This is a genomic window from Pseudomonas sp. SWRI179, from assembly GCF_014268705.1.
Taxonomy (GTDB): domain Bacteria; phylum Pseudomonadota; class Gammaproteobacteria; order Pseudomonadales; family Pseudomonadaceae; genus Aquipseudomonas; species Aquipseudomonas zanjanensis.
The window spans coordinates 1-81,786 of sequence record NZ_JABWRA010000028.1 but is presented as its reverse complement, the minus strand read 5'-3'; the positions used below and the strand labels follow the sequence as shown (position 1 = coordinate 81,786).

Here is an 81,786-nt window from a genome sequence, read left to right as displayed (position 1 = left end):
ATTGGTGCCCAGAAGAAGACTCGAACTTCCACGACCTTGCGGTCACCAGCACCTGAAGCTGGCGTGTCTACCAATTTCACCATCTGGGCAGCATCTTCAGCGTTGCCGCTGTTGATGTCGCGCACTATACGGAGCGCGTTTTGATCTGTAAACCCCTGTTTTTGTTTTAGTAATTGCCAGGCGCAAATCCAAGGGGCAGAAATGCAAAAACCCGCTTTCGCGGGTTTTTGTTGAGCTTGCAAGCCATTGACCTGCTGCTCGAAATTGGTGCCCAGAAGAAGACTCGAACTTCCACGACCTTGCGGTCACCAGCACCTGAAGCTGGCGTGTCTACCAATTTCACCATCTGGGCAGTATCGGCAACGTGTGTACGTCGTCGATGGCGCGCACTATACGGAGCGTGTTTTTAACTGTAAACCCCTGCGGAGAAAAAAACCGCTAAATTTCACGAGCGGTGCTTCCCGGGGTGCCAAAGGGCTGGCCAAATGACGCTGGAAACGCTATCGAATGCTTGAAATTTCCCGTTTCATTAAGCCTATGCCAAACTAACCCGCATATAGACAAGGTGAAAACTCTCTAATGGCCGATTGGCAGTCCCTCGATCCCGAGGCCGCTCGTGAAGCGGAAAAATATGAAAACCCTATTCCTAGCCGTGAACTGATCCTGGCGCATCTCGCCGATCGGGGTTCGCCTGCTAGCCGCGAGCAGTTGGTCGAAGAGTTCGGTCTGACCACCGAGGACCAACTCGAAGCCCTGCGCCGCCGTCTGCGCGCCATGGAGCGCGACGCTCAACTGATCTACACCCGGCGCGGCACCTATGCGCCGGTGGACAAGCTCGACCTGATCCTCGGCCGCATCGCCGGTCACCGTGACGGCTTCGGCTTCCTGATCCCGGACGATGGCAGCGACGACCTGTTCATGAGCCCGGCGCAAATGCGCCTGGTGTTCGACGGTGACCGGGCCCTGGCTCGTGTGTCCGGCCTGGACCGCCGCGGTCGCCGTGAAGGCGTGATCGTCGAAGTGGTGTCCCGCGCCCATGAAAGTATCGTTGGCCGTTACTTCGAAGAAGGCGGCATCGGTTTCGTTGTGCCGGATAACCCGAAGGTCCAGCAGGAAGTGCTGATTACCCCGGGCCGTAATGGCGCCGCGAAGGTGGGTCAGTTCGTCGAGGTGAAAATCACCCACTGGCCCACTGCGCGCTTCCAGCCACAGGGCGATATCGTTGAAGTGGTCGGCAACTACATGGCGCCGGGCATGGAGATCGACGTTGCGTTGCGCACCTACGACATTCCTCACGTCTGGCCCGACGCTGTGCTCAAGGAAGCCGCCAAGCTCAAGCCGGAAGTCGAAGAGAAAGATAAAGAAAAACGCATCGACTTGCGCCATCTGCCGTTCGTCACCATCGACGGCGAAGATGCCCGCGACTTCGACGATGCGGTGTACTGCGAAGCCAAGCCCGGCAAGCTGCGCCTGTTCTCCGGCGGCTGGAAGTTGTTCGTCGCGATTGCCGACGTGTCCAGCTACGTGAAGATCGGTTCGGCCCTGGATAACGAAGCCCAGGTGCGCGGCAACTCCGTGTATTTCCCTGAGCGCGTGATCCCGATGCTGCCTGAGCAGCTGTCCAACGGCCTGTGCTCGCTGAACCCGAAAGTCGACCGTTTGGCCATGGTGTGCGAGATGACCATCTCCAAAACCGGCGAAATGACCGACTACCAGTTCTACGAAGCGGTGATCCACTCCCAGGCGCGCCTGACCTACAACAAGGTCAGCACCATCCTGGAAACGCCGAAGACCAGTGAAGCCAAGGCCCTGCGTACCGAATACGCTGGCGTGGTGCCGCACCTCAAGCAACTGTACGCGCTGTACAAGGTGTTGCTGGGTGCCCGTCACGTGCGTGGCGCGATCGATTTCGAGACCCAGGAAACCCGGATTGTCTTCGGTTCCGAGCGCAAGATCGCCGCGATCACCCCGACCACCCGTAACGATGCGCACAAGCTGATCGAAGAGTGCATGCTGGCGGCCAACGTGGCCACTGCCGAATTCCTCAAGAAACACGAGATTCCGGCGTTGTACCGCGTGCACGACGGCCCGCCGCCGGAGCGCCTGGAAAAACTGCGCGCCTTCCTCGGCGAGCTCGGCCTGTCCCTGCACAAAGGCAAGGACGGTCCGACGCCGAAGGACTACCAGGCACTGCTGGCCAGCATCAAGGATCGTCCGGATTACCATGTGATCCAGACCGTGATGCTGCGCTCCCTGAGCCAGGCGGTGTACAGCGCCGACAACCAGGGCCACTTCGGTCTGAATTACGAGGCGTACACCCACTTCACCTCGCCGATCCGTCGTTATCCGGACCTGCTCACGCACCGCGCGATCCGCAGCGTGATCCATTCCAAGCAGAACACCCCGCACGTCAAGCGCGCCGGTGCCATGACCATTCCGAAGGCACGGATCTATCCGTACGACGAGGCGGCCCTGGAACAGTTGGGCGAGCAGTGCTCCATGAGCGAGCGCCGTGCCGACGAAGCGACCCGCGACGTGGTGAACTGGCTCAAGTGCGAGTTCATGAAGGATCGCGTGGGCGAGTCGTTCCCTGGCGTGATCACGGCAGTGACCGGCTTTGGTCTGTTCGTCGAGCTGACCGATATCTATGTCGAGGGCCTGGTGCACGTCACCGCCTTGCCGGGTGATTACTACCACTTTGATCCTGTGCATCACCGCTTGGCGGGCGAGCGCACCGGTCGCAGCTTCCGCCTGGGCGACACCGTGGAAGTGCAGGTCATGCGCGTCGACCTCGACGAGCGCAAGATCGACTTCGGAATGTCCGACAAGCCGGCCGAAGCGCCGACTGGCCGTAAAAAGCGCGGCAGCGAGACCGCGGCGCCTGCGAGCAAGGGCAAGGGTGCCCCGGCAAAAACCGCAGCGCCTGAGCCAGCCAAGGCTGGTCGCCGTTCGTCTACCAAGGACAAGGCCCCCGAAGCCTACCGCCCCAGCGACGCAGCGGCGAAAAACGCCGAACTGCGCAAGAGTCGCGAGTTGAAGCAGCAGTTGCTCAACGAAGCCAAGAGCGGTGGTAAAGCGGCGTCTGGGGGAAAGTCCCACGGGGCGGAAAAGTCGTCGAGCAAGCCAAGCAAACACCGTAAAGGCCCGCCAAAAGCGGGTTCGGCCCCCGCGAAAAGCGGCGGGTCGCGCAAACCTAAGGCCAAGTCATGAGTCTGGAAAAAATCTACGGCGTGCACGCCGTAGAAGCCCTGCTGCGTCACCACCCCAAGCGTGTCAAGCAAGTGTGGTTGGCGGAAGGTCGCAGCGAGCCGCGTGTGCAAGCGCTGGTCGAACTGGCTACCCAAAACAAGGTTGCCATCGGCCAGGCCGAGCGTCGTGAAATGGACGCGTGGGTCGAGGGCGTTCACCAAGGCGTGGTCGCGGACGTCAGTCCGAGCCAGGTCTGGGGCGAAGCCATGCTCGACGAGCTGCTCGACCGTACCGAAGGCGCGCCGCTGTTGCTGGTGCTGGACGGTGTGACCGATCCCCACAATCTCGGCGCCTGCCTGCGTTCGGCGGATGCCGCCGGAGCATTGGCGGTCATCGTGCCCAAGGACAAGTCGGCGACGTTGACGCCGGTGGTGCGTAAAGTCGCTTGCGGCGCGGCGGAAGTGATTCCGTTGGTGGCGGTGACCAACCTGGCGCGCACCCTGGAAAAACTCCAGCAGCGCGGCCTGTGGGTCGTCGGTACGGCGGGCGAGGCCGAGGTCAGCATCTATGACCAGGACCTGACGGGCCCGACGATCCTGATCATGGGCGCCGAAGGCAAGGGCATGCGCCGCCTGACCCGCGAGCATTGCGACTATTTGGTCAAGTTGCCGATGGCCGGTAGCGTCAGCAGTCTCAACGTTTCGGTCGCGACCGGCGTGTGCCTGTTCGAGGCGCTGCGCCAGCGTAGCGTCAAGGCTGCCGCCAAAAAGCCTTGATCCAGGCGTAAATCAATTGTGGGAGCGGGCTTGCTCGCGAAAGCGGAGTGTCATTCGGCAAATATGTTGAATGTCGGACCGCTTTCGCGAGCAAGCCCGCTCCCACATTGTTTTGTGTTGAGGTGGAAATCAGCGGTTGTTCAAATAATCGCCAATTGCCTTGCGCCGCCTTCGCCCCTTCTCTACAATTGCGCCCCTTGCTGTGATGGCAGGCACTTATGTGTCTAGCGTCCTCAAGTCCATAAGTGTCATTCACTCCTTGTCTGACCGTTTTTGAGCGGCAGGCTACAACCCGTAAGGAGCATTCATGCGTCATTACGAAATCATCTTTTTGGTCCACCCGGATCAAAGCGAGCAAGTCGGCGGCATGGTTGAGCGTTACACCAAGCTGATCGAAGAAGACGGCGGCAAAATCCACCGTCTGGAAGATTGGGGCCGTCGTCAACTGGCCTACGCAATCAACAATGTTCACAAGGCTCACTACGTGATGCTGAACGTTGAGTGCACTGGCAAGGCCCTGGCCGAGCTGGAAGACAACTTCCGCTACAACGATGCAGTGATCCGTAACCTGGTCATCCGTCGCGAAGAAGCCGTCACTGGCCAATCCGAGATGCTCAAGGCTGAAGAAAACCGCAGTGAGCGCCGTGAGCGTCGCGACCGTCCTGAGCACTCTGACAGCGCCGATGGCGATGACAGCGATAGCGACAGCGACAACAGCGATAACGCTGACGAGTAATCCACGGACCTTTTAAGGAGCCAATCACATGGCACGTTTCTTCCGTCGTCGTAAATTCTGCCGCTTCACCGCTGAAGACGTGAAAGAGATCGATTACAAAGATCTCAACACTCTGAAAGCCTACGTATCCGAGACCGGCAAAATCGTTCCAAGCCGTATCACCGGTACCAAAGCTCGTTATCAGCGTCAGCTGGCCACCGCTATCAAGCGCGCCCGCTTCCTGGCCCTGCTGGCCTACACCGACAGCCACGGCCGCTGAGACCGGGCAGTCGACGAGTAGTAAGGGATTGAATGCATGCGCGCCTTAGCTGAGTTCATCATGCGCGGTCGTATGCAGGCCACTCTGGTAGTGGCTGGATGCGCGGCATTGCCGTTGTTGTATTGGTTGGGTGCTGCCGCCGGGAGTCTTGTACTCCTGCGGCGCGGATTGAGGGACGCCTTGGGCGTTCTTGCTCTAGGACTGCTGCCGGCCTTGCTCTGGTGGCTGTATTCCGCGGACCCGCGTGCAGTCATGGTGCTGCTGGGGACTTCGGCGCTGGCGTTGGTGTTGCGCGCTAGCGAATCCTGGAACCGCGTGCTGCTGGTCAGCATAGCGATAGGCGTGGTGTTTTCAGTGGTGCTCGGGGTGGCTTTCGCACCCCAGATCGAGATGCTGTCGCAGGCTTTGATAAAAATCCTGCCCGAGGCGCTCGGTGATCTCTACCAGCAGATGTCGGTAGAAGAGCAGGCGCGTTTCGCGTCCCTGATCGCCCCCGTCCTGACCGGACTGATTGCGGCCTTGTTGCAAATCGTCAGTGTGCTGAGCCTGGTTATCGGGCGCTACTGGCAGGCGTTGTTGTACAACCCGGGTGGTTTTGGTCGCGAGTTTCGCGCCATCCGTTTCCCGCTTGGGCTGGCGATGTTGCTGTTGGCGGGCATGCTTCTGGGGCCGAACTTCGGTCCGCAGATGGCGATGCTCACGCCGTTGTGCAGTGTACCGCTGGTCTTTGCCGCCCTGGCCCTGATTCACGGGCTGGTGGCGCAAAAGCGACTGGCCAGGTTCTGGCTGGTGGGGTTGTACGTCACGTTGTTGCTGTTCATGCAACTGATCTATCCGTTGCTGGTGGTCTTGGCCATCGTCGACAGCCTGATTGATTTTCGCGGTCGTATGGCGCCGAAAGACGCCGACAACGCGAACGGTGAAGGTTAAAAGTTAGAGGATTTTCACATGCAACTGATCCTTCTGGAAAAAATCGCCAACCTGGGCAACCTGGGCGATAAAGTAAACGTTAAGGCCGGCTACGGTCGTAACTACCTGCTGCCTTTCGGCAAAGCCACCGCTGCGACCGCTGCCAACCTGGCTGCGTTCGAAGAGCGTCGCGCTGAGCTGGAAAAAGCCGCCGCAGACCGTAAAGCATCGGCTGAAAGCCGTGCTGCCCAACTGGCCGAGCTGGAAGTGACCATCACTGCCACCGCTGGCGACGAAGGCAAGCTGTTCGGTTCGATCGGTACTCACGACATTGCTGACGCACTGACCGCCTCCGGCGTTGAAGTTGCGAAAAGCGAAGTTCGTCTGCCGAACGGCACCATCCGCAACGTAGGCGAATTCGACGTAGCCGTGCACCTGCACGCCGAAGTTGAAGCCACCGTACGCGTTGTCGTGGTAGCAGCCTAAGCAACACCTGTCGGCTGGCACCCTTGGGTGCTTGCCGGTAACATCGGGCACGATCCTGTTTACAGGTCGTGCCCTTTGTCTTTCTGCAATTCCTGATTTTCATAACCAGACGTGGCCATGAACGAAATCACCGCCCCCGAGCAATACGATCTGCAAACCGCTGCCCTGAAGGTGCCTCCGCATTCCATCGAGGCCGAACAGGCCGTGCTGGGCGGCCTGATGTTGGATAACAACGCCTGGGAACGTGTGCTCGATCAAGTCTCCGATGGCGATTTCTACCGGCATGACCACCGCCTGATTTTCCGTGCGATCGCCCGTCTGGCCGATCAGAACATGCCGATCGACGTCGTGACCCTGGCCGAGCAATTGGACAAGGAAGGGCAGACGTCCCAGGTCGGTGGCCTGGGTTACCTGGGTGAACTGGCGAAAAATACGCCGTCGGTCGCCAACATCAAGGCTTATGCCCAGATCGTGCGCGAGCGGGCGACCTTGCGCCAGTTGATCGGCATCAGCACCGAGATCGCCGACAGTGCCTTCAACCCGGAAGGCCGCACTGCCGCCGAGATCCTTGACGAAGCCGAGCGGCAGATCTTCCAGATCGCCGAGGCCCGGCCGAAAACCGGCGGCCCGGTGAGCGTCAACGACCTGCTGACCAAGGCCATCGACCGCATCGACACCTTGTTCAACACCGACAACGCCATCACCGGCCTGTCCACCGGCTACACCGACCTCGACGAGAAGACCAGCGGCCTGCAACCGTCCGACCTGATCATCGTCGCCGGCCGACCGTCCATGGGTAAGACCACCTTTGCGATGAACCTGGTGGAAAACGCCGTGCTGCGCAGCGACAAGGCGGTGCTGGTGTATTCCCTCGAGATGCCAGGCGAATCGCTGATCATGCGTATGCTCTCGTCCCTGGGGCGTATCGACCAGACCAAGGTCCGTTCCGGCCAACTGGAAGACGACGACTGGCCGCGCCTCACCTCGGCGGTCAACCTGCTCAACGACCGCAAGCTGTTCATCGATGATACGGCGGGCATCAGCCCGTCGGAAATGCGCGCCCGGACCCGGCGCCTGGTGCGTGAGCACGGCGACATTGCGCTGATCATGATCGACTACCTGCAATTGATGCAGATCCCCGGTTCCAGCGGTGACAACCGGACCAACGAGATTTCCGAGATCTCCCGTTCCCTCAAGGCCCTGGCCAAGGAATTCAACTGCCCGGTGGTGGCCCTGTCCCAGTTGAACCGTTCCCTGGAACAGCGCCCCAACAAACGCCCGGTGAACTCCGACTTGCGGGAATCCGGAGCGATCGAGCAGGACGCCGACGTGATCATGTTCGTCTACCGGGACGAGGTGTATCACCCCGAGACCGAACACAAGGGTATCGCCGAAATCATCATCGGCAAGCAGCGGAACGGCCCGATCGGCTTTATCCGCCTGGCGTTCATCGGCAAATACACGCGTTTCGAAAACCTGGCGCCGGGTAGCTACAATTTTGATGATGACGAATAACTTGTGGGAGCGGGCTTGCTCGCGAAGGCGGTGTGCCAGACCACTTCAATGTCAACTGACACGCCGCTTTCGCGAGCAAGCCCGCTCCCACAGAGGGACCGCCGATTTCCGACCATAGTCGTCGGAATTGGTTATTTTTTGTGCTATATTCCGCGCCCGCGATTTTTCATCCTTTATACCGGTCATCGACATGCAAGCAGCCAAGCCGTTATTTGACTATCCCAAGTACTGGGCCGAATGTTTCGGCCCGGCGCCGTTCCTGCCCATGAGCAGGGAGGAGATGGATCAGCTCGGCTGGGATTCGTGCGACATCATCATCGTCACCGGTGATGCCTACGTCGATCACCCGTCGTTCGGCATGGCGATCATTGGCCGTTTGCTGGAGGCCCAGGGCTTCCGTGTCGGGATCATTGCCCAGCCGAACTGGCAGTCCAAAGACGACTTCATGAAGCTTGGCGAGCCCAACCTGTTTTTCGGCGTCGCGGCCGGCAACATGGACTCGATGATCAACCGCTACACCGCCGACAAGAAAATCCGCTCCGACGACGCTTACACCCCGGGCGGTTTGGCGGGCAAGCGGCCGGACCGTGCGAGCCTGGTCTACAGCCAGCGCTGCAAGGAAGCCTACAAGCATGTACCGATCGTGCTCGGCGGCATCGAAGCGTCCCTGCGCCGCATCGCCCACTATGATTACTGGCAGGACCGGGTGCGCAACTCGATCCTGATCGACGCCTGCGCCGACATCCTGCTCTACGGCAACGCCGAGCGGGCGATTGTCGAAGTCGCCCAGCGCTTGTCCTATGGCCACAAGATCGAAGACATCACCGATGTGCGTGGCACCGCGTTTATCCGCCGTGACACGCCGCAAGGCTGGTACGAAGTCGATTCCACGCGCATCGACCGTCCGGGCAAGATCGACAAGATCATCAACCCGTACGTGAATACCCAAGATACCGCTGCCTGCGCCATCGAGCAGGAAAAAGGTCCGGTTGAAGATCCAAGTGAAGCCAAGGTCGTGCAGATCCTGGCGAGCCCGAAAATGACCCGCGACAAGACCGTCATCCGCCTGCCATCGGTGGAAAAGGTCCGTGGCGACGCGGTGCTCTATGCCCACGCCAACCGCGTGCTGCATCTGGAAACCAACCCGGGCAACGCCCGCGCCCTGGTGCAGAAGCACGGCGAAGTCGACGTCTGGTTCAACCCGCCGCCCATTCCGATGACCACTGAAGAAATGGACTACGTGTTTGGCATGCCTTACGCACGTGTTCCCCATCCGGCGTACGGCAAGGAGAAGATCCCGGCCTACGAGATGATCCGTTTCTCGGTGAACATCATGCGCGGCTGCTTTGGTGGCTGCACCTTCTGCTCGATCACCGAGCACGAAGGCCGGATCATCCAGAACCGTTCCGAAGAGTCGATCATTCGCGAGATCGAAGAGATCCGCGACAAGGTTCCAGGTTTCACTGGGGTGATTTCCGACCTCGGCGGGCCGACCGCGAACATGTACCGCATTGCCTGCAAGAGCCCGGAAATCGAATCCGCGTGCCGCAAGCCGTCCTGTGTGTTCCCCGGCATCTGCCCGAACCTGAACACCGACCATTCTTCGCTGATTCAGCTGTACCGCAGCGCCCGGGCATTGCCTGGGGTGAAGAAGATCCTGATTGCCTCTGGCTTGCGTTACGACCTGGCAGTCGAATCGCCGGAATACGTCAAGGAGCTGGTGACCCACCACGTCGGCGGCTACCTGAAGATCGCCCCGGAACACACCGAGGAAGGTCCGCTCAACCAGATGATGAAGCCGGGCATCGGCAGCTATGACAAGTTCAAGCGGATGTTCGAGAAGTACACCAAGGAAGCCGGGAAAGAGCAGTACCTGATTCCGTACTTCATCGCCGCCCACCCGGGCACCACCGACGAAGACATGATGAACCTGGCGCTGTGGCTCAAGGGCAACGGCTTCCGGGCCGACCAGGTGCAGGCGTTCTATCCGTCGCCGATGGCCACCGCCACCGCCATGTACCACTCGGGCAAGAACCCGCTGCGCAAGGTCACCTACAAGAGCGACGGGGTGACCATCGTCAAGAGCGAGGAGCAGCGCCGCCTGCACAAGGCTTTCCTGCGGTATCACGACCCGAAAGGCTGGCCGATGCTGCGCGAAGCGTTGACCCGCATGGGCCGCGCCGACCTGATCGGGCCGGGCAAGAACCAGTTGATTCCGTTGCACCAGCCGGCCACCGACAGCTACCAGAGCGCCCGTCGCAAGAACTCGACGCCAGCCGGCAGCCACAAGGTGGGCAAGGAAACCACCAAGATCCTGACCCAGCACACCGGCCTGCCGCCGCGAGCCAGCGACGGTGGCAACCCATGGGACAAGCGCGAGCAGGCCAAGGCCGCGGCATTCGCCCGCAACCAGCAGGCCGCCAAGGAACGCAAGGATGCCGCCAAGGGCAAAGGACCGAAACCAGCGCGCAAGCCCGTCGTGCCGCGCTGATCGCCTTGCAGCCCCGCAAAACGCCAGCCTAAGTGCTGGCGTTTTGCTTTCTAGCGGCGGTGCTGGCCGTTTGTTATCGTGGCGCCCGCATAGCCTTTGTGGCGAGGGGGCTTGCTCCCGCTGGGCTGCGAAGCGGCCCCAAACAATCCCATGCAAGGTTTCAGATAGACCGTGGCGCCCGGTTTACGACGGCTTCGCCGCCGAGCGGGAGCAAGCTCCCTCGCCACAGGGGTTCTGTGTGGATAACGTTTCACCCTCCGATTCTCAAGGACGATTCATATGAGCAGCGCTTCAACGGGCATCGGCATGGACTTGAGCTTCTCCCAGTTCATGGCCCGCCAACGCATCGAAAGCCAGGTCAACCTGCCACGGCTGTTCGCTGCCATCGACGCCGATCCTGGCATCGCCGGTGCTGGTGTGGTGTATGTCGATTCCGACTACAACGTCGTGACGCTGCGTGAATTCAAGCCGATCTGCAGCATCGCACCCAAGCGCATCGTGCTGCGCGAGGCGAAAAAATACATCGCGCCGCAGCAATTCATCGATCAGGTCAAAAGCAGCCCCCGCGAGTCCAAGCTCGGGCTTGAAGCAACCAATGCCGGCTTGTCCTGTGTCGCCGCGGTGATTGGTTGGGTAGTGGTGTTCAGTGGCAGCGTCGCGGTGCCCTTTACGGCGGGGGCCAGTGCCTTTGTCGTTGCCCTGGGCGCCGCCGCTGCGACGGCCAGTACCGCGCAATGCGTCATTGGTGGGATGCGGGTGGCCAATGAGCTGACCAATCCGACGGGCAACGATGAGATGAACGACGCCGACTGGTACAACATCGTGTCGCCGATTCTTGACGGGGTTTCCCTGGTGGGTGTGGGAGGCTCGGCCCTGACGACTGTCCGGCTGCTCAAGGCCAACAAAGCAGCCGGCACCGGAAAGAGTTGGTACCAGTTGCTCAAGGGCCTCAATCGGCAGGAGCGCAGCAAGCTGACCAAGGAGCTGTTGACGCTCAAGGACCCGAGCCTGACCGCAAAGCTGCTCAAGTTGCAGCAGCGCGCGGGGGCCGTGCCCAAGCGTTATTCCTCCGCTGAGATCCGCCACGCGACCCTGACGCAAATCAAGGACTCGTTGGGCGGTGCCCTGGGCGTCATTGGCAGCTACACCGGGGGCGGCCATGTGAAGACCGTGGCCGTTGGCCTGTATGAGGAGTTCACGGAATGATCGGTGGCGGATCCTTGAAGCCTTTCCTCGCCCGTTATTTTCCGGTCTTCATGGGGACGATTCTGCTGGGCTGCTTTTCCGGGTCCACGCTGCTGGCGTTGGCCGGGGGCACTTATTGGCGGGCCCTGGCGCCATCAACCAGGACCGACTATGTCGGGCTCGGCACCTTGGTCCTGGTGCTCGTCCTGGTCTTGGGCAACCTCTTGATCGCTCGCGGGCGCGCCTGGGCGGTCTGGTGGGTGGCGGGGTATTTCCTGGCCTGTCTGGTGGCGGTGCTGCCGACGTTCGCTTATGGGCCGCATCAGGGCGCGTACCTCTTCGCGGTGCTGCTGCCACTGCTGGGGCTCTTGCTGCTCAACAGCAAGCGTCATCGGGAAATGCGCGGCAAACTCGTGGACATTCGCCGCCAACGCAAACTTATCATCCAGGCCGCCAAGGCCCCACGCTCGCGCCGTTGAGTCAATTCGCACGGCCAGCGCCGCATTTATGTGCATTGCGTTGCAGATGAATTCGGGCATCGCGCGTTTTTAGTGCTCTACTGCCTTGAGTAGACAAAGAAAGTGTCCGGCCTGCCTGCATGGCATAAGTCTTGCGCCGCTTTCGTTACCGCTCAGGCTCGCAGGAGGCACGTCGTGTCGATCCATGTCGCATTGCATCACGTCACGCATTACCGCTACGACCGCGCGGTCGAACTCGGCCCGCAGATCGTTCGCCTGCGCCCGGCGGCCCACAGCCGCACGCGGATCCTTTCCTATGCGCTGAAGGTTTCGCCCGAGCAGCATTTCATCAACTGGCAGCAGGACCCCCAGGGCAATTACCTGGCGCGGTTGGTGTTTCCCGAAAAAACCCGGGAGATGCGGATCGAAGTCGACCTGCTGGCGGAAATGGCGGTGTTCAATCCGTTCGACTTCTTCCTCGAGCCCTACGCCGAGAAGATTCCGTTCACCTACGCGGCTGACGAACGCAAGGAGCTGGCGCCTTACCTGGAAACCCTGCCATTGACGCCGAAGTTCCAGGCCTATCTGGAGGGCATCGACCGCACGCCGTTGCCGGCGGTGGATTTCCTGGTGGCGCTCAACCAGCGCCTGAGCGAAGACATCAACTACCTGATCCGCATGGAGCCCGGTGTCCAGACCCCGGAGCACACCCTTGAGCACGCGTCCGGCTCGTGCCGCGACTCGGCCTGGTTGTTGGTCCAGTTGCTGCGAAACCTCGGCTTGGCCGCGCGGTTTGTCTCCGGTTACCTGATCCAGTTGACCGCCGACGTGAAGAGCCTCGATGGCCCGTCCGGCACCGACGTGGATTTCACCGACCTGCATGCCTGGTGCGAGGTCTACCTGCCCGGTGCCGGCTGGATCGGCCTGGATGCGACGTCCGGGTTGTTCGCCGGTGAAGGCCATATCCCGTTGGCGTGCAGTCCCGATCCGTCCTCGGCGGCACCGATCAGCGGCCTGGTGGAACCGTGCGAGTGCGAGTTCAGCCACGAAATGTCCGTCGAGCGTGTCTGGGAAGCGCCGCGGGTAACCAAGCCTTACACCGATGCGCAATGGCTGGCGATCCAGGCCCTGGGGCGGCAGATCGATGCCGACCTGTTGGAGGGCGACGTGCGCCTGACCATGGGCGGCGAACCGACCTTTGTCTCCATTGATGACCCGGACGGCGCCGAGTGGAACACCGCGGCACTTGGGCCGGACAAGCGTCGGCTCTCCGCCGAGCTGTTCCAGCGCATGCGCAACCACTACGCGCCCAAGGGGCTGGTGCATTTCGGCCAGGGCAAGTGGTACCCCGGCGAGCAATTGCCGCGCTGGTCGCTGAACTGTTATTGGCGGCGCGACGGGGTGCCGATCTGGCACAACAGCGCGTTGATCGCCGACGAGCAGCAAGATTACGGCGCCGATGGCGAACTCGCTGGACGCTTCCTGGCAAGCGTTGCCGAGCGTTTGAAAATCCCTGCGCGGTTCGTGTTTCCTGCCTACGAAGATAATTTCTATTACCTCTGGCGCGAGGGTGCGTTGCCGTCGAACGTCACGGCCGAAGACCCGCGCCTGGAGGATGCCTTGGAGCGTGCGCGGTTGCGCAAGGTCTTCAGCCAGGGCCTGGACAAGGTCATCGGCCAGGTCCTGCCGTTGGCCCGCACCGCCAAGGGCGATCAATGGCAAAGCGGTCGCTGGTACCTGCGGGACAATCATTGTCGCCTGGTGCCGGGGGATTCGCCCCTGGGCTATCGCTTGCCGCTGGCGTCCCAGCCTTGGGTGACGTCGGCCGAGTACCCGTTCATCCATCCCACCGACCCGAACCAGGACTTGCCCGAACTGCCCGGCACCGAGCAGTTGGCGCGTCACGGCGAGTCGGCGGCCGAGCAGGAGCGTGTCCCGGAGATCGACAAATCTGCCGACTGGCTGACCCGCACCGCCTTTTGTGCCGAGGCCCGCGAAGGCCGGCTTTACTTGTTCATGCCGCCGCTGGAGCGGGTCGAGGATTACCTGGAGCTGGTCAGTGCCATCGAGGCGACGGCTGAGGAGTTGCACTGTCCGGTGCTGTTGGAGGGCTACGAGCCGCCAAGCGACCCGCGCCTGAGCAATTTCCGCATCACCCCCGACCCTGGTGTGATCGAGGTCAACGTGCAGCCCTCGGCAAGCTGGGATGAGCTGGTCGAGCGCACTGAATTTTTGTACGAAGAAGCGCGACAGACCCGGTTGACCACCGAGAAATTCATGATCGATGGCCGGCACACCGGCACCGGTGGCGGTAACCATTTCGTACTGGGTGGCGCGACACCGGCGGACTCACCGTTCCTGCGGCGTCCCGACCTGCTGCGCAGCCTGATCAGTTACTGGCATAACCACCCGTCGTTGTCCTACTTGTTTTCCGGATTGTTCATCGGCCCGACGTCCCAGGCGCCCCGCGTGGACGAGGCGCGCAACGACGCGTTGTACGAGCTGGAAATCGCCTTCGCGCAAATGCCCCAGCCCGGCGAGGAATGCCCGCCGTGGTTGGTGGACCGCTTGCTGCGCAACCTGTTGATCGACGTGACCGGCAACACCCACCGTGCCGAATTCTGCGTCGACAAGCTCTATTCACCGGACGGCGCCACCGGGCGTCTCGGCCTGTTGGAGTTGCGTGCGTTCGAGATGCCGCCCCACGCCCGCATGAGCCTGGCCCAGCAGTTACTGCTGCGGGCACTGGTGGCGCGGTTCTGGCGCGAGCCGTATGCGCCGGAGAAACTGGCGCGTTGGGGCACCGAGCTGCATGACCGCTTCCTGTTGCCGCACTTTATCGAGCAGGATTTTGCCGACGTCATCCACGAACTGAACGCCGTCGGCTACCCGCTGCGGGCCGAGTGGTTCGCCGCGCACCTGGAGTTCCGTTTTCCCAAGGTGGGCGATTACGCGGTCAGCGGCATCGAGCTGCAATTGCGCCAAGCCCTCGAACCTTGGCATGTGCTGGGAGAAGAGGGCGCGGTGGGCGGCACCGTGCGTTATGTGGATTCGTCCCTGGAGCGTTTGCAGGTCAAGCTCAGCGGCCTGGCGCCGCAACGCTACCTGCTGACCTGCAACGGCGTTGCGGTGCCGTTGCAACCGACCGGTCGGGTCGGCGAGTTCGTCGCCGGGGTGCGGTTCCGTGCCTGGCAACCGGCCAACTGCCTGCAACCGACCATCCCGGTGCATGCGCCGTTGGTTTTCGACGTGCTCGACACCTGGATGCAACGTTCCGTGGGCGGCTGCCAGTATCACGTGGCCCATCCGGGCGGGCGCAACTATGACAGCCTGCCGGTGAACGCCAACGAGGCCGAGAGCCGGCGCATGGCGCGTTTCTTCCGGCTCGGACATACACCGGGGAAACTGCCGATACCGAGCCTGGCGGTGGATGACGAGTTTCCGCTCACCCTCGATCTGCGACGTTTTCCAGGGGCGCCAAAGCGCTAGGTGGACCTTGTGGCGAGGGAGCTTGCTCCCGCTCGGTTGCGCAGCGACCGTAAAATCTTGGGGCTGCTGCGCAACCCAGCGGGAGCAAGCTCCCTCGCCACAATGATTGCAGTCTCAAAGCCCAGGTCGGATCCAACACAAACACACCTATCCGGGCGTCATGCGCTTGCGCTAGTCTCACCTTTCATTGCTGTCTGCCGAGCTTTCCATGCCTGACCTGCTTGACCGTTACCCGCTGACGACGGGCACCTATCACGAATTGCTGGACGACAGCGGTGCGGTGCGTGCGCACTGGCGGCGGCTGTTCGACCAGTTGCAGCGCAGCACGCCGGCCCAGCTGCTGCAGCGTCAGGCCCTGCTGGCCCGGCAGATCCAGGAAAACGGCGTGACCTACAACGTCTACGCCGATCCGAAAGGCGCCGACCGGCCGTGGGAACTGGACCTGTTGCCCCACGTGATCGACCCGCAGGAATGGAAGCATCTGCAAGCTGGGATCGCCCAGCGTGCGCGCCTGCTCAATGCGGTGCTGGCCGACCTGTATGGGCCGCAGCGGCTGATCAGTGAAGGGCTGTTGCCGGCGGAGTTGGTCTTCGGGCACAACAATTTCCTCTGGCCTTGCCAGGGCATCGCGCCGCCGGACGGCAGCTTCCTGCACTTGTATGCGGTGGATCTGGCACGCACGCCCGATGGTCGCTGGTGGGTCACGGCGGACCGGACCCAGGCACCTTCGGGGGCCGGGTACGCGCTGGAAAACCGCACGATCGTTTCCCGCGCCTTCCCCGACTTGTACCGCGACCTCAAGGTGCGGCACCTGTCCGGTTTTTTTCGCACCTTGCAGGAAACCCTGGCGCGACAGGCGCCCAGCGACGGCGAGGCGCCGCTGGTGGTGCTGTTGACACCGGGGCGGTTCAACGAAAGCTATTTCGAGCATCTTTACCTGGCGCGCCAACTGGGCTATCCGCTGGTGGAAGGCGGCGACCTGACCGTCCGCGACGCCACGGTCTATCTCAAGACCCTCAGCGGCCTGCGCCGGGTCCATGCCATCATGCGCCGGCTCGACGACGATTTCTGCGATCCCTTGGAGCTGCGCACCGATTCGGCCCTCGGCGTGCCGGGCTTGCTCGAAGCGGTGCGCCAGGGCCGGGTGCTGGTGGCCAATGCCCTAGGCAGTGGCGTGCTGGAATCGCCGGGCCTGCTGGGGTTCCTGCCGAAGATCAACCAGTACCTGTTCGGCGAAGAACTGCTGCTGCCGTCCATCGCCACCTGGTGGTGCGGCGAGCCGCCGGTGCTGGCCCAGGCCCTGGAAAAATTGCCGCACTTGTTGATCAAGCCGGCGTTTCCCTCCCAGAGTTTCAGCCCGGTGTTCGGTCGCGACCTGAGCGAGGCGCAGCGCGCCCAACTGGCGGCGCGCATGCAGGCACGGCCCTATGCCTATGTCGCCCAGGAACTGGCGCAGCTGTCCCAGGCGCCGGTGTGGCAGGCCGAAGATGGCCAGATCCAGCCGAGGGCAATCGGCATGCGCATGTATGCCGTGTCCGGGAAAGACGATTATCGGGTCCTGCCGGGTGGCCTGACCCGGGTGGCCGCCGAGGCCGACGCCGAAGTGGTGTCGATGCAGCGCGGCGGCGCCAGCAAGGACACCTGGGTGCTGAGTGAGCAGGCCCCCGGCGGTGAACAATGGAAGGCCCAGCGAACCGTAGGGGTTCATGACCTGGTTCGACGTGATCCGTACCTGCCTTCGCGGGTGGTGGAAAACCTGTTCTGGTTCGGCCGCTACTGCGAGCGTTGCGATGGCAGTGCGCGGTTGTTGCGGATCATGCTGGCGCGTTATGTCGACGGTGATGATCCGCAGGCCTTGGAATCGGCGGTGGCCTTGGGCGAAAGCCTGATGCTGCTGCCCGAAGAGGGTGAGCTGCCCGAGCGTTTGCTGGCGGCGCTGCTGGGGGACGATTGGTCGTTCAGCCTGCGTTCCAACCTCCAGCGTTTGCAGTGGGCCGCCTCGCAGGTGCGCGGCAAGCTGTCCCGGGAGAACTGGCAGGCGCTGGTGGAATTGCAGCGCGAAGCCATGGAGCTGGAAACCGAGGAAGCGGATTTCGGCGAGTTGCTGGACTTTCTCAATCGGTTGGTGATGTCCCTGGCGGCGCTGTCCGGCTTCGCCCTGGACGACATGACCCGCGACGAAGGCTGGCGCTTCCTGATGATCGGCCGGCGCCTGGAGCGCCTGCAGTTTCTCAGCAGCAGCCTGGCGGCGTTCCTGCGCAGCGATGCGGTCTTCGACCAGGCCGGGCTGGAGTGGTTGCTGGAACTGGGAAACAGCAGCATCACCTACCGCTCGCGCTATTTGGCGGTGGCCCAGTTGATTCCGGTGCTGGACTTGCTGCTGCTGGACGAACAGAACCCCCACGCGGTGCTTTTCCAGTTGAAACTGGTGACCCGCACCCTCAAGCGCTTGAACGATGATTTCGCCGCGCCCCGGGAAACCGCCTTGCCGGAACTGGTCGCACGCCTGTCGCGCTTTGACCTGCGTTGCCTGGAGAACCCCTTGTTCGGTGAAGCCAGCCTGCGCGCCGCACTCGATGGGCTGGCCGACCTGTTGCAGGAAGTGGCCGATGTCAGTGGCCAGGTGTCCGATCGCCTGGCCTTGCGTCATTTCGCCCATGTCGATGATGTCAGCCAACGCACGGTGTCCGTCTGATGAACGCTCGTTACCAGATTCTCCACGACACCCATTACCACTACGACAGCCCGGTGTCCCTGGCCCAGCAGCTTGCCCATCTGTGGCCACGGGCCTGTGATTGGCAGCGTTGTACTGAGCGGCAGTTACTCATCAGTCCGGAACCGACGACCCGGCGCGATGAACAGGATGTGTTCGGCAATCCGCTGACCCGCCTGGCTTTCGAGCGGCCCCATGATGAATTGTTGGTCAATGCGCGCCTGAGCGTCGAGGTGCTGGCCCGCCCCGAGCTGGATTTCAACCTGTCCCCGGCCTGGGAGACGACTTGTAACGCGCTGACCTACACGGGCCGGCCACTGGCAGCGCCAGTACTGGAGGCGTGCCGTTACCGTTTCGAGTCACCCTACGTGCACCTCAAGCGCAGCTTCGTCGAATTTTCCGAGAGCTGCTTTGCGCCAGGGCGACCGCTGATGGTGGGCGTTCGAGCGTTGATGGAGAAGATTTTCGAGGAGTTCACCTTCGATGCCGAGGCAACCCAAGTGGCGACGCCGCTGGTGGAGGTGCTGGAGCGGCGACGGGGCGTTTGCCAGGACTTCGCCCACTTGATGCTGGCCTGCGTGCGCTCTCGCGGCTTGGCGGCACGTTACGTCAGCGGCTACCTGCTGACCCAGCCACCGCCCGGCCAGCCCCGGCTGATTGGCGCCGATGCGTCCCATGCCTGGGTCTCGGTGTATTGCCCGGTATTGGGTTGGGTGGATTTCGACCCGACCAATAACGTACAGCCGGCCCTGGAACACATCACCTTGGCCTGGGGCCGGGATTTTTCCGATGTGTCGCCGTTGCGCGGGGTGATCTTGGGGGGCGGTACGCATGATCCCGAAGTGCGGGTGACGGTGATGCCGCTGGAGTCATGAATCAATTGCCCAGTGAAATACCTGTGGCGAGGGAGCTTGCTCCCGCTCGGTTGCGCAGCAACCGCTCAAATACCTGGGGGGCCGCTACGCGGCCCAGCGGGAGCAAGCTCCCTCGCCACAGGAAACACTCATTAACAGCGAGTCCCGCTATGTTCCCGGTGTCCATCAAAGGCGTGCTGCAATCCCCCGAAGGCCTGGTTGTGCTGATGCTCAACGAGCGGGATGAGTGGGAGCTGCCCGGCGGGCGGATCGAGCTGGGCGAAACGGCGCCGCAATGCCTGGCGCGGGAGATCGCCGAGGAGCTGGCGGTCGAGGTGAGTGTGGGGGAGCCGCTGGATTCGTACCTGTTCGAGGTCATTGCCGGCAAGCACGTCTTCATCTCCACGTACCGCTGCCAGTTGCTGGGCGGTTTCGTGCCGACCATCAGTCATGAGCACAAGGAGATCGGACTGTTCGCGCCGGACCAATTGCCGGTGAACCTGCCTGCGGGTTATCGCCTGTCGATTATCAAGGCGCTGAGGTTGTGAGGGCCGGCAGCGAGGCTGCCGGTCCTGGACACAAAACCGGGGGGCCGGATCGGATCATCAGGCCCTGGGGGAGTCAGGCGTCGGGGGCCTGATCTTTCGGTGCATCGACATCATCGTCTGCCGCCACTTCACCCTCGGCATCGGGGTTCAGTGCTGCTTCATCGGCGGTTGCTTTCTTGCGCTGGAGCTTTTCCTCTTTCTTCTGCTCCTTGGCCAAGTCTCTCTGACGTTTGGCGAAGGAATAATTGGGTTTGGCCATGGGCGATCCTCTGGGGTCGAAGGTGAGGTTGAGCGGCGCATATTCTGCCCTGTATCGGGGCCGAGCCGTTAGCTGGGTTTTTGTTCGGCCCACTTTGGCTGCACGGACGGTTGCCATTCGTCCAGGGCATCGAGCAGGTTCTGCGCGGATTCGCTCACTTGCAGCATGTCACGATGGGGCGCGCGGACGAAGCCTTCGCCGACGATATGATCGAGAAAAGCGGTGAGCTTGCCGTAGAAACCGTTCACTTCCAGCAGCCCCAGCGGTTTGCCGTGGTAGCCGAGCTGGCCCCACGTCCAGACTTCGAACAACTCCTCCAGCGTGCCGAGGCCGCCGGGCAGGGCGATGAAGGCATCGCTGAGTTCAGCCATGCGCGCCTTGCGGGCGTGCATGCCGTCCACCACTTCCAGGCGGGTCAGGCCGCTGTGGCCAATTTCCTTGTCCTTCAGGCTTTGCGGGATGATGCCGATGACTTCGCCGCCAGCGGCCAGGGCCGCATCCGCGACAATCCCCATCAGGCCGACGGCCCCGCCGCCGTAGACCAGGGTCAGTTTTCGTTCCGCCAAGGCGCGGCCGAGGGCCTGCGCCGCTTCACGATACGCGGGAGTGGTGCCAGTGCTGGCGCCGCAAAATACACAAACAGACGCGATGGACATGCTTTACTCCGTGGTCAGTCACCGCTCCAGAGTAAAGCCTGGCCTGTGTTGCGCAAAGGACTTAAACCTCGCGCCGGGGCTTTTCGTAGGTACCGCTGGCGCCGCAGGCGTAGGCTGCGAGCAAGCTGCACAGCAGGCTGTTGACGTTCATGATGATCGCTCCAGAAGATGATGGGCCTGATCATAGGGCCGCCTCATACTTCTGGCTGGTTGATTCTGTCCATCAGGCTGATAGGCTTAAGTTGTATACAATCTTTGACTCAGGTCATAGGAACTTGCCGGAAAATCAGGCAGTCTTTTCCTTTGACGGAATTTTGTTAACCATGCCTTGGAGATTCACGATGTTTGCCAAACTTGTAGCAGTATCCCTGTTGACACTGGCCAGCAGCCACCTGATGGCAGCGGAGTGCAAGACCACCATCGACTCGACCGACCAGATGTCCTTCAGCACCAAGGCCATCGAAATCGACAAGAGCTGCAAGACGTTCACCGTTGAGCTGACGCACTCGGGCAATTTGCCAAAAAACGTCATGGGCCATAACTGGGTGCTGAGCAAAGAGGCTGACATGCAGCCGATCGCCACCGATGGTCTGAGCGCCGGTATCGACAAGAACTACCTCAAGGACGGTGATACTCGTGTCATCGCCCACACCAAACTCATTGGGGCCAAGGAAACCGACTCGGTGACCTTCGACGTGTCGAAACTCAGTGCTTCCGAGAAGTACGGCTTCTTCTGCTCGTTCCCGGGCCACATCTCGATGATGAAGGGCACCGTTACCCTGAAGTAACCACCGCCTGTCCTGTGGGAGCCGAGCTTGCTCGCGATGGCGTCAGCGCATTCAACATCCATGCAAGCTGACCCACCGCAATCGCGAGCAGGCTCGCTCCCACATTTTGAGCTTGATCCGACACAACTCTTGTATTCGATGAAGCCCCCTGTGGGAGCGAGCCTGCTCGCGAAAGCGGTGTGTCAGTCAGCAATGATGTCGCTGATGCGACGCAATCGCGAGCAGGCTCGCTCCCACAGGGATTGTCACACCGTCGCGGTGGTTACGGGGCGTACGGCATCACGCGCTTGTGCTCGGTCTTGCGATAGGTATCACAAATGATTTTTGCCGCCTCTTCGCGAACCGGTTGGCCGTGCAGGAACGCATCGATCTCGGCGTAGGTCACGCCATGGGAGGCTTCATCCGGCTTGCCGGGTGACAGGTCTTCAAGGTCGGCGGTGGGGACTTTTTCCACCAGCGATTCCGGCGCGCCAAAATCCCTGGCGATGGCCCGGACCTGGTTTTTCACCAGGCCGCTCAACGGTGCCAGGTCGCAGGCACCATCACCGAACTTGGTGAAGAAACCCATGACCGCTTCAGCCGCATGGTCAGTGCCGATCACCAAGCCCTGCTCGGCCCCGGCGATGGTGTACTGCGCCACCATTCGCATCCGCGCCTTGGTATTGCCCAGCACGAAATCCCGCGACACCGCCGCCTTGCCCTCGAACGCCGCGACTTGCTCGGCCAAGGCCTTGACCGCCGGGCCGATGTTGACGGTATGGCGCTCGTCCGGGTCGATGAAGTCCACGCAGGCCTGTGCTTCATGTTCGTCGAACTGGGTTTCGTACGGCAGGCGCACGGCGATGAACTTGTAGGCCGAGTTGCCGGTTTTCTCCCGCAGTTCGCGCATGGCGCGTTGGGCCAGCAGCCCGGCGGTCAGCGAGTCGACGCCCCCGCTGATGCCCAGCACGAGGGACTTGAGCCCGGAATTGACCAGGCAATCCTGGATAAAGCTCACTCGCCGGGCGATTTCGGCCTTGAGGGCGGCGTCATTGGCGAACGGTGGCTGGACCTTGAGCTGTTCAGCAATCTCACGCTGTACGGCTTGCATGAATTCACTCCTTGCTTGATGCGTCTGAAAGGGCGGCAGGTACTTGGAAAACGTGTCGCATGTAGGCGACGAAATTCGGGTCCTTGCAGTGGGTCTTGCCGGGCTCATCGGAAATCTTGGCCACGGGTTGCCCGGCACAGCTGATCATTTTAAGCACGATGCTCATCGGCTCGACACCCGGAATGTCGCAGGTCAGGTGGGTGCCGATACCGAAGCTGACATTAATGCGACCACGCAACGCCCGAAAAATCTCCAGGCATTTGGGCAATGTCAGGCTATCGGAGAACACCAGGGTCTTGCTCATCGGGTCGATGCCGAGCTTGTGGTAGTGGGCGATGGCTTTTTCCGCCCAGATCACCGGGTCGCCCGAGTCGTGGCGCAAGCCGTCGAACAGCTTGGCGAAGAACAGATCGAAGTCCTTGAGGAAAGCGTCCATGGTGATGCAATCGGTGAGCGCGATACCCAGCAGGCCTCGGTATTCACGCACCCAGCAATCGAGGGCGGCGATCTGGCTGTCGATCAATCGCGGGCCCAGTTGCTGATGGGCCATGATCCACTCGTGGGCCATGGTGCCGAGGGGTTTCATGTCCAGCTCCCGGGACAGGTGGACGTTACTGGTGCCGACGAAACGCCCGGGGAAATCGTGCTTGAGGACGTTGACCACTTCTTCCTGAACGCGGAAGGAAAACCGACGACGGGTGCCGAAATCCGCGACTTGCAGCTCGGACAGCTCATCGGCGCTGGCGTTGGCGCTCAACCAGTCGAACTTGCGGTACAGCTGCTCGCGGGTCTGTTCCAGGACGACTTCACGGTAGCGATAGCGATTGCGCACTTCGCTGACGATGGCCAACAGCGGCACTTCGAACAGGATCACATGCAGCCACGGTCCGCGCAGGCGGATGAACAGCTCGCCGTTGTCGATGCCGGTGTGCACATAGCGCAGGTTGAAGCGGAACAGCCCCAGGAAGCGTAGGAAGTCCGGCTTGAGGAAGCTGATGCGCTCCAGGAAACCCAACTGGTCAGCGCTCAGGTTCAACTCCGCCAGGCGCTCGATCTGGAAGCGGATCTCTGCCAGGTACGGTCGCAGGTCTTCGCTGTTGCGGCAACGGAACTCCCACTCGACTTCGACGTTGGGGTAGTTGTGCAGCACCGCCTGCATCATCGTCAGTTTGTAGAAGTCGGTGTCGAGCAGGTTCTGCACGATACGATCGGCAAATACGCTCTCGCTCATAGGGTTCTCCAGACAGGCCGCAGCCGTGGGCAGCGAAGTTCGGCAGTTCAGTGAACGGCTAGTGGCGCATAACCCTGGTGGGTTTTGCCAGCGATTTTTTAACAGTCCTCAGGCCTTTGCGGGAGCGCGCTTACTGTGGCGAGGGAGCTTGCTCCCGCTGGAGTGCGAAGCGCTCCCCTTTTTTTGCGGGTGCTTCGCACCCGAGCGGGAGCAAGCTCCCTCGCCACGGGGTTTGTGTGGGATGCCGTTATTGCGATACCTCCGGGCTGTCGATCTGCTCCAGCATCCACTCCACGAAAAGCCGCACCTTGGGTACTTCCGCCGAATGCTCCGGATAGGCCAGGTAATAGGCGCTGGTGCTGGGCATTGCGTGGGGCCAGGGGATGACCAGCTTGCCGTCGGCCAGTTCTTCTTCCACCAGGAACCGTGGCAGCAGGGCGACGCCACAGCCGACCTGGGCGGCGCGAATGCACATGTAGAAGGTTTCGAAACGCGGGCCGTGGTAGCTGTGTTCGGTGTGGTAGCCCTGGCTGTCGAACCAGTCGTGCCAGGCCTGGGGTCGCGAGGCGTTTTGCAGCAGCACCAACTCGGCCAATTGGGTCGGGTCGGTGAAGGGCTGGCCGGGTAGGCTGCCGGGCGCGCAGACTGGCACCAGCTCCTCGTCGAAAAGTCTCAGGGACTCGGTGCCAGGGCGTGAACCCTGGCCGAAGTAGAACGCCAGGTCGCTGCGCCCCTGCTGCAAGTCGTCGGCTTCCTGCTCGCTGCACAGGTCCAGATGAATTTTCGGATGACGCAGGCGCCAGCCTTTCAGGCGCGGAACCAGCCAGCGAGCCCCAAAGGTCGGGGGCGTGGAAACACGCAGGACTTCGGTGTCGCCACCGTAGGACCGCAGGTAATGGGTAGACATCTCCACCTGGGTGAGGATTTTTCGTACTTCCCCCAGATACAAATCCCCGGCCGGTGTCAGCTGCAAGCGACGGCGCACGCGCCGGAACAGCAGGTGCTGCAACAATTCCTCAAGCTGGGCGACCTGTTTGCTGACGGCACTCTGGGTCAGGTGAAGCTCTTCGGCGGCACGGGTAAAGCTCAGGTGGCGGGTCACGGCTTCGAAGCACTGGAGGGCGGTGATCGATGGTAAATAGCGCTTATTGAGCATGACGAGGGCCTTTTTCTTGTTGCTCTATAAATCGAGTCAGGGGCAGCATGAATAAACGGAATGATATCTCGCTTAATGGTCGTTTGTTGGCAAGACTCGAGCCAGCTAAAACTAGAGGCCTGAGCAGAGGGTGATTGCCCGCCTGCCAATCTTTTATCGCTCGTTTAGAGGAGTTACCCATGGTTGCTGCATTGCTTGATCGTCTGGGCGTCAATCCGGCCTTGTACCAGGGCGGCGCGCAGCCGGTGCATTCGCCTATCGATGGCAGTCGTATCGGCGCCGTGAACTGGGAAGGCGCCGCTGAAGTCGAGCAGCAGGTCAGCCGTGCCGAGCATGCCTTCGACCTGTGGCGCAAGGTGCCGGCCCCGCGTCGCGGCGAGCTGGTGCGTCAATTCGGCGATCTGTTGCGTGAATACAAGGCCGATCTCGGCGAGCTGGTGTCCTGGGAAGCCGGCAAGATCACCCAGGAAGGCCTGGGTGAAGTGCAAGAGATGATCGACATCTGCGACTTCGCCGTCGGTCTGTCCCGCCAGTTGTACGGTTTGACCATCGCCTCCGAACGCCCAGGCCACCACATGCGTGAATCCTGGCATCCGCTGGGCGTGGTCGGGGTGATCAGTGCCTTCAACTTCCCCGTCGCGGTCTGGGCCTGGAACACCACGCTGGCCCTGGTCTGCGGCAACTCGGTGATCTGGAAACCGTCGGAAAAGACCCCACTCACCGCCCTGGCGTGCCAGGCGCTGTTCGAGCGCGTGCTGAAGAACTTCAGCGACGCGCCACCGTACCTGAGCCAGGTGATCATCGGCGGTCGCGATGCCGGTGAAGCGCTGGTGGATGACCCGCGCGTGGCCTTGATCAGCGCCACCGGCAGCACCCGCATGGGCCGTGAAGTGGCGCCGAAAGTCGCCGCGCGTTTCGCCCGCAGCATCCTGGAGCTGGGCGGCAACAACGCCATGATCCTGGCGCCGAGCGCCGACCTGGACATGGCCGTGCGCGCCATCCTGTTCAGCGCCGTCGGCACCGCCGGCCAGCGTTGCACCACCCTGCGTCGCCTGATTGCCCATGAGTCGGTGAAGGAAGAGATCGTCACCCGCCTCAAGGCCGCCTATTCGAAAGTGCGCATTGGCCATCCGCTGGAAGGCAACCTGGTCGGACCGCTGATCGACAAGCACAGCTTCGAGGGCATGCAGGACGCGCTAGAGCAGGCCTTGAGCGAAGGCGGTCGCGTGTTTGGTGGCAAGCGCCAGCTTGAAGACCAATTCCCGAATGCCTATTACGTCTCGCCGGCCATCGTCGAGATGCCCGAGCAGAGTGATGTGGTGCGCCATGAAACCTTCGCGCCGATCCTGTACGTGGTCGGCTACAAGGACTTTGCCGAGGCCCTGCACTTGAACAATGCCGTGCCCCAGGGCCTGTCGTCCTGCATCTTCACCACCGACGTGCGTGAAGCCGAGCAGTTCATGTCGGCCGTGGGCAGCGACTGTGGCATCGCCAACGTCAACATCGGCCCGAGCGGCGCGGAAATCGGCGGCGCGTTCGGCGGCGAAAAAGAAACCGGCGGCGGTCGCGAATCCGGCTCCGACGCCTGGCGCGGCTACATGCGCCGCCAGACCAACACCGTGAATTACTCGCTGGAGTTGCCGTTGGCGCAGGGGATTACGTTCGATTAAGGCTTGAGCCAAGCGGTGATCCCATGTGGGAGCGGGCTTGCTCGCGAAAGCGGACTGTCACTCAACATTAGTGTCGACAGGCCCACTGCCTTCGCGAGCAAGCCCGCTCCCACAAATGGAATGGTGTAGTGGTTAGGTTTCATTTCCGGAGTCTGGCAATGCCGTTACGCGAAGAGTGTCTGTGGGAAAAACTGACGCCGCAAAGGCCTGAAAACACCGCGCTCACCGGTGAAATCACGGTGGATGTCTGTGTGATCGGCGCAGGCTTCACCGGGCTGTCGGCGGCGGTGCACTTGCTCGAACAAGGCAAGCGCGTGGCTGTGCTGGAAGCCCATCGGGCCGGGCAGGGCGGGTCGGGACGCAACGTCGGCCTGGTGAACGCCGGGCTGTGGATCCCGCCGGATGACATCGAGGCCGGGTTCGGCGAGGCGGTGGGCAGCCAGCTCAACCGCATGCTGGGGGCTGCGCCAGCCTTGGTGTTCAGTCTCATCGATAAATACAGCATCGATTGCCAGTTGCGTCGCGAAGGCACCCTGCACATGGCCCATAACGCCCGGGGCGAGGCCGACCTGCGCAGTCGCGAGGCACAATGGAAACGCCGTGGCGCCCCGGTGGAGTTGCTCACCGGCCAGGCCTGCGCGGAGGCGACCGGCACCTCGAAAATCGCTGCGGCATTACTCGACCGCCGCGCCGGCACGCTCAACCCGATGGCCTACACCAGCGGGTTGGCCAAGGCCGCAACGGACCTGGGCGGCCAGTTGTTCGACCATTCCCCGGTGACCCGCCTGGAACGCCAAGGCCAGCGCTGGTCGGTGCTAACCGCCCAGGGTTCGGTGCTGGCCGAGCAGGTGGTGATTGCCTCCAACGCCTACACCGAGGGCGACTGGACCGAGCTGCGGCGCAATTTTTTCCCTGGCTATTACTATCAGGTCGCCTCGGTCCCGCTGACCGACGAGGCCGCCCGCCGCATCCTGCCAGGCGGCCAGGGTTCGTGGGATACCCGCCAGGTGCTGAGCAGCATCCGCCGGGACAAGGACGGCCGCTTGCTGCTGGGCAGCCTGGGCAACGGCAACCGCAAGCCGACCTGGTTCCTCAAGGCCTGGGCCGACCGAGTACAGCAACACTATTTTCCTTATCTCAAGCCGGTGGAGTGGGAATGCACCTGGACCGGTTGCATCGCCTTTACCCCCGATCATCTGATGCGCCTGTTCGAACCGGCCCCCGGGCTGGTGGCCGTGACCGGCTACAACGGCCGGGGCGTGACCACCGGTACGGTGGTCGGCAAGGCGTTCGCCGATTACCTCTGCCACGGTAACGCCCAGGCCCTGCCGATCCCGTTCGCGCCCATGCAGCCACTGGCCGGGGTGGGGTTGCGCAGTTGCCTGTATGAGGCCGGTTTTTCGCTGTATCACGCGGGCCAGTGCCTGCGGATCGTCATTTGAGTGTTGAAAATTGTTGCTGGAACCCGCGTTTTCCGGCGTAGCGTCTAGCCTGTTATGGTGCGGCTTGTAGCAGTCGCGCACCGACAGTGTGCAGTTCGGTGACGTGGGTTGTTACACAGAGGTTGCACGCCGTTTCGTGTGATGGTTGCAATGATGGCTCACGGAGGGTTTCACCCATTTAAATAAAAGGTTGCACCTCGTGCGGTTTAGACGGTTGCACGCCCCATGAAAAAGGGCTCGAAACAGTCGAAATAACAATAAAGCAGCGACTTTTTTCAGAATAAAAAACCGATGGCACGGCCCTTGCTCTGAGCTTTTCAGTGAAATGAAGTCGCAGTGCCAACTAAAAAAAACCTTGGAGCACCACCTCATGTCCCAGACGTTTTACAAGAAAGGTTTCCTGGCCCTCGCAGTGGCAGCTGCATTGGGTGTTTCTGCGTTTGCTCAAGCTGATGTGAAATTTGGTGTGGCGGGGCCGATGACCGGCGCCAACGCTGCATTTGGCGAGCAGTACATGAAGGGTGCGCAGGCAGCGGCCGATGTCATTAACAAAGCGGGTGGCGTCAACGGCGAGAAGATCGTACTGGTTGCCGGTGACGATGCTTGCGAGCCCAAGCAGGCCGTGGCCGTGGCCAACCGCCTGGTTGACCAGGACAAGGTGATTGGCGTGGTCGGGCACTTCTGCTCGTCCAACACCATCCCGGCCTCCGAGGTCTACGACGAAGCCGGCATCATCGCCATCACCCCCGGCTCGACCAACCCGGCCGTGACCGAGCGCGGCCTCAGCGCGATGTTCCGCATGTGCGGTCGTGACGACCAGCAGGGCATCGTGGCCGGCGACTACATCGTCGACGTGCTCAAGGGCAAGAAAGTCGTTGTCCTGCATGACAAGGACACCTATGGCCAAGGCCTGGCGGATGCCACCAAGGCACAACTGATCAAGCGCGGCGTGACCCCGGTGCTGTACGAAGGCCTGACCCGTGGCGAGAAAGACTTCAGCGCCGTGGTCACCAAGATCCGTGGGGCTGGCGCCGACGTGGTCTACTTCGGTGGCCTGCATCCGGAAGCCGGTCCGCTGGTTCGCCAGTTACGTGAGCAAGGCCTCAAGGACGTGAAGTTCATGTCCGACGATGGCATTGTCACCGACGAACTGGTCACCACCGCCGGCGGCGCGCAATACGTCGATGGCGTGTACATGACCTTCGGCGCCGACCCGCGCCTGCTGCCAGACAGCAAGGTCGTGGTTGAAGAGTTCCGCAAGAACGGCACCGAGCCTGAAGGTTACACCCTGTACGCCTACGCTTCGGTCCAGGCCCTGGCCGCCGGCTTCAACGGCGCCAAGTCCAACAAAGGCGAGGATGCGGCCAAGTGGCTCAAGGCCAACCCTGTCCAGACCGTGATGGGCAAGAAGGAGTGGGACACCAAGGGCGACCTGAAAGTCTCCGACTACGTGGTCTACCAGTGGGACAAGGACGGCAAATACCACCAGTTGGAAAAACAGAAGTAATTTGAAGGGATGACTAGCCTGTGGCGAGGGAGCTTGCTCCCGCTGGGGCGCGTAGCGGCCCCAAAAAGGGGACTGCTGCGCAGTCCAGCGGGAGCAAGCTCCCTCGCCACGGAGACTGTGTTCACCCTGTCCTGATTGGCATTAGCCAAAGGCCCGTCTGTTTTTTTCTACGAGCCGCACATCCTTTGGCGCTGGGCTTCGAACCCGTCGTCGCGTCCCCGGGATGTGCTGTCTCACTGCGTGAGATTGCGTTATGGATGGTATTTTCCTGCAGCAACTGATCAATGGCCTGACCCTCGGGTCGGTCTATGGTCTGATCGCCATCGGCTACACAATGGTCTACGGCATCATCGGCATGATCAACTTCGCCCATGGCGAGGTTTACATGATTTCCGCTTACCTCGCGGCAATCAGTCTGGCTCTGCTGGCTTACTTCGGTATTGAATCCTTTCCGCTAATGATCCTTGGCACCCTCGTGTTCACGGTCGTGGTCACCGGCGTATACGGCTGGGTCATCGAACGCGTCGCCTACAAACCCCTGCGCAACTCCACCCGGCTGGCACCGCTGATCAGTGCCATCGGCATCTCGCTGATCTTGCAGAACTATGCACAAATCAGCCAGGGCGCCCGTCAACAAGGGATCCCGACGCTGCTCGAAGGCGCCATGCGCGTCGACATCGGCAGCGGTTTCGTCCAGCTCACCTACACCAAGATTTTCATCCTGGTCGCTGCGTTCGCCGGGATGGCCGCGCTGACCTACATCATCAAATACACCAAGCTCGGGCGCATGTGCCGCGCCACCCAGCAAGACCGCAAGATGGCCTCGATCCTGGGGATCAACACCGACCGGGTGATTTCCTACGTGTTCATCATCGGTGCAGCCATGGCGGCCCTGGCCGGCGTGCTGATCACCATGAACTACGGCACGTTCGACTTCTATGCCGGCTTCATCATCGGCATCAAGGCGTTCACCGCAGCGGTACTCGGCGGCATTGGCTCCCTGCCTGGGGCGATGCTCGGCGGGATCATCCTCGGGATCTCCGAGTCGCTGTTCTCCGGTCTGATCAATTCTGACTACAAAGACGTGTTCAGTTTCTCGCTGCTGGTGCTGATCCTGATCTTCCGTCCCCAAGGCCTGCTGGGTCGCCCACTCGTGGCGAAGGTATAAGTATGTCTGCTGCCAATAAACCGCTTGATATCAAACAGAGCGTCATCGACGCGATCCTGGCCGGCCTGATCTCGCTGATCGTGTTCGGGCCGATTGTCGGCGTGGTGCTCGACGGCTACAGCTTCAACCTGCAACCGGCCCGGGTCGGCTGGTTGGTGGCGATCGTGATGATCGGCCGTTTTGCCTTGAGCCTGTTCCTGCAAACCCCCAAGGGACTGAAGATTCTCCAGGGCTTCGAAAGCACCGGCTCCGGCGTGCATGTGCTGCCACCAGACTACAAGTCGCGGCTGCGCTGGATCATTCCGGCGCTGATCGTGATTGCCATCGTGTTTCCGTTCTTCGCCAATAAGTACGTGCTCACTGTGGTCATCCTCGGGCTGATCTATGTGTTGTTGGGCCTGGGTCTGAACATCGTGGTCGGCCTGGCGGGGCTGCTCGACCTGGGTTACGTGGCGTTCTATGCCATCGGTGCCTATGGCCTGGCGCTGGGCTATCAATACCTGGGGCTGGGTTTCTGGACCGTATTGCCGCTGGCGGCCATCGCGGCGGCGATGGCGGGGTGCATATTGGGATTCCCGGTGTTACGAATGCACGGTGACTACCTGGCCATCGTGACCCTGGGGTTCGGTGAGATCATCCGGTTGGTGCTGAACAACTGGCTGTCGTTCACTGGCGGGCCGAATGGCATGCCCGTGCCGTCGCCAACCTTTTTCGGCCTGGAGTTCGGCCGACGAGCGAAAGATGGCGGGGTGCCGTTCCATGAGTTCTTCGGCCTCGACTACAACCCCAACATCAAATTCCTGTTCATCTACATCGTGCTGTTCATCACGGTATTGCTGGTGCTCTACATCAAGCATCGCCTGACGCGCATGCCGGTCGGACGTGCCTGGGAGGCCCTGCGCGAGGATGAGATCGCCTGCCGCTCCATGGGCCTGAACCATGTGCTGGTCAAGCTCTCGGCCTTCACCATCGGCGCGTCCACAGCTGGCCTGGCCGGGGTGTTCTTCGCCAGTTACCAGGGCTTCGTCAACCCGTCGTCGTTCACCTTCTTCGAGTCGGCGTTGATCCTGGCGATCGTGGTGCTGGGCGGCATGGGGTCGACGGTCGGCGTGGTGATTGCCGCCTTCGTGCTCACCGTGGCGCCGGAGCTTTTGCGCAGTTTCTCTGAATACCGGGTGCTGCTGTTCGGCGTACTGATGGTGTTGATGATGATCTGGCGCCCGCGCGGCTTGATCCGTATCAGCCGTACCGGTGTGACGCCGCGCAAGGGGGTAGCGCCATGAGCGAAGTCGTACTCAAAGTTGAAAACCTGATGATGCAGTTCGGTGGCATCAAGGCCCTCAGCGATGTCAGCCTGCAGGTCAAGCGCAACTCGATCTTCGCGCTAATCGGCCCCAACGGTGCGGGCAAGACCACGGTGTTCAACTGCCTGACCGGTTTCTACAAGGCTTCGGGCGGCAAGATTGAACTCAACGTGCGCGGCGAGCAGACCAACGTCATCAAGTTGTTGGGCGAAGCGTTCCGCCCGACCGACTTCGTCTCGCCGAAATCCTTCGCCAGCCGGCTGTACTACAAGATGTTCGGCGGCACCCACCTGGTGAACCGCGCCGGCCTGGCGCGTACCTTCCAGAACATTCGCCTGTTCAAGGAAATGTCGGTGCTGGAAAACCTGCTGGTGGCCCAGCACATGTGGGTCAACCGCAGCCTGGTGGCGGGTATCCTCAATACCAAGGGTTACCGCAAGGCTGAAAGCGACGCCCTGGACCATGCGTTCTATTGGCTGGAGGTTGTGGACCTGGTGGATTGCGCCAACCGCCTGGCCGGGGAGCTTTCCTACGGCCAGCAACGGCGCCTGGAAATCGCCCGGGCAATGTGCACGCGTCCGCAGATCATCTGTCTCGACGAGCCGGCCGCCGGCCTCAACCCTCAGGAAACCGAAGCGCTGAGCGCGATGATCCGGCTGCTGCGCGACGAGCATGATCTGACCGTGGTGCTGATCGAACACGACATGGGCATGGTAATGAGCATTTCCGACCACATCGTGGTGCTGGACCACGGCAACGTGATCGCCGAGGGTGGTCCCGAGGCGATTCGCAACGATCCGAAGGTGATCGCGGCCTACCTGGGTGCCGACGAAGAGGAACTGGTATGAGTGGACCTATCCTCGAACTCAAGGAGTTGGACGTGTTCTACGGGCCGATCCAGGCCCTGAAGAAAGTCTCGATGCACATTGGCGAAGGCGAGACCGTGAGCCTGATCGGCTCCAACGGTGCCGGCAAGTCCACGCTGCTGATGTCGATCTTCGGCCAGCCTCGCGCGGCGGGTGGGCAGATCATCTACCAGGGCGTGGACATCACCCACAAGTCCTCCCACTACATCGCCTCCAACGGCATCGCGCAGTCGCCAGAAGGGCGGCGGGTTTTCCCCGACATGACGGTCGAGGAAAACCTGCTGATGGGCACCATTCCCATCGGTGACAAATACGCCAGCGAAGACATGCAACGCATGTTCGAGCTGTTCCCGCGGCTCAAGGAGCGCCGCAACCAGCGGGCCATGACCATGTCCGGCGGCGAGCAGCAAATGCTCGCCATCGCCCGGGCATTGATGAGCCGACCGAAGTTGTTGCTGCTCGATGAGCCGAGCCTGGGGTTGGCGCCGATCGTGGTGAAACAGATCTTCGCCACCCTGCGTGAACTGGCCTCCACCGGGATGACCATTTTCCTGGTGGAACAGAACGCCAACCACGCCCTCAGGCTGTCGGACCGGGCTTATGTGATGGTCAATGGTGAAATCCGCCTGACCGGCACCGGCAAGGAACTGCTCGCCAACGAAGAGGTGCGCAACGCGTACCTGGGTGGGCATTGAGGCGGTTGAAGCAATGAAAAAAACCGGCGAGTGAATCGCCGGTTTTTTTATCTCTCCCCTATCACCGCCATCCCCTGTGGGAGCGAGCCTGCTCGCGAAAGCGGTGGATCAGACATATTGATGTCGACTGACACGCCGCCTTCGCGAGCAAGCCCGCTCCCACAGGGGGAATTTGTATGGTTTCAGGAATTGTGGACAACAATCCTGAGCCCCTGCGAAACCGCGACATAAAGTCGCCGCAAACAGTTGTTTTGTCACGGTTTTGACTTGTCCCCGTTTGCTGTGGAACTGGCTGTGGGTAACGTGGGAGTAGCTGGCTGGAAGCCTTTGATTACGTGGCTTGCAGGGCTGTGATCGTTTTTTGATCAGGCGTTTTCGGTCAAGCGGGAGCGGCAGTTGTCAACAGTTTTGTGAGCACTGGAATGGGCTCGGAAGTCTATCGGTAATCCTGTGGATAAGTCTGTGATTAAACTCTGGAAAGACCGCGCTGAGGGCCGTGGTTACTGGCTTGGAGCCATCGCCTCTGGGGCGCTGACTTATAGCAGATAACTTGCGTTGCACAACCTGAGTTGCAGGGTCAAGCGAAAAAATTTTCCAAATACCCCGCAAAGCCTTATGCACAGCGGCCTGTGGGGTTTGTACTTGCCCCCGATTACTGTGGACGTGCCTGTGGATAAGGTGCGGGCAACCGGCTGCGGCCCTTGCTGGGCAAGGCCTGGCGTGGATTGGTTGTTTTATGAGCAGCTGTGGCCCAAAAAGCGCGTGTGCAAACCTTGCCCACGACGTATCAGGCCGGGCATGCTGTGGGCCGATTCCATTCAACGGCTTTTGAAGTTCCAACAAGGAGAACACGATGTCTGACACCCTGTTTATCACCGGCGCGACATCCGGTTTTGGTGAAGCCTGTGCCCGACGTTTTGCCGAGGCCGGTTGGAAACTGGTGCTGACCGGTCGTCGTGAAGAACGCCTCAATGCCCTTTGTGCCGAGCTGTCGAAGCAGACCGAAGTCCATGGCCTGGTCCTGGACGTGCGCGATCGCAAGGCCATGGAAGAGGCCATCGCCAACCTGCCGCCGTCCTTCGCCACGTTGCGCGGGCTGATCAACAACGCCGGCCTGGCCTTGGGCGTCGATCCGGCACCCAAGTGCGACCTCGATGACTGGGACACCATGGTCGACACCAATGTCAAAGGGCTGATCTACAGCACCCGCCTGCTGTTGCCGCGCCTGATTGCCCACGGCCGTGGCGCCGGGATCGTCAACCTGGGTTCCATTGCCGGCAATTACCCGTATCCGGGCAGCCATGTGTATGGCGCGAGCAAGGCGTTCGTCAAACAGTTCTCCCTGAACCTGCGTTGCGACCTGCAAGGCACGGGCGTGCGAGTGAGCAACATCGAGCCGGGCCTGTGCGAAAGCGAATTCTCCCTGGTGCGCTTCGGTGGCGACCAGGAGCGCTACAACGCGACCTATGCCGGCGCCGAGCCGATCCAGCCACAAGACATCGCCGACACGATTTTCTGGGTGCTCAACACGCCGGCGCACATCAACATCAACAGCCTGGAGCTGATGCCGGTGAGCCAGACCTGGGCTGGGTTTGCGATTGAGCGTAACAAGGCCTGACCGCTGACGTACTTGAGCTGGAAATGTTGAGCCCTTGTGGCGAGGGAGCTTGCTCCCGCTCGGCTGCGAAGCAGTCGTAAGCTTTTTAGGGCCGCTGCGCGGCCCAGCGGGAGCAAGCTCCCTCGCCACAGTGGGATCAAGCCAGATAATCGGCCAGCCCGCGATAGCAGGTCAGCAGGTGATACGGCGTGGTGGACGGCATGTCCCGGCGGCTGACAATGCCGTCGGCGTCGAGGCATTCGTTCCAGCCTTTGCCATGCAGGAATTGTTGTCGCAACGCCTGTAGTTGATGTAGCAATGCCCCCTGATTGTCCGGGCGCAAAGTCAGCGCCCGCAGGTATTCCGCCTGGGCCCAGATGCGTTGGGTGGCATCCCGTGGGCCTGCTTGTGTGTCCACCGCCAGCATCGCGCACACCGCGCCGGAATCCGGATCGACGCCGCGTTGTTCGGTATGGCCGAAGCTGCGCTCCAGGGCGGTGTGCAACTTGCCGTTGCGCAACAGCGGCGATGAGGCCAGCAAGTAATACCATTCGAACTGGTGGCCCGGCTCGAACCAGTTATCCACAGCCTTGAGCGGTTTTTCCATCATGACCCGCTGCTGCGGATCGATGAAGTGCTTGGCCATCCCGTCGCACAAGTCCAGCAACGCCTGGCGGACGTTGGCATCTTCGCGGACCGAGAGGGTGGCGAGAAACGCTTCGGCCAGGTGCATCAACGGGTTTTGCAAAGGGCCGGAACCCGTCGTCGACCAATCGCGCTTGAGGCTGGCTTCGTAGAGACCGTCGACGCTGGCAAAGCGCCGGGCGATGACTTCCAGGCTCGCGTTGAGCACCGATTCCACCAGCGGTTCGCGGACCTTGCCCCAGTAATGGGCGCAGGCGAACAGAATAAACGCGTGGGTATAGAGGTCCTTGCCGGTGTCCAGCGGCGCGCCTTGCGGGTCGATGCTGTAGAACCAGCCGCCATGTTCGGCATCGTGGAAATGACGCTGGAGCGAGCGGAACAGTACGCTGGCCCGTTCCTCGGCCTGGGGCACTTCGCCAATCAGGCTCGCAAACACATACAGTTGTCGCGCACAGGCCATGGCCCGGTAGCGCTGGGGCGGCAGCGGCGCATGTTCGGCATCCAGGGATTCATAGGGCAGCGCCAGTTCGGCATTCCAGCCCGGGCCTTGCCACATCGGCACGATCACGTCGTGAAAATGCTGCCGCACTGTTGCGAACAGGGCGGTCAATTCAGGCGGGGGAGCGGGGCGGGAAGCATCAGGCATGGGCGGACGTCGTCACGGCTTGGGGGCGATTGCGCGACATGGTAGCAGAGTGGCAGGCCTGGGGAGATGGGGTGGCTATCAGGCCGCCTTCGCGAGCAAGCCCGCTCCCACAGGGTACGGTGTACACCGATCAAGCTGCGGGAGCAGGCTCACTCCCACAGGAGGCGGCGTACACCGACCTAACTGTGGGAGCGGGCTTGCTCGCGAAGGCGTCTTCGAAGGCGCTAAAGAATCAACCCGCCAACAACCAAACCCCAGCCCCCGCCGACGCTGCTCCAGCCAACCGAACCATTGGCGCCGCCGCGCGTGGCAGCGCCCGCACCAGTGCAAACCCTGCGCCATGCAGCGCCGCCGTGGCTGCGACGAAGCCCACCGCATAGGCCCACGGGCTCGACATGTCCGGCAGTTCCAAGCCATGGGCCACGCCATGGAACAGTGCAAACAAGGCCGTCGCGCCAACCGCCAGGCTCAACGGTGGACGCACCGCCAGTGCCACCGCCAGGCCCAGGGCCAACACCGAGGCGGCGATCCCGCTTTCCAGCGCCGGCAGGTTCAGGCCTTCAAAGCCCAATAGACCGCCCAGCAGCATCGTACCCACGAAGGTGCAGGGCAGCGCCCAGCGCGCGGCGCCTTGTTGTTGCGCGGCCCACAAGCCGACCGCCAGCATCGCCAGCAAATGGTCGAGCCCGCCGATGGGGTGGCCGAGGCCGGCGATCAGGCCGTTGTCGCCATGGCCAGGGTGGGCGAAGGCCAGGGCCGGGGTCAGCAGCAGGGCAAGGGCACCGAAGAGGCGTTTGAAGGTCATGGATAAGCTTCCTTGTTGTCAGTCGGAAAATCAGGCGGCGCTCAGCAGACCCTGGCGCTCGATGAAGGCGATGATGTCGTCCAGGCCCTGGCCGGTCTTCTGGTTGCTGAACACGAAGGGCTTGCCGTTGCGCATCCGCCGGGTGTCGCTGTCCATCATCTCCAGGGACGCGCCCACCAGGGGTGCCAGGTCGATTTTGTTGATCACCAGCAGGTCGGATTTGCAAATGCCCGGCCCGCCCTTGCGCGGCAGCTTGTCCCCGGCGGAAACGTCGATCACATAGATCGTCAGGTCCGACAGCTCCGGGCTGAAGGTCGCCGACAGGTTGTCGCCGCCCGACTCCACCAGAATCAGGTCCAGGCCCGGAAAGCGCCGGTTCAACTGGTCCACGGCCTCGAGGTTGATCGAGGCATCTTCGCGAATCGCCGTGTGCGGGCAGCCGCCGGTTTCCACGCCGATGATCCGCTCCGGCGCCAGGGCTTCGTTGCGCACCAGGAAGTCGGCGTCTTCGCGGGTGTAGATATCATTGGTTACCACTGCCAGGTTGTAGCGTTCACGTAAAGCCAGGCACAGGGCCAGGGTCAGGGCGGTCTTGCCGGAGCCCACCGGGCCGCCGATACCGACGCGCAGAGGTTGTGTGTTCATGTGTGTCTCCTAGGAACGGAACAGACGGCTGTACTGGCGCTCATGGGCCATGCACGCCAGGGACAGGCCAAACGCGGCGCTGCCGTAATGGTCGGGGTCGATGTTCGAGGCGTCGTGCTGGGCCTGTTGCAACAGCGGCAGCAGTTCGCTGGTCAGGCGCTGGGCCGCTTGCTGGCCCAGGGGCAGGGTTTTCATCAGCACCGCCAGTTGGTTTTCCAGCCAGCTCCACAGCCAGGCGGCGAGGGCATCCTGGGGGGCGATCTGCCAGGCGCGGGCGGCCAGGGCCCAGCCCAGTGCCAGGTGCGGCTCGCTGCGCTGACCAAGGCTGAGCTGTTCAAGGAAGTCCCGGGCGGCACGGTCGAGTTCCGGCAGGCCGGCGAGCAATTGCTGCAACGAGTAGCCCATCTGCCGGCTTTCCTGGTGCAGTTCGCGGGTTTCCCGGCTGGCGCGGTGTTCTTCACAGCGTTGCCGCAGCGTGTCCCAATCGTTAGCGGCGGCTGCGGTGCAGTGTGCCAGCAGCAGGGGCGCTTCGAAGCGTGCCAGGTTCAGCAGCAATTGGTCGCTGATCCAGCGCCGTGCATCGTCGGGGTTTTTCACCTGGCCGTTGTCCACCGCCATTTCCAGACCCTGGGAGTAGCTGTACCCGCCAATCGGCAACTGCGGGCTGGCCAGACGCAGCAGCGCCCAGGCCGGGTTCATGTGCGCACGCCAAATTGATGCAGGCGCGGCGCGTAGTTGAAGTCTTCGTCGCCGTGCCGGGAGTGATGATGGCCGCCGCCATAGGCGCCGTGTTCCGGCTGGAACGGGGCTTCGATGGCTTCGGCGCGGGCGCCCAGTTGTTCGAGCATCGCCTTGAGCACGTAATCGTCCAGCAGGCGCAACCAGCCATCGCCCACTTGCAGGGCCACGTGGCGATTGCCCAGGTGGTAGGCGGCGCGGGTCAGTTCGAAGGCATTGGCGCAGGTGACATGCAGCAATTGTTCGGCGCGGGCGCAAACGCGCACGATGCGCCCATCTTCGGCCTGCAGGCACTCACCGTCGTACAGCGGCGGCTGGCCTCGCTCCAGGAACAACCCGACGTCTTCACCTTCGGCACTGAAACAGCGCAGACGGCTTTTGCTGCGGGCGTCGAAGGTCAGGTGCAGCTCGGCGTCCCAGCGCGGTTGAGTGTCGATTCTGCGGTGAATCACCAGCATCGGAGTGCTTCCAGCAATGAACGGTGCTGTGTTTAGAGCAAGGGGCTTGCCAATCGAAGGGGGTGTAGGAAATATCTGGGGATGGCGTTTCAGGATGGGGCGGATTGCGTGCCATGTTGGTGCGCGTCGTGGGGCTGTGCACCATTTTGCGACCAACACAAAAGCGTCTGTGGGAGCGAGCTTGCTCGCGAAGGCGGCGTGTCAGTCGACATCAATATGTCTGGTCCACCGCTTTCGCGAGCAGGCTCGCTCCCACAGTGGCTTGGTGTTGAACTTGATATTCGGCTCTACACAAAACCCTGTGGGAGCGAGCCTGCTCGCGATGGCGTCGGCCCAGCTTGCATCAAAGCAAGGCGCTACCCCTTGGCACCAGGCGCCGCCATCTCCTTGGTTTCCAGATGATCCAACGCCCGCTCAACCAGCAACTGAACCCCATCGGCCATGCGGCTGATCGCCAGGGCGACGCAGCGCCGCGAGTCATCCACGTCATCAGCCAGGTCGGCGGCGATGGTGCTGATGGAGAGCAGGTCTTCGGAAGCGTTGGCGAGCAGGGTTTCGGTGTCGATGTGTGGAGACACGATGAAGAGTTGGTTTTTGTCGGGTTCGGGCGGTGAGGTGGGCTTGGGCTTGAGGTGGTAGTCGAGGGCGCGGGTGGCGGCGTCATCGAGCTTTTTTTCTTCCTGCGCTTCGACGCGGGACTTGTGGCCGCTGTGCGGGGGATTCGGAGTTGCTTTGAACATAGTGAAAATTCCTGGAAGTGGAGCCGGCACCCTCCGATTGCACGTCGAAAAATGGGTGGCAGCTGTACGTAGGTGTGCAAGACCGGTCCAGGAACCCGGCAGACCCGAAGGTCTCCCACGCGCAGCCGCCATAATAGTCAGCGAGCATAGAAAAATGCTCGGCGAATAGCCATAACGAATACGCTCCTAGATCGGACTTGCACGTCCGTATCACCGTTTTTTGCGATGACGAACAGAGGTTAGCGGCGCTCTAAAGTGCTGCCTAGTTCATGAACAGCCCGGCGTGTTGAAGGAAATGTCCGAGGGTTTGGCGGGGGAAGAGGACCGAAAGATCACAGCGGGCGGCAGTTCCTACAGAAATTGCCACATCTCCCAGGCGGTTCTTCGGGAGGCGGTGTGTCAGATGAGCAATCAGGGGGCTGATACACCGCTTTCGCGAGCAGGCTCGCTCCCACAGAGGAGGCACGTTGATAGTTATTCGGTACTGCCCAGCCCTTGCCAATGCTTGAGGCCAATGAAGATGAATCGCAGTTGCTGGGTCATTTTCGCCTGGGGCGTGAGGTGTTCGGGGAGGGCTTGGGCGGGTGGGTCGATGATGTCCGGCAGGGTGGCGAACACGCTCTTGACGATAAGATCGGCCATCACGCCCAGGGCGGCCAGGTCCAGGTGCTGCAGCTTGGGCATCAACGCCAAGTCGGCGGCCAGGTCCGAGCTGATGTCTTCGCGCAATTGGGCGATGGCCTGGCGCACCGGCAGGGAGCCGCCGTATTGCTCGCGGGCCAGGAACAGGAATTGGGATCGGTTGACTTGAACCACATCGAGAAAGATCCGTACCGACGCATCGATGATGCCACCCATGACGAATTCGTTGTGGCGGACCAGGCGGATGGTTTCGCGGAAGGTCTGGCCGACTTCGCTGACCAGTGCCAGGCCCAGTTGGTCCATGTCCTCGAAGTGCCGATAGAACCCGGTGGGCACGATGCCCGCTGTCCTGGCGACTTCCCGCAGGCTCAGGCTGCCGAATCCCCGGCCGCACTCCATCAAATGACGGGCTGCGTCCATCAGGGCAATGCGTGTCTGTTGTTTCTGTTCGGCGCGGGGCAGCATCACAAGGCTGACTTCTGATTCACGGGAGCGGTGCACTCTAGCAAATCGGCTTTGCCGACGTCGAACGGTAGAGGGGGATCGGGCGGGGAAAACGAAGGGCTTGAAAAGTCAAAAGCCCGATTGCAGGAATCGGGCTTTTTTCTGGGCCACCATGGGCTCAGCTCACGGTGCTGTTGCGTTCGATCACACGATCACCACCGCCTTCGGCCACGGTATCGCCCATTTTAGTGCGCGAAGAACCGTCTTCAGCGAGGGTTTGGCCCGGAGTGCGGTCGGAACCGTCAGCTGCCAAGGTTTGGCCCGGAGTGCGGTCGGAACCGTCAGCTGCCAAGGTTTGGCCCGGAGTGCGGTCGGAACCGTCGGCTGCCAAGGTTTGGCCTGGAGTGCGGTCGGAACCATCAGCTGCCAGGGTTTGACCTGGGGTGCGGTCGGAACCGTCAGCTGCCACGGTATCACTCTGCTTGGTACGGTCATAACCGTCTTCGGCCAGGCCTTTTTCTTCCAGGCGATCACGTCCACCTTCGGCAACTGTCTGGCTGTAGACAGAATGGCTGTCCTTGACCTGTGGCGTGGCTTGTTCGGAGGCTGGCAGTGCGAAGGCAGTAGAGGCCAGCAGTGAAAGGGACAGGCTCATCAGTAATTGGCGTTTCATGATCGTTGCTCCTTGGGAGGGCGATAAAGTGGGTACGAGGGCAATGCTACTCTCGATAAGTCGATATAAAAGTTCATAAACGCAATGGTAATAATCAACGGAATTGATTGTTCGCGGCGAAGGCTCTAGAACGGGCGTTTCCAAGGTGCTGTTTTGCACCGTGGTGGGTATTTTGTACCCATCGCTGCCTCGCAAATGTGCGGGGGCGGTAACAGTTTGTTGGCCGATCAGTCAGAATCCTGGCATTTTTTTGTGCCGTTCATCGGCACCTGTTGGCCGTTTCGCCAGTCCAACCCTTCATGACGAACCGGTGCAGGTTCGTATTTAAAACAGCGCCGCGGTTGCGGACGCTGACTTGTCATCAGGAGCCTTGTGCATGACGCGCACCTCGAAAATCCTCGCCTGGAGCTTTGCCAGCCTTGTTGTCCTGCTGGCGGTGCTGGTGCTGGTCATCGCCTTCTTCGACTGGAACCGCATCAAGCCCCCGCTCAATGCCAAGGTTTCCGAGGAATTGCATCGTCCCTTCGCCATCAACGGCAACCTGGCGGTGATCTGGCAGCGTGAGCCGGAAGAAGGTGGCTGGCGCGCCTGGTTGCCGTGGCCCCATGTGGTGGCCGAAGATTTGAGCCTGGGTAACCCGGATTGGTCGAAAACGCCGCAAATGGTCACGCTCAAGCGTGTCGAGCTGCGCGTTTCGCCTCTGGCCTTGCTGGCCCGGCGAGTGGCGATTCCACGCATCGACCTGACGGAGCCCAACGCCAATCTGCAGCGCCTGGCGGACGGTCGCGCCAACTGGACCTTCCAATTCGATCCGAAAGACCCGGATGCCGAGCCGTCCAGCTGGGTGGTGGACATTGGCGCCATTGGTTTCAACAAGGGGCACGTCACCCTTGACGACCAGACACTCAAGACCCGCCTCGACCTGTTGATCGACCCGTTGGGCAAACCCATTCCGTTCAGCGATATCGTCGGTGACAAAGCCGCGAAAAAAGCCCAGGACCAAGGCGCGACGCCACAGGACTACGCGTTCGCCTTCAAGGTCAACGGGCAGTATCACGGGCAAAACCTGACCGGCTCCGGCAAGGTCGGTGGCTTGCTGGCACTGAAGGATGCGTCACGACCCTTTCCACTCCAGGCCCAGGCGAAGGTCGGTGACACACGTGTCGAACTGGCGGGCACCCTCACCGATCCGCTGAACCTCGGGGCCCTGGACTTGCGCCTGAAACTGGCGGGCACCAGCCTCGCCCAGCTCTACCCACTGACCGGCGTGACCCTGCCGGACTCACCGCCTTACGCCACCGATGGCCGCTTGATCGCCAAACTGCATGAGCCGGGTGGGGCGCTGTTTCGCTATGAGGGGTTCAACGGCAAGATCGGCGACAGCGATATCCATGGCGACCTGGCTTACGTCGCCAGCCAACAGCGGCCCAAACTCAGTGGCGCGCTGGTCTCCAATCAACTGCTGTTTAGCGACTTGGCGCCGTTGATCGGTGCTGACTCCAACACCGAGCAAAAGGCCCGCGGTGGCGCCAGTAAACAGCCGACCGGCAAGGTCTTGCCTGTAGAAGAGTTTCGCACCGAGCGCTGGCGCGTGATGGACGCCGATGTGGAGTTCACCGGCAAACGCATTGTCCATAGCGAGCAGCTACCGTTCACCGACCTGTACACCCATCTGGTGCTCAACGACGGGCAGTTGAGTCTTGAGCCCCTGCGTTTCGGTGTGGCCGGTGGCCGCCTCGATGCGCAGATCCGCCTCAACGGGCGTACCCGGCCGCTGGAGGGCCAGGCGAAGCTGACGGCGCGGGGGTTCAAGCTCAAGCAACTGTTCCCGGGTTTCGAACCGATGAAAACCAGCTTCGGCGAATTGAATGGCGATGCCGACATCACCGGGCGCGGCAATTCGGTGGCGGCGTTGCTGGGCACCTCCAACGGCACGCTGAAAATGCTCATCAACGATGGCGCCATCAGTCGGGAATTGATGGAGCTGGCGGGGCTGAACGTTGGTAACTACGTGGTAGGGAAAATCTTTGGCGACAAGGAAGTGAAGATCAACTGCGCGGCAGCCGACTTCGACATCAAGACAGGCCTGGCGACCACGCGCCTGTTCGTGTTCGATACCGAGAACGCGATCATCTACATCGACGGCACGGCGAACATGGCGAGTGAACAGTTGGACCTGACCATCACCCCAGAGTCCAAGGGCTGGCGTCTGATTTCCCTGCGTTCGCCCTTGTATGTGCGGGGCACGTTCGCCAAGCCCGCCGCTGGGGTCAAGGCCGTGCCCCTGATGCTGCGCGGTGCCGGCATGGTGGCGTTGGGCGTGATCGCCGCGCCGGCGGCCGGGTTGCTGGCGCTGGTGGCGCCCAGCGGCGGAGAGCCGAACCAGTGCGCGCCGCTGTTGGAACAGATGAAGGCGGGCAAGGCGCCGGTGACGGTCAAGCCTACCCGGTAGCCGGCGAATTGTTATGAAGCTTAGGGCCCTTTCGCGAGCAAGCCCGCTCCCACAGTTGACCAAGTTCCTTCAGAGAAATGCGGTTCAACTGTGGGAGCGGGCTTGCTCGCGAAGGGGCCCTCAGGTGTATCAGAGATCAGCCAGGATATCGGCCATGTCATCGGCATGCTCTTCTTCCTGGGCCAGGATGTCTTCGAAGATGCGCCGGGTGGTCGGGTCTTTTTCGCCAATGTATTGGATGATTTCCCGGTAGCTGTCGATGGCGATCCGTTCGGCCACCAAGTCCTCGTACACCATTTCCTTGAGGGTGTTGCCCGCTATGTATTGGGCGTGGGAGTTGCGGGTCAACAGGTCGGGGTTGAACTCCGGCTCGCCGCCCAGCTGCACGATGCGCTCGGCGAGTGTGTCGGCGTGTTCGGCTTCCTGGTTCGCGTGCTCGAGGAACTCACTGGCCGCCACGCTGGCCTTGAGACCGGTGGCCATGAAGTAGTGGCGCTTGTAGCGCAACACGCAAACCAGTTCGGTGGCCAGCGCTTCGTTGAGCAGGCGGATGACCTCCTGGCGATCGGCGCCGTAGCCTTCGGTCACGGCGCCGTTCTGCACGTTCTGCCGTGCTCGTTCGCGCAGGGTGGTTACATCGGATAAGTGCATGTCGCTCATCTCGTTCTCCTGGAGGCTGATCCGGTTGAGGCGTCACGCTCTGCTGGCGCGATCACTCTAAATGTGAGTGACGCGGTCTTGAAAAAGTTTTACTGAATTTTTCAGCGCATAACCGGACAGTCGCGCCTCCTCCCCCAACCACTGGAAGAACGCCCGCACCGGCGGATGGCGTTCGCGGCCCGGGACGCACAGGGCGCTATAGCCGGCGCCGCTGACCTGGACGTCCGGGCGATAGCCCACCAGCAAGCCGCTGGCGATGCTTTGCGACGCGAGGATATTGCTCGCCAGCACCAGGCCCTGCCCGGCGATCGCGGCTTGCAAGGCGTAGTGCTCCTCGTCGTACTCGCGGATGCACGGCTGACGGGTGAGCCAGGCTTCCCCGGCCTGGGCGCACCAGGCATCCCAACCGTGGGCGTACAGCTTGGAGTTGTGCCAGCGCACGCTGATCAGCGTCGGCGGCTGCCGGGCCGCCAGGGCCACCTGTTCAGGCGAGCCATAGACCCCGAAGCTTTCATCGAACAGGCACATGCCGTACAGGTTCGGGTAGGCGTCGAGGCTGTAGCGCACCACCAGGTCGACGCTGGCGTCCTGGTGCAGGTCGATCACCTCGCAATGGGTGTCCAGGCGCACGTTGATGTTCGGGTGGCGCGCATAAAAGCGCCCCAGGCGCGGCACCAGCCACAGGGCGGCAAACGCGGCGGTGGTGGACAGGGTCAGGTGGGTGGTGCTCCGTTGCGGGCGCAAGGTATCGATGCTTTGCGCTACCTCCAGCAAGGCCCCGTGCAAGCTGTGGAACAAGCGTTGCCCGCCGTCGGTGAGGCGAACCTGGCGGGGCAGGCGTTCGAACAGGACCAGCCCCAGCCAGCTCTCCAGCGCTCGAATCTGGTGGGAGATCGCTGTAGGCGTCACCGATAACTCCGCCGCGGCCGCCTTGAAACTGAGCAACCGCGCGGCGGATTCGAAGGCGCGCAGGGCGTTGAGCGGCAAGTTGGCGAACATCCGGATTCTCCTGAAAAACGCTACGGATGAAATTAACTCATCCAGATGAACTAACGCTCATTTGTCTGCTGGTAGCGCGTGGCTTCAATCTGCGCCGCACAAGCAGTGTTGATTGTAGCCGCATAAAAGGAGATTCAGATGAGCAAGATTCTTGTGGTGCATGGCAGTCCCCGTGGCGAGCGTTCTCATTCCCGGCGCCTGGCCGAGGCTTTTGTCTCGGCGTGGCAGGCCGCGAATCCGCAATCTCAATTGACCCGCCGCGAAGTCGGACGAACAGTGATACCGCCGGTCAACGAAGCCTTTATCGCGGCGGCGTTCTACCCCGAGCCCCAGAATCGACCGTTGATCATGCAGGCGGACCTGGCCCTGAGCGACGCCTTGGTCGAGGAGCTGCAAGCCCATGACCGATTGGTGATCGCCGCGCCCATGCACAACTTCAGCGTGCCCAGCGGCGTGAAGGCCTGGATCGACCAGATCGTGCGCATCGGGCTGACGTTCAATCACAGCCTGGATAACGGCGTGTCGCACTACGAGCCGCTGGTGCTGGGCAAGAAGGCGCTGATCGTGACCAGCCGCGGCGATTTCGGTTTCGGCCCCGGCGGCCAACTGGAGGGCATGAACCACGCCGACACGCTGTTGCGCACCGTGCTGGGATTCATCGGCATCACCGATGTGACGGTGGTGGCCGCCGAAGGCGAAGAGTCGGCCGAGCGCAGTTTTGCGTTGTCCTGCGCCGAGGCCGAGGAGCGTTTGCTGGCGCTGGCGCGGACGTTTTGAGAAAGGGGCGGCTGCGCAGCCCAGCGGGAGCAAGCGCCCTCGCCACGGATTCATCTGGGTGTCATAGACTGGTCATCATCAGTACCGATGCTGACCCCTCTTGATCAAGGATGTCGCCATGTCGCAACGCTGCGCCACTCGTTACCCACTGGTGCTGGTCCCAGGCATGCTCGGGTTCGTCCGTCTGGTGCTGTATCCGTACTGGTATGGCATCGTCTCGGCGTTGCGCCGCGGTGGGGCCGTGGTGGTGGCGGTGAAGGTTTCGCCGCTGCATTCGTCCGAGGTGCGCGGCGAGCAGTTGCTGGCAGTGATCGACGACATCCTGCGGCAAACCGGTGCGCAGAAGGTCAACCTGATCGGCCACAGCCAGGGCAGCCTTACCGCCCGTTATGCCGCCGCCAAGCGTCCGGACCTGGTGGCGTCGGTCACGTCGGTGGCCGGCCCCAACCACGGCTCCGAACTGGCTGATTACCTGCAGCGCCATTACCCGGCCGACAGCGCCAAGGGCCGCGTACTCAGTGCCGTGCTACGCCTGATCAACGCCCTGATGAGCCTGCTGGACACCGGCTATCGCGGGCCGAAGCTGCCGGTGGACCTCCACGCGTCCCACGTCTCCCTGACCACTGCTGGCGTGGCGCTGTTCAACCAACGTTATCCACAGGGGCTGCCGCTCACTTGGGGCGGGCAGGGGCCGGAAGAGGTCAATGGCGTGCGCTATTACTCGTGGTCCGGCACCTTGCAGCCGGGCATCACCGATAAAGGGCGCAACCTGTTCGACGGCACCCACCGCACGTGCCGTTTATTTGCCCGCACCTTTGTCCGGGAAGCGGGGCAATGCGACGGCTTGGTCGGACGCTACAGCTCCCACCTGGGCACGGTCATCGGCGACGACTATCCGCTGGACCACTTCGACATCGTCAACCAGTCGCTGGGGCTGGTGGGCAAGGGGGCCGAGCCGATCCGGTTGTTTGTCGAGCATGCCGAGCGGTTGAAGGCTGCCGGGGTGTAGCCCGTTGGACCGCGTTATCGTTCTTCGCGAGCAGGCTCGCTCCCACATTGACCGCATTCTTTCTGAAGAAACTCGATCGAATGTGGGAGCGGGCTTGCTCGCGAAAGCGGTTGTTCAGGCGCCGAGAATCTCTTGGGAGGTGTAACAGGCGTTGTCTACACTCCACCCCATCGCCACCCCCTCGTGTGGCAGCCAGGAGAAACACCATGAAGATGCTTCGTGTGCCTTTGTTGATGATCGGTTTGCTGCTGTGTTCCCAGGGCTTCGCCGAGACGGCGCAGCAGAGCAAGATGACCACCTGCAATGCCGACGCCACCGCCAAGGCGCTCAAGGGCGACGAGCGCAAGGCGTTCATGAGCAATTGCCTCAAGGCTACCCCGCAGGAGCGCATGAAGAGCTGCAACGCCACCGCCACCGAGCAGGCGCTGAAGGGCGATGCGCGAAAGGCGTTCATGAGTGAGTGCCTGAAGAAAAAATAAGTGTTGGATCTGTGGGGCCCCATCGTCGGATCGCCGCCCGGAGCAGGCTCGCTCCCACATGGGCAGGCCAACGCCGATCCACTGTGGGGGCGAGCCTGCTCGCGATGGGGCCGACGCAAAAGTTACAAAAAAGCCCTGAACTGCGACGAAGGTCGGCCGACACAATCCCTAGTGCTGCCAGCGGATCGCTGGCAGACTGCCGATCCTTTCACGCCGTTTTGTCCTGAGGCTGTATGCCAACGTTTTCTCAGCGTCATGTGTTGTTGGTGATCAGTTGGGTGATCATTTTTGGTGGGTTGTTGCTGGTGCTGCCGCTGCGCCTGTTGCCGAGCTTGCTGGCCGGGCTGCTGGTGTTCGAGCTGGTCAACATGCTCACCCCGCAGTTGCAGCGCCTGATCGAAGGCCGCCGTGCCCGCTGGCTGGCAGTGGCGTTGCTCGGCACGCTGGTGGTCAGTGTGCTTTCGTTGATTTTCGCCGGGGCCTTCAGTTTCCTGCTCCATGAAGCAGAAAACCCAGGCGCGTCCCTGGACAAGTTCATGACGGTGGTCGACCGCGCCCGTGGACAATTGCCGCCGTTCATCGACGCCTACCTACCGGCCAGCGCTGCCGAGTTCCGAGTGGCAATCGGCGACTGGGTGAGCAAGCACCTGAGCGACCTGCAACTGGTGGGCAAGGACGCTGCCCACATGTTCGTGACCTTGCTGATCGGCATGGTGCTGGGGGCCATCGTTGCCCTGCAGCGCATTCCCGACCTGACCAAGCGCAAGCCCCTGGCCGCGGCGCTGTTCGATCGCCTGAACCTGCTGGTCAAGGCGTTTCGCAACATCGTCTTCGCCCAGATCAAGATTTCCCTGCTCAACACCTTCTTCACCGGGATTTTCCTGGCGGTGGTGCTGCCGCTGTTCGGCATCCAGCTACCGCTGACCAAGACCCTGATCGTGATGACGTTCCTGCTGGGGCTGCTGCCGGTGATTGGCAACCTGATGTCCAACACCCTGATCACCATCGTCGCCTTGTCGTTGTCGATCTGGGTGGCGGTGGCGGCGCTGGGTTACCTGATCGTGATCCACAAGCTCGAATACTTCCTCAACGCCCGTATCGTTGGCGGGCAGATCAGCGCCAAGTCCTGGGAATTGCTCATGGCGATGCTGGTGTTCGAAGCCGCGTTCGGCTTGCCGGGGGTGGTGGCGGGACCGATTTATTATGCGTATCTCAAGAGTGAGTTGAAGCAGGTGGGGATGGTCTGATCCAAGGGGTGTGTTGTCTGATCTGACGCCTTCGCGAGCAAGCCCGCTCCCACAGTTTGACCGAGTTCCTTCAGGAAGAGTGTGGTTCAAGTGTGGGAGCGGGCTTGCTCGCGAAAGGCGCACCTCGGTCTGGGATCAGACCTGGCTCCCATACCGCTTCATCGCCTCGATCGCCAACCCGCTGCCGATACTGCCGAAGATATTGCCTTCCACATGCCGCGCTTGGGGCAGCATCGCCGAGACGCTGTTGCGCAGCGCCGGGATGCCGCTGGAACCGCCGGTGAAGAACACCGTGTCGACCTGATCGACCCGCACGTTGGCATCGTTGAGCAACTGCGTGACGCTCCCGCGCACCCGTTCCAGCAAACCGTCGATGGCCGATTCGAACAAGGCCCGGCTCAGGTCCACGCTCAGGCCTGGCTCGATCCGGTCCAACGGCACGTGACGCTGCTCGGCGTGGGTCAACTCGATCTTGGTTTCTTCCACTTCCATCGCCAGCCAGTGCCCGGCGCGCTGTTCGATCAGCTTGAACAGCCGATCGATGCCGCCGGTGTCTTCGATGTCGTAGCGCATGCTGCCCAGGGCCAGGGTGGACTTTTGCGAGTACACCGCGTTGATGGTGTGCCAGGTCGCCAGGTTCATGTGGTGGCTGGTGGGCATGTAGGCACCGCTTTTCATGCGGCTGCCGTAGCCGAACAGCGGCATCAGGCCGGCCAGGGAGAGTTGCTTGTCGAAATCGGTCCCGCCGATGTGCACGCCACCGGTGGCGAGGATGTCGTCGTGGCGGTTGTCGTGGGTGCGGCGCTCGGGGGACAGGCGCACCAGGGAGAAGTCCGAAGTACCGCCGCCGATGTCGACGATCAGCACCAGCTCTTCTTTCTCGATGGTCGATTCATAGTCGAAGGCCGCTGCGATGGGCTCGTACTGGAAGGAGACTTCCTTGAAGCCAATGGCGCGGGCAACGTCCACCAGGGTGTTTTCCGCTTCCTGGTCGGCCAGCTCATCGTCATCGACGAAAAACACCGGGCGCCCCAGCACCACTTCTTCGAATTCCCGACCGGCGGCGGCTTCGGCGCGTTGCTTCAACTGGCCGATGAACAACCCCAACAGATCCTTGAACGGCATGGCCGTGCCGAGCACGCTGGTGTCGTGCTTGATCAGCTTGGAGCCCAGCAGGCTCTTGAGCGAGCGCATCAACCGGCCTTCGTAGCCTTCCAGGTATTCGTGCAGGGCCAGGCGGCCGTACACCGGGCGGCGTTCCTCGAGATTGAAAAAGACCACCGAGGGCAGGGTGATCTTGTCGTCCTCCAGCGCGATCAACGTTTCCATGCCGGGGCGCAGCCAGCCGACGGTGGAGTTGGACGTGCCAAAGTCGATGCCGCAGGCACGGGCCGGGGATGCGTTTTTCATGTCTTTCGGGTTCCAGTTGAAAAAACGGCCGCGCAGTGTATGCCAGTGCGGCGCGGATTCGAAGGCCGGTTATCTGCTAATTCGCAATCATCGGCCTTGAAAGACGGCGTTTCACCCCCAAACTTGCTGGCATGAGCCTGGTAGCCCATGGGCGGTACAAGAACCGCCACCCGCTGCCGATAAACTTCTGACGTGCCGCCCGGTCCCAATCTTGAGGTCGGTCAACCTGCTGTCCGGTTATCCGGGCAGGCTGTGCGTGGCGGTGCGACATCGATAACGGATGGTGATGCTTAGATGGACTTCAAAGACTATTACAAGATCCTGGGTGTCGAGCCCACGGCGGACGACAGCGCGATCAAGGCTGCCTACCGCAAGCTGGCTCGCAAATACCACCCGGACGTGAGCAAAGAGAAAGACGCCGAGACCAAGTTCAAGGACGTCTCCGAAGCCTATGAAGCGTTGAAAAGCGCCGACAAGCGCGCCGAGTACGACGACCTGCGCCGGTATGGCCAGCACGGCCAGCCGTTCCAGGGACCACCGGGCTGGCAGAGCCGTGGCGGTTTTGGCGGCCAGGACACAGGGGACTTCTCGGACTTCTTCAGTTCGATTTTCGGTAATCGCGGGCCGGGTTTCGGCGGCGGACAGTCAGGTCGCAGCGCCGGCCGTCGAGGGCAAGACGTGGAAATGGAATTACCGATCTTCCTGGAAGAAACCCTGTCGAGCGAGTCGAAGAAGGTCACCTTCCAGGTGCCGCAATACAACGCGGCGGGCCAGCACGTGAGCAACACCAGCAAGAGCCTGAACGTGAAGATCCCGCTGGGCGTGACCGATGGCGAGCGTATCCGCCTCAAGGGCCAGGGCGCGCCGGGAATCGGTGGCGGCCCCAATGGGGACTTGTACCTGACGATTCGTTTCGCCCCGCACCCCAAGTTCGACGTCGAGGGCCAAGACCTGATCATCACCTTGCCGCTGGCGCCATGGGAGTTGGCGCTGGGCACCGAAGTGGCGGTGCCGACCCTCACCGGCAAGATCAACCTGAAGGTGCCGGCCGGCAGCCAGAACGGCCAGCGCATGCGCGCCAAGGGCCACGGCCTGCGCAACAAGGCCGGCGAGCGCGGCTACCTGTTCGTGCAACTCAAGGCCGTGATGCCCAAGGCCGGCGACGAAGCGGTCAAGGCGCTGTGGGCTGAATTGGCGAAGAAAGCCGCGTTCGACCCGCGGGAGAATTTCTGACCGGTAATCACAGGCCTGGCAACACAACCCCGTGGCGAGGGAGCTTGCTCCCGCTGGGCTGCGAAGCAGCCCCAGAACCATTCGACACGGTGCGCCAGGAAAAACCGGTTGGCAGGTTTTTACGACTGCTGCGCAGCCGAGCGGGAGCAAGCTCCCTCGCCACAGCCACAGCCACAGCCACAGCCACAGCCACAGCCACAGCCAGCCTTGCCACAATCCTGGCTAGACTCGACAGTTAAAGCATTGGGAGAAGCAGACCATGAACACCCCGATCATTGAACTGAACCTGCTGGAATTCTGCGAAGCCGCCGCATTGGCCGATGTCCATGTGATCGAAATCGTCGAGCATGGCATCCTCGAACCCCACGGCGCGGCCCCCTCGGATTGGCGTTTCACCGACTACGAGTTGGTCCTGGCACGACGTGCAGCCAAGTTGCGCCGGGAGCTGGAGCTGGAATGGGACGGCGTCGCCCTGGCGCTGGACCTGCTGGAGGAAGTCCAGGCACTGCGAGCCGAGAACCGTCGGCTGCGTCAGCAACTGGGGCGCTGGGTGGGTTGAAAGCGGCGTGCCTGGACGACATTCGGGTCGAAAAAGCTATAAATAGTTACCGCACTCACCGCTGAGAGGCTGGTTAGGCTCGGGTTTTCCACCATCAAGGATGATCCGACAATGCCAGAACCCATTTCCAAACTCGTGCGCCCTGAAAATGCCGGCCTGCATTTTGAGTTGCTCAAGACCCGTATACCCGGTTGGTACAGCGGGGCCATCGTGCAGCGCCAGCAGGAGCTGAGCGACCATGCACTGGACGTTCCGGACTGGTACGTAAAGGCGACCCACGAGACCAGGGCCAGCCTCGAGAGCCGCCATTCCCGCTACCGCGAAACCCTGAACCAGGTCGACAGCGTGCTGGGCGATATCCAGGACATTCGCGATTTTGCCGAGCCGCTGCTCAACCAGGCGATCCAGGCTGAATTCAAGCAGGCACTGAACGTCAACGACGTCTATTTCGTCCGCAAGTACGGGCGCCAGGTGCGCGGCGATTTTTTTGGCGCGTTGGTCCTGGATAGCGAGGGCAGCAACTTCGATCGCTACGAATACCGCGGCACTTCGCTGCTGGAGGCTGCGCTGGCCAATTTTGAGCCGGACGAAGAAAACAGGCCTGGTTGCAGGGACTGCAACCTCATTACCACGCAGCGTCCGTTTTACGGGGGCGACGTCATTCCTTCGCTCAGTGCCTTTCGCGCAGGGGCCTTGCCGATCGCTCCCGAGGCCTTTGCCAAGCTGTGTCGCAAGCTCGACCTGGGGCGCCAATATCAGGAGCACGTCAATGCGATCGTCCGGCCCGCCAACACGCAAGCGCGCAGCCAGTTGGAACGCCAACTGCGTGATCATCACAAGGAAGGCTTGGCCCTCTGCGTCGAGATAGCCCGGGCCAAGGGGGACATCAGCCAAGCCGCTTACCTGATGATGCAACAGGTGGTCGGCGATCAAGAATCGATCACTCTTGATGGTCGGGCCGTCACGTTCACGTCTTTGAAAATCTTCGGCTTCGAACTGGTTGGCCCATTGTTGATCGGACCGGAGCGTGAGAGCAGTCGTCGAGTCGAGCGGCTCGTGGCGTACATTCCGGGCGATCCCGAGCATCCGCTCAAGGAATATGCGTCCAGTGGCGAATTTATGGCAGATTTGCGCCGGCGGCTGCACGGTATTGCCTATCGTCGTTTCTTCAGTCGTTTCGTGCTGTTGCGCCAGCAAGGGCTATTTTTCGAGCAGTTCAACCAGCTCTATCAACCTTCCGAAGAGGCGGACGACCAGGTCGATTTTCCTCTCAAGTCGTCGCTGCGCAATCTGCCGATGGAGACCGCTGGCGTCCCATCTCCTCTATGGGAATCGTTGCGCCTGAGGCAAATCCAGAAGATCCAACTCGATGCACGGGCGATAGCGGTGCCCACCGGGGTTGAAGACAAAAAGGCTCGCCTGGCGCGCCTGGACAGTTATGTCAGCGCGGTGATCGACGTTCTCAACCTGGCAGCATTCGTGGTGCCGGGCCTTGGACCGTTGATGCTGACGGTGGGCGCTGTGCAGATGTTCAATGAGGCGTTCGAAGGCATCGAGGCATTCGAGCGCGGGGAGACCCGGGAAATGTGGGCGCACTTTTCGAGCGTGGCTCTCAATACGGCATTTGTCGCCACGGGCGCCGCCGTACTGCCGCATGTTCAATGGTCGGGCGCGGTGGACCGATTGGAGCCGATCCGATTGGCCGATGGCCAATCGCGTCTCTGGCGCCCCGACCTGAGTCCCTACCGGAGCGATCTGCAACCGGCGGCGACATCCCTTCCAGATGCTCGTGGGCTGCACTCGGTCGCGGGGCGGGAAGTGGTGCCGCTCGATGGTAGCCATTATCAGGTGCAGCAGGATCCGGCGACCCATCGTTATCGCATTCGTCATCCCTCCCGTGGCCCGGATGCCTATCGGCCCGGACTGACGACCAATGGACGCGGCGCCTGGAATCATGAACTTGAGCGACCGCAGGGTTGGGAGGGCCCGACCCTGATGCGGCGGCTGGGGCACAGCGTCAAGGACTTCAGTGATGCCGAGCTTGAGCGGATTCGCATCGCCAGTGGCACCCACGAGAATGCGTTGCGACAGCTGCATGTCGAGGGCGAGCCACCGTCTGCGGCACTGGCGGACACGATCAAGCGCTTCAACATCGCCCGACAAGTCGACCAGTTCATCGCGCACATGCAAAGCGAGGATCCGCTGGAGTATGGACAAGCCGATCCGATGTCGCAGCTGCACCTGCTCACCGGCTACGGCCCGTGGCCGAAGACACTGAAATTGAAGGTGGTGGATGGTTCGGGCAAGGCCCTTTGGGAATACGCCCGACCATCGAACGAAGGCATCGTGCTGCGTGAAGTCGTTCTTTCCAGCAAGAAAGTCCATACGTCGCTGTTTCCCAGCAATGTGATCGAGGCGGTAGACGCAGCAGGAGAAGACCTGCTGGCCGGGACGAGCCCGCCATTGGCGAAAACCAACCTGGAGGCCCGAACCCAGCGACTGAGGAAAACGCTCGCCCAGGTGGCGGTGCGCGAGAAAGCCCAGCTGTTCAACGACCATTACGCCAAGGGCGAGGTATCGAATGATCCGCGCGTCACGCTGATCAAAGCGCGCTTTGCGTCGGTCCCAGTGGCAGCCATCGAACAGATGATGGCCCATGCCAACCCTGCTGAACGCCAGCAAATGGCCGGCTGGGATTTCACCGATCCGGCCCAGACCAAGCCCATCCCACTGCGCATCGCCGAAGAGCTACGCCATTTCCAGCGGGCAATACGTTTGAACCGGGCTTACGAGGGGCTGTACCACGAAACACTGGCAACGGACGATACGCCTCGGCTGGCGTTGGCGACCCTCAAATCCTTGCCTGGCTGGAGCGACACGGTCCGTATCGAGCTACGTCAGTATTCGACCAACGGCGCCTTGGTTGACAGTATCGGCCCGCTGGAGTCGACGCAGGCCAAGATCGTGGTCAAGGACGGTAACGCCTACAAGTCCTACGACAATAACGGTAATGATCTGAGCGGGTGGGGCGACTTCTACACCGCCCTGCAGCATGCCCTGCCGGACGCCGAACGCGAGGCCATGGGGCGGCCTTCGATTCATCAGGGCGATCTTCTGCAAGCGGCGGTTGGCGCAGCGCCAGTGGACCGGGGGGCGCTGGCGCAACGCCTGAAAATGGCACCCGTCAAGCCGTTCTTCCAATCGCCGATGCGCCTGGTGTCGGGCAAGGTCGGCTACCCCTTGAGTGGGCTGCGTGATTGGTTTCGCTCGGCGCCATCGCCCAAGGACCGGGTGTTGGATTTATACCCGGACTATACGAGAGAGGAGGTTCGCAGCTTGCTGCGATCGCTGGGCGACGGCGCTGTAGCTGAACTTCAGCGTCGCAAGATCGAGCTCGATACGCTGTGCCGGGATCTGGACGATTGGAAGGCGACCCAGGAGTGGTTAATCGTGGAGGGTGAGCTTCAATTGGTGCGGCCAGAGGCCAAGCAAGCGGTGGCTGAACGGATCAAACGGGGCTGGAGACGCCAGATTCCGGTCGTCAGTGCCGGCGATGGGAGCAGGATCGGGTATGAACTCAATTTGGGGATAGAGGGAGACAAGGTGGCGTCGTTACCGGCCTTGTCGGCCGATTTCAGCCATGTGGCCTCGCTGGCCATCCGTGGTATGGGATTGTCGCAGCAAACCAGTAACAGCTTTCTTGCCAGTTTCTCCTCCCTTCGTTGGTTGGACATGTCCTACAACAGGCTGACCGATATTCCAGAGGCAGTGGGAGAGATGAAAGATCTGACCAAGCTCTTCCTGACGTTGAACCAGATCAACCTGAGGCCTCGTAGCGTGGAAATTCTGCGGGGGTTGACCAAGATGAAAATCCTCAACCTGGATCTGAACCCTTTGGAGCGATTGCCGGACTTCAGCACGATGCCCAACCTGCGCGGATTGAACCTGAGGAGAACGCGCATCAATACCTGGCCCACCGGCTTGAGCAATCAGCCGCTGGAGCGGATTGATTTGCGTGACAACCGACTGACCGACGTGCCGGACTCGCTGATTGATCCGCCACCCCAGGCCGCCCGTGCCACGTCCCGCCTCAATAGCGTGACGCTTCTACAGGGCAACCCGCTGACCGAAGCGGCTCGACAACGGCTGAGTGACTATTGGACGAATCTTCGCCTGTTGCACCCCGACTGGGCCATGCTCAGTTTGCCAGGGGCATTTGGGGCCGAAGTGGTTCCGCTGGCGGTGCCGACCTCGGGTGTTGATCATTGGTTGCTCGGATTGTCCAGAGCGCAACAGGAGAGCAGAAAGGCGTTATGGCAACGCCTGGTCAGTGAGCTACGATCCGAGGAGTTTTTCCAGCTGTTGACGCGGCTGGCGGGTTCCTATCAGGGGCAGGAAAACTACCCGGACCTGCAGCGCCGTGTCTGGCAGATGCTCGAAGCCATCGGAAACTCCACGGATCTACGTCGCGAATTGTTCGAACTGGCCGGTGAGCCGGCATGTGAGGATCGTGCCGCATTGTCGTTCAGTTACCTGGAAATCAAATTGATGATCCATAACGCCAAGACGCTGTCAGTGGAGGGTGATGAAGCCGCGGAACTGATTCGACTGGCCAAGGGGCTGTTTCGCCTCGATGAAGTGGAGCGCATTGCCCTGGAGGATATCCAGCGGCGTCGCGACGCGATCAATGCTCAGCGGGGACTCACGCCTGCGCAGAGAGCTCGCTTGATGAATAAGATCGAGGAGGTCGAGGTCCGTCTGGCTTATCGCGTGGGCCTCAAGGACCGATTGGCGTTGCCGGGGCAGCCCGAGGGCGCGCGTTTTACCGCTATGGCCAATGTCACCACGGACATGCTTGACGCCGCGGCTCGCCGGGTCCTGGCCCTGGACGATTCGCCCGCGCAGATGCAGTCGCTGGTCGGCCGGGATTTCTGGATCGATTACGTCAAGCAGCGCCATGCGGCGTCCTTCCAGGCCCTGGACGACACGTTCATTGCCAGCCAGATCGAGCTGGACGAGGCGAAGGCCGCCGGGACGCTCGAAGAGTCGGCCTATGCCAGCCAATCCGAAGCCCTGGACCTGCAACGCAAGGTCAAGGAAGCGGAGCTGGTGCTGTCGTTGACTGAAGAGGAGTTGAACGCACCGATGGAAAGTACCGATATGTGAGGATGAACCGGCCCGGCTGTTTCATGGACCCATGAAAACCTGTGGCGAGGGAGCAAGCTCCCGCTGGGCCGGGCTGGCGCTCCAGGGCGAAGCAGCCCTCGCTTTTAAGCGGTCGCTGCGCAACCGAGCGGGAGCAAGCTCCCTCGCCACAGGTACTCGTTCGGCCAGTTATTCCACTCAGAACAGGAAATACCGCTGCGCCATCGGCAGCACGTCCGCCGGTTCACACCACAACAACACGCCGTCGGCCTTGACCTGGTAGGTCTGCGGGTCGACGTCGATGCTCGGCAGGTAATCGTTGTGGATCAGGTCGGTTTTCTGCACGTCGCGACAGCCTTTGACCACGGCGATTCTTTTCTTCAACCCAAGCTGCTCCGGCAACCCGGCCTCGGCGGCGGCCTGGCTGATAAACGTCAGGCTGGTGGCATGCCGTGAGCCGCCGTAGCTGGCGAACATCGGCCGGTAGTGCACCGGTTGTGGCGTCGGGATCGAGGCATTGGCGTCGCCCATCAGGCTGGCGGCAATCGCTCCGCCCTTGAGGATCAATGTCGGCTTGACGCCGAAGAACGCCGGGCGCCACAGCACCAGGTCGGCCCATTTGCCCACTTCGATGGAACCCACTTCATGGCTGATGCCGTGGGTGATCGCCGGGTTGATGGTGTACTTGGCGATGTAGCGCTTGATGCGGAAATTGTCGTTGCCTTCGCCGTCGCCGGGCAGGGCGCCACGTTGCTTCTTCATCTTGTCGGCGGTCTGCCAGGTGCGCGTGATGACTTCGCCGACACGGCCCATGGCCTGGCTGTCGGAGCTGATCATCGAGAAGGCGCCGAGGTCGTGGAGGATGTCTTCGGCGGCGATGGTCTCGCGGCGAATGCGGCTTTCGGCGAACGCCACGTCTTCGGCGATGCTCGGGTCCAGGTGATGGCAGACCATCAACATGTCCAGGTGCTCGTCGATGGTGTTGCGGGTGAACGGCCGGGTTGGGTTGGTGGAACTGGGCAGCACGTTGGGGAAACCGCAAGCCTTGATGATGTCCGGCGCATGGCCGCCACCGGCGCCTTCGGTGTGGTAGGTGTGGATGGTGCGGCCCTTGAACGCGGCCAGGGTGGTCTCGACGAAACCGGACTCGTTGAGGGTGTCGGTGTGGATCGCCACCTGCACGTCGTACTGGTCGGCCACGCTCAGGCAGTTGTCGATGGCCGCCGGGGTGGTGCCCCAGTCTTCGTGCAGCTTCAAGCCGATGGCGCCGGCCTTGACCTGTTCGACCAGCGGCTCCGGCAGGCTGGCGTTGCCCTTGCCGGTGAACCCCATGTTCATCGGGAAGGCATCGGCGGCCTGGAGCATCCGCGCGAGGTGCCACGGCCCGGAGGTGCAGGTGGTGGCGTTGGTCCCGGTGGCCGGGCCCGTGCCGCCGCCGATCATGGTGGTGACGCCGCTCATCAGCGCTTCTTCGATCTGCTGCGGGCAGATGAAGTGGATGTGGGTGTCGATGCCGCCGGCGGTGAGGATCATGCCTTCGCCGGCGATCACTTCGGTGCTGGCGCCGATGGCGATGGTCACGTCGGGCTGGATGTCCGGGTTGCCGGCCTTGCCAATCGCTGCGATGCGCCCGTCCTTGAGGCCGACATCGGCCTTGACGATGCCCCAGTGGTCGATGATCAGCGCGTTGGTGATCAAGGTGTCGACGACCTCGGCGGCCAGCAGCTGGCTTTGGCCCATGCCGTCGCGAATCACCTTGCCGCCGCCGAATTTCACTTCTTCGCCGTAGGTGGTGAAGTCCTTCTCCACTTCGATCCACAACTCGGTGTCGGCCAGGCGGACCTTGTCACCGACGGTGGGGCCGAACATGTCGGCGTAGGCTTGTCTCGAAATCTTCATGTGCTCGCCTTGAGGTTCTTAAGTCGTATGCAGTCCATTGTGGCGAGGGAGCTTGCTCCCGCTCGGTTGCGCAGCAACCGCCAAGAGAGGGCCGCTACGCAGCCCAGCGGGAGCAAGCTCCCTCGCCACAGAGGCGCTTCAGTCCAGGTCGCCCATGACCCGCCCGGCAAACCCGAACACCCGGCGATGCCCGGCCAGGTCCACCAGTTCCACCTCGCGGCTCTGGCCCGGTTCGAAGCGCACCGCGGTGCCGGCCGGGATGTTCAGGCGCATGCCACGGCTGGCGGCGCGGTCGAAGGTCAGGGCATCGTTGGTCTCGAAAAAGTGATAGTGCGAGCCGACCTGGATCGGCCGGTCGCCGCTGTTGGCGACGTTCAGCGTGAGCGTGCGGCGGCCGACGTTGAGTTCGATGTCGCCGGGCTGGATCTGGTATTGCCCTGGAATCATTGCGGTTGCCCCAAAGTCTTGTAGTAAATGGTGGTCGCGGTATACGTCCCGTCCGGGCTCTGGCAGTAGTCGGGCAGCTCGCCGACGCGGGTGTAGCCCATGGCGCGGTAGAACGCCTCGGCCTCGGAACCGGCCTCGGTGTCGAGGTACAACAGGCCGCGCTTGTGCTGGCGGGCGCCGAGTTCCAGGGCGCTCATCAATTGCTGGCCCAGCCCCCGGCGGCGGGCCTCGCCGCGCACCAACAGCTTTTGCACTTCAGCACGGTTGCGGCCGTTGGGCTTCTGGCACAGGGCAAGCTGGACGCTGGCCTGCACCTGTTCATCCTTGACCACCACCCACAGCAGCAGGTGACCTTGGTTGAGGCTGGTCTGGACGTCATCGAAATAGGCACGGGCCTGGACGGCATCAAGGTCGGCCATGAACCCGACGCTGGCGCCGTAACCGACAGCGTCGAGCAGCAGATCGATCAGGCCCTGGCGGTAATGGGCAAAGCTTTCAGCATGGACTCGACGCAACTGGGCGGCGTTCATCGGTATCACTCCTTGTCGATGGCGGGCGGTGGCGCCCCGGGGTTGAGGACCAACTGCATGAACGTCAGGTCCAGCCAACGGCCGAACTTGGTGCCCACCTGCGGCATCTGCCCGGTGGTGACGAAACCGGCCCGCTCATGCAGGCGAATCGAGGCCGTGTTGCCGCTTTCGATGGCGGCGACCATGACGTGTTTATCGCAGGCCCTGGCGCGCTCGATGAGGACGGCCATCAGCAACGGGCCAAGGCCGTTGCCGCGCTGGTCGCGGCAGACGTACACGGAATGCTCGACGGTGTGACGGAAGCCGTCGAATGGCCGCCAATCGCCGAAGGAAGCGTAGCCGAGCACGTTGTCCTCGGTGTCGACGGCGACGAGCACCGGGTAGTCCTGGGTTTGCCGGGCGCTGAACCAGGCCTGGCGATTGCCCAGGTCCACGGCTTGTTCGTTCCAGATCGCCGTGGTGTTGAGCACGGCGTCGTTGTAGATGTCGCGGATCGCCGGCAGGTCGGCGGGCTGGGCGTCACGAACATGGGCAGGCATGGCGTGGCCTCAGGCGATGGGCTGGTGGACGGTGACCAGTTTGGTGCCGTCGGGAAACGTCGCTTCGACCTGGATCTCCGGGATCATCTCCGGGATACCTTCCATCACCTGCTCGCGGCTCAGCAGCGTGGTGCCGTAGTGCATCAGCTCGGCCACGGTCTGGCCGTCGCGGGCGCCTTCCAGCAGCGCGGCGGAGATGTAGGCCATGGCCTCCGGGTAGTTGAGTTTCAAGCCTCGAGCCAACCGCCGTTCGGCGACGAGGCCGGCGGTGAAGATCAGCATCTTGTCTTTTTCGCGTGGGGTCAGGTCCATGTGCAATCCATAAGGGCAGATAATTTTTTGCGTTAAACACATTCCACTGTGGGAGCGGGCTTGCTCGCGAAGGCGGTGTGTCAGTCGACTCAAATGTTGTATGTGGGACCGCATTCGCGAGCAAGCTCCCACAGGGAAAGCAGATTCAGGTACTCCAGATTCTCGGTGGCATGGCTTCTCTTCCGAGCAATGCAGGCCTGAGCAAGCGCCACAACTCAATCAACCACCCCCGCGCCAGCAGCGCCTCGCTCGCCAGGCAACGGGCCACGAGCAAACCGGGCAGTTGGGTCAGGTCGCCGCGCACGGCATGGCCCAGGGATCGGCAGCGCTCCAGCAGTTCGCTGTCGATCTCGCCGGTCACCAGCAGCGTGGCGAACAGCGGATCACCGCCCAGGCCGATGGGCGAGTCCAGCAGCCCATCACCGCCGACAATGCGCTGGCGCTCATGCCACAACAACTGGCCGTCGCGGCGGATGTCCAGTCGCGATTGAAAGTGCCCAAGGTCGAATCGCTCGCCACTGGCCGGACGGCCGAGGGCAACCATGTCCCAGTAGAACAACCGGGCATCGCCCTGCAGGTCGATGCCCGTGCTGAGCTCGGCCTGGGCCGCACTGAAGACGATGGTTTCCTGGGGCAGCCATTCCAGGGTCGCGCCGGGGGCCACGCTCAGGGTCAGTTGCTGGTACGCCGGGCCGGCGGCGCGGTACCACTTGGCCGCGCCAGGGCTGGTCAGCTGCGCCCAGGCGCCCGGGCCGACGTGGGCCGAGATGTCCAGTCGATCACCGCCGGCAATCCCGCCGGGCGGGTGGACGATGATGTGCTGGCACACCTCGGGACCTTCGGCGTACAAATGCTTCTGCACCCGCAGCGGGCCTTTGTGGCGACGCTGTACCGGGCGTGTGCAATCGCCGAAGCGGGCATAGCCCAAGTCCAGCTCGGCATGCCAGTTGGGGGTGAACAGGGCTGATGGCGATACAGGTAGATTCATGATTTTCTGATTGTCGTCGGGACGCTAAGCCTAGATCGTTACCAGCCCGCGTACACCCTCGGCTTCCATATTTTCTCCGCGGCCCTGCTGCACGATCTCGCCCCGGGACATCACCAGGTACTGATCGGCCAGCTCGGCGGCGAAATCGTAGAACTGCTCCACCAGCAAAATCGCCATGTCGCCCCGGGCCGCCAGTTTCTTGATCACCGCGCCGATCTCCTTGATCACCGACGGCTGGATGCCTTCGGTGGGCTCGTCGAGAATCAGCAAGCGCGGCCGACTGGCCAGGGCCCGGCCGATGGCGAGCTGCTGTTGCTGGCCGCCGGACAGGTCACCGCCCCGGCGCTGTTTCATCTGCAGCAGCACCGGGAACAATTCGTAGATAAAGGCTGGCACTTCCTTGGCTTCTGAACCCGGAAAGCGCGACAGGCCCATCAGCAGGTTTTCTTCCACCGTCAGCCGCCCAAAAATCTCCCGGCCCTGGGGCACGTAGGCAATGCCGGCGTGCACCCGTTGGTGCGGCTTGAACGTGGTGATGGCCTTGCCTTCCCAATTCACCGCGCCCTCCTTGGCCGGCAGCAGGCCCATCAGGCATTTGAGCAGGGTGGTCTTGCCCACGCCGTTGCGACCCAGCAGGCACGTCACCTCGCCAACCTTCACGTCGAACGACAGGCCGCGCAGGATGTGGCTACCGCCGTAGTATTGGTGGAGCTTTTCGACTTGCAGCATGTCTTGAATCCCCTTGTATCCCTTGTGGGAGCGAGCCTGCTCGCGAAAGCGGTGTGTCAGTCACAGTTGTCCCGACTGATATCCCGCATTCGCGAGCAGGCTCGCTCCCACAGGGGGAACGTGTTTGTCGATCTAGCGACCGAGGTAAACCTCGATCACCCGCTCATCGGCCTGCACCTGTTCCAGCGACCCTTCGGCCAGCACGCTGCCCTGGTGCAACACGGTGACGTGGTCGGCGATTGCGCCGACGAAGCCCATGTCATGCTCTACCACCATCAGCGAATGCTTGCCCGCCAGGGACTTGAACAGCTCGGCGGTGAACTCGGTTTCCGCGTCGGTCATGCCCGCCACCGGTTCGTCGAGCAGCAGCAATTGCGGGTCCTGCACCAACAGCATGCCGATCTCCAGGAACTGCTTCTGGCCGTGGGACAACAGCCCGGCGGCGCGGTTGACCGAGGTGGTGAGACGGATGGTCTCGAGCACTTCGTTGATGCGGTCGTGCTGCTCGCCGGTCAGTCTTGCCCGCAAGCTGGCCCACACCGATTTGTCGGTCTTGAGCGCCAGCTCCAGGTTCTCGAACACGCTCAGGGCTTCGAACACCGTCGGTTTCTGGAACTTGCGACCGATGCCGGCCTGGGCGATCTGTACTTCGCTCATGGTCGTCAGGTCGAGGGTCTCGCCGAACCAGGCCTTGCCGTGGCTGGGGCGGGTCTTGCCGGTGATGACATCCATCAACGTGGTTTTGCCCGCGCCGTTGGGGCCGATGATGCAGCGCAACTCACCGACGCCGATGTACAGGTTCAAATCGTTCAAGGCCTTGAAACCATCGAAGCTGACGCTGATGTCTTCCAGGGTCAGGATGGTGCCGTGGCGGGTGTTCAGGCCCACGCCGGCCGCCTGGCCGAGGCCAATGGCGTCGCGGCTGCTGCCTTGGTCTTTGTTGGGCTCCAGAATGGGTTCGAGCATGAAATCCGCCGTTGGAGTGATGCGCATCATTCGCCCCTTTTCTTCAGCAAGCCGATCACGCCTTTAGGCAGATACAGCGTAACAACGATGAACAGGGCGCCGAGGAAGAACAGCCAATACTCAGGAAACGCCACGGTGAACCAGCTCTTCATGCCATTGACGACGCCGGCGCCCAGCAACGGCCCGATCAACGTGCCGCGTCCGCCGAGGGCGACCCACACGGCGGCTTCGATGGAGTTGGTCGGCGACATTTCGCTGGGGTTGATGATGCCCACCTGCGGCACATACAACGCCCCGGCCAAACCGCACAACACCGCGCTCAAGACCCAGACGAACAGCTTGAACCCCCGGGGATCGTAGCCGCAGAACATCAGGCGGTTTTCCGCGTCGCGCAGGGCGGTCAGCACCCGGCCGAACTTGCTGCGGGCCAGGCGCCAGCCGATGAACAGGCTCGTCACCAGCAGCAACACCGTGGCGAAAAACAGCACCGCCCGGGTGCCTGGCTCGGTGATGCCAAAACCCAGGATCGAACGGAAGTTGGTGAAGCCGTTATTGCCGCCAAACCCGGTTTCGTTGCGGAAGAACAGCAACATTCCGGCGAAGGTCAGGGCCTGGGTCATGATCGAGAAATACACGCCCTTGATCCGCGAGCGGAAGGCGAAGAAACCAAACACCAAGGCCAGCAAACCCGGCGCCAGCACCACCAGGCACATCGCCCAGAGGAAACTGTCGGTGCCGGCCCAGTACCAGGGCAACTCGGACCACGACAGGAAGGTCATGAATGCCGGCAAGCCATCCCCGGCGGCCTGGCGCATCAGGTACATGCCCATGGCATAGCCGCCCAGGGCGAAGAACAAACCGTGGCCCAGGGAGAGCAAGCCGGCGTAGCCCCAGACCAGGTCCAGCGCCAAGGCGACGATGGCATAGCAGAGAATCTTGCCCACCAGGGTCAGGGTGTAGGCCGAGACGTGCAGCGGATGGTCCGCCGCCAGCAGCGACAGCAGCGGCAGGCTCAGCAGCACGGCGAGGATCAGCGCGCCGACGGCGAGGGTGACTTTGGGGCCGGCCTTTTGCGTGGCCGTGAGCATCAGGGGCTGGTTCATCAGTCGATTACCCGTCCTTTGAGCGCGAAGAGGCCTTGCGGACGCTTCTGGATGAACAGAATGATCAGCGCGAGGATCAGGATCTTGCCGAGCACGGCGCCGATCTGCGGTTCAAGGATCTTGTTGGCGATGCCCAGGCCGAACGCGGCGAACACGCTACCGGCCAACTGGCCGACGCCGCCGAGCACCACCACCAGGAACGAGTCGATGATGTAGCTCTGGCCCAGGTCCGGGCCGACGTTGCCGATCTGGCTCAGGGCCACGCCACCCAGCCCGGCGATGCCCGAGCCGAGGCCGAAGGCGAGCATGTCCACGCGCCCGGTGGGCACGCCGCAGCAGGCGGCCATGTTGCGGTTCTGGGTCACCGCGCGGACGTTCAGGCCCAGGCGCGTCTTGTTCAGCAGCAGCCAGGTCAGCACCACCACGAACAGCGCGAAGGCGATGATCACGATGCGGTTGTACGGCAACACCAGGTTCGGCAACACCTGGATCCCGCCCGACAGCCACGCCGGGTTGGCGACTTCGACGTTCTGCGCGCCGAACACCAGGCGCACCAATTGGATCAGCATCAGGCTGATGCCCCAGGTGGCGAGCAGGGTTTCCAGCGGCCGTCCGTAGAGGTGGCGGATCACCGTGCGCTCCAGGGCCATGCCGATGGCGGCGGTGATAAAAAACGCCACCGGCAAAGCGATCAGCGGATAGAACTCGATGGCGTTCGGGGCGAAGCGCTGGAACAGCATCTGCACCACGTAGGTGGAGTAGGCGCCGAGCATGAGCATCTCGCCGTGGGCCATGTTGATCACCCCCAGCAGGCCGAAGGTGATCGCCAGGCCGAGGGCGGCGAGCAGCAAAATCGAGCCCAGGGACATGCCGCTGAACGCCTGGCCCAGCAACTCGCCCACCAGGAGCTTGCGCTTGACCTGGCTGAGGCTGGTCTCAGCGGCGGTGCGCACGGCGGCATCGGTTTCGACGCCGGGTTCGAGCAGTCCTTCCAGGCGGGTGCGGGCCAGCGGGTCGCCGGTTTCCCCCAGCAGGCGGACGGCGGCCAGGCGCACGTTGGGGTTGGTGTCCACCAGTTGCAGGTTCGCCAGGGCCAGGCTCAGGGCGGCGTGTACGTCTTCGTCCTGCTCGCCGGCCAATTGCCGATCGAGAAACGCCAGTTGCGCCGGGCGGGCGCTTTTTTGCAGTTGCTGCGCGGCGGCCAGGCGTACGCGGGCATCGACGGCGAGCAGTTGATGGCTGGCCAGGGCGGTTTCGATCAGCCCGCGCAAGCGGTTGTTCAGGCGCAGGGTCTTGGGTTGGCCGTCGACGGTCAACTGGCCTTGTTGCAGGGCGTTGATCAGTTCGACACGCTCAGGCTCCGGCTGCGCGGCCCAGGTTTCCAGAAGCTTGGCCTGCTGGGTCGGGTTGGCGGCGACGAAGTCTTCGGCGTCGCCGGCGTATGAGGCCATCGGCAGTAACAGTGCGATGGCGAGGATCAAGCGGTGGAGGGCAGTGGGCATATTGTTGGCCTTGCGCAAAACTTCTTTTGTGGGAGCGGGCTTGCTCGCGAAGGCGGTGGGTCAGGCAGAACAACTTTGACTGACACTCCGCATTCGCGAGCAAGCCCGCTCCCACAAGGGAGTTGTGTCGGACCCGAGCGTCATGCCCGGGCCGACACCCATGGGCTCAGTTGCTCTTCACCGCATAGTCAGGCTTCTTGTCGTTGCCGGCGATGAAGGGGCTCCACGGTTGCGCGCGGATCGGCCCTTCGGTCTGCCAGACCACGTTGAACTGACCGTCGGCCTGGATCTCGCCGATCATCACCGGCTTGTGCAGGTGGTGGTTGGTCTTGTCCATGGTCAGGGTGTAGCCCGACGGTGCGGCGAAGGTCTGGCCGGCCAGGGCTTCGCGGACTTTGTCGACGTCGGTGGACTTGGCTTTTTCCACCGCTTGCGCCCACATGTGAATGCCGACGTAGGTGGCCTCCATCGGGTCGTTGGTCACCGCTTTGTCGGCGCCCGGCAGGTTCTTGGCCTTGGCGTAGGCTTTCCAGGAATCGACGAATTTCTTGTTCGCCGGGTTATCCACGGACTCGAAGTAATTCCACGCCGCCAGGTTGCCCACCAGTGGCTTGGTGTCGATGCCGCGCAGTTCTTCTTCGCCCACCGAGAACGCCACGACCGGTACGTCGGTGGCCTTCAGGCCCTGGTTCGCCAGTTCTTTGTAGAACGGCACGTTGGAGTCGCCGTTCACGGTGGAGATGACCGCGGTCTTGCCACCGGCCGAGAATTTCTTGATGTTGGCCACGATGGTCTGGTAATCGCTGTGGCCGAACGGGGTATAGACCTCTTCGATGTCCTTGTCTGCCACGCCTTTGGCGTGCAGGAACGAACGCAGGATCTTGTTGGTGGTGCGTGGGTAGACGTAGTCGGTGCCCAGCAGGAAATAACGCTTGGCGCTGCCGCCTTCTTCGCTCATCAGGTATTCCACCGCCGGAATTGCCTGCTGGTTTGGCGCCGCGCCGGTGTAGAACACGTTGGGCGACATCTCTTCGCCTTCGTATTGCACCGGGTAGAACAGCAGGCCATTGAGTTCTTCGAATACCGGCAACACGGATTTACGCGACACCGAGGTCCAGCAGCCGAACACCACGGCGACCTTGTCCTGGGTCAGTAACTGCCGACCCTTTTCGGCGAACAGCGGCCAGTTCGACGCCGGGTCCACGACCACCGCTTCGAGCTTCTTGCCGTTCACACCACCCTTGGCGTTGATCTCGTCGATGGTCATCAACGCCATGTCCTTGAGGGACGTCTCGGAGATCGCCATGGTGCCGGACAGCGAATGCAAGATGCCGACCTTGATGGTCTCGGCGGCCTGGACGGTCCAGGCCATGCCCATCGCGGCAATACTTGCCGAGAGTGTAAAAGCCTTGATCAAGCTACGACGCTTCATTGTGCGATCTCCATGGACTTATGAGTTTTAGGTGGCAGATGCAAACGCTGAAGGCGCTTTTGCAAGGGATGTGCCCGGTCGGGCAAAGAGCTTTGAAATACGGGGTTGGCGGCGGGAGAGGAAACGACAATGCACCATCAACGACCACCTCGCGGACGCTGGTGCAATACGGCGCTCCGCATTGGGGCGTGGATGTGGGCCAATTCAAGGTGAGATTTTCGACCGCCCGACTATGCTGACTCTTCTGCCATTCTGAACAGGGGAAATCCGTTTGAATGATTCTGGCGCTACGAGCAGTTTTCTTCTCGACGAGACGGCGGTTTTTGACGTATTGCCTGGCGTTAAACCGGCCGAGCACCCGAAATGGATGCATGTGACGCATTTGAGAGAAGGCAGGTATTCGCTGATTCTCACCGCTGGAGAGCACCTTCGAAGCAGCGAGTTGCAGGTGTTTGCTGATACAACCTTGCACGTTCGTTTTTCGGCGGCTCTACCCAGCATCAGTTCGGATGGCCTCACCTGCTCAGTTGTTTTTTTCGATGATCAAGCTCAAGCCGAATTTCAACTTGGAGCGTTTCATGTTGGCGGAGGCTATACCGCGTCGGAATGGAGGACGGTGGATTTGGATCTGGCTTGGTTGGCGGGCAAGCGTGGCCGTCTCCTGGTAGCGTGTGGGCCTGGGGCGAAGAACGATCCAACGGCAGATTGGCTGGCGATCGCTGACCTGTGCATAGCCAGAGAGTGGGAAATGAAAGCGCTTCTGGCGAAAACCCATCAACCCATGCGCATGAAAAACGAGATCGCACACTTCAGCAGCGTCTACCGGAATGAGTTCTATGCAAACGTCCAGGAGCGACAGAGTGAAACGGCAATGGGCGTTGCTCGCGCCGTCCGCCGATTAAATGGACCGGTTCAGGCGCAAGGGCCTGGTGCGCCGGCTGACATGGTCATTTTGGAGCCGTTTGAAGGAGAGGCCGCCTACGCTTATGCGACGCGTCTGCTGAGGGCGAACGTCCCGCAAATGCCGCCTGACTTTCAAGCGAGGCTACGCCGGAAAGTCACGGACCACGGGGCGATAAAGGTCTTGTCGATCTGCAGTGGCGCCGCGCGGATAGAGGCCGGTTGGTCAGCGGCTGTTCCCGAAGGCGTGGAATGGTCGTTGCTGGATATCAATGAAGATCTGCTTCAAATCGCGGCAAAGCAGTTTCCGCCAGGGATCCACCTCGATTTGATCGTGGCGGATGCGAATAACCTGGTGCCTACCGGTGAACAGTGGGATGTCATTATTTGTGTGTCGGCATTGCATCATTTGGTAGAACTGGAAAAGGTCATGCGCTTTATCTCCCGTAGTTTGAAAAATGATGGAGAGTTCTGGAGTGTGGGGGAGGCCGTGGGACGTAATGGCAATCGCTTGTGGCCCGACGCAATAATCGCCGCTGACGCCGCATTCTCTTCCTTGCCGGCGCGCTACCGACTCAATGCCGACACTCAGGTTGTCGATGCTGTCATTCCGGACAAGGACCATTCGATTGGTTGTTTCGAGGGGATTCGAAGCGAGGAGATTACCGCGCTCCTTGAGCGTTGGCTGAAGCCGGTAGACGTTTACCGCACCAACTGCTTCCTCTGGCGAATGGTGAATCTTGCCTACAGCGGGAATTTCAATCTTGAACAAGCTGAAGACCGGGCCTTAGTGATTGAACTGGTGCGAGCGGAGCTCGAGCATTTTCGCAATGGAGGCCTTGGGACCGAGTTATTCGGCGTCTACAAAAAGAAGCATCTTTTCAGCGACGGCGCATCAGACCGATAAAGAACAGTCCGCCGATAGCAGCTGTGGCGACCCCAATCGGCAAGTCCTCCGGCGCGATCAACGTGCGGGCCGCCACGTCCACCCACACCAGGAACAGGCTGCCGAGCAGCACGCAAGCCGGCAGCAGCCGCCGATGCTCTGCACCCACCAGGCGCCGGGCAATGTGCGGCACCATCAGCCCGACAAAACCGATCGAGCCGCTGATGGACACCAGTACGCCGGTCATCAGCGACGCGATCAGGAAAATCCACAACCGCACCTTCGCCGCGTTCAAACCCAGGGTCACGGCGGTCTGTTCGCCGGCCATCAGCGCGTTCAACGGCCGGGCCATGCCCAGCAGCAACACCAGCCCCAGCAGCACACTGGCGGCCGGCACGGCCAGCAGTTCCCAGCGGGCCAGGCCCAGGCCGCCGAGCATCCAGAACATCACCGCCGAACTGGCACGATGATCACCGAGGAACAACAACAGGTTGGCCGCCGCCATCATCACGAAGGACACCGCCACGCCACACAGCAACAGCCGATCACTCTCCAGCCGGCCTTGGCGGGCAGCGATGGCCAACACCAGCAACATGCTCAGCAGCGCGCCGATGAAGGCCGCGACAGGCAGGGTCAGCAAACCGATTATTTCACCGACATGCAACACCACGATCACCGCCCCCAAGGTCGCACCGGAGGTGACACCCAACAGGTGCGGATCGGCCAGCGGGTTGCGCGTCACCGCTTGCAGCACCGCGCCGATCAGCGCCAGCCCGGCACCGACCAGGGCTCCGAGCAGCAGGCGCGGGACGCGGATCAGCCAGACGATATGTTCCTGGCCGGGCGTCCAATAGACCTCGCCCACACCGAAGGCCTTGTGCAGCAGCAGATCCCAGACCACGGCCACCGGCACCCGCGCCGGGCCAAAGCCCAGTGACACCACGCACGACACCAGCAACAGCGCGCCGAGGACCATCAGCAGGGCGCCGTAGCGACGATTATTCATTGGTCGTGGAAACCCCGTGCCAGGGTTTGCACCGCCAGCACGTTATCGATGCCCGGCGTGGCCTGCACGTAAGGGATCACAATGAAGCGCCGCTGCTTGATGGCATCCACCGATTGCAGGGCCGGGTTATCCAGCAGGAATTGTTGCTTCTGCTCGGCGCTGACTTCGCCGTAGTCGACGATCACGATCACCTGCGGGTTGCGTTCGACCACGTTCTCCCAGTTCACCCGGGTCCAACTGGTTTCCACGTCCTCGAGGATGTTGCGTCCGCCGGCTGCGTCAATCAACGCCTGAGGCATGCCGAGACGGCCGGAGGTCATGGCACGGTCTTCGCCGCTGTCATACAGGAACACGCGCGGTTGTCGGGTCGGCAGGTGCTTGCGCGTTTCGGCCACCTGGGCCTGCATCGTCGCGATCAGCGCATTGGCGCGATCCTGCACATCGAAGATCTTGCCGAGGTTGCGCAGGTCGTTGTAGGTGTCTTCCAGGGAGGCCGCCGGGCGTTTCATCACGAAGGCGCAGGATTCGGTCAGTTCGTAGACGTTGATGCCCAGCGGTTGCAAGGTCTGCGGCGTCAGGTCGCCGCCCACGCGCATGCCGTAGTCCCAGCCCGCGAAGAAAAAGTCGACGTTGGCATCGAGCAGGGTTTCCACCGAGGGATATTTGGCGGCCAGTTCCGGCAGGCCGTCGAGGATATTCGCCATCTCGGGTGTCACCGATTTCCAGCCGCTGATACCGCTGTAGCCGACCATGCGCGGCTTGAGGCCCAGGGCGAGCATCATCTGCGTCATGTTGATGTCATGGCTGACCGCATGGCGAGGGGCCTCGTTGAAAACCACTTGGCGGTTGCAGCTCTGGACCGTCAACGGGTAGCGGGTGGCTTCGGCCAGGGCATTCGTGCTGACCAGCAGGAGGGGCAGCAACAGCAGGAAACGCAAAGTCATGGTTGGGTTATCCAGGTGATTCGTGGGTAGCCGGACAGCGGGTGCTCATCCACCAGGGCGTCGACGCCGAACACCTCGCGCAACAGCTCTGCCGTGAGGACGTCCTTGGGCGTGCCGCTGGCGACGATGCGCCCGTATTCGATCACGTACAGGCGGTCGCAGAAAGCGGCGGCCAGGTTCAAATCGTGGAGGCTGGCGAGGGTGCCGATGCCCAGGCCCTTGATCAGTTGCAGCAATTGCAATTGATAGTGCGGGTCGAGGTGGTTGGTCGGCTCGTCGAGGATCAGCAACTGCGGTTGCTGGGCCAGGGCACGGGCGAGGATCACCCGCTGTTTTTCCCCTCCCGACAGCGTGGCGAAAGCATGATCGCCAAAACCTTCGAGCCCTGCCGATGCCAATGCCTGGAGCACCAGCCGGCGGTCTTCGTGATTGTCGCTGTCGAATAGACCTTTGTGGGGCGTGCGGCCCATGGCGACCACTTCCTCCACCGTCAGGCCGAAGGCATCGGGAAATTCTTGCAGCACCACGGCGATGCGTTGGGCGCACCAGCGCGAGGACTGTTTCCAGAGGTTGTGATGTCCGAGCCTGACCTCGCCATGTTCTGGCCGGCTGAAGCGATAGGCGCAGCGCAACAGGCTGGTCTTGCCGCTGCCGTTGGGCCCGATCAACCCGACAAACTCCCCGGCCGCCACCTGCAGCGTGGCATCACGCAGCTGGAACTGGTGATGACAGTGGCCATGGCCCAGGGGCGTCCAGGCGAGGTGGGAGAGGGTTAGGGAGGTCATGCGGTTACTCGGCATTTGGTATGGAACACAGTCTCATTGTGGGAGCGGGCTTGCTCGCGAATGCGGTGTGTCAGTCAACATTCATGTGTCTGACACACCGCATTCGCGAGCAAGCCCGCTCCCACAGTTTTAACTGTGTTCGTGGTTTGGAAAGCGAGCACGATTGTAGAGGTTTCGCGCCACCTTCCGTTAACGCACTGTCTTCAGTTTGAAGATGAGGCAATCTCAGGCTGGCGATTGAGCCGGGTAACAAGCCGATCCAGCGCCCACACCACCACCAGCGAAGCGCCCACCAACGGGAACACCAGCGCCAGGGACAACATGATCAACACCCCGGTCTTCCAGGTCGGCAGGTCGTGGCGCAGTGGCGGCACGCCGAACTTGCCCTGGGGCCGGCGCTTCCACCAGATCACCAGGCCACTCACCGCGCTGAGCAGGATCATCAGGCAAACCAGCAGCACGAGAATCTGGTTCAGCGGGCCGAACATCTTGCCTTCGTGCAGCATTACGCCGGTCTCGGTGGCGCGGGCCACGATACCGTAATGCTCCCAGCGCACATCGGCCAGGACCTTGCCGGTGTATTGATCCACGTGCAGGGTCGCATCGTTGCGCGGGTCATCGGCGAACACGGCGATGGTGAACACGCCCGAGGCGGTCGTTGGAAGCGTGATGCTGTAGCCAGGCTCGACCTTGCGCTCGGTGGCGATATCCTGCACCGCTTGCAGGCTGACGGCCGGGGCGGCGGGACCCTCGTGCATGCTGCCGTGGGCCATGTGCTCGGCATGGTCGCCAGACATCGGCATCGGCGTGTTTTCCATGGCCCACGGCACAGTCTGGCGATGGGCGTTGTTGAGGCTGCCGGCCTCGACGTCGGACTTGGGCACGTCATTCCACATCGCCGCCGGGAAGCGGTTCCAGAGGTCGGCGTATTGCTTGCCCCAGAAGCCGGTCCAGGTCATGCCGCTGAGCAGCATCACCAGCAGGAATGCCGCGCCCCAGAAACCGACGACAACGTGCACGTCGCGCCAGAACACCCGACCGCGCGCGCTCCAGCGCGGCCACAGCACACCCGCCGATGATTGCCCGCGCGGCCACCACAGGTAGAGGCCGGAGACCACCAGCACCACGCCCCAGCCGGCGGCCATTTCCACCAATCGGTCACCCACCGTGCCGATCAATAACTCGCCGTGTATCGCTCGGGCCATGGCTTGCAGATTGTCTTTCGCGTCCTGCTCGCCGAGGACATCACCGTGGTACGGGTCGATGAACACATTCAACTCCCGACCCTTGTCGATCACCACGAACTGCGCGCTGCGCTCGGCGTTGACCGGTGGCAGGTACTGCTTGACCTGACCTTCGGGGTAAGCCTGGCGGACCTGCTTGAGCAGGTCGTCCGCCGCCAGGGCGTGATGCCCGGCCGGCACGTTCAGCAGGCTGCCGTACATCAATGGGTCGAGTTGCGGCTTGAACAGGTAAATGATCCCGGTCAGGGCCAGCATCACCATGAACGGCGCCACGAACAGCCCGGCATAAAAATGCCAGCGCCAGGCCAGGTTGTAGAAATTCGGTTTCGGTTGGCTCATTGCAAAGCGCTCCGCAGGGCAAATTGGGTTGTTATGTTTTTAGCGGTTGCCAGGCAACCGATAAGCAGGGAGCCTTAAACACAGACCTTGTGGCGAGGGAGCTTGCTCCCGCTGGACTGCGCAGCAGTCCCTGGCTTTCTGCGGTTGCTACGCAACCGAGCGGGAGCAAGCTCCCTCGCCACAAGGTCAGGTGTCAGGCCTTGCCTGTGTTGTTAGAAACTCATATCCACCTTCGTCCAGAGCGTGCGCCCCGGTTCGTTGATGGCCTGGGGGTCGCTCGCCGGGTAGCCGAACCCGGCGTTGCCGGCCAGGTTCAAGTGCTCGGCGTAGGCTTTGCCGAACAGGTTGTCGACGCCACTGCTGACCTTCCAGTGCGGGTTGATGCGGTAGGCGCCGTTGAGGGAGAAGACCCCGAACCCCGAGCTTTTGCCGTAGTCCTTGCCCACCACGTTGCCCTTGTTTTCATCGACCCGGTGCTGCGCGGCCACCACCCGCCACAAGGCTCCGGCGCTCCAGCGGTCTTCGCTGTAGGTCAGGCCCAGGCGCGCATCCAGCGGTGGCATCTGCGCCAGGGCGTTGCCGTCGCTGCTGTTCTTGCCCCAGGCGTAGGCCAGGGTGGCGTCGGCTTTCCAGCGCTCGGTGAGCTTGTAGGCCGCGCCCAGTTCTCCGCCCATGATCCGTGCGTCGATGTTCTCGGCCCGGGAAGTGGTGCCCATCATCCCCGGCGTGTAGTCGAACAGGATGTAGTCGCGTACCTGCCCGACGTATCCCGATGCCCAGGCTTCGAGGGTTTCGGTCTTGTACTGCAGGCCGAAGTCGAGCTGGGTGGTTTTCTCCGGCTTGATCGCGTCGAAAGCATTCAGCGAACCGCTCGGGCCGGCGTTCGGCGAGAACAGCTCCCAGTAATCCGGGAACCGTTGCGCGTGACCGATGCCTGCGTAGAGGGTGGCGGGGCTGTCGTCCAGGTCGTGCTCGTAGCGGACGAAACCGCTGGGCAGCGTGTCGGCGCGGGTGTCATCGGCAGTAGGATTGGGACGGGCCGACATGCCGGAACCGATGCTCTGGCGGTAATCCTTGGCCGAGGCGCGATCGAGCCGGGCGCCGGTGATCACTCGGTCGCGGTCGGCGGCGTACCAGGTCAGTTCGCCGAACACCCCGTAATTGTGGAAGTCGGCGTCCTTGGTGTACGGCAGGTCCTTGTAGGTGTCCACGCCCATGCTGCTGCGTTGGCGATGCTCGTTGGTCTGGGCGTCCAGGCCGCTGATCAATTGCACATCGGCCCAGCGCCAAGTGGCCTTGATGCGCGCGCCGAGGGTGCGGCGATCGACATTGGAGGCCATGGGCCCGGCCATCATCCCGGTGCCGGACGGCGTGCGCAGGGTGTAGTTGTCCATCACGTGGTCGGCGTAGTTGTAGTAGACCTGGGCTTCGACTTTATCCAACACGTCACCGATGTTCGAACGCTCGAAACGCAGCCCGAGGCTTTCGCGCTTGAACTGCGAACCGTCCATGCCGCGCCCGGCGTAGCGCGCTTCACCGTCACCCTTGCCGGCCGTCAGCTCCAGCAGGGTATCGGCGTCCGGCGTCCAGCCGAGGGCGACGTCGCCATTCCATTTGTCATAGCGCGACGGCACGGTGTCGTTATTGCCGTCGCGGTAATCGTCCGAATGGGCGGTGTTGCCGATCACCCGCACATAGCCCAGGGGCCCACCGGCGGCGGCATCCACCACCTTGTCGAAACGGCCGTTGGAGCCGGCCAGCACACTGGCATTGACCCGGGTGCCCAGCTCGCCGAACTGCTCCGGCTCGCGCTCGAACAGCACGGTCCCGGCCGATGCGCCGGGGCCCCAGAGCACGGTTTGCGGGCCTTTGATGACGGTGAGCGTGTCGTAGGTTTCCGGCGAGATGTAGGACGTCGGCGCGTCCATCCGGCCCGGGCAAGCACCCAGCAGCATGCTGCCGTTGGTGAGGATGTTCAGCCGTGAGCCGAACATGCCGCGCAACACCGGGTCGCCATTAGTGCCGCCGTTGCGCACCAGGGCGAAGCCGGGAATGGTCTTGAGGTAATCGCCGCCATCGCTGGCCGGCACCGGTTGGCGCGGGTCCTTGGGATTGGTGACGACGGTCAGCGGCGAGCTGGGGGCGACGGCGGTGATGACCGTCGGGCTCAGTTCTTCGACCGGATGGTCGTGATGCTCGTGCTCATCGGCCAGCGCGAACGGGGTGAGCAGCAGGCCGCACAGTGCGGCAATGGTTTGGCGCGAACGAACCCGTGGCTCGTTCAGGGGGCAGCGAACCTGGGCAGAGCCCAACGCGATGCCGGCAGAAAACCTGGACATGATGATTCCATCGAACAGACGTAGACGACACGGTCGGGCAGCCTGGGACTGTCTTGTACGACCGGGAGAAATAAGTGTCGGGTTTACGCGTCGAGGGGCGGTGCGCGGGTGCGGGCACCTGGGAAGAACGCCGACCGGGCATGGCCCAGGCGTGGGGAAGAACGGGTGTAGATGCTGGTGTGGGGTGTGTCGAAGACCGCGAAGGTGTGGCCGCCGGGCAGCGCGGGGCAATTGAACAGCAGGCTGCAATAACCGCACTTTTCCCACAACGCGTGGTGCTCGCTCTGGGGCGGGCAATGTTCGGCTGCGGGCGCTTCGTGCGCCGTCATGTCCATGCCCATCTCCATGTCCATACTCATGGACACAGGCATGGACGAAGACATGCGCTGATCCATCGGCATCGACTGGGAAACCAGCGGACCGATAAAGATCATCAGCATGGCGAACAGGCTGATCCAGCTGCCGCGGGTCAGGCTCATGGGCTGACGGCGGTGCCTGGACAGGCTGGCGCGACGAGGTTGCATGGGCGGCTACGTCTTACTGGCCGTGCTTATGCGTCTTGGTGCCGTCGGGTGCTTTTTTCTGCACCGCGACATCCACCGTGACATCCCCGGCTTTTTCGAAATGCAGGGTCATGGGGAAGCGTTTGCCGTCGCTGAGCAGGCTGCGGTCTTTCAGGTCCAGCAGCATTACGTGATACGCCATCGGCGCGAAGGTGACGGTCGCACCGGGGGCGATATTCACGACGGGCACCGGTTGCATTTTCATCAGGTCGTTTTGCATCACATGCTCATGGAGCTCGGCTTTGCCGGCGATGGGCGAGTCGACGCTGAGCAGTTTGTCCGCGGTCGTGCCGCTGTTGTGAATCACGAAATATGCGGCAACAGTAGGCGCGTTGGGTGGCAACTCTTGGGACCACGGATGAGCGATCTCAAGCTCGCCCGCCTTGTATTGGTGAGCTTGGGCGATGCCGACGGGAAGCAGCAGGGCGGCCAGCAGGATAAGTTTGTTCAACATGGAAAATCTCCGGAACGATTCAGGGCGCAGGTTTATGCGGGAAGAATCAGGCCAGAGGCGAGGCGCGAGGGTTCAGGCTGGGCCATTGCTGGCGCGGGGTAGGGCTGTCGAGTTTCGAATGGGTGGCGGCACGATGGGCCAGTTGAGCATCCAGATACAACTGCGGGACATGCCCGGCGAGCGCCACCAACGGCGGGGAACCTGAGCAGCACCAGCAATGCTGCATCGTTGAATGACTGTCCTGTTGCGGCGTGCCCTGTTCGAGCTTGCCCAGGGAAATCGCCACCATTCTCGTGCCGCTGGATGAGCAGAAACTGCCCCACAACAGCTGCTCGGCTGGTGCATCAGCAGTCGCGCCACCGCTGTTGGAAAGCGGCATGGCAAGCATGTTGAACAGCACTGCGAAGCAGGCGATCCAGGCAAATGCAAGCCGTTGTCGGGACATGGGGCAATCCGCTCGGTTGGGCGATCAGGTGGCGGTATTTAGCCTGATCAGGGTTGAGAAGTAAAAAAGCCACGTGCGGTGTAGGGTCGCAGGGCTTGTGTTAACAGTAGCAACAGATCTTCGAATGAGTGCTTTTGTGGCGAGGGAGCTTGCTCCCGCTGGGGCGCGGAGCGGCCCTAAAATCGGACATTGCTGTGTGTCAGGAATATCGCGTCCGCTTTTTTGGGGCTGCTGCGCAGCCCAGCGGGAGCAAGCTCCCTCGCCACAGGGCGGCGGCTGTGCGCAGGTTAGTCGACCGGGGAGTCCAGCATTACCGGCGCGCCCGAAGGCGCCCTGCGCACAACCACCATCAAGTGCAGGGATGAAATACCTGACTGACGAAGCTTGTGAACCCGCTGAAAACCTCGGGCGACTAAACCCGATCACTGAAGGGCAGTGACGGGAATCAAGTTACCGAGGGCCTCCAAGGCGCACAAACCGGCGGATTCTGGCGTAGTTGTAGGCAGCGACGCAAGGTGATGTAGCCTGCTGACGTAGTTCTGACAGGACAGGCTTTTAGGACGGTGCAGTTTTCTGTCAGACCAACTGCCGCAGCCCCTGCAACACCTCATCCACCGTCCCAAACTCCCGATCCACCCCCGCCAGCACCGGCCGCTTCAACACCAACACCGGCAACCTCCGTTCCCGCGCCACCTCCAGCTTCGGTTCAGTCGCCGTGCTACCGCTGTTCTTGCTCACAAGCACATCAATCCGCCGCCGTTCGAACAATTCACGCTCGCCCTCGATATGAAAAGGACCACGGGCCCCAATCACTTCGCAGCGTTCGTTACCGGGGTAAATGTCCAGGGCGCGCAGGGTCCAGAATTGCTCTGGCGGAATTTCATGCAGATGTTGCAGCGGTTCACGGCCGAGGGTGAAGAGGGGGCGATGGAAGGGTTTCAGGGCCTGGATCAGTTCAGCCCAGTCGGCCACTTCGCGCCAGTCATCGCCGGCCTGGGGTTGCCAGGCCGGGCGGCGCAGGGCCCAGCAGGGGATGGCGCAGGCACGGGCCGCGTGGGCGGCGTTGTGGCTGATCTGGGCGGCGTAGGGGTGGGTGGCGTCCAGCAGCAGGTCGATGCCCTCGGCGCGGATGAAGTGCGCCAGCCCTTCGGCGCCGCCGTAGCCGCCGACGCGCACCTGGCAGGTCAGGTCGGTGGGGATGCGACCGATGCCGGCCAGGCTGTAGATGTGTTGGGCCCCGAGGGTGCGGGCGATGGCCAGGGCTTCGGTGACGCCGCCGAGCAGCAGGATGCGTTTCATTTCAAGGCTCTTCATGTCAGGGCTCTTCATGGCAGAGCTCCGGCGTGACCGACAATCCCACCCTGGCGGTCGATGGCGAAGACTTCGACCTGGACCTGGGCCGGCACCACGCTGCGCGCGAAGGCCAGCGCGTGTTCGCACACCGCGTCACCGAGGGCGATGCCGGCGGCGCTGGCCATCGCCAGGGCCTGTTGGCTGGTGTTGGCTTCTCGAATGCCTTGCTGCAACATCTCATCGGCACCGATGGCAGCCGCCCATTCGGCCAGTTGTGGCAGGTCGATGCTCGAATGGCGGCTGTGCAGGTCCATGTGGCCGGCGGCGAGTTTGCTGATCTTGCCAAAGCCGCCGCAGAGGCTGAGTTTTTCCACCGGCACCTTGCGCACATGCTTGAGCACGGCGCCGACGAAGTCGCCCATTTCGATCAGGGCGATTTCCGGCAGGTTGTAGACCCGGCGCATCGTGTCTTCGCTGGCATTGCCGGTGCAGGCGGCGATGTGCAGGTAGCCGTTGGTTTTCGCCACGTCGATGCCCTGGTGGATCGAGGCAATGTAGGCCGCGCAAGAGAACGGCCGGACGATGCCGCTGGTGCCAAGGATCGACAGGCCGCCGAGGATGCCCAATCGCGGATTCATGGTTTTCAACGCCAGGGCTTCGCCGCCCTCGACATTGACCGTGACTTCGAAACCTCCGGCATAACCGCATTCTTCGGCCAAGCGACCCAGGTGATCGTTGATCATTTTGCGCGGCACCGGGTTGATCGCCGGCTCACCGACGCCCAGCACCAACCCGGGGCGCGTCACCGTGCCGACGCCGCGACCGGCGATGAAACGCACGCCGGGTTCGGCGATCAAGCGCACCTGGGAAAACAACAGGGCGCCGTGGGTCACGTCCGGGTCATCGCCGGCGTCCTTGATCGTCCCGGCTTCGGCGCCTTGTTCGGTCAGCCGGCAGAACTCCAGGCGCATCTGCACCTGCTTGCCCTTGGGCAGCACGATTTCCACGGCATCGGCTTCGGTGCCGCAAAGCAGCAGTCGCGCGGCTGCCAGGCTGGTGGCCGTGGCGCAGCTGCCGGTGGTCAGGCCACTGCGCAAGGGGGCGGGTTGTTCGGCGGTTTCGTCACGCATCGAGAGGTTTGACCAGGTCGAGCAAGGTGATCGGCAAGGCCTGGCGCCAGGTGTCGAACTCGCCCAAGGGCTGGGCCTGGGCGATGTGGATGCGGGTCAGTTCACCGCCGTGACGTTCGCGCCAGTGCATCAAGGTCATTTCGCTTTGCAGGGTCACGGCATTGGCGACCAGCCGACCGCCGGGCTTGAGTTGGGCCCAGCAGGCGTCGAGCACGCCTTCGCGGGTGACGCCGCCGCCGATGAACACCGCGTCCGGACGTTCGAGGTTTTCCAGCGCCTGCGGGGCACTGCCGCGAATCAGTTGCAGGCCCGGTACGCCGAGGGTGTCGCGGTTGCGTTCGATCAAGCCTTGCCGGCCTTCGTCGGCTTCGATGGCCAGGGCCCGGCAACTGGGGTGGGTGCGCATCCATTCGATGCCGATGGAGCCGCTGCCGGCGCCGACGTCCCAGAGCAGCTCGCCGGGTGTGGGGGCGAGGCGGGCGAGGGTGATGGCGCGCACGTCGCGTTTGGTCAACTGGCCGTCATGTTCGAACGCGGTGTCCGGCAAACCGGCCAGGCGTGACAGGCGCGGTGTCGACGGTTCGCCCCGGCATTCGACGGCGATCAGGTTCAGGTCGGCGACGGTGGTGTCGGACCATTGTGTCGCAGTGCTTTCGATCCGTCGTTCTGCCGTGCCGCCCAAGTGTTCCAGCACCGTCATGGCGCTTGGGCCGAAGCCCCGCTCGCGAAGTAAGCTCGCCACGGCGGCGGGGCTGTGGCGGTCGTTGCTCAGCAGCAACAGCCTGACGCCTGTGGATAAATGCCCATTGAGCGCCGCCAGGGGACGCGCCACCAGCGACAGCGTGACCACTTCCTGCAACGGCCAGCCCATGCGCGCCGCGGCCAGTGAACAGGAGGATGGCGCGGGGATGACCAGCATCTGGTCGCTCGGCACCTGTTTCGCCAGGCTGGCGCCCACGCCATAGAACATCGGATCGCCGCTGGCCAGCACGCACACCGGTTCGCCCTGCCGAGCGAGCAGCGGCTCCAGGGAAAACGGGCTAGGCCACAGCTCCCGCTCGCCGCGGATACACAGGGGCAACAGCTCCAACTGGCGAGGGCTGCCCAGGATCCGCGATGCTCGCAGCAAGGCATGGCGAGCCGTTCGGCCCAGGCCCTTGAAGCCGTCTTCACCGATGCCCACTACGGTCAGCCAGGGGGTCATCTCTGTTCCTCGAATAGTTGGGTTGATCGACAGGCGTGTCGCCGCCGCGAACCGGGCCGCCATCATACCGCGCCCCGGCGGATCAGGCGCCTGGCGCAACATCATTGTGGCTGCGAGACCGCCTTCGCGAGCAAGCCCGCTCCCACAGGAATTTGGGGTGAACATAGAATCTGCGGGGGACAGCCTGGCCAAAACTGTGGGAGCGAGCCTGCTCGCGAAGGCGGCGGTCCATCCAACATCACTTTTTCAGACAGACCCGTGATGGCTGGGAAAGCTTTTGTGGCGAGGGAGCTTGCTCCCGCTTGAGTGCGCAGCGCTCATCGCTTTTTTGGGGCCGCTGCGCGACCCAGCGGGAGCAAGCTCC

The 81,786-nt window shown here is 62.2% G+C and carries 70 protein-coding genes and 2 tRNA genes; 32 read left to right on the top strand and 40 right to left on the bottom strand.

All coding sequences use genetic code 11. The features are described 5' to 3' along the window. Nucleotides 1-2: 2 nt before the first annotated feature. Nucleotides 3-89, bottom strand: a tRNA-Leu gene (locus HU767_RS17125). A gap of 176 nt (nt 90-265) precedes the next feature. After that, a tRNA-Leu gene (locus HU767_RS17120) sits at nt 266-352 on the bottom strand. 227 nt (nt 353-579) lie between these two features. Here HU767_RS17120 and rnr point away from each other — a divergent pair. The 14 genes from rnr (at nt 580) to HU767_RS17050 (ending at nt 19,608) form a co-directional block, all read left to right on the top strand. Beyond that, a complete protein-coding gene (gene rnr, locus HU767_RS17115) occupies nt 580-3,210 on the top strand; it encodes a ribonuclease R (RefSeq protein ID WP_186707859.1) in 2,631 nt (876 codons plus the stop codon). Beyond that, entirely contained in the window at nt 3,207-3,965 is a 759-nt protein-coding gene (rlmB, locus tag HU767_RS17110) for a 23S rRNA (guanosine(2251)-2'-O)-methyltransferase RlmB (RefSeq protein ID WP_186730060.1), read from the top strand. The genes rnr and rlmB overlap by 4 nt, the downstream gene beginning before the upstream one ends. A gap of 307 nt (nt 3,966-4,272) precedes the next feature. Then, on the top strand, nt 4,273-4,701 hold the full coding sequence (gene rpsF / locus HU767_RS17105) for a 30S ribosomal protein S6 (RefSeq protein ID WP_003186395.1): 429 nt from the start codon (nt 4,273-4,275) through the stop codon (nt 4,699-4,701). A gap of 28 nt (nt 4,702-4,729) precedes the next feature. After that, on the top strand, nt 4,730-4,960 hold the full coding sequence (gene rpsR / locus HU767_RS17100) for a 30S ribosomal protein S18 (protein WP_002551829.1): 231 nt from the start codon (nt 4,730-4,732) through the stop codon (nt 4,958-4,960). A gap of 36 nt (nt 4,961-4,996) precedes the next feature. Beyond that, nucleotides 4,997-5,890: a hypothetical protein gene (locus HU767_RS17095; RefSeq protein ID WP_024618455.1), complete on the top strand. Its 894-nt coding sequence runs from the start codon at nt 4,997-4,999 to the stop codon at nt 5,888-5,890. An 18-nt stretch (nt 5,891-5,908) separates the two neighbouring features. Beyond that, nucleotides 5,909-6,355 (top strand): 50S ribosomal protein L9, encoded by a 447-nt coding sequence (gene rplI, locus HU767_RS17090; protein ID WP_003186385.1) that lies wholly within the window; start codon nt 5,909-5,911, stop codon nt 6,353-6,355. Nucleotides 6,356-6,472: 117 nt separating this feature from the next. Beyond that, nucleotides 6,473-7,870, top strand: a complete 1,398-nt coding sequence (gene dnaB / locus HU767_RS17085; RefSeq protein ID WP_027911801.1) for a replicative DNA helicase — start codon at nt 6,473-6,475, stop codon at nt 7,868-7,870. Nucleotides 7,871-8,060: 190 nt separating this feature from the next. Next, nucleotides 8,061-10,361, top strand: coding sequence for a YgiQ family radical SAM protein (locus HU767_RS17080; RefSeq protein WP_186707857.1), 2,301 nt, complete (start codon nt 8,061-8,063; stop codon nt 10,359-10,361). Nucleotides 10,362-10,640: 279 nt separating this feature from the next. Then, on the top strand, nt 10,641-11,567 hold the full coding sequence (locus tag HU767_RS17075; protein WP_186730059.1) for an NAD synthetase: 927 nt from the start codon (nt 10,641-10,643) through the stop codon (nt 11,565-11,567). Next, nucleotides 11,564-12,025 carry a hypothetical protein gene (locus HU767_RS17070; RefSeq protein ID WP_186707853.1) on the top strand — a complete coding sequence of 154 codons (462 nt, stop codon included), beginning with the start codon at nt 11,564-11,566 and terminating at the stop codon, nt 12,023-12,025. The genes HU767_RS17075 and HU767_RS17070 overlap by 4 nt, the downstream gene beginning before the upstream one ends. Before the next feature lie 174 nt (nt 12,026-12,199). Beyond that, nucleotides 12,200-15,493, top strand: coding sequence for a transglutaminase family protein (locus HU767_RS17065; protein ID WP_186730058.1), 3,294 nt, complete (start codon nt 12,200-12,202; stop codon nt 15,491-15,493). A 208-nt stretch (nt 15,494-15,701) separates the two neighbouring features. After that, nucleotides 15,702-18,188: a circularly permuted type 2 ATP-grasp protein gene (locus HU767_RS17060; RefSeq protein WP_186730057.1), complete on the top strand. Its 2,487-nt coding sequence runs from the start codon at nt 15,702-15,704 to the stop codon at nt 18,186-18,188. After that, a complete protein-coding gene (locus HU767_RS17055; RefSeq protein WP_186707847.1) occupies nt 18,188-19,081 on the top strand; it encodes a transglutaminase family protein in 894 nt (297 codons plus the stop codon). Before HU767_RS17060 ends, HU767_RS17055 begins: the two co-directional genes overlap by 1 nt. A gap of 149 nt (nt 19,082-19,230) precedes the next feature. Then, nucleotides 19,231-19,608, top strand: coding sequence for an NUDIX domain-containing protein (locus HU767_RS17050; protein WP_186707845.1), 378 nt, complete (start codon nt 19,231-19,233; stop codon nt 19,606-19,608). Nucleotides 19,609-19,681: 73 nt separating this feature from the next. On the opposite strand, the gene HU767_RS17045 is transcribed toward HU767_RS17050, so the two are convergent. Continuing rightward, nucleotides 19,682-19,867 (bottom strand): hypothetical protein, encoded by a 186-nt coding sequence (locus tag HU767_RS17045; protein WP_186707843.1) that lies wholly within the window; start codon nt 19,865-19,867, stop codon nt 19,682-19,684. Between the two features lie 68 nt (nt 19,868-19,935). Further along, nucleotides 19,936-20,523, bottom strand: a complete 588-nt coding sequence (locus HU767_RS17040; RefSeq protein WP_186707841.1) for a TIGR00730 family Rossman fold protein — start codon at nt 20,521-20,523, stop codon at nt 19,936-19,938. Between the two features lie 341 nt (nt 20,524-20,864). Between HU767_RS17040 and azu the strand changes: the two genes are divergently transcribed. Continuing rightward, entirely contained in the window at nt 20,865-21,311 is a 447-nt protein-coding gene (gene azu, locus HU767_RS17035) for an azurin (protein ID WP_186730056.1), read from the top strand. 262 nt (nt 21,312-21,573) lie between these two features. Here azu and nadE read toward each other — a convergent pair whose 3' ends face one another. The 3 genes from nadE to gcvA all read right to left on the bottom strand — a co-directional run bounded on the left by nadE (nt 21,574) and on the right by gcvA (nt 24,788). Next, nucleotides 21,574-22,401, bottom strand: a complete 828-nt coding sequence (nadE, locus tag HU767_RS17030; protein ID WP_186730055.1) for an ammonia-dependent NAD(+) synthetase — start codon at nt 22,399-22,401, stop codon at nt 21,574-21,576. 4 nt (nt 22,402-22,405) lie between these two features. Continuing rightward, nucleotides 22,406-23,632, bottom strand: coding sequence for a nicotinate phosphoribosyltransferase (gene pncB, locus HU767_RS17025; protein ID WP_186707835.1), 1,227 nt, complete (start codon nt 23,630-23,632; stop codon nt 22,406-22,408). Between the two features lie 247 nt (nt 23,633-23,879). Beyond that, the gene (gcvA, locus tag HU767_RS17020; protein WP_186730054.1) at nt 23,880-24,788 is read right to left on the bottom strand and encodes a LysR family transcriptional regulator; all 909 of its coding nucleotides are present in this window, start codon (nt 24,786-24,788) and stop codon (nt 23,880-23,882) included. A gap of 179 nt (nt 24,789-24,967) precedes the next feature. Between gcvA and HU767_RS17015 the strand changes: the two genes are divergently transcribed. From HU767_RS17015 to HU767_RS16980, 8 genes are all read left to right on the top strand, one after another. Then, nucleotides 24,968-26,458: an aldehyde dehydrogenase family protein gene (locus HU767_RS17015; protein ID WP_186707830.1), complete on the top strand. Its 1,491-nt coding sequence runs from the start codon at nt 24,968-24,970 to the stop codon at nt 26,456-26,458. Between the two features lie 158 nt (nt 26,459-26,616). Then, nucleotides 26,617-27,900: an FAD-binding oxidoreductase gene (locus tag HU767_RS17010; RefSeq protein ID WP_186707828.1), complete on the top strand. Its 1,284-nt coding sequence runs from the start codon at nt 26,617-26,619 to the stop codon at nt 27,898-27,900. A 370-nt stretch (nt 27,901-28,270) separates the two neighbouring features. Further along, nucleotides 28,271-29,407, top strand: a complete 1,137-nt coding sequence (locus HU767_RS17005) for a branched-chain amino acid ABC transporter substrate-binding protein (RefSeq protein ID WP_186707826.1) — start codon at nt 28,271-28,273, stop codon at nt 29,405-29,407. Between the two features lie 253 nt (nt 29,408-29,660). Beyond that, nucleotides 29,661-30,575, top strand: coding sequence for a branched-chain amino acid ABC transporter permease (locus tag HU767_RS17000; protein WP_053117953.1), 915 nt, complete (start codon nt 29,661-29,663; stop codon nt 30,573-30,575). Between the two features lie 2 nt (nt 30,576-30,577). Then, on the top strand, nt 30,578-31,858 hold the full coding sequence (gene livM, locus HU767_RS16995; protein ID WP_186707824.1) for a high-affinity branched-chain amino acid ABC transporter permease LivM: 1,281 nt from the start codon (nt 30,578-30,580) through the stop codon (nt 31,856-31,858). Beyond that, nucleotides 31,855-32,727, top strand: a complete 873-nt coding sequence (locus HU767_RS16990; protein ID WP_057448281.1) for an ATP-binding cassette domain-containing protein — start codon at nt 31,855-31,857, stop codon at nt 32,725-32,727. The genes livM and HU767_RS16990 overlap by 4 nt, the downstream gene beginning before the upstream one ends. Next, complete coding sequence (locus HU767_RS16985) at nt 32,724-33,440, top strand: ABC transporter ATP-binding protein (RefSeq protein ID WP_018606262.1); 717 nt, start codon at nt 32,724-32,726, stop codon at nt 33,438-33,440. Before HU767_RS16990 ends, HU767_RS16985 begins: the two co-directional genes overlap by 4 nt. A gap of 853 nt (nt 33,441-34,293) precedes the next feature. Then, nucleotides 34,294-35,058, top strand: coding sequence for an SDR family oxidoreductase (locus tag HU767_RS16980; RefSeq protein WP_186730053.1), 765 nt, complete (start codon nt 34,294-34,296; stop codon nt 35,056-35,058). A gap of 136 nt (nt 35,059-35,194) precedes the next feature. Here HU767_RS16980 and HU767_RS16975 read toward each other — a convergent pair whose 3' ends face one another. From HU767_RS16975 to HU767_RS16940, 8 genes are all read right to left on the bottom strand, one after another. Then, nucleotides 35,195-36,328, bottom strand: a complete 1,134-nt coding sequence (locus tag HU767_RS16975; RefSeq protein ID WP_186730052.1) for an AGE family epimerase/isomerase — start codon at nt 36,326-36,328, stop codon at nt 35,195-35,197. Between the two features lie 232 nt (nt 36,329-36,560). Continuing rightward, a complete protein-coding gene (locus tag HU767_RS16970) occupies nt 36,561-37,133 on the bottom strand; it encodes a HupE/UreJ family protein (RefSeq protein WP_186730051.1) in 573 nt (190 codons plus the stop codon). Nucleotides 37,134-37,163: 30 nt separating this feature from the next. Beyond that, the gene (ureG, locus tag HU767_RS16965; RefSeq protein WP_060739393.1) at nt 37,164-37,778 is read right to left on the bottom strand and encodes an urease accessory protein UreG; all 615 of its coding nucleotides are present in this window, start codon (nt 37,776-37,778) and stop codon (nt 37,164-37,166) included. Nucleotides 37,779-37,787: 9 nt separating this feature from the next. Beyond that, nucleotides 37,788-38,477 carry an urease accessory protein UreF gene (locus HU767_RS16960; protein ID WP_186707816.1) on the bottom strand — a complete coding sequence of 230 codons (690 nt, stop codon included), beginning with the start codon at nt 38,475-38,477 and terminating at the stop codon, nt 37,788-37,790. Then, nucleotides 38,474-38,974, bottom strand: a complete 501-nt coding sequence (gene ureE / locus HU767_RS16955; protein ID WP_057448286.1) for an urease accessory protein UreE — start codon at nt 38,972-38,974, stop codon at nt 38,474-38,476. The genes HU767_RS16960 and ureE overlap by 4 nt, the downstream gene beginning before the upstream one ends. Before the next feature lie 356 nt (nt 38,975-39,330). Continuing rightward, nucleotides 39,331-39,714, bottom strand: coding sequence for a DUF6124 family protein (locus tag HU767_RS16950; protein WP_186730050.1), 384 nt, complete (start codon nt 39,712-39,714; stop codon nt 39,331-39,333). Between the two features lie 474 nt (nt 39,715-40,188). Further along, on the bottom strand, nt 40,189-40,824 hold the full coding sequence (locus tag HU767_RS16945; RefSeq protein ID WP_186730049.1) for a TetR family transcriptional regulator: 636 nt from the start codon (nt 40,822-40,824) through the stop codon (nt 40,189-40,191). Between the two features lie 154 nt (nt 40,825-40,978). Then, complete coding sequence (locus HU767_RS16940; RefSeq protein ID WP_186707810.1) at nt 40,979-41,473, bottom strand: hypothetical protein; 495 nt, start codon at nt 41,471-41,473, stop codon at nt 40,979-40,981. Between the two features lie 376 nt (nt 41,474-41,849). Between HU767_RS16940 and HU767_RS16935 the strand changes: the two genes are divergently transcribed. Further along, the gene (locus tag HU767_RS16935; protein WP_186730048.1) at nt 41,850-43,925 is read left to right on the top strand and encodes an AsmA family protein; all 2,076 of its coding nucleotides are present in this window, start codon (nt 41,850-41,852) and stop codon (nt 43,923-43,925) included. 129 nt (nt 43,926-44,054) lie between these two features. Here the strand turns inward: HU767_RS16935 and HU767_RS16930 are convergent, their stop codons facing one another. Beyond that, nucleotides 44,055-44,585, bottom strand: a complete 531-nt coding sequence (locus HU767_RS16930; protein ID WP_186707806.1) for a ferritin-like domain-containing protein — start codon at nt 44,583-44,585, stop codon at nt 44,055-44,057. 57 nt (nt 44,586-44,642) lie between these two features. Then, nucleotides 44,643-45,584, bottom strand: a complete 942-nt coding sequence (locus tag HU767_RS16925; protein WP_186730047.1) for a LysR substrate-binding domain-containing protein — start codon at nt 45,582-45,584, stop codon at nt 44,643-44,645. Nucleotides 45,585-45,722: 138 nt separating this feature from the next. Between HU767_RS16925 and HU767_RS16920 the strand changes: the two genes are divergently transcribed. The 4 genes from HU767_RS16920 (at nt 45,723) to HU767_RS16905 (ending at nt 49,096) form a co-directional block, all read left to right on the top strand. Then, entirely contained in the window at nt 45,723-46,361 is a 639-nt protein-coding gene (locus tag HU767_RS16920; RefSeq protein ID WP_186730046.1) for an FMN-dependent NADH-azoreductase, read from the top strand. Between the two features lie 118 nt (nt 46,362-46,479). Then, the gene (locus HU767_RS16915) at nt 46,480-47,370 is read left to right on the top strand and encodes a triacylglycerol lipase (RefSeq protein WP_186730045.1); all 891 of its coding nucleotides are present in this window, start codon (nt 46,480-46,482) and stop codon (nt 47,368-47,370) included. A 206-nt stretch (nt 47,371-47,576) separates the two neighbouring features. Beyond that, nucleotides 47,577-47,849, top strand: coding sequence for a PsiF family protein (locus HU767_RS16910; protein WP_186707797.1), 273 nt, complete (start codon nt 47,577-47,579; stop codon nt 47,847-47,849). A 233-nt stretch (nt 47,850-48,082) separates the two neighbouring features. Continuing rightward, on the top strand, nt 48,083-49,096 hold the full coding sequence (locus HU767_RS16905; RefSeq protein ID WP_186707795.1) for an AI-2E family transporter: 1,014 nt from the start codon (nt 48,083-48,085) through the stop codon (nt 49,094-49,096). A gap of 135 nt (nt 49,097-49,231) precedes the next feature. Here HU767_RS16905 and HU767_RS16900 read toward each other — a convergent pair whose 3' ends face one another. Next, nucleotides 49,232-50,506: an Hsp70 family protein gene (locus HU767_RS16900; RefSeq protein WP_186730044.1), complete on the bottom strand. Its 1,275-nt coding sequence runs from the start codon at nt 50,504-50,506 to the stop codon at nt 49,232-49,234. Nucleotides 50,507-50,800: 294 nt separating this feature from the next. Between HU767_RS16900 and HU767_RS16895 the strand changes: the two genes are divergently transcribed. The 3 genes from HU767_RS16895 (at nt 50,801) to HU767_RS16885 (ending at nt 57,464) form a co-directional block, all read left to right on the top strand. Continuing rightward, a complete protein-coding gene (locus tag HU767_RS16895; RefSeq protein WP_186730043.1) occupies nt 50,801-51,739 on the top strand; it encodes a DnaJ C-terminal domain-containing protein in 939 nt (312 codons plus the stop codon). Nucleotides 51,740-51,998: 259 nt separating this feature from the next. Beyond that, nucleotides 51,999-52,298 carry a chaperone modulator CbpM gene (locus HU767_RS16890; RefSeq protein WP_186707789.1) on the top strand — a complete coding sequence of 100 codons (300 nt, stop codon included), beginning with the start codon at nt 51,999-52,001 and terminating at the stop codon, nt 52,296-52,298. Between the two features lie 111 nt (nt 52,299-52,409). After that, complete coding sequence (locus HU767_RS16885) at nt 52,410-57,464, top strand: NEL-type E3 ubiquitin ligase domain-containing protein (RefSeq protein WP_186730042.1); 5,055 nt, start codon at nt 52,410-52,412, stop codon at nt 57,462-57,464. Nucleotides 57,465-57,641: 177 nt separating this feature from the next. Here HU767_RS16885 and ureC read toward each other — a convergent pair whose 3' ends face one another. The 11 genes from ureC to urtA all read right to left on the bottom strand — a co-directional run bounded on the left by ureC (nt 57,642) and on the right by urtA (nt 67,890). Continuing rightward, on the bottom strand, nt 57,642-59,342 hold the full coding sequence (ureC, locus tag HU767_RS16880) for an urease subunit alpha (RefSeq protein WP_186730041.1): 1,701 nt from the start codon (nt 59,340-59,342) through the stop codon (nt 57,642-57,644). 138 nt (nt 59,343-59,480) lie between these two features. Beyond that, nucleotides 59,481-59,789: an urease subunit beta gene (locus HU767_RS16875; RefSeq protein ID WP_186730040.1), complete on the bottom strand. Its 309-nt coding sequence runs from the start codon at nt 59,787-59,789 to the stop codon at nt 59,481-59,483. Next, nucleotides 59,786-60,319 (bottom strand): GNAT family N-acetyltransferase, encoded by a 534-nt coding sequence (locus HU767_RS16870; protein ID WP_186707783.1) that lies wholly within the window; start codon nt 60,317-60,319, stop codon nt 59,786-59,788. Before HU767_RS16870 ends, HU767_RS16875 begins: the two co-directional genes overlap by 4 nt. 5 nt (nt 60,320-60,324) lie before the next feature. Continuing rightward, the gene (locus HU767_RS16865; protein WP_186730039.1) at nt 60,325-60,858 is read right to left on the bottom strand and encodes a GNAT family N-acetyltransferase; all 534 of its coding nucleotides are present in this window, start codon (nt 60,856-60,858) and stop codon (nt 60,325-60,327) included. A 9-nt stretch (nt 60,859-60,867) separates the two neighbouring features. Then, nucleotides 60,868-61,170, bottom strand: coding sequence for an urease subunit gamma (gene ureA, locus HU767_RS16860; RefSeq protein WP_003186301.1), 303 nt, complete (start codon nt 61,168-61,170; stop codon nt 60,868-60,870). Nucleotides 61,171-61,315: 145 nt separating this feature from the next. Next, on the bottom strand, nt 61,316-62,158 hold the full coding sequence (locus HU767_RS16855; protein WP_186730038.1) for an urease accessory protein UreD: 843 nt from the start codon (nt 62,156-62,158) through the stop codon (nt 61,316-61,318). A 30-nt stretch (nt 62,159-62,188) separates the two neighbouring features. Continuing rightward, complete coding sequence (gene urtE / locus HU767_RS16850; RefSeq protein ID WP_181287336.1) at nt 62,189-62,887, bottom strand: urea ABC transporter ATP-binding subunit UrtE; 699 nt, start codon at nt 62,885-62,887, stop codon at nt 62,189-62,191. 132 nt (nt 62,888-63,019) lie between these two features. Further along, nucleotides 63,020-63,880 (bottom strand): urea ABC transporter ATP-binding protein UrtD, encoded by an 861-nt coding sequence (gene urtD, locus HU767_RS16845; RefSeq protein WP_186707777.1) that lies wholly within the window; start codon nt 63,878-63,880, stop codon nt 63,020-63,022. Then, a complete protein-coding gene (gene urtC, locus HU767_RS16840) occupies nt 63,880-64,956 on the bottom strand; it encodes an urea ABC transporter permease subunit UrtC (protein ID WP_186707775.1) in 1,077 nt (358 codons plus the stop codon). Before urtC ends, urtD begins: the two co-directional genes overlap by 1 nt. Further along, the gene (gene urtB, locus HU767_RS16835) at nt 64,956-66,458 is read right to left on the bottom strand and encodes an urea ABC transporter permease subunit UrtB (protein WP_186730037.1); all 1,503 of its coding nucleotides are present in this window, start codon (nt 66,456-66,458) and stop codon (nt 64,956-64,958) included. Before urtB ends, urtC begins: the two co-directional genes overlap by 1 nt. Before the next feature lie 166 nt (nt 66,459-66,624). Then, nucleotides 66,625-67,890 carry an urea ABC transporter substrate-binding protein gene (urtA, locus tag HU767_RS16830; RefSeq protein ID WP_186730036.1) on the bottom strand — a complete coding sequence of 422 codons (1,266 nt, stop codon included), beginning with the start codon at nt 67,888-67,890 and terminating at the stop codon, nt 66,625-66,627. Nucleotides 67,891-68,161: 271 nt separating this feature from the next. Between urtA and HU767_RS16825 the strand changes: the two genes are divergently transcribed. Further along, entirely contained in the window at nt 68,162-69,697 is a 1,536-nt protein-coding gene (locus HU767_RS16825) for a class I SAM-dependent methyltransferase (RefSeq protein WP_186707771.1), read from the top strand. On the opposite strand, the gene HU767_RS16820 is transcribed toward HU767_RS16825, so the two are convergent. From HU767_RS16820 to cbiE, 11 genes are all read right to left on the bottom strand, one after another. After that, complete coding sequence (locus HU767_RS16820) at nt 69,672-70,682, bottom strand: iron ABC transporter permease (RefSeq protein WP_186730035.1); 1,011 nt, start codon at nt 70,680-70,682, stop codon at nt 69,672-69,674. The two genes, HU767_RS16825 and HU767_RS16820, sit on opposite strands and share 26 nt — an antisense overlap. Then, nucleotides 70,679-71,626 (bottom strand): ABC transporter substrate-binding protein, encoded by a 948-nt coding sequence (locus HU767_RS16815; protein ID WP_186707767.1) that lies wholly within the window; start codon nt 71,624-71,626, stop codon nt 70,679-70,681. The genes HU767_RS16820 and HU767_RS16815 overlap by 4 nt, the downstream gene beginning before the upstream one ends. Beyond that, nucleotides 71,623-72,411 (bottom strand): ABC transporter ATP-binding protein, encoded by a 789-nt coding sequence (locus HU767_RS16810; protein ID WP_186730034.1) that lies wholly within the window; start codon nt 72,409-72,411, stop codon nt 71,623-71,625. The genes HU767_RS16815 and HU767_RS16810 overlap by 4 nt, the downstream gene beginning before the upstream one ends. Before the next feature lie 203 nt (nt 72,412-72,614). After that, nucleotides 72,615-73,994, bottom strand: a complete 1,380-nt coding sequence (locus HU767_RS16805) for a PepSY domain-containing protein (protein WP_186730033.1) — start codon at nt 73,992-73,994, stop codon at nt 72,615-72,617. 212 nt (nt 73,995-74,206) lie between these two features. Next, nucleotides 74,207-76,333, bottom strand: coding sequence for a TonB-dependent copper receptor (locus HU767_RS16800; RefSeq protein ID WP_186730032.1), 2,127 nt, complete (start codon nt 76,331-76,333; stop codon nt 74,207-74,209). Between the two features lie 83 nt (nt 76,334-76,416). Then, nucleotides 76,417-76,812 (bottom strand): DUF2946 domain-containing protein, encoded by a 396-nt coding sequence (locus tag HU767_RS16795; RefSeq protein WP_186730062.1) that lies wholly within the window; start codon nt 76,810-76,812, stop codon nt 76,417-76,419. A 58-nt stretch (nt 76,813-76,870) separates the two neighbouring features. Next, nucleotides 76,871-77,350: a copper chaperone PCu(A)C gene (locus tag HU767_RS16790; protein WP_186707757.1), complete on the bottom strand. Its 480-nt coding sequence runs from the start codon at nt 77,348-77,350 to the stop codon at nt 76,871-76,873. Between the two features lie 46 nt (nt 77,351-77,396). After that, nucleotides 77,397-77,795 (bottom strand): DUF2946 domain-containing protein, encoded by a 399-nt coding sequence (locus tag HU767_RS16785; RefSeq protein WP_186707755.1) that lies wholly within the window; start codon nt 77,793-77,795, stop codon nt 77,397-77,399. A gap of 576 nt (nt 77,796-78,371) precedes the next feature. Further along, nucleotides 78,372-79,094, bottom strand: a complete 723-nt coding sequence (locus tag HU767_RS16780; RefSeq protein WP_186730061.1) for a cobalt-precorrin-6A reductase — start codon at nt 79,092-79,094, stop codon at nt 78,372-78,374. A gap of 26 nt (nt 79,095-79,120) precedes the next feature. Next, entirely contained in the window at nt 79,121-80,218 is a 1,098-nt protein-coding gene (locus tag HU767_RS16775; RefSeq protein ID WP_186730031.1) for a cobalt-precorrin-5B (C(1))-methyltransferase, read from the bottom strand. Further along, nucleotides 80,211-81,422, bottom strand: coding sequence for a precorrin-6y C5,15-methyltransferase (decarboxylating) subunit CbiE (cbiE, locus tag HU767_RS16770; protein WP_186730030.1), 1,212 nt, complete (start codon nt 81,420-81,422; stop codon nt 80,211-80,213). Before cbiE ends, HU767_RS16775 begins: the two co-directional genes overlap by 8 nt. Nucleotides 81,423-81,786 lie beyond the last annotated feature (364 nt).

What these genes read in the sequence shown, in the direction of transcription:
- rnr (WP_186707859.1), top strand. Translation starts at nt 580, where the DNA reads ATGGCCGATTGGCAGTCCCTCGATCCCGAGGCCGCTCGTGAAGCGGAA.
- rlmB (WP_186730060.1), top strand. Translation starts at nt 3,207, where the DNA reads ATGAGTCTGGAAAAAATCTACGGCGTGCACGCCGTAGAAGCCCTGCTG.
- rpsF (WP_003186395.1), top strand. Translation starts at nt 4,273, where the DNA reads ATGCGTCATTACGAAATCATCTTTTTGGTCCACCCGGATCAAAGCGAG.
- rpsR (WP_002551829.1), top strand. Translation starts at nt 4,730, where the DNA reads ATGGCACGTTTCTTCCGTCGTCGTAAATTCTGCCGCTTCACCGCTGAA.
- HU767_RS17095 (WP_024618455.1), top strand. Translation starts at nt 4,997, where the DNA reads ATGCGCGCCTTAGCTGAGTTCATCATGCGCGGTCGTATGCAGGCCACT.
- rplI (WP_003186385.1), top strand. Translation starts at nt 5,909, where the DNA reads ATGCAACTGATCCTTCTGGAAAAAATCGCCAACCTGGGCAACCTGGGC.
- dnaB (WP_027911801.1), top strand. Translation starts at nt 6,473, where the DNA reads ATGAACGAAATCACCGCCCCCGAGCAATACGATCTGCAAACCGCTGCC.
- HU767_RS17080 (WP_186707857.1), top strand. Translation starts at nt 8,061, where the DNA reads ATGCAAGCAGCCAAGCCGTTATTTGACTATCCCAAGTACTGGGCCGAA.
- HU767_RS17075 (WP_186730059.1), top strand. Translation starts at nt 10,641, where the DNA reads ATGAGCAGCGCTTCAACGGGCATCGGCATGGACTTGAGCTTCTCCCAG.
- HU767_RS17070 (WP_186707853.1), top strand. Translation starts at nt 11,564, where the DNA reads ATGATCGGTGGCGGATCCTTGAAGCCTTTCCTCGCCCGTTATTTTCCG.
- HU767_RS17060 (WP_186730057.1), top strand. Translation starts at nt 15,702, where the DNA reads ATGCCTGACCTGCTTGACCGTTACCCGCTGACGACGGGCACCTATCAC.
- HU767_RS17055 (WP_186707847.1), top strand. Translation starts at nt 18,188, where the DNA reads ATGAACGCTCGTTACCAGATTCTCCACGACACCCATTACCACTACGAC.
- HU767_RS17050 (WP_186707845.1), top strand. Translation starts at nt 19,231, where the DNA reads ATGTTCCCGGTGTCCATCAAAGGCGTGCTGCAATCCCCCGAAGGCCTG.
- HU767_RS17045 (WP_186707843.1), bottom strand. Translation starts at nt 19,867, where the DNA reads ATGGCCAAACCCAATTATTCCTTCGCCAAACGTCAGAGAGACTTGGCC.
- HU767_RS17040 (WP_186707841.1), bottom strand. Translation starts at nt 20,523, where the DNA reads ATGTCCATCGCGTCTGTTTGTGTATTTTGCGGCGCCAGCACTGGCACC.
- azu (WP_186730056.1), top strand. Translation starts at nt 20,865, where the DNA reads ATGTTTGCCAAACTTGTAGCAGTATCCCTGTTGACACTGGCCAGCAGC.
- nadE (WP_186730055.1), bottom strand. Translation starts at nt 22,401, where the DNA reads ATGCAAGCCGTACAGCGTGAGATTGCTGAACAGCTCAAGGTCCAGCCA.
- pncB (WP_186707835.1), bottom strand. Translation starts at nt 23,632, where the DNA reads ATGAGCGAGAGCGTATTTGCCGATCGTATCGTGCAGAACCTGCTCGAC.
- gcvA (WP_186730054.1), bottom strand. Translation starts at nt 24,788, where the DNA reads ATGCTCAATAAGCGCTATTTACCATCGATCACCGCCCTCCAGTGCTTC.
- HU767_RS17015 (WP_186707830.1), top strand. Translation starts at nt 24,968, where the DNA reads ATGGTTGCTGCATTGCTTGATCGTCTGGGCGTCAATCCGGCCTTGTAC.
- HU767_RS17010 (WP_186707828.1), top strand. Translation starts at nt 26,617, where the DNA reads ATGCCGTTACGCGAAGAGTGTCTGTGGGAAAAACTGACGCCGCAAAGG.
- HU767_RS17005 (WP_186707826.1), top strand. Translation starts at nt 28,271, where the DNA reads ATGTCCCAGACGTTTTACAAGAAAGGTTTCCTGGCCCTCGCAGTGGCA.
- HU767_RS17000 (WP_053117953.1), top strand. Translation starts at nt 29,661, where the DNA reads ATGGATGGTATTTTCCTGCAGCAACTGATCAATGGCCTGACCCTCGGG.
- livM (WP_186707824.1), top strand. Translation starts at nt 30,578, where the DNA reads ATGTCTGCTGCCAATAAACCGCTTGATATCAAACAGAGCGTCATCGAC.
- HU767_RS16990 (WP_057448281.1), top strand. Translation starts at nt 31,855, where the DNA reads ATGAGCGAAGTCGTACTCAAAGTTGAAAACCTGATGATGCAGTTCGGT.
- HU767_RS16985 (WP_018606262.1), top strand. Translation starts at nt 32,724, where the DNA reads ATGAGTGGACCTATCCTCGAACTCAAGGAGTTGGACGTGTTCTACGGG.
- HU767_RS16980 (WP_186730053.1), top strand. Translation starts at nt 34,294, where the DNA reads ATGTCTGACACCCTGTTTATCACCGGCGCGACATCCGGTTTTGGTGAA.
- HU767_RS16975 (WP_186730052.1), bottom strand. Translation starts at nt 36,328, where the DNA reads ATGCCTGATGCTTCCCGCCCCGCTCCCCCGCCTGAATTGACCGCCCTG.
- HU767_RS16970 (WP_186730051.1), bottom strand. Translation starts at nt 37,133, where the DNA reads ATGACCTTCAAACGCCTCTTCGGTGCCCTTGCCCTGCTGCTGACCCCG.
- ureG (WP_060739393.1), bottom strand. Translation starts at nt 37,778, where the DNA reads ATGAACACACAACCTCTGCGCGTCGGTATCGGCGGCCCGGTGGGCTCC.
- HU767_RS16960 (WP_186707816.1), bottom strand. Translation starts at nt 38,477, where the DNA reads ATGAACCCGGCCTGGGCGCTGCTGCGTCTGGCCAGCCCGCAGTTGCCG.
- ureE (WP_057448286.1), bottom strand. Translation starts at nt 38,974, where the DNA reads ATGCTGGTGATTCACCGCAGAATCGACACTCAACCGCGCTGGGACGCC.
- HU767_RS16950 (WP_186730050.1), bottom strand. Translation starts at nt 39,714, where the DNA reads ATGTTCAAAGCAACTCCGAATCCCCCGCACAGCGGCCACAAGTCCCGC.
- HU767_RS16940 (WP_186707810.1), bottom strand. Translation starts at nt 41,473, where the DNA reads ATGAAACGCCAATTACTGATGAGCCTGTCCCTTTCACTGCTGGCCTCT.
- HU767_RS16935 (WP_186730048.1), top strand. Translation starts at nt 41,850, where the DNA reads ATGACGCGCACCTCGAAAATCCTCGCCTGGAGCTTTGCCAGCCTTGTT.
- HU767_RS16930 (WP_186707806.1), bottom strand. Translation starts at nt 44,585, where the DNA reads ATGAGCGACATGCACTTATCCGATGTAACCACCCTGCGCGAACGAGCA.
- HU767_RS16925 (WP_186730047.1), bottom strand. Translation starts at nt 45,584, where the DNA reads ATGTTCGCCAACTTGCCGCTCAACGCCCTGCGCGCCTTCGAATCCGCC.
- HU767_RS16920 (WP_186730046.1), top strand. Translation starts at nt 45,723, where the DNA reads ATGAGCAAGATTCTTGTGGTGCATGGCAGTCCCCGTGGCGAGCGTTCT.
- HU767_RS16915 (WP_186730045.1), top strand. Translation starts at nt 46,480, where the DNA reads ATGTCGCAACGCTGCGCCACTCGTTACCCACTGGTGCTGGTCCCAGGC.
- HU767_RS16910 (WP_186707797.1), top strand. Translation starts at nt 47,577, where the DNA reads ATGAAGATGCTTCGTGTGCCTTTGTTGATGATCGGTTTGCTGCTGTGT.
- HU767_RS16905 (WP_186707795.1), top strand. Translation starts at nt 48,083, where the DNA reads ATGCCAACGTTTTCTCAGCGTCATGTGTTGTTGGTGATCAGTTGGGTG.
- HU767_RS16900 (WP_186730044.1), bottom strand. Translation starts at nt 50,506, where the DNA reads ATGAAAAACGCATCCCCGGCCCGTGCCTGCGGCATCGACTTTGGCACG.
- HU767_RS16895 (WP_186730043.1), top strand. Translation starts at nt 50,801, where the DNA reads ATGGACTTCAAAGACTATTACAAGATCCTGGGTGTCGAGCCCACGGCG.
- HU767_RS16890 (WP_186707789.1), top strand. Translation starts at nt 51,999, where the DNA reads ATGAACACCCCGATCATTGAACTGAACCTGCTGGAATTCTGCGAAGCC.
- HU767_RS16885 (WP_186730042.1), top strand. Translation starts at nt 52,410, where the DNA reads ATGCCAGAACCCATTTCCAAACTCGTGCGCCCTGAAAATGCCGGCCTG.
- ureC (WP_186730041.1), bottom strand. Translation starts at nt 59,342, where the DNA reads ATGAAGATTTCGAGACAAGCCTACGCCGACATGTTCGGCCCCACCGTC.
- HU767_RS16875 (WP_186730040.1), bottom strand. Translation starts at nt 59,789, where the DNA reads ATGATTCCAGGGCAATACCAGATCCAGCCCGGCGACATCGAACTCAAC.
- HU767_RS16870 (WP_186707783.1), bottom strand. Translation starts at nt 60,319, where the DNA reads ATGAACGCCGCCCAGTTGCGTCGAGTCCATGCTGAAAGCTTTGCCCAT.
- HU767_RS16865 (WP_186730039.1), bottom strand. Translation starts at nt 60,858, where the DNA reads ATGCCTGCCCATGTTCGTGACGCCCAGCCCGCCGACCTGCCGGCGATC.
- ureA (WP_003186301.1), bottom strand. Translation starts at nt 61,170, where the DNA reads ATGGACCTGACCCCACGCGAAAAAGACAAGATGCTGATCTTCACCGCC.
- HU767_RS16855 (WP_186730038.1), bottom strand. Translation starts at nt 62,158, where the DNA reads ATGAATCTACCTGTATCGCCATCAGCCCTGTTCACCCCCAACTGGCAT.
- urtE (WP_181287336.1), bottom strand. Translation starts at nt 62,887, where the DNA reads ATGCTGCAAGTCGAAAAGCTCCACCAATACTACGGCGGTAGCCACATC.
- urtD (WP_186707777.1), bottom strand. Translation starts at nt 63,880, where the DNA reads ATGCGCATCACTCCAACGGCGGATTTCATGCTCGAACCCATTCTGGAG.
- urtC (WP_186707775.1), bottom strand. Translation starts at nt 64,956, where the DNA reads ATGAACCAGCCCCTGATGCTCACGGCCACGCAAAAGGCCGGCCCCAAA.
- urtB (WP_186730037.1), bottom strand. Translation starts at nt 66,458, where the DNA reads ATGCCCACTGCCCTCCACCGCTTGATCCTCGCCATCGCACTGTTACTG.
- urtA (WP_186730036.1), bottom strand. Translation starts at nt 67,890, where the DNA reads ATGAAGCGTCGTAGCTTGATCAAGGCTTTTACACTCTCGGCAAGTATT.
- HU767_RS16820 (WP_186730035.1), bottom strand. Translation starts at nt 70,682, where the DNA reads ATGAATAATCGTCGCTACGGCGCCCTGCTGATGGTCCTCGGCGCGCTG.
- HU767_RS16815 (WP_186707767.1), bottom strand. Translation starts at nt 71,626, where the DNA reads ATGACTTTGCGTTTCCTGCTGTTGCTGCCCCTCCTGCTGGTCAGCACG.
- HU767_RS16810 (WP_186730034.1), bottom strand. Translation starts at nt 72,411, where the DNA reads ATGACCTCCCTAACCCTCTCCCACCTCGCCTGGACGCCCCTGGGCCAT.
- HU767_RS16805 (WP_186730033.1), bottom strand. Translation starts at nt 73,994, where the DNA reads ATGAGCCAACCGAAACCGAATTTCTACAACCTGGCCTGGCGCTGGCAT.
- HU767_RS16800 (WP_186730032.1), bottom strand. Translation starts at nt 76,333, where the DNA reads ATGTCCAGGTTTTCTGCCGGCATCGCGTTGGGCTCTGCCCAGGTTCGC.
- HU767_RS16795 (WP_186730062.1), bottom strand. Translation starts at nt 76,812, where the DNA reads ATGAGCCTGACCCGCGGCAGCTGGATCAGCCTGTTCGCCATGCTGATG.
- HU767_RS16790 (WP_186707757.1), bottom strand. Translation starts at nt 77,350, where the DNA reads ATGTTGAACAAACTTATCCTGCTGGCCGCCCTGCTGCTTCCCGTCGGC.
- HU767_RS16785 (WP_186707755.1), bottom strand. Translation starts at nt 77,795, where the DNA reads ATGTCCCGACAACGGCTTGCATTTGCCTGGATCGCCTGCTTCGCAGTG.
- HU767_RS16780 (WP_186730061.1), bottom strand. Translation starts at nt 79,094, where the DNA reads ATGAAACGCATCCTGCTGCTCGGCGGCGTCACCGAAGCCCTGGCCATC.
- HU767_RS16775 (WP_186730031.1), bottom strand. Translation starts at nt 80,218, where the DNA reads ATGCGTGACGAAACCGCCGAACAACCCGCCCCCTTGCGCAGTGGCCTG.
- cbiE (WP_186730030.1), bottom strand. Translation starts at nt 81,422, where the DNA reads ATGACCCCCTGGCTGACCGTAGTGGGCATCGGTGAAGACGGCTTCAAG.